We start from the raw sequence: 115,343 nt of genomic DNA on the forward strand, positions 1-115,343 counted from the left end.
TTTCCTTAAATTCAATTTGTTTTATCAATTTCCTCAATGTTAAAGGATCATGAAATAATTGTAGATCCTGTTTATGTATTTGTAGAAGATAATGTGAAAAGATTTGAGAATGTGTTGAACATCAAGATCCCGAACTACATGATAATGCAGATAACGTACGATTTGAAGAAACTCTACAAAAATAATGCTAAATATAAGTACAGCGTTTCTTCAATAATTGCTCTTCTTTATCATTACAAAATGATAAACTACAGAGAAGCATTACAATTATTGAAGCTATATAGCACATGGAAAAACGATTTAGAGAAACCCTAAGGCTGTTAAAGCCGAAGAAAGCAGAGAAGAAGAAAGTTGTTTGCCCGAAGTGTGGGGAAGAAGGTTACGTAGTGATAAGTAAAAATTATGTATATATCTCTCACTATAAGAATAAAATTCTAACAAAATGTTATGTTGGAAGGATAGAGGGGTTAAAAAACTTTTTGGTATAGGAAAGGAAAAAAGGATTACCTTCTTTAGACGAAGAAGTTCAATATTATTGAAATTAATGATATTATTACTCCGCCTATAACGCTGTACATTAAATCTCTTTTTCCGCCTTCCATATCATGAAGCATTGCGATCTTAATTCCAGCAAGTAAAGCGCCTACTCCTATTCCGCCTACAATCCCTATCCATGATAAATATCCCAGAATACTTGTTAATGCGTTGGATGTGGTCGGTGCGGTTGGCGTTATCGATACTTGTGCGCTAACTATTATCATTCGTATTAACATTATCGATAATATTGCTAATGATATTTTAGTTGATCTAGATATCCTTATTATTTTTCTTAACAACTTCTTCATTTTTCCCTCGCCCTATTTTCTGCAAAAATTTATATACCTTCAATCTTCTTCACATTCTTTCTCTCTATAAGAACTATATTTGATAATTTCACTCCGCCCTCTGAAATATCTTCTACAACAAATTCGCTATTATCAAGAACTATTCTGTCGCCGACTTTGATTGCATGATCAAAAATAGTGATCGGAGCTATTACAATCATTTTGATTTTAAGCAATTTTTTGTCCATTTTCAGGATTTCCCCTATAATTTTTTGTCCATTTTCAAGCTCAATCGTGTACATATTCTCACCAAGATTATCAATAAAACTTATATTCAGCAGTATCATTGTACGACAATTTCAGTGTTGTAGTAGTATTATAAAATATGATAGGTGTTATATTCAGATAATAAGTTCCATAGTGAAAGATAATTGTAGTCGGTAGCGGACTGTATAGCGTCACGTTGTTATACGTGCCGTTAGGGATCTGCCAATAGCTGAAGTACTTGTATAAGCTTGCTATGTCGCTTAGATATGTATAGTTATATTGCAGAAATACAGTGTTGTTAAGCCAATATTCTGGAAGATCTTGCACGTTAACATAGACATAAGACCAATTGTTTATCCAGTGCCCTGCAATGGGATAGAAGCTTGTCACGTTATAATAATTTCCTATTGTTACGTTAACAGGCATCAGATTTTCTAGAATTAAAGCTAGATTGATATTTGCTTCATACTGCGTTCCGTTTTCATCCCACAGTGCCTCGATCGGATATTGATGTTGATAAGATGAAGAGATATTTCTAATATTATGAGCAATTAATTCTGCAGTTATTCCATAAGCCTCTGCCTTCCAGAATTTAGTGTAATTGTAGTTTAGATGTGCTGTAACATTATCTGTGAATTGAATTGTGAAATTATAGATATTTTCTGCTAATAATCTGTATTCAGTCCACTCCAGATATTCAAATGCATAATTATTCTTGAAAACTTCTGAGGGCGGAGGATGAATGACAACGTAATCAGGTACTGGAAATGTTGTTATGTTTATCGAGAATTTGAGAGTGTAATTATATCCACCGTATTGGTTTTGAACTATAGCTGGTGTTGCGTTTATCCAACCTACAAGCCCTGTATAATTCCTTTTTATTATAATATTACCGTAATGCATGTCCATTATTAGTGTATCATTTGCGAAGACTTTTACATATTCCTTGTAAGATTGATTCGCGAACATTGTATATGTCAGTGAAAATTGATAAGGTCCGTCACCATATCTTAATAATTTATAATAAGTATTATTTTGAAGCCACGTTAATGGGTTCGTGCCATTGTACGTATATCCTTCACCTTGTAGATTTACATAAGAAATTTCCATGAAGTTTGGTATATAGTAACGCATTGACGCATAATTTATGTACCAATTACCGTCGCCAGTTCCTGTAGCTCCCCCTAAATATATTGTATATAAGCCGTTTTGTAACGTGGGGTACCAATCGAAGTTTGAAAGTGCAACACTAAGTTTCACATATTGCCCTGTGTTTACATTAGCAACATATGCTGTAATTATTCCGTTCTGAAGTGTTACGTTAAAATATAATAGCTGTCCTATGCGGTAACTTATTCCTAACCCTACGTATGATATTTGATATCTCACATTTCCGTTAGAAATGAAGAAGTTTACGTTAGGTCCTAGAGGATCAAACTGAACAACGATAGCATATGTATTAGCAGGAAACGCTACAGATCCGCTGTAGGGAAATCCAGAGCCATAAATAGTTTTTTGAATTGAATATATATTGAATGCCCATGATGTTACGTAACCATATGCTATTCCAATATAGAATCCGTCTGCAATACTTGGCGTATTACTTTCTGTTGCTCCTCCCTCTAATGCAATAGAAATTCCTCCCTGAATGTATAGATATTTTGTGAAATATATAAGACCAGAAGACGCTGTTTGAGCAGGAACAAAAACTAAATAGTTACCGCTTATGTAAGGATATGAATAAGTTATTCGATAAGACTCACCATAGACGTCATAGAAACCAATTTCGTTAAATGTTCCGCTAGGCCAGATATTGTATTCCGTGGGTTTTAGAACTACAATTGTGCTATTTATTATAGAAAGATGAGCGGTTACATTAGTAGAAGGTGTGTAAGTATTATTATATATCGTCACATTGAATTTAGATATGTTAAATGTAAGATAATTCTGTGTCCAGGTTTCATTCTCTTTATCAGATAGTGGTATGGTGTAAGAGTGCATGATTCTATAGCTAAAAAATGACGCATTAAGGAACTGAATTAAATCCTCGGCCTCCCAATAGCGGACGGGACTTACCAACGTTGCGTTCAGTTCTAATATCTTCTTCAGTGAATCAATTATGTTCATATTTCCAGTTTGATTGACGATTGGACCTAAAGAATCCTTAGTGAGATTTGATAGAACTTTGAAGTGCTGTATCTTAGCATATTTTATAATATTGTCTAGGCTTAAGCTGATGTTATAGCTAGTAATATTGTAGTGAATATTTCCAGAAGCTGATGGAGGTGAGGGGGATTGATAAAAATAATTAATGTTTGCAAACACGGCTAAAAGAATGATTAAACCTAGAAAAAATACAGAATAATATACGTATCTACTTGCGAAGCTCATTTCCTCACCACCGAGAATCTTTTCCTTCCTATTTTCTTTTCTAATTCTGCTTTCTTTTTGTAAATCTCTTTGAGCTCAGCGCTTATTCTGCTCTTAAGCGCTTTATCGTTAATGAGCTTTATTAATGCTTTATCCTGAGTGATTTTTTTGTTATAATATTCTAGTAAGACACTGTGATATTGTTCTTTCAGTTCTTTCAATTTCTTCTTGTCTGTTGTTGTCTTTATTTGATTCCTTAATTCATCTATCTTCTTCTTCAGCTCATTTAGTTCTTCGTTAGATATCAATTGCACTTTCTCAAATTTTCTGAGCTCAGCATTATTCTTATTCTTTAATTTGTTCAGTTCTGAACGTTTTTTGTAAAGTTTCTTTATTTTTTCTGATATTTTCTTTCTTTCAATTTTGTTTGCGCTTTTCATTTTTGTTCTCAGTTCTTGTATTTTACTATCAATATTGCTTATCTCAGCCGAATAGTATTCTATTTCATATTGTAATAGATCTGTCTTTAACATCAGCTTCTTAACTAGATCTTTTTCATCTTTTATCTGTTGTCTTAACGAAGATATTTTTATTTCTAATTCTTCAGTGTTCTGTATCTGTGTTGTTGTTGGTACTATTCTCATGCCCTTAGATTTTAAAGTATAATAGTAGAGCATTGCCTGCAACTGATTCTCAAATGATAATGCTCTATCAGGTCCAAATGCTATTATCAATGACGCTATTATTACTATGATTCCTATGGCAATATCATCTATAGTTCCTTTCCTGATCATTCCATATCCTAACATTCCTCCTAGTGCTAGTGGTAATAATTTTCTTATCTTGAAAGGACCAAGTTTTTCATTTAGAAGACTTGAGTCTTTTATTATAGTTACTTCCCTGAGCTTTACCATCCCATTTCGATAATGAAAAATATTTAAATATAGGACTCCGCCTTTAGCCCTATTTAAATATTTGTCTTAAATTGGCTGATGAAGCTGTTCAACTTTCAAAATCAGAAAAAGAAGGAAGAAGAATACAAATGGTACACAGTAGAACCGAGCCCGTTCCAATTATTGGCTCAGGAAGATCAGGATAGGCTAACTAATAATTTTTCAAATTTATTGAATTCTGTAAATGATGCAGTAATATATATAAAAAATGTATTTGATGAATATGAATACGAAGGAAATCGATACCAGGTGTTGATAACTAAATTTTTCTTTGGGACAAAAGAAAATTCACCAGGTTTCTTCAATATGAAAGATACTGGGGATCCACTAAAAGAAAGGCCAAAAGTTAGATACGAATATAGGGACAAAGTTCTGTTAGATGACAATACTTATGCTAAAGTTCTTGTTGTGTATAATTATCCCGACTATCTGCCAGATGGATTCGTTTATGAATATACTGGAATTGCTGATGAAATTTTCATGAAATTTAGACAAGTAGACCAGTATAAGGCAATCAAAATGATATCAGCTGCCAGATTGAGGGCTGAAAGTCTTTTGACTGGAAACAGGGTTACGCCAGAAATTGAAAGAAAAGTTCAGAAATTGAGAGACCTATCTTCTACGATTGGAGGGTCATCACGTCTGTTTGAAATTTATCTATATATTATAATAAAAGGTAAGAATGAATTGGAGCTTTCAGAAAAAGAAAAGCGTGCAAAAGAAATAGCTAACGCTAGGTTATTGTCTGTTGAAGCACCACCCTATATTCAAAGAGATTTGTATGAGTTGAAGACTTCTATAAGTGCATTCACTTCGTTCTCTGTAGAGAAAAATTACATAGATAGTATAAGTGCGGGAGCTTTCTATCCATTCATTTCTGAAGATTTAATAGATGAAAACGGAATATTTCTAGGTGTTTCTGGCTCAAACTCCCCAGTTATTTTCAATCCTTATGCCAGAAACAATTACAATATCGTGATTTTAGGCGAAACTGGTTCTGGAAAAAGTATCACAACTAAAGTGTTTTTGAGAAGGCTTAGAAAGAGGATGAGTATCGGAATCAATGGGATAGATCCTGAAAACGAATATGTTAAGGACGTTGTAGCCAAAGAATTAGGCATAACACCAATTATAATAAGGCCAGGGCAAAAACTAGGACTAGATTTGATGAAATTCGTGAGAGAAGGACTGATTGACGCTACTGATGCGGCAGAACTTCTAGCAGATCTGTACTATGTTCCGCAGGAACTGAGACCGAGACTAAGAAGGCTTTTTGTATCTTCCGATGCGGACACTATCTTTCAATTTGTCGATGATCTGAGAGAAAGTAAAACTGAGGACCTTTTGAAGTATTTAGATGGGATAGATGCGCCTCCAGATAGTCAAATTTATGACGGTACTCCAGTAAATATTACAGAAAATGTAGTATTCGGAATAAAAGAATTGAGGAACCAGAGGCTGAAGGTAGTAGTGAGCGCCCTGGTCACGTTGTTGTTACAGAAGAAAATGCTATCTGGAAAACAACTGCTTTTCGTTGATGAAGCATGGATTTTCAGTGAATATCCTGCAGTTCTGAACTTATTACAGGAAGTCGCAAGAAGAGGAAGAAAATACGGTGATATATTCATGTATGTAACGCAGAGACCATGGGACGTTTACGCAACGCCAGAAGGTAGAACGATACTAGAACAATCTGCTACCGCAATTCTACTAAGGCAAAGAGCAGTAGCTACTGAAATTCTTCAAAAATCTTACAATTTAAGCCAAGCTGAGATAGACTATTTGCTGAATGCAAATCCAGGGCAAGGAATAATCAGAGCGGGAAATTACAAACTATCAATTCAGATTCTGCCTACTAAAGAAGAACTAGAGAAATTCTCTACATCGCCAGTGGTGAGCTAGAAAATGCTCAGCCCAATAGAAATTATAAAAATATTTTTGCTTACATCAGCGATAGTTTTTCTATTTTTTAGTGCAATATATTATATTCTATATTTAGCACAGGTTCCGAATTTCAATACAAAATCAATAAAAGTAGTAAGTTTCATTCTTCTACGGTAGACCCAAAATCACCTCCATAAAAATAAATCTATAGTATTAATAAGTGTTTCCTCAAGATTAAATATAAAATCCTTTAGATCAGATAAATCGTCTAGAAAGCAGAGGATGAGCAGCAATCTAAACTCCTCTCTTGTCATGACAAAAGAAACAACAAGCCTCGCCACTCGTGGCGGGGTAAAAGTTTTTAAATACTGAGTACTTTAAAGTATTGTGGAACTGAAGTCCACGAGACATGTAAAGTATCTCTGTAACTATCATTTTGTATGGATACCGAAGTACAGAAGAGACGTTCTCAGAGGAGATATCTCTGAATACACTAAACAAGTCTTAAAATCAATAGCTGAAGAATTAGGTTGTGAGATAATTGCACTTGAGGTAATGCCAGACCATGTTCATCTGTTTGTTAATTGCCCACCTAGATATTCGCCATCATACCTAGCAAATTACTTCAAAGGGAAATCAGCAAGGCTCATTCTGAAGAGATACCCAGACTTGAAAACACGTGGGAAGCTATGGACAAGAAGTTATTTCGTTGCAACAGCTGGGAATGTTTCAAGTGAGATAATTAAGAAATATATAGAAAGTCAGTGGGAGAATGAAGAGGAGTAATATCGTTAAATTGTTTATTGATAAAGAGACTAAGAAGAGATTACTTGGCTTATTAGAGGTATATAGGGCTTGTTGGAATACTGTTAATTATCTTAGAATGCAACAGTTTAAGAACCACGAAAAAGTAGATTTCGTAAAGACTGAGAAAGAAACATATGAGAAGTTTAAGCAAATTCTCAAAGTTAATGCACAACAAGTTACAAGAAAAAACACTGAGGCATGGCGTTCTTTCTTTTCTTTGATAAAAGAGAAGAGGCAAAATAAGAGTCTAAAACCAAGACCACCAGGTTATTGGACACGCGGTATAATTCTTGTAAGGAATGATAGGTATACTATTGATGAGGAGGAACGTGTAATATATTTGAAGGATTTTAAGATGAGATTAAAGTATTCTGGGAAGCTGAAGTGGAGGGGAAAACAAGGTAGACTCGAAATCCATTATGATGAGGTAAGAAGACTGTTTTATGCAACCATACCAATAGAGGTTGAAGATGTTAAACTAAAAGAGAGTGGATTAAAAGCATCTATAGATTTAGGAATAGTGAACTTAGCAACAGTGTTCATAGAGAATGGCAAATGGTTTCTATTCAGAGGTGGGTCCGTTCTCTCACAGTATGAATATTACAGTAAAAAGATCGTCATAACACAGAAAAAATTAGCAATACATAAACAGAATAGAAGCAGAAGATTGAGCATGTTATACAAAAAGAGAAGTTTGTTCATGAGACATGTAATAAATTCGTTAGCGAGGAGGGTAATGGATATACTTAACAAGGAAGGAGTAAGTGAGGTTAGAGTTGGTTACCCTAAAGAGATCGCGAAACAACATGGGAATAAACTAACTGTGAACTTCTGGCGGTATAATATAATCATACAGAGGCTTAAGGAGGTTGGCGAAGAATTAGGGATAAAAGTCATTGAAGTTAGCGAGGCTTACACATCTAAAATTTGCTCCTTGTGTGGGGAAATTCACCCTCATGGAAGGGTTCATCGTGGTTTATTTAGGTGTCCCCACACAAGGAAAGTGATCAATGCAGATCTGAACGGTGCTATAAACATACTACATAGCCCCGAGTCCCAAGGAAGCTCCTATAGAGGGATAGGGGTAATAGGGCTGAAGACCCAGCCCGTGGTCTACCGCTGGACGAATGGAGCGGGGTGGAGGGATTTCCCCTCCACTAGCTATGAAGTAATGAGAGTGAAAGCGGTAAACCACAAACCTATGAACCGCTCTAAGGGAACCCCCGTCCTTTAGGGCGGGGAGGAGGTCAGGTTCTTAAACACGGTGTAAAGCGAGTAGAAGATCATGGCCAGCACGAAGATCAACTCGCGGAAGATGAACTTGGTGGAGCTCGTGAAGGGAAGGAAGGCCTTGATGTTCCTGTAAGACGTCTCAATGGGACTCCTAACCTTGTTGTACAACTTCAGCACTTCCCTCTTGGGTAGGTCGAGGTTGGTCGCCCTCGCGAAGTACACCACGGTCTTCTTCCTCTTCTTAACGATTTCCTTACCATACACCAGGAGTCTGAACTTGACCTGCTCTTCCTTCTTATGCCTCTTACTGTTTGTCGTGTACTCTCCGTCGAACTCCTCGTAGATCTTCACGTCCCCCACAGGACTCCTATCACGAACTTGAACTGCGATATGAACTTGAGGACTTCCACGGTGTAGAATCCCGCGTCCAAGGTTACGAGCCCCACCTTGAAGCCCATTCCCACAATTTGCTCCATGAGAAGCTTCACGATCTCATCCTTGCTCATCCCGTTAACTTGGGGAACGAAAGCTAGGAGGAGCACCATATTCTGATACTTCGTGGTCGCGGTAGCGTAGTTCCACGAGTTCCCCTTGGCTGAACTACCCAGTCCCTCCACCGGCTTACCATACCACGTCTTGGTTGTCCAGTCTATGGAGATGTCGACTTCCTTCACTCCCTTGAGTATCTCCATGGAAATCCTCCTCATGGACTCTAATAGCTTCTCGATCACCTCAGTTCCCTGCTCCTCCACGTAGTTCCTCACGGTCTGTGGTGACACGTTATACCCTTTGGACTTGCTTTCCACGGAGTCGTTCCACAAGCACGCGGAGACCAGAACTCTCGATACCTCCTCCGCCTTTCTTCCCTTGAAGCTCAACATGGAAAGTAATTTATACCCTACTTGTTGTAGATTATTTTGGTGAGGAAGACCAGGTGTTATCACCTTGTCTTCACCACGTGATAATACCGGCTTCCTCACCTTAAATCTTTCTTCAATTAATTGCGTTCTTGTCAAAGCTATAAATTCTATTATTTTTCAGAATCTGATATTACCCAACCAAAATTATTTTTTGTAAAATGATTTTGGGTCTACCGTTTACTGAGAAAAAGTGGAGTGCGCATATAGAAAAGGACCGCGCAAACTTTGAATTTTTCTATTAAAAAGTAAGATAATTTCAACTGTGCATATACGCGAGAAACTCCCCAGTTTACACAATATTTTCTAGATTCAGATTTTCTGCCTTAAGGTGTTCTACCTAATGATGTTCGTAAATAATATACATATCTATTTATACATGAATAGATTGTCAACACTTTCTACTCGTCATTAAGCATATAATGATAAAAATAAAGAGTATAAGACTAAACAACGACGTAAATTAATCCTGCCCGGATCCCAAAAATTTTAGTTGCAGCAGCTCGCTCTTGCGATAATGACGACAAACCTAACACTCTGTTAAGCCTGATATACCCGGGTCAGGAAGCCAATTTTTGAGTCCTTCAATGGAGGTAACACTCTGTTAAGCCTAGTTAAGGTTTAATAAGGAGAAATTTCCAATACAATTTTATGGAAAGTAAGATTGAGAAACACAAGAAACGCTTCACAATCACACAGATCGTTTTGATGGTAATGGCAAAGGCTCCGGGAAGTTGCTGCAGTTTGGAGTACCTCAGTGAGAAGACGTCAGTGGATAAAGATGAGTTGTTGGTCTATCTGTCCAGGTTAGTAAAGAGGGGTATAATAGAGAGGAAGTGGCACAGAGGAAGGGCAGGGAAAGAGAGGATGTACTGTCTGAAGTACAAGGAGGAGATACTATGAGTAAACCCGACGATAAATTCCTAGAGTATGCCAAAGCATTTTTAGAAGTAGCGGAATCCGATCTACAAGCAAGCAAACTTCTCTGGGAAAATAACTATCAAGCTCAAGCTGTATTTTATCTACAGCAATCAACTGAGAAGATGTTCAAATCGTTCAGAAGTATGTACCAGTATTTCCTTGTAGAATTTTTCGGGACTATTACAGAGGAACTATTAGCCTCCAGTAGTAGTAAACTTAATAACTTAAAGACGCTTCTTCAGTCGTTAAATAAGGGATTCAAAGATCGGAAGATAGATATACATGGACTAGAAGGTTCGCTAAGAAAAGACTATTCTCATGATCTACAAAAAGGACTGGCAAAGGATATGGAAGAGTTAAGGGGCAGGTTAAATTCCAATAAAGATATTTTTAAAGAAATTTTTTCCTTGCTGGGATACGCTAATTTAGCAGATTCTGTCGACGGGGTAGTAAATTGGCTACAAACTAATTTATTATCAAGTGATAGTGTGGCTAAAAGTAAAGGCCAAAAAATTAATGACATAGATTTAAAGCTGAAATCATTTAACGACGTTGCCTCAGCCCTAGAAATATGTTTTGATCAGTTCATCCAGCCACTAGCAAGACTCTCGCAGGATAAGCCGTCATCCAATCAGATAAGTTCCATTTTGCATATGGTGCCTCGTGCGTTATTTAGCATTTTAATATTACCGCTAGATTTATATGAAATTGCTTTCTACTTGGCAGATTTTGAACAGAAATCAAGATATCCTCAAGCGGATAGTAATAATAAGACCATAACAACTCCTGCTAATATTATTTCCAAAGAATTCAGTAATAAGGGGCTTTATGATCAAATATATATAATTGCGGAGAAAATTTTAGATAACTTCAAAAAAACTAACGACTTTCTATTCAAATTGCATGAGAAGATCACACAAGTGAATTATCCGATAGACAATGTTGTCGATGACCTCCTTAGGTTAATGAAGCTATTTAATTCCTTAGTGCCAGAATTAAAGAATTCCATACAGGGTTTTAAGAATGTTTCTGGTCCGAAGAGCTTCATTGCACAGCTTTGCGATCCTAAAATATTATCATCTTTATTACAGAATATGAAATAGCCAAAGTGAACCTTGGAGTTAACGCAATGAAACACTTATGGGCTATTCTGACTTTCATATCTTTTTTTTCTTCTTTTTTACGGATCAGATCTTCATTCTCTCGTGAAACGTCTAACGTTACTAAAACACGTTAACTGGAAACTTTTTAGAGATCGGGTTGTCCGGGGTTCAAGTCCCCGCGGCGGCACCCTCAGAATTTTTGCCATATTTCACTATAAAGGACTGTTCTTAACTTTTCTAGATTGTTCAATATCATAATTATTAGCAAAAGATTTTTTAGAGCTGTCAAGAAAGTCGATTATATGACCGATATCTTAATCGATGCAATAGATTTAAAGAAAGTATACAAAACTAAGAATATTGAATACATTGCATTAAGAGGAGTAACTTTGAAAGTAAAGAAAGGAGAGTTTCTCGTTATTGCAGGTCCTTCTGGATCTGGTAAGACAACCCTTTTAGACTTGCTAGGTCTTTTAGATTCACCTAGTGCTGGTAAAATAATAATAGATGGAAGCGATGTTACAAATTTTGACGAAGATAAAAGAGCAATTTTTAGAAGAAAATATATAGGTTTTGTATTTCAGTCATATAATTTAATTACGTATCTAACAGTTCTTGAGAACGTTGAATTAGCTTTAGCAGCTGTAGGAATTCCTGTATGGAAAAGGAAGGAAAAAGCAGAAGAGATTCTATCTATGATACCCGGTATGTTAGAACTTAAGAATAAAAAGCCTAATGAGTTATCCGGGGGCCAGCAACAGAGGGTTGCTATAGCCAGAGCGTTAGCTAACGATCCCAAAATATTACTTGCAGATGAACCCACTGCAAATCTAGATTCGAAAACTGGTGAGGCAATAGTGGAGTTAATGAAGAAGTTGAATGATGAAAAAAAGGTAACTATTATAATGGCTACTCATGATCCCGATATGATGAAATATGCTGATAGAATTGTGTATATTAGAGATGGGTTAATTGAGAAAGAGGTGATACAGAATGAGTAAAGCACTATCTCTTATTATTGTATCACTATTTCTACTATCACTACTATTTATTCCATTAGCGTCCTCCGGTACCCAATCATCTTTTTCAGCATCTTCACAATGGCTTACCTCTCCACCTTATGTAACTCCAGGTGAAAAATTAGTACAGTTACAAGTGAATTTAGTATATCACGGAAATGGGAATATAACTAATGTGGAAATTTTTCCAGTAGAAAGTGGTCCTTTTATAGTATATCCATCTACACAAACATACACTCTTTCCTCAATACTTCCCAATCAGCAGTATTCGTTCATATTCATTGGAAATATTACACCTAATATACCTTTAGGTGTATATAATTTCTATCTCCAAGTAATATATCTGGAAAATGGAGTTGAACAGACACAGACGATTCCAGTACAAATCCCTATTCTCGGATATGTACAACTTTCTGCAATAGCCCAAACTAGCGGTACAATATTTCCGGGAGAACAATACGTTCCAATAAATTTAGTAATATATAATACTGGTACTGTTACTGCTACTAACGTAACTCTATTCTTAAACTCAACATATCCATTGCAATTCATAACTAAAGAGATAAATATACCAATTATTAATGCAGAATCTTCAGTTTCTGTTCAAGCAATAGCAAATATTTATAATAATGCAACGATTGGTACATATAAAATACCACTTACGGCTTTAGTATATAGTGCATATCATTCGCTAAACGTTTCAGTAGTAATTAACAGTAATCAAACTATAGGAGGGAAGCTAATAACTCCGTATGTTATCCTCCCCGCTGGTTCAAATCAGTTAGGAGTCCCAATAACCCTTCAATTAATTTATACTGGTCCAGTTCAAGTAACTAGCTATTCAATTCAACTTACGTTACCGAATGGGTTTACTAATATAACTGGTGGAAATTCCGTTTATGTTAATGGTGGCCCATTGCAACCTTATGAGGAATTCACAGTACCATTTACTATTAACATTCATAATGCATCTTTAGGTGCATATACTATCCCCTTAAAGATAACTTGGAACACTATAGAAGGTAACGGTGTTATTGTAAATACAGTACAATATATGACATTTACTGTGTTCCTTACGGGTCAACCAAATATAGAAGTTTCTCCAGAAACCTCTTTACTATATGCAGGAGAAGTTAATAATATCACTTTAGTTATATCGAATGTAGGGACTGGAAGTATATATAATCTATCCCTTTCAGTTTCATCCCAACAAGTATCTATTCTTAATAACATACCTAAAATACAATTACTATCTCCAAACCAATCGGTCAAAATACCTTTAGAAGTTTATGTGCCGTCTAGTTATCAAGGAACTCCTATACAATTAGCCATTTCAATATCTTATTTAAATTCAGTTTATCAACAGTCGCAATATCAACAACAAATAGGTCTTTACGTTTCTCCCTTAATATCACCAAGTATCCCTATTATAACCACTTTAAATCCAGCCATAATATCACCAAATATATTCGCAACAACGTATCTTGTACTGTCAAACACGTTAAATACTACGTTGTATAATATATCAGCTACCCTTTCATCATCAATTTATATAAACTCTACTGCGTTCAACTTAGCATCATTGAGGGCTAATTCTCAATACAAGTTACCAATAACTGTCTATGCTCAAAACCCGGGAACCTATTCAATTTCAATTTCAATTGTTTATTACCAAGGTAATATAGAAAGGCAAGAACAGATTACAGTTCCAATTTATATTATGCAAATTAATTCACCAACTATACCAATTTTAATTCAATTTAATTCTTCTACATTACTAACTGGCCAAGTAGAGTATACAAATATTGCAATACAAAACACATTAAATCAACCACTGTATAACGTTACTATATCATTAGCTACTCAAGGAACACTTTATATTAATATAACTACAATAACTCTACCTATGCTTCAACCATTACAAAAATTATACATTCCAGTAGAAGTGTATACGCAAAGCGCTGGAATTATTAGCGTAAGTGCTAGTATCTCATATTATCAAACGGGACAACTGAAGCAAGCTCAAGAGGTTATTAATGAGTTGGCAGCAGGCTCAGTTAATATTATAATAACTGGTGTTTCCACTGTTCCTTCGATAGCAGTAAGAGGTAGTATAGTTTCAGTTACTGCAACAATCTATAATTTTGGTACTGGTCCTGCAAACGGGCTCACAGTAACAGTATTTCCACCTAAAGGTATTGTGGTAATAGGCCAAAACACTTACTATGTGGGTAATTTAGGTTCAGATACGTCATCTACATTTACCTTTGCATTTAGAATACTTAACTCCACTAAGCCAGGTTCTTATGTTATTCCTATAGAGTATACTTATACTAACGATATTGGGCAAGTTTTACATTCATATTCAAACATCACGTTACAAGTTTCAAATAGTTCTTCTAGTTTCTTTAGCTCGTCGTTTAGGAGTAGCAATAGTTCACACACATCCCTAATAGATATATTAGGCATAATAATCGCAATAATTATAGTTATAGTCTTAGTGATAGTATTTTTAAGAAGAAGGAGGTGATTTTTGATGAATTCATTAGACATTTTATGGCTAGCATACAAGGGATTAGTATCTAGGAAAGCAATAGCGATTTTAGCTATAATATCAGTTATGATAGGAGTAGCTAGTGTAACTATTCTAGTAGCTTTTACTCAAGGTGTGAGCCAATCTATCTTATCAGTTGTGGAGGCACTAGGACCTAATACAATTTTGGTTTTACCTAGGGGTGGTGCAAGTTTGACTCAAGCTAGTGTAGCAACCATAGCGAGTTTGCCAGGAATAAAAGCAGTTTATCCAGTAGTTAGTGGTTTCGGCGAAATAAATGCTGAAGGACAACCATTAGGAGTCAGTATAATTGGAGTAGATAACTTATCTGCACTTCTTGGTCAAGTACTACTAGAAAGTGGGTCAGTTTATCCTCCAGTTACTTCTCCAGAAGCTGTAATTGGATCGGAAGTGGCAAACCCTGTCCCTGGTGTTTTCTTCTCTCCAGGTAATACAATTACCGTTCAAATTTCTAGGGGTAATAGTGTAACGTTAGAAGTTGTAGGAGTACTGTCGCCATCAGGTGCTAATCCTTTATCTAATTCTGAAACTTCTATATTTCTACCTTTAGGCGAAGCGATGGCTATTCTAAACAGAACTTCGTATAGCGAATTGATAGTTGAGGCTCAATCAGTTAACGATGTTAATAATATAGTGAACCTTATTGGAGAAATATATGGTAATCAATATAGTGTGATCTCAGTCCAGCAATTAATTAATACAGTATCTACTATTACGTCTGGATTTAGTTTTCTATTAATATCAGTTGCATCAATATCTCTTTTCGTAGGTGCTGTAGGGATAATGGCAATAATGTTAAGCAGAGTGTATCAGAGGATAAGAGAAATAGGTATAATGAAAACAGTAGGGTTGACAACTAGAGATATTCTTTTAGTTTTCTTGGCAGAATCTGGGATTATAGGATTAATTGGGGGAATAGTAGGTGTATTGGTAGGATTAGTGGGTACTTCGTTTATCGATCTTTTATCAGCGATAACATCTCAATCTGTGTCTAGTAGTTCAGTCAATACAAACACAGGCGGATTTAGAGGGGGTGGTTTTGGGAGATTTGGTAGTGCATCTACTTCATCTTCATCTTTCTTTACATTTAAACCAGTTATTTCGATAGAAGCTATTTTAATAGCATTAATAGTAGCAGTTGCTGTGAGTTTAATAGCGGGGATTTATCCAGCTTGGAAGGCTGCAAAGCTTACAGCGATTGATGCGATTAGAAGAGATTAAATTTTTGTCTTTATAATGTATCATATAGCGTAGAGCTTAGTTTTTAGGGTTAGGAAGGAATTTGTATGTGATGATGAGAGGGTCCAATGATTTGATGATTATCGCTGGAAAAACTGATAATCAGAAAGCTTAAAATAAACCTTTTATAAACAATTTTTAGTAAAGATGCGGCCGTAGTCTAGGCTGGATTAGGACGCCGGCCTCCCAAGCCGGTGATCCCGGGTTCAAATCCCGGCGGCCGCATACATCTTTTTATCTGAAAGCTAACTGTGAAAGTTTTATCTCATAGAGTAAAATTGCTTATTACTATAAATTATTATTATAATACCAACTATTGAGCTCTCTTTTTTTATCGAAGAATACTTTTCATACTCTGATGAATATTCATATAATTCTTTCTAATGTTATAGGCTATGATTAAAAATTATTCATAAATCTTATGGAATACTCAATAATTAGTTTTAATTTTCGTTAATGTAAGGTTTCATTTACGAACTTATAAGGTAGTTCAACGATATTAAATTATAATAAATTGAAACCATACATTACAATACTATTTCACATAAACAGTTATATAATATATTTCATTATAGTTATCTCGCGGTTAGCTTGCTCGTATACAACAAATATCTGCCAATACCAAAACAATTTAATGATGAATTTTGGACTGTGGAAAAGATAGAACACATTAGGTACCTCTCTTTAACTGGCAGGCCTTATAAAATATTCAATGAGGATATGAATTCTTTAAGAATATTGGACAAAGTTAAATTTAAACTTGATAAATCACCTTCAATTTCTTTAACCCCAAAGGCTAATCTGGAGCTAGAATTTTCTGGAATTTACATGAAGTCTCCTTTATATCTAGGTGACATGTCGTATGGAGCCTTAAGTGGTAATCCCAATATAGCAATTGCTACTGCAGCTGATTTAACAGAAACTCTTGCTGGCACGGGTGAAGGTGGCCTACATCCTGAGGTTGCTAAGCATAAGAGAATTTTTGTGCAGTGGGCGTCAGCTAGATTTGGTGTTGATATTAGAGTTTTAACTGCTGGTATGGGCATCGTTATAAAAATTGGCCAAGGGGCTAAGCCCGGAATTGGTGGTCATTTACCGGGCAATAAAGTTACTGAGCCTATATCTGTCACTAGAAGAATTCCAATCGGTATAGACGCTATATCTCCAGCTCCTCACCATGATATTTATTCCATTGAGGATCTGGGACAAAGGATAGAAGCATTAAAAGAAGCAACTGGAAAGCCGGTTTTTGTTAAAGTAGCTGCAACTAATTATATTCCTTACATAGTTTCTGGTATTGCCAGAATGGGGGCAGATGGTGTTATAATAGATGGTCATGGAGCAGGGACTGGTGCTACTCCTGTTGTAATAAGAGATAACGTTGGAATACCAATAGAACTGGCCGTAGCTTCAGCTGATAAGATTTTAAGGAGAGAAGGCCTTAGGGATAAATTTACTATTATAGCCGCTGGTAGAGTTTCGTCAGCAACGGATGCTGCTAAACTATTTGCTTTAGGTGCTGACGTGGTGAGCGTTGGTACCGGGGCCTTAATAGCTATGGGTTGTGTAATGGTGCATAAGTGCCATGTAGGTTCATGCCCTACAGGTTTAACTGCAAAGATTGATGGAACTAGAGTAGTTGATGTAGAATTCGGCGTTAAAATGTTAGTTAATTTTATCAATGGATTTTCCATGGAGTTAGCTAATATTTTAGATAATTTAGGTTTAAGTGATATTAAGGAACTTAGAGGTAAAAGAGAGTTACTTTATGGCCATGGTTTGAGTAAAGATACGTTAGAAATTCTAGGAATTGAAGGTACGGAGGATGAAGTAAATCCTAAATTGGGAGAGTTATGGAATAGGAGACTTACTGCTTACATGCATGAACTGATGAATAAGGGAAATCCAGTAATAACTAGTATGGGTAGTACTGCACCACCTGACGTAGAGAAACCCGCTAGAATAATTGATTGGCTTAGATCGGATGGAGCCCAGGTTACTAGACCTTCAATAGATCCCTATAGAGAAGATGTAGATACTTCCTTTTATCTTAAAGGTGGAGATATATACCTATCACTCCCAATAATCTTCGATATTACTGATGCTCCTTTAGAGTATAAGGAAGCGTTTAGTTGGAGTGCTCTAGCTTTATCTTCAGCAGTTTTCGACTATGAAACTATTGACAAATATGCAGAAGTGTTCATAAGTAGTGATGGGAAAGGTATTGCTAGATGGAGTAAGAGTGACATCTACGAGAACTCATATCTTCTGATACCTGCAGATGAAAACGTAATAGACGAAGTAATTGGAATGGGCGTTCAAGGGTTTATAGTTGATGAGGATAGTGGCAATAGTGATTTGGAATTGGTAGTTAGTGCTTTAGATACTAAATTAAAGGAAGTCGGTGTTAGAAATCATTATGATATTTTGGCTAAATCGAGTAGACTCAGACATTCTGCGGATGCTTTTAAATTAGTTCTATTAGGTGCTGATTCTGTTATTATGCCTTATTTTATTTTAGAAAAAGCCATAGGTGAGGGAAATAAAGGAAATTTGAAAGAGAAAGCCTTCAGTCTTATAGCTGGAATGAAGAAGGAAATAGCTTTGCTGGCAGGTGCAGCTGGAGTTTATAGCGTCCAATCTACTTTGACCGGTAACCGGGAGTTATTACGTTCTATCAATTTGAACTATTCTATAAGGAGAGCACTTAGAATAAAACCAGCGGGGTCTTTATGATGGTTGAATACTATCCTTCTGATTGTGGTGTTTTTGCGATCTTAAGGAAAAGAAATTCTCCAAAAGTCAAAGGAAATTTAGTTGTAAGAGCAATAGATAGAGTTAGATACAGAGGTAGTGATAAAGGAGCCGGATTTGCTGTATTTAATTTGGAAAAAAGAAACTATTATGTTATTAAAGCGTTTTATGAGGGAAACCCAGCTGAACTAAAGGAGATGTTTAGCAAGTATGGTGTAGAAGTTAAGAACGTTGAGTTGTTAACCAAGTATTCGACTCTGTGTGATTGTAATCTTATTGCCTTAGGTGATATAAATGAGATTAGGAAGGCCATAAGGAATATAAATGAGATGATATGGAATGGTAAAGAAAGGAAAGGCAGAATATATAGCGTTGGTAGCTCCCTTCATGTGTATAAAGGTGTTGGATATCCTAGAGATGTAGCAGAAAAATATCGTGTTGAGGAGTTAGAAGGTGATTTATGGCTTGCACATACCAGACAACCCACCAATTCTCCTGGCTACTATCCATTTTGGTCTCATCCCTTTTCCTCGTTTAATGTTGCTATAGTCCACAATGGCGATGTTAGTTCATTCGGAGCTAACGTAGAATATTTGAATTCAAGAGGGCTAAGTAGTTTTGTAGGAACTGATAGTGAAGTATTAGCTTTCTTATTTGAGGAACTCATTGCTGAAGGTTTAACTATTGAAGAGGCAGTAAAGATTCTAATTAATCCATCAAGAAGATTCAATGCCTTACCCAAAGATATTGATTATTTGTATAGAAATGCTAGGCTCGATGGTCCCTTTACAGCAATTATTGGTTACGATTCAGGTGATGATTTATATTTGATAGCAATAGCCGATAGATCTAAGTTTAGGCCGGCAATAGTTGGTGAGGATGAGTCGTATTATTATGTAGCAAGCGAGGAGAATGAAATTAGGGAAATAAGCCCTAAAGCTAAAGTTTGGACGCTTAAACCTGGTTCTTACTTTATTGCATCCTATAAAAAGGGTATTATATCGTATGGAAGAAGCGACGAAGAGTTAAAGACATTTTCTCCTCCACCAATAATGGTCCCAGAAAAGTATGATATTAATGCCTATAATATAGGGTACAAGGAGTTAAATTATGAGATTCTCAAGTTAGCTGAAAAAGGAAAGAGAGAAATAACAGTCGCTAATGTTTTAGGTCATAGATATATTGGGATAAACCTACCGGCTAGAAACATAAACAATTTGAGAATCAACCTTTATGGTGTAGTAGGAAATGCTATGGCAAATCTAAACGAGGGTAATGAATTTTACGTCTATGGGAATGTCGCTGATGATTGTTGTGATACTATGCATGGAGGAAAAGTAGTGATTTACGGTGACGCGAGAGACGTTTTAGCTCAGACTTTTCAGAATGGTAAGATTTTCGTTAAGGGTAATGCTGGAAATAGGGTTGGTATTCAAATGAGGGAGTATAAGGATAAACGACCTTATCTTATAATAGGCGGTATTGTTGATGATTATTTAGGCGAATATATGGCTGGAGGTGTAATAATAGTATTTGGTAAGGGGTTTAACGGAGAACCAGTGGGAAACTTCGTGGGAACGGGAATGGTAAGGGGTAGAATATATATAAGAGGCAAGGTTTCCCCGTCAAAGCTAGGATTGCAACCACCCAAATATGAGGTGATGAGATTACTAAAAGCACTATTTGTAGAGGGTTTAATTTCTAGTGAGGAATACGATTCGCTGAAGAACGAAGAGTATATTGAGATTGTTAATAAGTTAGAAGGAGAAGCAAAGGAGTATGCAAGAAAATTGTTTGAAGAGAAAATCGGAGTCCCGACGTATGAATACAGAGAATTAACTGAGGAAGAGTTTAAGGAACTTTACCCGGTAGTTGATGAATATTCTAAAGATATGATGGACTACTCTTATACTGAACTTTTAAAGGAAAAGTTTACTGTAATAACTGCTAGAAAATTATAGAAGATATTTCGTTGAAGATATTTCGCTTGAAGTTTTCTTTACTGAAATTTAGGGCCCTATTTCTCATTTCCCTTCTTAACTCTATATTTTCCTTTTCCAATAAGCTCTTTAATAGAATAACAGCTTCTTCTATGTCTGAGTACGAGAATTCGGGAACGACTTCATAGGCCCCACTCTCTTTAGGGACTATTGGGATAACTCCACTTGCCATTGCTTCTATGACTGGTATACCAAAATGCTCTCCTATCGTTGCATGGAAATAGATTTTAGCCCGTGACAGCACCTTAAGCAATTCCTCTCTTGATAAATCAGTAAGAATTTCTACGTCAGCGTTAAGTTCTCTCTTAAGCTTAATTAACTTATTCAGATAGTCTTTTTCATTCAGGGAACCGATGATTATGCCTTTAACTCCACTTTTAGCTGCTAAAAAGATTGAATTTTCAAGCATTTTCCCTCTTTCTATTCTTCCTATTGTAACAAAGAAATTTTCCCTTTTTTCCTCACTATATGCTCTTTGGAAATATTCTATATCCACTGGAGGATATATTACTTTAGGCTCATTTATTTCATAAACTTCAGCTATCGCCTTTGCTGAATAGCGAGAATTTGCTATTATCTTTGCTTTTTTCGCCTCGTCTTTTATCTTATTTATAACAAGACGAAATGGTAATAAATAAAGTTTCCAAAAGAGAGATCTGGTATACTTGCTTGGCAAATTAGCTATTGAAGGTGCTCCAGCGTAAATTACATGTGGAGCTATTTCTGATAATGGTATAGGAACTCCGGATGCGTTTAGGTACAAATCTGGTTTTACCTTTTTTGCCGTATAATAGGTCAATAACCTTTGATACTTATCTAGCTTTGGTAAATGAAAAGGTAACGTATATATTGAGGGTATTGATGTATCATAAGGTTTTGCAAAGCTTATTGTAACATAATCTATTTTTCTTTCCTCTAGCATTTCAAAAAATGATTTATATATATTTCCCTCACCACTATAACCTCTACTCATTCCTAAGCCATGGGCTATTACTGCAACCTTTATTTTCCTCATATTTCATTATTACTTCTAGATGGTTCAGATTATAATACCAGTGGGTCCTAATGATAGGCTAGATTGGGTTAAAAGAAGTGTGAATTCAGCGTTATCACAACCAGTTGATAAGGTTATAATTTATGATAATAGCGAAAGAAATGATATCTATAATTTTTTTCAAGAATTGAAGGATAAATTAGTTTATATTAAGGATAAGAGAATGAAAAAGGTTAACATGGCTAGATTACGTAATAAGATGCTCTCACTGACTGACGATAAATACGTAATCATGCTAGATAGTGATGTAGTTATACCCGTCGGATACGCTAATAAAATTGTAAATAAATTGGAAAATGGAGTAGCATATAGCTGGATGCACTATGCTTATTCTGAAGAGGAAATTGAAAACCCATTATCTTTATCTGAAAATAATCCTAATTTAGGATGTGCGGGACTTAATTTAGAGATAATTAAGAAAGGAATTGGTTATTTTGATGAACGATATGAAAGAGATGAGGATGTATGGCTTTACGCAAAACTAAAAAAGGCCGGATACAAAGTAGAGCCAGCTGACGGCAGATGCTTACATCTTAATAAGGTTCACGCAAGGCTCAATTTATCTTCATCAATTGTTGAAGCTAAGAGAAATCTTTGGAGGAGTAAATACGACATCATGCTAATGTTTGATGGTCTTACAGATGTTATCTTTTTAACGGGTTACTCTTACTATGGCAGTTACTATATATTGGCAATTTTATCGGCTATTTTTCATCCCTTAGCTTTCCTCTATTTACCACTCATAGGTTATGGTATCTACTATTATAAGGGACCAAAGAAATATTTACTAAATTTAATCCCAGGTTTAGCTTTGGCAATCTCATTTCCTTACGGCCTATGGTATAACCTTATCCAAAAGGTCAAGTAATTCTCTTCTTCTCCTATTAAACTCTCTCTCTATTTCTTCGTCATAAACTATTCTTCCGTTTACTATAACCTTTGCTACATGTTCACCTACAGCATAATAAACAATATTTGAAAGAATCCTATCCTTTTTTAACGGATACAATTTATCTTTCTTCAATAGTACTATATCAGCGATATAACCTTCCTCTATCTTTCCACCTTTTAAATTAATAAGCTTATATCCATTTTCTGTCGCAGCCTTAAATACATGATATGCTTTTATTCCAACATCCCAGTATGAATGCCTTTGAAGTAATACTGCATTCTTCATTTCTCTAAACATATCTAGCGAATTATTACTTGCTGCTCCATCAGTACCTATAGTTACGTTTACTCCATTTTCTATTAACTCTTTAAATGGAAAGGAACCTGCGGTAGCAAGCTTCATATTTGAAGTAGGGCAGTGGGTTGCATGGGTCACATATCGTAATTCCCAATTAGCGACCCATCCTAGATGAACTAATTGCGTATTTCTCACGAGTTCCAGTTCGTTCAATAACTCTACTGGGAATTTACCATACTTTTTCTTTATCTCGTAAATCTCACTTCTAGTCTCAGATATGTGAAGGTGAATCCAGGTATTTGTTTCTTCTGCGAGTTGTTTAGCTAATTTTAAAGTGTCTATAGACGTTGAATATATGCTATGTACATTTACGATTGGTTTGAATAACCTGCTTGCTTTAAGTTGTCTTTGTTTTTTATCTATCTCATAAGGATCAAATAAACTATTGAGAAACGTAAAACCCGCGTAAGCTCTTATTCCGTACTTTTCGGCGATTTCTTTTACCCCTTCAGGGTTAAAATACATATCTATGAAGGCTGTAGTTCCTTTTGATAGCATTTCCATTACAGCCAGTTCTGAGGCTATGTTCATTTCATTTATTTTGAAAACTTTTTCAAATTCCCACATTTTTTCTAACCATTCTGTTAGTTCAGCATCGTCATAGTATCCACGTAATGCTACCATTGGAGTATGTGTATGCGCGTTAACTAATCCAGGTATTGCAACGTATTCTGAGCAATCTAACTCGTCTCCCTCAACTTCTCTTCCTATTTCCTTTATATATCCATCTTGTACAACTATGTTAGTGTTTTCCAATATTTTATCATGATTTACGATAAATCTACAATTTTTTAACGTATATCTGTTATTTCGTATCTCCATTCATATTCACTTATTCTTTTTAATTTACCTTTCACTCTTAATTGCGTTTTGAAAAGTGGAGCATAGGTTACAAAAGTTTCAGCTTCTCCACCCTCAAATGCGGGGTTAAATCCGTATATCCTTGCTCTCTCAATTATTTTCTCTACATCTTCTGCTGTAATTTCTTTACCTAATAAATCAAATGGGAAGCCATAAGCCGAAGCTGATGTTATTATGAATTTAAATCCTTCTCGTACTAAACATCGCACATACTCCTCTTGTGTTTTTCTCCAGAGTGGCGTATAGGTTTTTAGACCTATCTCTTCAGCTATAACGCTTATATTTAACCTTTGGTAATCTGAAAGTAACGCTCCACTGACTATACCAACAGCGCCTTCATTTTTAGCTTGTATTAACGCCTTTTTAAGATCTTCTAGTTCCTTATCTTTCTCACCTGAAGTCTCAAATGTAAGGAGCCTAAAACCCATGGCTTCAGCCTGATATTTAGTATAGATCACATTAGGGTATTGGAACATCCAAGAGTCTTCCCTTTTTGGTATTAACGTTATTAAGCATACGATCTCGAATCCCTTAAATACTGCCCAATGTAATGCATACGTGCTATCCTTTCCTCCAGAATATAACGCACAAATTTTCATGAGATATAAAAGATAAAAAAGGAGTTAACTTTAATACTTTACTGCAAGTTAACTAAGTTGTCTTTACTTCTTTTTCTGCTCTCCACCGCTTTGTTGTTGTCCGCCTTGCTCTTTCTTCTTCTTGGCCATTTTGTATCTGATTAAAATTCACATTAAAATACCTAATAAACATTCCTAATGAAATCTTGGTAGAACATTATCGGAAAAAAATTACGCTTACTATGACATATTCTCAGAATAACAATGTATATTATCCTTTACTTTTAAAGATACTACAGTTATATACTAAAAACTTTTTATTCTTCTTTAGTGATAGAATGTGTTTTGCCAATGAACTTTTTTATGGTGAAACCTTAATCTCTATAGCAAGAAAGTATTTTTCGTTACCTAATAATTAAATTTGATCTAGTTTTTACTCTGATTGGCCTATAAATCAGATCTATTATACTATTAATATTAACCAAACTATATAGAAGAGGATCTATTTTCAATAGTTCTTCAGTACCAATAAAATACACTGTACTAGAGAGTTCGATCAACTCCATAAGTCTATTAATTTTATCAATATTTCTATTGAGCAGCCCCGTAGAGTAACAAGCTAACAGTGGTTGTGGTCTATCATTATATGGAATTACAATATCGTATGGTTTACTGCATACATAATCCGCGAAGCTTCTAGTAAGAAACGGGAAGTCACATCCAGTAATAAAAACTCTGTCTCTTCGTACGTATTTTAATCCTTCTTTAACTCCCTTAATAGGTCCTTCATATTCACCGTTTTCCACAACTAAAATTCCTTTTTTAATCTTCCTAGATGATCTGGATACTACGATAGGATTATCGAATTGTTCCAGTAATCTACTTAACATTGTTTTCGAATTTATCTCGAAACAACACTTATCGATTCCAAATCTTTTCGATAATCCCCCAGCTAGTATTATAACGTCATATGAGTAGTTGTAGTTCAATTTCTTCCCCTTTCTTATAAGTTACACTTCTCTTCAGAATTGTAAATCCATTAGCTTTAGCTAACTCGCTATACAAACCTACACCCCATCTAAGTGGAAATGCTAGGTTTCCTTCTACGTCAAATAAGTATATCGAATCCATAGAGTGATTAACATAGATGTCCTCTGCAAGAGTACTTTTTATAAATCTCTTTAGATTGGTGCCTAGTACATTAGACATTATGGAAAGTCCAAATTCATGAAATGCAGTTACGGCAGATACAACTTGTCCTGGTAGTACCAAGATCGGTTTTCCTTGAATCTTGCCTACACTACCTCTTTTGATTATGTTTACAGTTACACCATCAAATAGCAACTCTCCCAGCTTATTTATGGCTTTTTTCACGTAATCTTTTTCGCCAACTGAAGATCCTCCTATAGATATTATTACATCAGAAATTTCCAAAGATCTTTCAATTTTTTCAATTACATCATTTAAATCGTCCTTTGCTACTCCCATATATTTCACGGTACCGAATTTCTCGAGAATTTTGATTAGTATTGGCGAAATGGAATCTATTACCTTATTATTCTCTGGATTTTCAAAGCTAGTTATTTCATCTCCATTTGCAAAAATTGCAAACCTTAAATCCGAAATGTTAATACGAAAGATTTGTTGTTGTATTAGAATTCCTAAATGATAAGGGCTTACTTCAGTACCTTTTCGTAATATAATTTGCCCTACGCTAATATCTTCTCCCTCTTTCCTTATGTTCTTACCTTTTTTTATCTCTCCTTTAAATATAACATACTCTCCCTCAAGTTTAGAGTTTTCTATAGGCACTACACTATCTGCATTTATTGGCAAGGGTGAACCAGTGGTTACGTAATAAGTCTCTCCCTCATTCAATTCTGGAATATTCGATGTATTTGGATAGAGCTTCCCTATTACTCTTAACTTTCCATACTTTAAATAATCCTCATATTTGATAGCGTATCCATCCATTGCAGATAACGGTCTTTCTGGTATACTTTTTATTGCGAATACGTCTTCTGTTACTATTTTACCTAATGCTTGAAATATCTCAACATCCTTATCTCTTTTCTTTATCTGAAAACTTGTATTGTTAATTATTTTTCTAGCCTCTTCAATAGGGATTAATGTCACAATTTAATATTTTACTTCACATTAATATATGATATGGTGTGCATATTTCATATTGTAGGTAAAAAAGATACTGGAAAGACCAGTGTTATTGAAAATATCTTAAGGGAGATTAAGAAGGACAATTTCAAAGTAGCAGTAGTTAAACATTCTCATCATAAGTTGGACCTAGCTGGAAAGGACACTTATAGGTATAGAAACTCTGGAGCTGATTTAATTCTATTTCAAGAAGGTGAAGAAGAGTCAGTTCTATTTATGCCTACCGTATCCTCCCTTACCTTAATTACTCTTCTCCCAGTAGATATTATCCTAGTCGAGGGTTTTTCGAATATGGAAATAGGTAAGAAATATTTTATTAACAGTGTAAATGAGATTGAAGCTGTAAGTAAACAAGTTATAAACGATATAAAAAAAGAGTGTCAAAAGACGATTAGAACTTTACGAGTAGATAATGTGAAAGTAGAAGTAACATCAGATAACGCTTTATTGCTAACTCTTTATAATTTGATGAATATGCTAGGAGTTAAAAATGTCAGTTCAGATTAGTGGATCAGAGATTATATCATTAGATCCTAATGCGTATGTAATAGATGCTTTATACTTCATGAGAAGAAATAATGTGAGAAGATTAGTAGTAAGCAATTCAGATAATATAATAGGTATTTTTACGATAGAGAATGCTATTAGGCAAATTTTAGAAAATAAATTAGAAGTAAGACTGAATGAACTAAGGTTAAAAAGGCCAATATTTGTCGAGGATAATAGCGTTAAAAGTATAGTGAGAATGATGATTAGCGAGAACTCAGATTTTGTAATATATAGGAGAAAATATATTATAACTGAAAAGGATGTTGTAAAGGCTTTTAATTGGAGTTCAGTAAAGGAAAAGATAGAAGGTATTAGTAAAGACGCAATAGTAGTCCAACCCTTTACGAAGATCTCAACTTGTATAGAAATTATGCTTAAAAATAACATTAGGCATTTGCCAATAGTTAATGGGATCGCACTAGGTATAGTTAGTGCAAGGGATATAGCCTATTCCTATGACTCAATAACTGGAAATACGATGGTTGAAAAAATTATGAATGCAAATTTAGTTACCGTAGAGGATAATAATGAGGTAACTGAAGCAGTTAATTTAATGATGGAGAGAAATGTTGGCAGTCTAATAATTAGAACGAGAGTTAAGGACAAGGTTAAAATTCTTACTAACAGAGATTTAATAAAGTTGATTTTTAGTTATATAGTGTGATATTCTCTTGTCCCATTGATGGAACTGATGTAAATGAGAAATTGGAATGTGAAAAGGGTCACAAATTTAATATAATCGAGGATAAGATTTACGATTTCTTGTTAAAGGATATTGAGGTTGATAAGTTATTAGAAAGAATAACCCCAATTTACGAAAATGTATGGGCTCCATTAGGGTTTCTGATCACTTCCGGAAAGACTTATGTGTCTTTTCTAAGAGAAATTGGTGAATTTATAGATGGTGATTTAATAGTCGATGTAGGAACTGGTACAGGTAAGATTTTTGATTTTCTGACTTGTAAGACTTGTATTGGAATTGACGTATCTTTACGGTTTTTAATGTATATGAAGAGAAAGAGACCTAAAGTTATAGCAGTAAGAGCTGATGCTAATAACCTTCCTCTTAAGTCAGGAGTTGCTGATGGAATTTCTTCTACATTAGTTTTACACATGTTACCTAATCCATCTTTTGCCATAAGGGAAATATCTAGAGTACTCAAATCTAACGGAAAATGTAGCATAGCAGTTTTAGCTAATGTAAACTCATTAATAGCTAAGATACTATCCCGCTGGTGGAAAGTAAATTTAAGACATTACGATTACTATATGAATTTGCTTCAAGAGAACTCCTTAAAAGTAATTGAAAGGAAAGAATTAGGACCTTGGGAGGTAATAAATTGTATTAAGATCTCATAAACAAAGTTGCTGAAAGAGCAAGGAAACTTAATCCATTAATAAGCTCTAATACTTTTTCAAGAATTCCAGCTATTATAGGTGTATATGCCAAAATTAATACTCCAGATATTATAAATATGAAGAATACTCCTAGGAGAGCCGTATAATAGAGCTCACCATCACCCGCTAATAATCTAAATAGCTTCTCACTTCCAGTAGCTCCAAACACTATCCTCTCTATTCCGAATACAATCCCCAACATGTAAAACAGAATTGGACTTATCCCAAAAAATAGAGCTGATTGTAATTGTTCACTATTTATTCCAGTCTTTCCTATTAGAAATGCTGAGGTCATTAATAATACTACCCCTAAGGATATGCTTATTAACCTCTTTCTTATCTGCTTATTGGCGTGGGCCATCCTAAAACACCAACTAACTTTTCTCCCATTTCAATATCTACTAACTCACCTAAAAATATTCCCCCGATCACACCTATAAATAATCCAGCTAATCCACCAAGATAATAACCCGCGAGCGCACCTAAAGCTCCTCCTGCCACCTTGCCAAAATTTTGATTCTTTATCTCATATATCGTTGCAAAGTTGCGATCTCCATATTTGCCATATTTAGATAAATAGTAAGATAGATCTAGAATTGCCTCCTTCACCTCACTTAAATCCTTACCTCTGAATAAAGTAATGTAATATTCTTCCCCTCTATCTCTTCTAAAGTAAATTGGCGTAAAACCAGCCTGTCTTAATTCTCTAAATGATGTGCCATATTCTCCCTTAATCCTAAAAATGACTTTGTACACAATAAGTTATATTGATAAATTTTTATATTAATGTTTTGTTTGTTCGTAGTTAGAACCTAAGCTTTATTTTTGACTTAATGATATAGTTATATTGAAATGGGGTCCGAGCTACAAAAGTTTTATGCGATAGCTAAGGTATATGGTTTTGAGATAGAAACAAAATTGCATGACCATATATCTGCTGCAGTTGACGAAGCTATTGATAAAATAAAGTTAACCTTACGAAAAGAAGGTATGAACGGAAAGACGGTAAATGCGGTAATAGAAGTTTTTGCTAAAGATGAAAGAGCTTCAAACCTTATTGAGAGTATAAAAGCGAGGATCACAACATAATTCATATGGTTGAACTTTCAGAACCTTTGGAAAATTACTTGAAAGAGATGTATGAGATAGAGGAGATCAAGGGTAGTACTAAAGTTTCGGAGTTAATTTCTATTTTCAATATTTCTCCTGGAACAATAAGCAAAGCGTTAAACAAACTAGAGAAATTAGGGTTAATAGAAAGAACTAGCGATCGAAAAATAAAATTAACTGAAGAGGGAAAGAAGATTGCAGAAAGATTAATTCGATCTCATAGACTTAGTGAACGTTTATTAACAGATATAATTGGACTTGATTGGATACGAGCTCATGAGTTAGCTCATAGGCTGGAACACATTTGGCCAGATGATATAATAGAGAAAATAGATAAATTGCTTGGTTATCCTGCAACTTGTCCTCATGGCCATCCTATAGGAAATAGGATAAAAGTAAGTGGAAAGAAATTATCTGAAATAAATAATACTGGTAGATATAAGGTTGTAATGATTGTAAGAGAGGAAGAATGGGTTTTAAGAGAAGTTACACGATTAGGATTAAAACCCGGCACGATGATCGAAGTTATTGAAAATAATGGTACAGATATAAAAGTCAAGGTAGGAGAAAGAATAGAAGAAGTTAGCAAAGTACTTGCTGATCAGGTGTTAGTAGTTGGATGAACTAATGAAAAAAATTCTAATTCATATTTACAAATATGGTCCTGATAATCCTTGGTATATGGCGAGAAGACTTTTAGGAGAAAGTGGATGGGTGGCAAAATATGACGAGAATAAAGTAGAAGAAGCTTGTAGAAAATTAGAAGAAATGGGATATTTGATTAGATTTCAAGGTTCCCTAAAAAAATCTGTAACCTCGTCTATAAAGCCATGGTTAAAGGTTAAAGCTAGAGAACTAAGTCACAAGCCTAAGGGAATTTACTATGATCTAAGCAAAGATGGAAAAAAGATCGCATCGTTATTATATAAGGAATATAAAAGGGAGAATGTATAATTATGGATATTATCGAAAAGATTTTAGAATATTCAGATCCCTATAAGGTTTTGCAAGAGAAAGTTAAGATAATGAATAATTCGCTGTTATTTAACAACGAAAATATCCCATTTAAAAAACCTATACTTATTTCAGTAGGAAAAGCCTCTCTACCCATGGCGAAGTTCTTTAGTGAGAGGATTGAATTAAGGGCTAAATTAATAGTAACACCGAAAGGTACTAAAAGTAAAGAAAACGATGTTATAGAAGCTGGTCATCCCTTACCAGACGAGAATAGTATAGAGGCTGGGAAAAGAGTAATAGAGCTATTAACTAGTGAGGATTACGATTTGGTAATATTTGCAATTTCTGGTGGTGCGTCAGCACTAGTTGAATATTCTGAAATATCCTTAGATGAACTAAGAATGATTAACAAAACGCTCATAAATTCAGGGATAGGAATTAATAAAATAAATATAGTAAGAAAACATTTATCTAAAATAAAAGGGGGTAAAATAATTGAATATGTAAAAGATAATATTCCCGTAGTGTCATTTATTGTTAGTGATGTTCCAGGTAATGATATAAGGAGTATTGGAAGTGGTCTTACTAGTGTTGATAACTCTACTAATGATGATGCACTAGAAATTTTAAAAGGTTTAGGATTAGAAAAATACTCTAGGTATTTAACTGAGACTCCTAAGAGTTTCTCTAGAATTGTGAAAAATTATATAATTTTGGATAATATGGAGGTACTTAAGAAGCTCGCAAGTATTCTGAGCAACTCTTTCATTCTAACTTCTGAAATCAGAGGAGAGGCAAGAGATGTTGGAGCCATTATTGCATCGATTTATAATTCATCCGAAAACTATAATATACCTTTAAGAAGACCTTACTATTTATTGCTTGGTGGAGAGCCAGAAGTTACAATACAAGGAAAAGCCGGTAAGGGAGGAAGAAATGGAGAAGTCTGTCTATCATTTCTTAAATATGTAAAAAAGGGAAACAGATTTGAATTATTAGGTTTTGCTACTGACGGCATTGACGGTAACTCAGAATATGCTGGTTGTAAGGTTACTTCTGATATGGAAATAACAGAGGATGAGATAGATACTGCATTAGAGACTCACAATAGTTATGGATTGCTAGAAGGTTATAGAGGGACTATAAAAACTGGCTATACACATACTAATGTGAATAATATTTATGTGTTAAGGGCTCCTTGAGTTCTTATCTTCTTTTGTAACATTAAAACAGCTCTAGCAACAGCCTCTGGCCTTATTGGGCATCCAGGAACGTATAAATCAACTGGAATTCCGATGTCTGAGGGAAGTACGGTATTGTAAGAATTCCAGAAGATTCCTCCTTCGAGTATACAAGCTCCAAGGGCTATAACGAACTTCGGTTCTGGCATCTGGTCGTACACAATCCTCGCTGCTCTACCCATTTTTCTGCTTAGCGTACCTTCGAGTATAAGTATGTTCGATTGTCTAGCTGAGGAGAATGGCAACATACCATACCTTTCTGCATCAAATCTTGCAGCTGCAAAAGCTCCAAATTCTGTGCCACAGCAAGATGTAGTAAAGTGAGGTGGCCAGAGAGAAAATGAAATACCCCAGTCAATTATTGATTTTATTGGTTTACGATTAATTAACCATTGAGCTGCCTTTTTGGCTACGTCATTTAGGTTACCAACTAAAATAGTCTGTTCCGTCATTGCTATACTCTATTTCACCAATCCCTTAAATAACTTTATTCAGAGATCACCTCATAAATCATCAAATCAATTTTCTCTATCTCATCATCGACAAATATATTTTCTTGTTAACCTTTAAAGTTAAAAATAATGACTGAAGTACTTAAGGTTGACCCATTATATCCAGAATTGGATAAAATAAAAAAGGCTGCCAGTGTAATAAAAGCAGGCGGCACTGTAGTCTTCCCTACAGAAACTGTTTACGGATTAGGCGCAAATGCATTAGATGCAGAAGCCGTGAAAAAGATATTTGTCGCAAAAAACAGACCTATGGATAATCCTCTCATAGTCCATATATCAAATATAGATCAGCTTTACGATGTAGCTAAAGACATACCCGAAAGAATAATTAATATAGTGAAGATGGTGTGGCCGGGACCATTAACGTTTGTCTTGAAAAAAACTGATAAAATTCCTAAAGAGACTACTGGTGGATTAGATACAGTAGCAGTAAGAATGCCAGCTCATCCAGTTGCGTTGGCTTTAATAAATGAAAGCGGTGTTCCAATAGCAGCACCAAGTGCTAATTTGGCCACAAAACCTAGTCCTACTAAGGCAGAACATGTTATTGATGATTTACATGGAAAAGTAGATATAATATTAGATTCTGGAGAAACATTTTTTGGCGTAGAATCGACTGTTATAAATGTTACTGTAGACCCTCCAGTACTTTTACGGCCTGGCCCATTTAGTGTAGAAGAGCTGGAAAGGATATTTGGAAAGATCGTTATTCCGGATCAAGCTAAAGGAACAGGGGAATTTAGTGTTGCCTTAGCTCCGGGGATGAAATATAAACATTATGCTCCTACAAAAAAGTTATTAGTAGTTGAGAATAGAAGTATATTACGCGATGTTATCAAAAAATTACGAGAGAAGAATTATAGGGTAGCTTTTTTATGCTCACGTGAAGTCTGTAGTCAATTTCAAGATGAAAAGATTGAAATGATAGAGCTTGGAAGTGAAAATAACCTCTATGAGATCTCTAGAAACTTATTCGACAGCTTTAGAAAGCTGGATAAGTCTAATGCAGATATTGGAATTATTCATAGTGTTAGTGAGAGAGGAATAGGACTAGCGATAATGAATAGGACAAGAAAGGCATCTGGTTTCTCTTCAATTTATAGTATAGAGGATGTGTGGAAGTATGTTGGTAATAAGACTCAATAAGGTTACATCTACACAAGATTTCGCAGAGGCCATTAGTAATATGCTGTATGAAGATTTTTTGATAATTGCAGAGGAACAAACTAAAGCAAGAGGAAGATTAAGGAGAAGTTGGTATTCTCCTAAAGGTGGACTGTGGTTTACTTATGTTAAAAAGAACTTTAAAACGGAACAGATTCAGATATCTGGTCTTAAAGTTGCCGTTGCAGTTCTAGACGTTTTAAGAAAGTTCTTAGATGCGAAGATAAGATGGCCAAATGACATAGTGGTTAATGACAAGAAAATCGCGGGCATTTTAATTGAAGCCAACACTTATGAAGAGAACATTAACTTATCTGATCTCTTCATAGGCGTTGGTATAGATGTTACAGTTAAGGAATTCCCAGATGATGTGAAGGCTACTTCTTTGTACTTAGAACTAGGAAGGGAAGTAGAACTAAGCATAGATGAGGTGATAAGAAAAATAGACGACTATTTATACATCGATGATAAAAAGGCAGTAGATATTGTGAATCAGTTTCTTTCAATCAAAGATAGAGATGTAGTACTGAGAGGTGAAAATTGGGAAAAGAAGTGTAAAGCGTTATTTGTAGATTATATGGGAAGGCTTGTAACTGAATGTGGAATATATGAGGTTGAAGAGGTACATAGAGTAGAAACTTTATAATAAGGAAAGACCCTTAACTCTTAACTTTCCACTAACTATTTTCCCATAATTTTCAACGTCTTTTGATGAACTTACAATATTCTTCAGAAGTTGTTTAATATTACTTGTAATCATAACTTCTTTCAGTCCTTTCTTATTACCCTTTTCGTTTAGCCAACTTACATTTGCTACAAGGCTAAAATTACCAGAACTATAGTCTATGGTGTTTATCCCTTCGAGTTGGTCTACGACTATGCTGTTCTCTTCTACATCTGATTCTACGCTATTATGCCTTATGATTATATTGCTAAAATCAATTGAGGGAGGGATTGTATAAGATGGTATTATTGAATCTAATTGTCTTGATGCCGAACTAGTATTTTCAATTGCTAACTTTGTCGACCAGTAAGAATTTGTTAACGGTAATCTAAATTGTCCTTTATCTATAATTTTAACTATTTTTGAAGGATTTCCTTCATCATCAAAAGATCTGCTAAAAGGTAATGAAGGATTTAAAGGATCATCAATGATCTCTAACCCCTCATTTATTGTCTCTCTTAACTTAAATGGGGTAATTTCATTGTAAAGACTTCTTGCTGAAAATAAGTGCGATAATACTGTAGAAAATAATTCATTTAATGCTTTTTGGGTAAATACAATATCATAGTTTCCCTCAAACCTTTCCCTCTTTTTCATTATTTTTATTTTTTCCAATAGAGTTTCTTTCAATTTGTCAATATCTATCTTAGAATCTTTAAAGAGAAGAAATTCATAAACTTCTGGCGAGTCTTTACTAGCTATTGCTTGAACCAAATATACTCCTCGCTTTTCCGTAACCTCTACTCCTTCTGTATTGAATATGGAAACTTCATAATTTTTTGCAGAAGCTGAAATAGCCGTTAAATTTACATTTTCCTCTAATTCTCTTAAGTTCATTAGTAGGTCTTTCACGATATCAGAATTTACCTCATGATCACTTATCTTACTTATAGGTTGTTTAGGTGGCAATACATTAGCCTTATCTGGATCTCCAAGTTTAGCTATTTTTAACGCTTCTTCTAACGCATTTTCATCAAGTTTTTTCGTATAAATATAACCCATCCTCGACTTATCATCAATTACTCTTATTCCATAACCAATTTCCTCAACGTTTTCCGGAACGTAAAATTTCTCTTTAGATATTGTATACTCCTTTATCTTAACAGAAAAAATTTCTAGGGAAATTCCCATCATTTTTGCTCGTGAAATTAACTTATCGTACATGCCCTCCTACCTTTAAGCTTTTTATTCTAACGTGAGGACCCCCGTCACTAACATTGACTTCTTGGCCATTCTTTTCACAATATCCAGACGACATTCCGAAATCCTTTGAAATCATATCTATCATACTTAATGTAGTTAATGTATTTCCGGAAAATCCTATATTTCTTATTGGTTCTTTAATTTCCCCATTTTCTATTTTATAACCTTCTTGTATTGCAAATTGAAATGTACCATCACTATTAGTCTCTCCACCAATTGCCGATACTAAATAATAACCTTCCCTAATCCCTTCTAATAACTCACTTAACACATTGTTACCAGGCTTCATGTAAATGTTTCTCATCCTAATTAATGGGAAATCACCATAATTTTGAGCCCTTCCATTTCCCGTTGGTGGTTCCCCTAAATAGGCTGAATAATATCTATTAGTCATGAATTCTTTCAAAACACCTTTATCTACGATTTTAACTTCCCTACCCTCAACTCCCTCATCATCATAATATACTATTGTAGATTGGGGATTATCTATAATAGGCATGTCTGAAATGTTTAGGAAATCCTCACCTATTTTCTTTCCTCTAAACCCATTCAGTTCTCCATTTAGCGCAATGTCTGCTTCACTTAAATGTCCTATAGCCTCGTGCAAAAACACTCCAAGGACCTCTGGGGCTAAAATAACTGGATATTCTCCTGCTTTAGGAGTTTTTCCTCTTAATTGATTTTCAATTCTACGGGAAAGTTTCTCAAGAACTTGGTTTATGTCAAATATGTCAATGACATATCCCATGTGAGTTGATAAATTTTCACTGGTCTCTACTATTGTATCGCCTTCTCTAGCAATAATGTGTATGGATAAGCTAGAGATGTTTCCATCAATTATTATTTCCCTATCCTCAGAGCTGTAATAGTCCTTATGGAAGATCTCGTCGTAATAGTTTAAAGTAAATGATCTTATTGTAGGGTGAAGGTTAGCTATTTGTTTTGCGATCTTGTTTAAGTCTTGACTTATTTCCTCTTTTGATTTATTTATCTCCTTTCCAATCTTAACGGTATCATGTTTTGAAGGAAGATAGACTATGTTTACTCTTTCGTCACCGTAAGCTGAATTTATTACTTCTTCTACTGTACTATTATCAATTCTATCACTTACTTTAAATCCCCAATTTCTATTGTATACTACTCTAATTGAATAACCCTCGTCATTTCCAGAAGTTACGTATTTTCTATCATCTGTAATTGTAAATTCACTACTTGTTGTTTTTTCATGTCTAATATCAACAAATGAAGCTCCTAGCTCCTCTGCTCTCTTAATGTACTTAAACATTATTACTTTAATACTTTATTTAAATATATAACATCAATGAGTGTTGAAAAGATAAGTATTTCCTTACCAAAGGAACTTTATAGGGAACTAGAGGATTTCATTAACCGAAAAGGTATACCAGATCGATCTAAAATATTTCAGATAGCTTTGAGGAATTATCTAGATGAGAATAGAGAAGGCACTGAGATTATTTATGGTATTATAAATCTAGTGTATGATCATGAGGAAGCCTCTGAGGCCCTAACTGAAATTCAACATGAGTATAAGGATAATATCGTTTCCACATTGCATTTACATGTTGATGAAAGGTTATGCATTGAAGCGATAGCTGTAAAAGGAGAGAAGAGTAAGCTTGTCGAGTTAAGCAATAGGTTAGGTCAAATTAGGGGAATTCTTAAAGCCAGGCTGTTAATATCTTTTCCATATGAAAAGACTTAGTATTTCAGATGATGTAAGGAAGTTAGGGGTTTTTGTTGCAATGACAGAAGTGAGTAATGTAGATGCTAAAGTCCCTCAACAAGCCTTAGATGATATGATTAGAAAAGTTGAGGAAAAGTATAGTTCTCAAGATCCAGAGTATTTAAAAAATGATCCAGTTGTTAGGGCTTACAGAGATTTTTATTGGAGGATAGGAGTAGATCCAACCAAAACTAGGCCAAGTGGTGAGGCTCTTAGAAGGAGATTAGCTAGGGGGAATAAACTTCCTAGAATTAATACAGTTGTTGATATAGGTAATATAGTGAGTGTGGAAACTTTAGTTCCTATAGGTTTATATGATAGGGATAAAGTTGTAGGTAATTTGTATTTAGTAATGTCTAAAGGTAATGAAGAGTTTTTAGGTTTAGGTAAAAAAACGGAAAAGTTAGATAAGGGAATTCCAATATTAGTTGACGATGAAGGTAAAGTTCTCCACATATATCCTCATAGGGATTCGGTCTTAACTAGTATAACTCCAGATGTTAAAAACGTTATTATAGTTGGTGCTGGAGTTCCCAATATTGATGAAAATCTAGTTAAATATGCAGTAGATCGTGTAGCAAATTTATTAGAAATGATATGTAAAGGAAAGAGAGAGTATGATACAGTGGTGATTAAATGAAGTTACTTTTAATCGGATATGGAAATGTTGGAAAGGCGTTTAGAAGATTGTTACACGAAAAGAAAGAGAGCTATCCAATATTGCAAAATGTTGAGATTGCAGGAATAATAACTAGACAAGGATTGATGATTGGGGATAAGGAGAATTTCTCTCCAGATAAGCAAATGAATATATTGGAAGCAATCGATTTGATAAACCCCGATGTTATTGTTGATATGTCAGCACCTAATTATAAAGATGGTGAACCATCTGTTAGTGCTTACATAAAGGCATTGTCAAGAAAAATTCACGTGATAACAGTAAATAAAGCACCATTAGCACTAAAGTTTAGGGAAATATTTGAGGTTGCTGAGAAAACTGGTGCTAAAATTGGATTTCAAGGAACTGTAATGAGTGGTACTCCTTCTATAAATCTCTTTAGAATTCAACCAGTATCAGAGGTATCTAGGATAAGGGGTATCCTTAATGGTACCACAAACTATATTTTAACTAGGATTTATGAAGGATTAAGTTTTAATGAAGCCTTAAAAGAGGCAAAAGAAAAAGGTTATGCAGAGGAAGACCCAACTTTAGATCTTAATGGATTTGATGCTGCAGCTAAACTGACAATTTTATCAAATTTTATTATGAACAGAAGCATAAGATTAGGTGATTTCAAGTTCAAGGGAATAACTGAGATTAGCAATGAAGATATTAGAAGAGCTAAAAGTGAAGGAAAGAAAATAAAGCTAATAGCATATGCGGATAACTACATAATACAGGTCTCTCCTCAAGTTATAGGTCCACAAGATCCCTTATATTATATAGATGGAGTTGAAAATGCTCTAGAAATTCAAAATGAAATACAGAGGATAATTATTAGAGGTCCAGGAGCAGGTCCGATAAATGCAGCATATGGTGCCCTTACAGATTTAGTTTTATTATTGGAAGGATGTTTATGACAATTTTTTTATTCTTATAATACAATTGTAACTTGATGAGTTTACAGCGGAAAATAAAGGCTTATTTAAAGTTGGGTAAACTTGGTGTAGTAAGTTTACTTGATTTGGCGGCAGTTGCGGGGGCTTTTTTAGCTTACAGACACAATATTTCACTTTTACCAGTAATTCCTATGTTAATTGGAGGTACTTTAGCATCAATGGGGGCTATGATAATAAATAGTGGAATAGAAATAGATAGAGATAAAGTGATGTCTAGAACATCAAAGAGACCTACAGTAGTTGGATACGTTAATAGGAGGGAAGCTATAATCGTTGGTTCACTTCTAGCTATTTTAGGTACAGCATTAGGTTTTATAGACAATGCTTTGACTGCTTTCTTTATAGCCTTAGGTGTGATAATATATGTATTTGTATATACAATCTTATTGAAGCCTAGGACGTGGCTAAATATAGTTATAGGTGGATTTGCTGGCAGTGCTGCAGCTTGGGCAGGTTATACATCACTGACAAATTCTCTAAGTCTAGAGGGATTCCTTTTAGGTTTTCTAGTATTTATGTGGACTCCGGGCCATTTCTGGTCGTTGTCATTGAAGTATAGAGAAGATTACATTAATGCGCATTATCCCATGCTTCCTGCTGTGACTGGAATAACTACTTCTGCAAGGGCAATAGCAATTTCTAACGCCTTAATGATTCCGATTGTACTTTTGATAGGATATTATATTAATCTAATAGCGCTTGTAGCATTTTCTATTTTAAGTGCATTCCTAATGTTTCTTTCTTATAGGTTAATACTTAATCCAACTAAAGAAGAGGCAATGAAATCGTTCATATTTTCAAACATTTACCTAATGTTAATATTTCTAATTATGATAGTAGTTAAATTAATATGAAATATCTATTACCATATCAGCTATTTTCTTAGACGAGATTATAATTTTAATATCAATATCCCCACATTTTCTCCTTATTACTAACTTGTCCTCATTTTGATAAGATACTTTTAGCCCTGAGCAATTTGCCACTGCAGATAACTTATAATGGTAATAAGGGTTTCTAATTTTACCTAATGCTTTATTAAATACATAATTGAATAGTTCGTGTGGATCATGTGAGGTCATGTTAATTGGTATTTTAAATTTTATCTCAATGTAATCTTCACTATAATTGACTGAAATGTTATTCCTAGTTAAGAGAAACGAAATTGGTAATGGCAAAATTGCTGGGATTGCTATAAGATAATCTGCGTATTTTGGAATTATGTTTATAAACAAATAATAGGTAGTAGCTAAGGTAACAGGTAGGCCTATCATCACATACTTAATTACTTCTTTTAGATCCCCATATTTTCTACTCATAATAAATGATGTAATACTAGTTCCTATTATCGGTGGTATTGCTGATATTATTGATATTAGTGTATCTCTTCTAGTCACATGTACTATTACTACTTATAGCTTAAAAAGATAAATATTGCACAACATCATATTCTTTGAGGGTTTCTACTTATGGAGACCATAGTTCTAAGAGAAGAAACTCCAATAGGGTGGGTAATATTAAATAGACCAGATAAGTTAAATTCAATTAATTTAAAGATGATAGAGGAAATTGAAAGTGCATTAAGGGAAATTATTAATAATGATAAAATTAAGGTTATTATATTTACGGGTTCTGGAAAAGCTTTTTCAGCCGGCGCTGATATCTCTCAGTTTAAAGAATTGGATCCAGTTAAAGCGTGGGAATTTGCTACAAAAGGAAGAGAATTAATGGACTATATAGAGAAGTATCCTAAGCCCACTATAGCGATGATAAATGGATATGCGTTAGGTGGAGGTTTAGAACTGGCATTGAGCTGTGATCTTAGAATTGCTTCCCAAAGTGCGGAACTAGGATTCCCGGAAATCAACCTGGGAATCTATCCTGGCTTTGGCGGTACTCAGAGATTAGTTAGACTAATTGGAAAAGGGAGGGCTTTGGAAATTATCATGTTAGGTGATAGAATAAAAGCGGATTATGCGGAGAAAATTGGTCTAGTAAATAGAGTAGTAGAGCCTTCCTCGCTTGAAAAAGAGGTAAGAGAACTAGCTTTAAAACTTGCTGAAAAACCACAAACGGCTATAAAACTAATTAAGACTGTGGTGAATTACGGTAATGATGCTCCAATAATGAGTGGTTTAACATTGGAGAGCCTTGGATGGGGTATTGCATTTGCTACAGAGGACGAGAAGAAGAGAGTTGACGAGTTCCTTTCAAAGAGGTCTAAATAAATACTGGTTCAAATCTTTCCTTGAATGCATGTCTAGACAACTTTCCTTTTATAGGTAACTTATATCCACAGAACTTACATCTCATATCCTCAGTTAGATGCCATTCCAGAATATCAAAACTATATCTTCTTATTACTAAATTACCACAGTTTGGACAATATGTATTTTCATATGGATGTCCAGGAACATTTCCTATATAAACAAATTTGAAACCTAGTTCCTTTGCTAATCTATAGTGTCTCTCCAAGGTTTCAATTGGAGTCCACGGTAAGTAATTTAGCTTATAATCAGGGTGGAATCTTAAGAAATGGATTGGTATGTTTGGACCTAATTGATCGTATAATTTAGATAAAAGATTCTTTGCAGCTTCAATATCATCACCTATTTGTGGTATTATTAAATCTGTAATCTCCACGTGAATCCCCATTTTCAATAATTCGCTAGCAGTTTCAATAATAGGTTCTGCAGATGTAGCACCAGTATATCTTCTTAAAAATTTCTGTTCTCCATTTCCCTTAAAGTCTATAGTAGTAGCATCTAAAAAGTCCTTTACATAGTCCACAAGATCTGGCGTCCAATATCCGTTCGATACCATAGTATTAAATAGACCGTGTTTTTTAGCTATTATACCCACATCGTGAGCGAATTCGGAGAATATTGCTGGTTCATTATAAGTATATGTCATTCCATCTACATCGTATCCTATTGCTAGTTCAACGATCTCTTCTGGTGATAGTTCTACTCCCTCAGCCTTACGTCTTTGGCTTATATCGAAATTCTGGCAATACATACACATCCAGTTGCATCCATATGTGGAAAACGAGAAAACCTTTGAACCTGGGTTAAAGTGTACTAAAGGTTTCTTCTCAATAGGGTCTATATGAGCAGCAGCTATTTTTCCATAGACATCAAGGTATAGTTTTCCATTTCTTACTGATCTTACACCACAGAACCCTGTTTGTCCTTCCCCTATTAGGCATTTTCTAGCGCAAGCTAAACAACGGATTCTACTATCCTCTTTTTTATATAATACTGCTTCTTTGGGCATACGTTATACCATTTCTCTTCAGAGGTAAAAAATATTTTGTATTAGATAAAGGATAGTGTAAATGATGAATAGGGTTTTATTGTTCTACAAGAAAGGTATATTTACCGATGATCTAAAGAAATTTCTGAGGATTAATAATATTAATGTTATAGATGTTAGGATAGGGAAATATATCGAGGTAGATATAGTTGATGATCCTAGAAAAGTCATATCCTTGATTGGTGAACCACTATTTATGGTTACCGATATTAGTGGTACATTTAAACAACTATTTTATGACATGAGATTTTGGGAATGTCATGAAATTTTAGAGGAAAAGTGGAGAAAAGCGGAAAATAAAGATGAGAAAAATTATTTGCAAGCAATAATTTTGCTTTGCGCGTCTTTGATTAAGTATCTAAAAGGCGAAATTGAGGTTTCTGACATGTTGATGGAAAAAGCTTTATCTCTTATATCCAATCTTCCTCAAGAACTCCTTCCTTTCTTTTATATCAGTCTCGGACTCAACACCTAAAGGAGTGTATCCATCTACTACACCAATTACGCCTCTACCCTGATCAGTTTCAGCTACTATAACTTGTAATGGATTAGCTGTAGCTGCGAATATTTTAACAACCTCATCTACGTTTTTTATTCTATTTAGAACGTTAATGGGATAACCGTTCTTTAGATAGATCACAAAAACGTGGCCTGCACCTATTTTCTTTACATTCTCAATTGCAAGCTTGATCAGTTCTTGGTCATTTCCATCATATCTTACAAGTCTTTTACCGCTTGCCTCGTTGAATGCTATACCAAACTTTAAATTAGGACTGCTTGACGATAGTGTTTCATATAAGTCTTCAACTGTTTTAATAAAATGAGATTGACCTATAATTACATTAGTCCCTTCTGGTATATCTATTCTTATAACGTCTATTTTTACACTCATCAATAATATAAAAGAAGGGAATTAAAATAAATTTTATCAGTGAAGGACCACTACATCATTCTTCTCAGTTGTACTCCCGTAATCTTCATCCACTATTTAAATATGCATAGTTTATTATAACCTCTTCGTTTTGATTTAAGTTAACTATATAGGTTAAATGTAGCTGTGTTACTAAGATCTTATATTGTCCTGCTGGTAAACTAAAAGATGCTATCCCTTGTGAGTCAGTGAAATTATAAGTATAGAATAAGTAAGTAGTTCCATTATATTTATAAATCCAAATTACTGCATTTGCCAGAGGTGACTCTCCGCCAAATAGTCCATAATTCATTAATACTTTAACTTTCAAAACGTACATTCCATCTATTTGCTGGTTGCCCAACGCTATTGTATTAATTTCTGTTTTATATTTATGTCCCTCGTAAACTCCTATAGCCATCACTATTATTACCAATACTGCTAACGCTAAGAGAATCTGTCTATTCATCAAAAGCACTGCATTAATCTAATATAAAAGTTCAATCCTAATTTGGAATGTGGCAAATAAGTTATATGAAGCATTAAAATACGTGGTAAAATATGAATTAAAATCTTCAGTTAGGCGCTATATAGTGTTAGGTGCATTTGACGGTATTCTATTAAGCTTGTCGATTTTGTTGGCTGGTGTGATCTCACATATTAGCCTAACCAGTATTTCTCTATCAATATATAGTGGGATAATAGCTACTGCAATTTCATCAACATGGAATGCGCTAGTGGTAGAATTAGGGGAGAAAAAAACTGAATTGGAGAAAATAGAGAAGCAAGTTCTGAAGAGTCTAAAAGGTACTATATATGATTATAGTGCTAAGATAGCTGCAGTCTTAGCTGCTATTGCCCATGGTATTTCTCCATTCTTGGGCTTGTTAATATTTTACTCGTATGATTATTCTCATGATATTATGCTATCTTTAAGTATAGGAATATTAAGTTTAGCAGTATTGGGGTTGCTTTATGGTGATGGAATTAAAGCAAAGATATATACAATGGTTCAACTAATAGTAGCGGGAATTATTACTGCCTTAATTACACTATTAGTTATAAAATAGAAACGTATTTATATCCACATATCCCTTTAAATCTTATAATTATTTTATAATGTCTATTTTATAATAGTCATCTTTTTAAGCAGTTTAAACATAATCTTCATATGGAAGTTTTAAAAAGAACTGAAAAGCAGGACTCATTTAGAAGAGAAGTAGAAGAATTAGTAAAGCAAATTGAACAAGATGATTTAAAAGTAGCAATTTTTATGGAATATACAACTCCTCCAGAAAAGGTTAAACCAAAGTTAATAAAATTTGAGAAAGTTTTGCCTCTATTAGAGAGGATCTCAGAGTCAGGAAAGACACAAAAGGGTGTAGCCAAAATAATGTTCTTCTCTCCCTCAACTTGTAGAAACAAGGGATTAACACCAACAATGATGGCAGGTTTTCAATTACTTAAACCTGGGGTTTCAACTAAACCTCACTCTCATAATATGGCATCGATATATTTGGTATTTAAGGGTCAAGGATACTCAGTTATTGGAAATGATAAGATAGAGTGGAAGGCTGGCGACATTTTCGTAGTACCTGCAAATGAAGTTCATTATCACGTTAATACTGGAAATGAGGATTGTGTACTATTTGACGTAACAGACGCTGGGTTACTTGAGAGTTTGGGAATCTTAGAATTTAGAGAGTAGAGTGAAAAGGATCAATTATAAATTACCTTTTTCCCCAAATACTGCTTTATAGACTCTTATTAAGGTCTCATCTCTCCATCTTGATAAATCTTGAAAGCTCTTTCCTTTTATAAATTTGTATTCTTTCATTTGCTCCACAATTTTCTTGACAGCTGTATAAGGGAACTTGTCCCACTTCGCTAGAGTATGCATCCACTCATTTGCGCCATATCCGAATCCTTTACTAAAGAAGTATTCAATTCCTCCTTCTCCTCCACCTAAATGATAAGTTAAGAATGGTCCCATAAATGCCCATCTTAGACCTATGGCAGCTGTCACTACTTTATCTATATCCTCAACTGTAGCTACTCCTTCATCAATTAAATTCACTGCTTCTCTAAATAAGGCAAAGGTTAGCCTATTTCCTATGAAACCAGGAACTTCCTTCTTTAATACTACTACTCTATCTAATTTTTCCATGAATTCTTTAGTAACATCTAATGTCTCCTTTGATGTTTTCTCGCCAGGTACTATTTCTACTAAGGGCAATAGATGGGGCGGATTCCATGGATGAGCGATTACCCCTCTTTCTGGGTATTTGATCATAACTTTCTGTATTTCAGTAATTAATAGACCAGAGGTACTACTCGCAATTACTATATCTCGAGGTAATTGAGCATCCAGATTTTTGAATAGAGTCTTCTTAACACTATAATCCTCAATTATAGCTTCTATTACAAAGTCAACATTCTGAATTGCCTCATCAATTTTCATAGTTCCAGTTAGATTTCTTTGATAGTCTTCTGGTTCTCCATATATCATTCCCATATTTTTCAAGTTAACTAAATAAGTTGATACTTTTGCTAAACCCTTTTCTAAAGTCTCCTTCTTTTCTGTATACAAATTTACCTTATAACCTTTCGTTAGTAAGAGGGTTGCCCAACCTATGCCTATTACACCAGCTCCTATTACAGCCACCCTATTAATGGGTTTCATATGTATAAACATGTTTAAGAAGTATAAGTAAGTTTCTCCAAATGGATAGAGTTAAAAATGTGAATATGATTGGAGTTATTATGCTGGTTCAGAAAATCAAAGATTATCTTGATTCAATTAGTGACATGCTTCAAGAAAGATTTGAAAATAGAGAAAGAGTATTGTTATTGGCTAGAGAATTAATAAGATATTGTGGTGAGGCGATTTCGCTTTCTCATAAGGGTAAAAAGGAAGATGCACTAAGAAAGTATCAGCTTGCAATCTCCAAAGCATCTGAAATTCAAAAGATTATAGATAACTTTCCTGAACTATTATATGGGGACGTAGGAATAGCGTATCAAGAACTAGCGGAGGCTTCTATAGTGATCTCATTGTACTTTGACGTTGACTTAAAACTTTCTAAAGAACTTGGTATTCCAGATATATACTACATAAGTGGAATAGCAGATGCAATAGGTGAGATGAGAAGAAGAGTACTAGAGTTACTTAAGAAAAATGAAATAGATGAAGCTGAAAAAACATATGAGATGATGGAAGAGGTATATGAATTACTATGGAGCTTCGAGTATCCTAAATCCTTAGTACCCGGGTTAAGGCAAAAGATCGATATTATAAGAAGATTATTGGAGGAGACTAATCATGATATTTTTCTGGCTAAGCTCGGTAGGTCTTGATGATATAATCTACTAGCTTTTCGGCAACATTGATACCAGTTGCTAGCATAAAGCCTTTAAATTCTGGAACGTCATTTAGCTCATTTATAACATATCCTTTTGATTTGTGCTCTAATATATCTATAGACACGAATTCGCCTTTTACTAGCTTTACAGACTTTACAGCTAATTCTCTTATTTTATCGTCTAATTGAATAGGTGTAGGATTTCCTCCTAATGCAACATTTGCTCTCCACTCGTTAGGTGGAATATTTCTTGCATAACATCCCAATAACTCATCTCCTATTACTATACATCTTATATCTCTTTCTTTATATTTGATATATTCTTGAATTATGTGTACTTTCAGTGCTGAGTTGTTAAGCATTTCTCTATGTTCTATAATTGTCTTTCCTTCATAAACATCTCTTATTAAAGATACCATTCTTCCCCAACTTCCAATAGGTGGTTTATCTATTATTGGAAATCCCATCTGTTCATACGCTTTCATAGTAGCATCTGGAGATGCGGCTATTATCGAGTCTGGTATTGGAATCCCATTCTTAAACAGTTTAGAATATGTTAATATCTTATCTCCACAAGTGCTGATGGCGTCTGTTGAATTTATCGTATGTACACCTGCAGCCTCTAAAACCGCAGATGAGTAAAGAGCCCTATACATACTCACTGGTCTGATTATTCCAACATCATACTTGCTAAGTGCTTTATTAAACGGAATAGGTTCTTGACCTACATTGATTACATCGTAGTCTATTTGTCTTTCATTTAACGCTTTTATTATTAACTTCTCCTCTTGTCTAATTATATCTACTACTAAGGCTACCTTCAATTATATTCCTCCCCCATACTCAGATATTTCGAAAAAAGTAAGTGAATCATAATCTAGGAAAGTTTTACTTATCTCATACCCTAATCTACCGTTGAGAATTATTGGAATATTATAATCAACAGCTGTCCTCCTAATGTTATAATCAAATTTCTTTAGATACCCATCTGTCACAATTATTTCTATCTTCTTAGCTCTTACTAGTTCTTCTGCCTTCATTTTGTCTATTGTTTCTATACCTTGTAATGGAAGCTCAGAGATGCTATAGACTGTTAGTCCAAGTCTAGTTAGATTATCTGCAGTATCCTTTAAGTAATTTAAATTTTTATCACCATAGACCAATGCTATTCCATTTTTATTTGGTATTCTATTGGGCATTGATGAAAGCCAACTCTTTAGTAATGCATCATAAAATGTTACTCCGAACGATGCAGCCTCTCCAGTACTTTTCATTTCTGGTCCCAGAAATGGATAAGCTCCTCTTAATTGAGACCACGAGAATTGAGGACTCTTTACAGCCCAGTACTTAGATGGAGGTTCATAATAGTCCTCAGAGAAATCTAAACCATTAAATATAGCTTTCATAGCCTCATTGATTAGATTAATACCCTTTGCTTTGCTACTAAACGGCATTGATCTACTTGCTCTAAGGTTTAATTCAATTATATATGGAGTATTTTCCTTTACTACAAATTGTACGTTGAATGGTCCTTTTATATTTAGTTCTCTAGCTAGACCCAATACATTCTCTCTCATTTTATTTACACTATTTTCAGATAATTTTCTATAAGGAATTGACATTGTTGCATCTCCGCTGTGGATTCCTGCCTCTTCTATATGCTCCAATGTTATTCCTAATACCTTATTTCCATCAGAAACCCCATCAATTTCTGCTTCTATTGCGTTCTCTATGTACTTCGAAATTACTACCGGATACTTAGGAGAGATCTCGGTAGCTCTTCTTATATACTCATAAAGTTCCTCTTCTGAATAAGCTATTTTCATTGAAGATCCACTTAAAACGTAACTCGGTCTTACAAGAACCGGAAATCCTACCTCATTGACAAACTTCTTAATCTCGCCTAATGATGTCGCAGATATCCAATTAGGTTGTGGTATACCTAACTTATCTAATAGTTTTGAGAACTTTTCCCTATTTTCTGCAATATCTACACTGCTACCCGATGTTCCTAATAACCTCACTCCATTTTCCTCTAACTCTTTAGCTATTGAATTGCCTATTTGCCCTCCAGAAAACGTAGCAACATATCTAAACTTCTCCTTCTTTATTAAATCCAATACTCTTTCCACACTAATTTCATCAAAGTAAAGCTTTCTCGCAATATCCCAATCAGTTGAAACGGTTTCTGGATTATAATTAAGTATTGCTACTTCGTCAAAGTACTTTGATGCTGCCTCCATTAGAGATACAACACTCCAATCAAATTCAACTGAAACTCCTATTCTAAAACCTCCTGCACCAATTATTAGTAATTTATTCCCTTGTGAGAATTCTATATCATCCTCTGAGCCATTATATGTTAAATACATATAATTAGTAACCGCAGGCCATTCTCCAGCTAATGTGTCTATAAGCTTTACTACTGGTATTGTGTTGGTTTCGTATCTAATTTTTCTAATATACTCAGTAGGTTTATTTAACGCTTTAGATATCTGCTCATCACTAAATCCCAATTTCTTAGCTAACTTTAATGTTTCCTCATCAATTTCTTTCGATATTTTAAGTGTTTCATAGAAATCTACTAATCGTTTGATCTTATTCAAAAAGAATTTATTAATTCCGGTAACCTCATATACTTCATCAATTGTTGCCCCTTCTTTGAAGGCTTTAGCTACGTATAAGAACCAGTATGGTCTTCTTTCTTTGAGGTACTTTAGCGCTTCTTCTTTACTCATATTGGACTCATATACCTTTCCCCCTACGACCCCAGGTTCACCAATATCTAGCATCCTTATAGCTTTCTGTAAACTCTCCTCAAACGATCTTCCTATACTCATGACCTCTCCCACGCTCATCATCTCAGTTGCTAACGATTGATCGACGTTCTCAAACTTGCTTAAATCCCATCTAGGGATTTTAGTTACTATATAGTCTAAACTTGGTTCAAAACATGCGCAAGTTCTTCCGGATACTTTATTTATAACTTCATGGAGTTCGTATCCTAATGCTAATTTAGCAGAAACATATGCCAAGGGATAACCAGTAGCCTTACTAGCTAAAGCGCTTGATCTAGACATTCTCGGATTAGTTTCTATAATGTAATATTCATAGCCTTTAGGGTTAAGTGCAAATTGTACATTGCACTCCCCGACTAGATTGATTGATTTTGCAACTTCTATTGCATAGGTTCTCATATTTTGATATTCAAGATTATCTAAAGTCTGGCAAGGAGCAACTACTGTTGACTCTCCAGTGTGGACTCCCATTGGATCTAGATTTTCAATACATGCTATTACAGCAGAATTGCCCTTTTTGTCTCTCATTACTTCATATTCTAATTCTATCCAATGGTAAAGATATTTCTCAAGCAGAACTTCTCCTATGTAACTTTGGGATAACGCTCTCCTAATATTCTTCTTCAGGTCTTCTTCAGTCCACGCTACCATAGAGCCTCTTCCACCTAGATTGAAGCTTACTCTCACCATTACTGGATATCCTACGATTTTTGCGTTCTTTATCGCCTCTTCTTCACTCCTTGCAGATAAACTTGGGGGTACTGGTAAATTATTCTCTATCATTGTTTCTCTAAACTTTTCTCTGCTCAGTGCCTTCTCTATTCCATCAATTTGCGTTCCCAACACTTTGACATTATATTTCTGTAATACTCCCTTTTTATGCAAGTCTACTCCAACATTCAACGCAGTTTGTCCTCCAAACCCTATCATTATACCATCTGGTCTCTCCTTCTCTATAACCTTCTCTACAGCCCACCAGACTACTGGTAACATGTATAATTTATCAGCAAATTTCTTGCTAGTCTGTACTGTTGCCACGTTAGAATTTACTAATACTGTCTCTATTCCTTCCTCCTTTAATGCCTTTAACGCTTGACTTCCACTATAATCAAACTCTGCAGCTTCAGCTATTTTTATAGGTCCAGATCCAATAACCAGAACCTTTTTTGGAGTTTCTCTCATTTTCCAGTCACCATAGTTCTAAATTTATCAAATACCCAAGTTGTATCCCAAGGACCTGGTCTAGCTTCAGGATGAAATTGTGTAGTGATAATTGGTAATTTTTCATGGATTAAGCCTTCTATTGTATAATCGTCTGGATTATAGAACCAAATTTTAGTACTAGGCGGGATATCGTTTTTAGATATGATACCATACCCATGATTATGAGTGGATATATAGCATTTATTGGAATTGCTTTCAATTACTGGTTTGTTTATTGCCCTATGTCCGAATTTCATTTTCTTAATTTTACCTCCCAGTGCTAGAGTTGCTATTTGATGCCCTAAGCAAATACCTAAGATTGGAATCTTATACTCCACTAATTCAGAGAACGTCTTAATTTGATTTTCTAGCAAATTGGGATTACCTGGACCATTACTAAATACAATTCCCTTAGGATTGTACTCAATTATCTTACTAGCATCAAAATTGCAAGGGACTCTAACAATCGAGAATCCTCTCTTATACAGTCCGTACAAAATTCCATGTTTTATTCCACAATCCACCACTACGATCATATCTCCAGTATTTGGATGAAAGATTGGCGACTTGGGTGATGTAAATTGCGTGAAATCTATTTCATCGTATTTTTTTTCTAGATATTTTCTGGTATCACCTATTTCTAAACCTGAAGCTATAATTCCCATCATCGTACCATAGGTTCTAATCTTTTTTACAATCATTCTCGTATCAACATCAAAAACTCCTGGTACGTTCTCTGATTTCAGCCACTCATCTAATGTCAGCGTGGAGTTCCATTTACTAGGATATGTATGCTCAGCTACTATTAAGCCTTCAATCTGTATTCTTTCTGACTCGAAATTGGTTAGAATACCTTGCTCATACTTCTTTTCTGGCACGCCATAATTTCCGACTAATGGGTGAGTAATAATTAGTATTTGTCCCTTGTATGAAGGGTCTGTTAAACTCTCCACATATCCATTCATAGAAGTTGTAAATACTACTTCTCCTACCTTAATTCCTTTAGCTCCAAAACCATATCCTTCAATAAACGTTCCATCTTCTAGATACAGATAACCCTTTTCATTCTTCGATTTCATTTTCTATCACCTTTAATTCTCCCACTTTAGAAATAATTTTTAATTTGTACATCTCAATTTCCTTTTCATTTTCTTCTAACTTAGTTTCTCTACTTTTTATCAAGCTAGTTATTAAATCAAAATTAGGAGACCCTATTACTGCCTTCATATTAATTGAATCCTCTATTTTTAAAGTTGACTTATAAGAACCATCCCTAACTTTCTTAGCTATCTCAAAGTAGGCCGATCTATAAGGTATTCTTTTATTTATGGAAAGTAATTCAGCGTCATCAGTAGCTAAGCTAGATTCATCAATGTTTATTTTATTTATTTGTATTTGGCTAAAGAGTGAGCCTAAAATTCTAACTGAAGAAATAGTGTAATTTATTGGAATCCAATAATATTTATTCATCTCTTGTAAATCAAGGTTATAGCCAGTAGGTAAACCCTTGTAAATAGAAAGTAAACTGGTTAATATGCCTATAGTCTCTGCTGCTTTTGCTCGCAGTATCTCCATTGTGACTGGATTTCTTTTCTGTGGCATTAAACTGCTTGTACTAACATGAGAGTCTGGTAATTTAATTAATTTATTTGAAGAAAAGAAAATTAAATCCTCTGCTATTCTACTTAATACTACCATCAACACGGTTAATTCTGCGATCGTAGCGATAATGTCCGCTCTCGATGACGTAGCTGACAATGTGTTATATACTATATCATCAAACCCTAATAGTTCAGCTTCTTTTTCTCTATTAATCTTAACGTTTGTCCCTACTATTGCTCCAGAGCCCAATGGCGATCTATTGACTTGTTTTAGCATGGAAAATATTATTTCCCATCTTGAAGCTAACTCCTCCTCAATGTAGGTTAAGTAATGGGCAAAGGTGGTGGGTTGTGCCAATTGTAAATGTGTATACGAGGGAAATATTGTTGTTATGTGTTCTCTTGCTTTATCTAATAATGTTTTTCTTAGACTATTGATTTCAGTTAGAAGTTCTATTAGCTTGTCTCTTAGTTTCAGTCTTAAAGCTGTAGCAACGTGATCATTTCTACTTCTACCTAATCCGATCCATCCGGCTTCTTCTCCTACATTCTTTAGCACGAAATCCTCTAACGCTTCATGAACGTCCTCGTACCCTTGACCGATTTCTTTAAACTCGTTTAAAACAGCAAGAATCTTTTTAGCGGTCTCCTTCTTTATGTATCCACTTAAATAAAGGCTTATTACATGTGCCTTCATAGTCAGTTTTACTTCTTCTATGATCTCTTTGTCACTATCTATGGATGAGGTATAGCTAACTACTTCATCTTTTTCAGATCCCCATTTTCTATATAGCATCAGAGCCCCCTTACTCTTCTCGTTATTAGTGAGTGCATTCCCCAAATTTCTATAAATCCCCTAGCCATTTCGTCACTTGGATACCATCCTTTATTATAACTAGCAAGTTTTTCAGAATATGGAGAGTAATACGATTTCCTGCCTAGTATTCTGAACGAGCCATTGTAAACTTCAACCTTCACTTCTCCAGTAATCCATTTATTCATTTCGTCAGCAATTTTATGTAGTGTCTCCCTTAGTGGTTCAAACCATAATCCTTGATATACTAAATCAGACCATAACTGATCAACGTATTTTTTGAATCTTAATTCCATAGGGGTATAGATAGTTTTTTCTAAATCGATATGCGAATAAATTAAACCTAAAGCCGCCGGTACTTCATATACCTCCCTAGACTTAAATCCAACTACCCTATTTTCTATATGCTCTATTCTGCCAAACCCGTGGCTTCCTAATTTTGAGTTCAGTAAATTTATTAACTTATGTAATTCCATTTTCTCTCCGTTCACGGCTGTAGGAATACCATTACTGAATTCTATAGAGATTATTTCCTTACTGTTAAAGATCTGTTTAGTCCATTCAAAGGCGTCTTCTGGAACCTCAACGGAAGGATCAGAGATTGTATCTCCCTCTATGCTCCTTCCCCAAAGATTCTCGTCTATGCTGTATTTGCTGCTTTCAACCTTGATAGGTATTCCTTTCTCCTTAGCATACTTTATTTCATCTTCTCTAGTCATATTCCATATTCTAGCTGGTGCTATTATCTTAACGTCTGGATATAATGCTTTTACTGTAAGGTCAAATCTTACTTGATCATTTCCTTTAGATGTAGAGCCATGAGCTACTGCATCGGCTTTCTCTTTTTTTGCTACTTCAACTACTTTTTCCGCTATTAATGGTCTTGCCAGTGCCGTAGATAAAGGGTAAACTCCCTCATATAATCCATTTAATTTTATCGCATATGATATATAATTGTTGGCAAATTCCTTAACAGCATCTATTGTATAATGCTTTGAGGCTCCAGCTATGTATGCTCTCTCTTCTATCTTTTTGAAATCATCTCTTTGTCCAACATCTACAGTAACTGTTATAACTTCAGCCTTAAAGGTTTCCTTTAGCCATTTAATCGATACTGTAGTATCAAGTCCACCAGAGTATGCAAGGACTATTTTCATCTCACAAAAAAGGGTAAAGAAGTAGCTTAAAAACCATTCATATCATAAAAATAAGGGTTTCTTCATAAATAGCATGTTAAAGGTTTCCTTTAGCTCTTACTCTTTATATAGAATTCAATTGCTTGCTTTATGAACTCAGTTCTACTATTTAGGCCAAGTTTTCTAGTATATATATCAACATCTCTCAGTATATCTTCTTTCAATCTTACACTTACTACTTTTCGCATATATAATAGAATGTTTCTAGTTTTTAAAAACCTAAGTGGTAGCTCTTAATAGGAAACCGTTAAAAAGAAGTTAAAAGTTACGTAAAAAATCATTAACTTGCAGAAGTAAATATTACGGCTTTATTTTGTTGTAGGTCTTTCTTTATTTTCTCCAATCTTTGCATCATGATATTAATATTTTCATTGAGACTCTCCTTATGGTATTTCCTTATGTGTTCTTCACTATCTTCTTTAGCTATGATAATATTACATAATGAGCACTCGTATGATCCGTCGCTCTCCTTTTTGACTATTGGTGTAATTCCCTCAGAAATGGCTTTAAGTATTGGCACGAGTTTCTTAGCTTTTCCTTCACTTCCGCTCTTTTCAATAATTCTTTGGGCATATCCGCGGAGTTGATGTTTTGAAATATTATATTTATAGGCTACTGTAGCTGGTCCTTCTCCTTTCACTAAGTATTCTTCTAATGCTTCTAATAGATAGTCGCTTCCACCTAATATCTTTAAAGCTACATAATTTACTAAAGACTTTATATCAGTTTGTTTCATATAGAGGTCACTGGAACCCTCTATATTCTTTAGAGTTTAAAAGGTATACACATAATTCTATAACGTGAGAATCTCCTTCTTATAAGTCTTTATAGTGATCCCATTACCATTATATACTCTGCCAAGTTCATATACAGTTCCATATTTTTCTAGTTTTGTTTTTACTTCATTCATAAGTTCTTCTGAAACAAATAAGACAATACCTATACCCATATTGAACACTTTATACATCTCCTTGTGAGGTACTCCTGCTTTTTCGATAATTTTAAAAATCTCTGGGGGGTCCGGCATGTTTAAGACAATCTTATAACTAGTAAGTCTTTTAAGCTTAGTAAACGCACCTCCAGTTATATGTGCTGCTCCCTTTATCATATCTATAACTTCCAAAACTGGTTTGACATAAATTCTAGTCGGTTTTAGTAATTCACTTTTATAATCATCAAGTGAAATTTTACCCTCTTCTATTAATTTCCTAACTAAGGAGTACCCATTAGAATGTATGCCATTGCTTTCTAATCCTAATATATAATCTCCAGGCTTTATGTCAATTCCCGTTTTTAGATTATCTACGACTCCTATCGCAGTACAAGAAAGATCAAATCCTCTAATCACATCTGGCATAATAGCGGTTTCTCCCCCAATAACTTCAACATCAGCATCTTTGGCACCTTGAACAATACCATTAATAATCTCATTTACCACATTATCCATAGGCTTTTCTAAGGCAATGTAATCTACTAATGCAACTGGCTTTGCTCCAACACATATTAGATCATTAACATTCATAGCAACGCAGTCTATTCCTACAGGCTTTATTATTCCAGTTTGTAAGGCTAGTAAAGTCTTTGTTCCTACACCATCAGTATGCATCGCTATGTTAAGATTACCTATCTTAACTACTCCAGAATAATGTCCTGCTCCTACAATAGTATTTTTATAAGTAGACGAGATCATTTGAGAAATTACATTATGATAGTCACGTAACTTTTCTAAGTCAACTCCTGCTTTCTTATATTCTTCGCTCACCATAATCCACCATTGGGAGACCAATCTGCAGAAATTCCAAGAATTCCTCTTCTTTCTCTATTTTTATAAGAATATCTTATAATTTCAGCTTTTTCACTCTGATATTCAACTGTCTTTCCAATGTCAGTTCTGTATATTAATTTAGTATCACTGCTAACGTATTGGATACACTTGTCCAAGTTCTCGGAAGCTTCTTTGAAATCTCCCATCGCAACTATTTCTAAAGCTCTAGAGCCTTTAGTTACAAGTTGTGTTCCCTCTAATGCCACAGATCCAAAAAACACCATACATCCATGCTCTTTCATTTTATCTAAATCTAGTGCAATCATATGTCCAGATGCCATTTGTTTTGAGATAGGATATCCTAACGTAGCAATAGCTTTTACTACAGAAGGTTGTTCATTTAATTTTATATGAGCTTTACTTAAATGTCCAGTAGCAGTTAACTCAATAATTTCTCCAAAATCAGACTCAATTCTTGGAATTATGGCCGAAGCTTCTGGATCACCAAATCTTGAATAATATTCAATTACTGTGGGTCCCCAAAGTTCAGTCAACATCATTTGCCCTGCTATGACTCCTACATATCTCTCTTTAGTCTCTTTATATATTGCATCTATAGTCCTTTTAACTATGTCATAAGTTGTTTGGTACTCCTCGCTATTGATAAATGGAAGCAATTCAGTAGGCCCAGAAATTGCTCCCATCCCTCCGGTCTCGGGTCCTATCCCATCTTGATATGCGTTCTTATAGTCTTGTGCTAAAGGTAGGGGAATAGTTGTTTTTCCATCAGTTAAAACATGAAGTGTGTATTCTGGCCCGTCAACTTTTTCCTCTATTATAATTCTTGGCTCACCTTCCTTATTGTATAGACTCCCTATCTCGTTTACGCTTTTTGTCAATGCCTCTCTCTTATCATGTGTTAAGTAAGCCTCTAAGTCAGCTATTACCTTAACTCCCTTTCCTCCAGCTTGGCCAGCAGGTTTAACTGCAACAGAGCCTCCATATTCTAATATGAACCTTGCAGCATCCTCTATTGTATAAAATACCTTATACCTCAATCTCCCTGGAATAGAATATTTCCACATTAACTCTCTTGCCCAAGCCTTAGATTCCTCTATCCTAGCGCACTTTTTGCTAGCTCCAAATACCGGGATTCCCTCTTGTCTGAAAACGTCAGATATTCCATGGAATAATGGCTCCTCTGGTCCAATAACCCCCAAATCTGGGTTTACTTTCTTAATTACCTTCTCAACGATATCTGAGGAGTTTATGTTACCTACAAAATACTCTCCACCGGTGGCTTTCACTACTGAATTAATTCCAGGATTAATGTATGATGACAGCGCATAAACCTTGTAACCTTTAGTTGATTTTTCTAGTGAATAAGCTAGGACATTTTCTCTTGCTCCATCCCCAACTAATAATACTTTCATCTTTCTCACCAAGGGTATTTTTTAGTCATACATCCTAAGCAGAGATTTCTATGCCCAATAACTCTGAACAATCCTTCTAAACTTAACCAATGTATAGAATCTGCACCTAAAACCCTAGCTATTTTTTCATCATCAAGATTAGCCGAAATTAATTCCTTTTCTTCTGGAACCTCAACCCCATATGGACATTGCGAGATTAATTTAGGACTTCCTATTAACACGTGGATCTCCTTTGCGCCTAATTTTCTCAAGTTAAATATAGTGTTTTTAAGGGTAGTTCCAGTAACCATTGAATCATCTATTAAAATTATTTTCTTTCCTTTTACTGCACTTTTTATTGGGTTTAGCTTAAGTTGAACTCCAACTACCTTTAGGAAAGCATCAGACGATAACATTGTCCTTATCGGACTTCCAGTTCTAGTAAAGCCTAAGTCTAGTGGTATGTTTAATCTCCTAGAGTAACCTATTGCGAAAGGCAAAGCAGTATCTGGAACTCCAATAACTGAGTCAGCATTTATTGGGTATTCCAAAGCTAATTCTTCTCCTATCTTCACTCTCAGATCATAGATATCTTTTTCGTTAACGATACTATCTATCCTTGCCTGATACACGTACTCTATAGTACAGTATGATTTTCTAGGTATTCTTACTTGCTTAGATTCTATATGATATTTATCAACAATTACTAACTCCCCAGGGTTAATTTCCCTCTTGAACTCAGCCCCTATTACAAACATTGATGTTGGTTCGGAGGAGATAATTGCTAAATCAAATCCAAATCCGCCTATGCTTAGTGGCTTAAGTCCTAATTCATCTCTATAGGCTATTAACTGGCCGTCTTTACTTATAGCTATGAACGAGATCGGTTTTTTAATTTCAGTTATTGCATTTTCTGGATCTTTTATAACTTGGTTTAGAATATTGGCATTATCTATTATCCCATCAACAACTATAGCGCCATTATCTATTGTCATGGGATAACTATTTCTAATTCCAGCATAACCTATTCCAGCCCATCCATTTAGGTCTTTAATTTCTAAATCCTCAGGTGCTACGTTCTCAAGTTTAGTAAATATATTTCTCTGCTTGTCTAATATTGCTATTCCACTTTTAGAGTATCCTCTGTGTTGTAAGCCTATTAGGCCATAGTATAAAAACCTAGATACATTCCACACGTTATCAAATGCTAATATACCTAATATTCCAGCCATAATATCACTTCCCAAATACTCTTTCTAACTCAGTTGAGTTATACTTGAATTTGAGAGGATAAATCCCAGAAAAACATGCTTTGCATAAGTCTCTTCTACCTATTGCTTGTACCATCTCTTCAATACTTAAAAACTCAATAGAATCCGCATTCAACTCTTTTCCTATCTCCTTTTCAGATTTATTATGTGCAATCAACTCCTCTCTTTTAGGAAAGTCTATTCCCATATAACAGGGATATTTTATCATAGGTGATCCTATACGTACATGAATTTCCTTGGCACCAGCATTACGTAACATACTTATTATTCTCTTCATGGTATTTCCTCTAACTATTGAGTCATCTATCAAAACTATTCTTTTGTCCTTTACTACATCAATAACTAATCCAAATTTTTCTTCTAGTACCTCATTTCTCTTATCTTGAGTTGGCATTATGAATGATCTTACGGATGAAATTGTTCTAACCAGAGGTTCCTCTAGGGGTATATGGCTTTTTCTAGAAAAGCCTAACGCTATTGGTCTTGATGAGTCCGGTACTGGAACTACAATGTCTCCGTTAGCTGGATGTTTTTCTGCTAATAATTCACCTAACCTTATCCTAGCCGAGTAGACTGAATACCCATCTATATTGGAATCTTGTCTTGCAAAGTATATATATTCGAAAGAACAAGTAGCGTAACTCTTCTCCTCTTCATAAATTACTTCGTCATATAATATTTTGCCATTTTTCATGATTATTACTTCAGCTGGTAGAATATGTTTCAAAACGTTTCCACCTAGTTGTCTAATAACGGAATCCTCCGAGGAAACTATTAATGATCCTTCTAAAGATCCTAATACAACTGGATGGAATCCTCTAGGATCTCTAAATACCACAATCTTTTCATCGTTCAAAAGAATAGCTATTGAATATCCGCCATCAACAACTTTCATAAATTCCTTTACGGCATCTGGAATAGAGTGAAAGCTTAATTTTTGCTTAAAGAACTTATATATAAATTCAGTATCTACGCTAAATGAACCAAATTGGTAATAGTTGCTTATAGTTCCATTGAATGCCACAACTATGCTTGAGTCACCTAAAGGCTGTGCTTCTTCAATTGAGCTTTTTCCACTAGTTGAGTACCTTACATGACCTATTCCGTTTTTTATAAATTTATTAAGATTTTCCTTAAATACTTCGTCCACAAGTCCAGATCCCTTAATTGTTAATATTTTCCCATTCTCAGCATATGCAATTCCTGCAGATTCTTGACCCCTATGCTGAAGTAGCCTAATTCCCTCTACTACCAGTTGAATATTTACTTCTTTAGGGCTAGATACCGCAAAGACTCCACATTTATCACGTATGCTATCCATTACTCATCACCTCTTCTAGAAAATTGAAGTAATTATCAACTATACTTTTAAGATTATAATCTATATTATCAATAGTTAATATATTGGTTTTCTTATTAACCCTTCCTATTATAGACGCTACAATACCCTTACTCTTACTCTCTTCAACTATCCATTCTGGTTCATTAGTTAAGACTATGAAACGTCCACTGCTTTCAGAGAATAGATTCTCTATTATATTGTCAGTATCACTCAAAATATTCTTAGTACTGATTTCTATTCCATATCCACGAACTAGTATGTTGAAAAGAGAAGCCGCTAGGCCACCTCTACTTATATCCTTTGCAAATGTAATTTTTTCCTCATTTATAGCATCAATTACTACTTCAGAAGATAACAGATCCTCTTGTAATCTTACTTTAGGAGCTTGGCTAGGAATTTTAAATATCTTTGATAATAATGATCCTCCTAATTCTTTTCGTGTGTACCCTAATAATACAACGTAGGAATTGTCTTCCACTCTATTTTTAAGTAATTTACCTTGAATCAAACCTGCCATTACAATTAAAGGTGTTGGCTTTATCGGTCTTCCTTGGCTATTTTCATTATAAAATGATACTTTCCCACCAACAATAGGTATGTTAAAGAATCTAGCCGCCTCTCCTATACCTCTTATTGCTTCTACGAAAGTATAGTAAACCTCTGCCTTTTTTGGGTCTCCAAACTGTAAATGGTCTACAGCTACTATCCCTTTTGCCCCTACTGTAGCTAAATTCCTATAAGCCTCTGCCACTATTCCTTTTCCACACTCATATGCATCCTCAGAGCATAGGTCAGGATTTGCATCTGCCTTTATCGCTAATAACTTTCCATTAGGAAGCGAAACTACTGCACTATCAGCATTACCGGGTTTAATTACTGTTGAAGTATTTACTTCGTAATCGAACTGCGAATATACCCATTCTTTACTTACTAAATCAGGATGTGATAATACTGAGTATATTGTACTTTCTAACGGTAAATTAACAATTTTCTCTTCAACGTTCTTCTTAACGTTTTTTATTGGCCATAAAAACTTCGGTGGATCTAACAATACGTTTGTGGGTAGGGAAACTAGATCTTTACCAAAATATCTAAACTTAATTACTGGTTCACTAGTTACCTCACCTATTACACTGCAAGGATATTCATACTCTTCAAAAGCTTTGCATACTTCCTCAACGTTTTTCTCCTCTACTGCGTATAACATTCTCTCTTGTGTTTCAGATATGATTACATCTGCTGGATCCATATTTTTCACGCGCAACGGAATTTTCTCTATATCTACTATAGCACCAAGTCCATTTGTCATCTCAGTTACAGCAACTGCTAATCCTCCACCACCTAGGTCTTTAATAGCCTCTACCTTATCGGCAATCTCTAAGGTTACATCCAGTATAATTTTTCCAGCAAAAGGATCAGCTATCTGGACTGCTCCAATTTCGTCTTCTCCACTTAGCTTTCTTGACGCAAATGAAGCTCCCCCTAAACCATCAATTCCTGTAAGCCCTGCTAAGACTAACTTAAGTCCTGCTTTATCTACAACACTTGGTTTTATCTTATCTTTTCTAACTATTCCGATAGCAGCCACATCTACTAGCGGATTATCATTATATGTATCATCGAATGATAATTCCCCACCAACTACTGGAACTCCAATGCTATTCCCATATGCTGCAATTCCTGCAATTATGTTCTTAAGTAACCATACGTTTTTTCTTATGTTTAGATTCCCAACTCTTATCATGTCCATGAGTACGATTGGCTTGGCCCCTTTGCTGATAATATCCCTTATTATCCCTCCTACACCTGTAGCGGCACCATTGAATGGATCAATGGCGGACGGATGGTTATGACTTTCAACCTTTATTACTATTGCCCATCCCTCTCCTATGTCCACCGCTCCAGCATCCTGCCAGTCTTTTATACCCATTATTACATTAGGGCTATCTGTAGAAAAGCTCTTCAAGAAGATTTTAGATGACTTATAAGAACAATGTTCGGACCATACAGCATCAATTACTCTCCATTCAATCTCATTAGGCTCTCTGCTTAATCTTTTTCGAATGTCATCCATTTCTATCGGGAGAAGATTTATGCCCATTCTCTCAACCTCCTCAAAAGAATTAGTCCATCTACTGATCCGTCAACTGATGTTAGTTTGAAGGAAGCTCTCTCCGGATGTGGCATCATTCCTATTACATTTCCTTGTTCATTTGCTATTGAGGCTATATTAAGTAATGATCCGTTAGGATTCACATCCTCTCTCACATTTCCGTTCTCATCACAATATTGAAGGACCATATTTGTTTTTGCATACTCTATATCATCTACATAATACCGACCTTCTGCATGAGCTATAGGCATTTTTATTATTTTCTTATCTAGTCCCTTAGTTAGGACTGTATCAGTTCTAATTACCTTAAGGTACACCCACTTCGAGATAAATCTTAACTTTAAATTTGGTAACAAGGCCCCTTTTAATAGCCCACTTTCAACAAGAATTTGGAACCCGTTACATATTCCAATTACTATCTTTCCCTCTTCTGTCATCTGCTTGATTTTCTTTATAGTTTCTGTATTAGCGGCAATACTTCCAGCTCTAAGACAATCCCCAAAGCTAAATCCTCCAGGTAAAATTACGCCACTATATTTATCCGGATCTAAGTCCTTATACTTTACTATCCTTGTGGGAACTCCAGCCTCTATTAATGCCTTATAAACATCAGTTTCACAAGTAGTACCAGGGAACTTAACTATTGCAATCATTCTTTTCTCACTCTAACGAGAATTTTATGAACTATTGGATTGTATAATCTTCCCTCAATTGCAATTTTCTCTATCAAATTCTTTGCATCTTCTTCATTATTAGCCTCAATTTTGAACTGGATGTACTTTCCTACTCTCGTCTCGATTATGTTGTTTGTATATTTTTCAATAACATACCTTTGTATCGTTTCTCCTTCAGGGTCTCTAACGGAATCTTTATTTATTATTATCAATTCTACATAATAGTACTTCATACACGAGACCTCATGAAGTAATTATTTTTAGAAATTCTTCATACGAGGCTTTTACTGTTTTCAAATCGTATCCTTTTCTATACAAATCCTTGTCAAAGATTCTTGAATTAGCGTTTCTAATCCTCATACTATCTAATGATATTTCATCTCCGATCACTAATTTATCGTCTAAACGGCCAAATTCTAACTTAAAGTCATATAATATTAATCCTTTGTTTTTAATAAAGCTGGATAATATATCATTTACCTTTATCATTATATCTTCTATATATTGCGCCTCCTTTCTACTCATTAGTTTAAGATGTTCCATATGGTAATAGTTGAGTAAAGGATCATGACGTAAGTCGTCCTTTAAGAAAAATTCTACTATTGGTGGTTCAAAAACCTCACCTTCTTTTATTGGTAATCGCTTAACAATGCTACCTGTTGCAATATTTCTTACTACAACTTCTACTGGTATCATCTTTAGTCTCTTTACTATCATTGTTCTTTCATCCTTCATTCCTACGTAGTGCGTTTCTATACCATATCTTTCCAATAATCTGAAGAAGAATGCTGATGTTTGAGCGTTTAAAACTCCTTTACCCTCTAGTATATCCTTTTTTTGACCATCACCTGCTGTTATATCATCCTTAAACCTGAGTAATACATGATCCTTGTCAAAATCATAAACTATCTTAGTTTTTCCCTCGGAAATCTTGTTAACTTCCATTACGACTATTTTACATAGCTGATATAAAAAGTTAGCTTATAATGACTATTAATTTTTACTTAATTATGTAAATCAAAATCCTTATAATTCTTCAATTATGCTTAAGCTCATGAGCAGTCAAATTACAATAGACGATTTTGCAAAATTAGACCTTAGGGTAGGAATTGTAAGACAAGCTGAAAGAATTGAAGGAACAAGACTCCTAAAACTCATAGTTGACCTGGGTTCAGAACAAAGGCAAATAATTGCTGGTTTAGGAGAATATTACACTCCAGACGAGTTATTAAATAAGAAGATAATAATTATAGCTAATTTAAAGCCTAGAGTGATTAGAGGTTTTGAAAGTCAAGGTATGTTATTAGCTGCTGGGTGTAAAGAGGACGAGGCGAAAGGAATAAAACCTAGGATACTAACTGTAGATGGAGAGGTCCCTCCAGGAACTAAGATATGTTGAATCCATTTGAAAAGTTACAGATCCCGCCCAAGGTTAATTCCACCATTGATACTATGCTAAAGAGACTCCCAAAGATAGGTGGTACTACGATTAGAGATAGAGAGATAAGAAGGCTAAAGGAATACTATGAAAGAGTTAAGAAATATTATGACTTTGTAGAGCAATTCCCTAGAATTGATGAATTACATCCTTTTTATTTAGAGGCAACTAAAATCGTAACTGATATTGATAAACTGAAAATCTGTTTGTCAGATACCAAGAAAGCTAGCGTAATATCCATGAAGATACTGAAAAAATACATCGATCAGATAAGGAAACGGCCTGAAAATGAAGCGAATTTAATAATGCGTCAAGCGTTTGGAAGAGTAAGTTCCATTCTAAGAAAATCTAGTGAATGTATAGATAGAGTGATAGATGTAGCTAAAGAGTTAAAGAAAATTCAGGGTATAGACCCTTTATTGCCAACTATTATAGTTGCAGGTCCTCCAAACGTAGGTAAGTCTACTCTAGTTTCAAAAATCTCCACAGCGAAACCGGAAATTGCAAATTATCCGTTTACTACAAAAGAGGTTCACGTTGGTCACGTAATTTTAGATGATTTTCGAATCCAGATTATAGATACGCCAGGTATTTTAGATAGGCCAGAAATTGAGAGAAATAATATAGAGAGAAAGGCTATTAATGCAATTAGAAATTTAAACGGTATTATTGTATTCATGTTCGACTCCTCAATTTCCTCAGTTCTTTCTGTTGAAAGTCAAATAGAATTATTTAGAGAAGTAAAGTTACTAAAAAGGGTTATATTACCTGTAATTAATAAGATTGACGAGAGATACAATGAATATTATAAGAAGATTGTAGACTTTCTTTTAAAAGAAGGAAGTAAATGGTATGAGATAAGTGCTGAAAAGGGAATAGGTTTAGATAAATTGAAGGAAGAGCTTTTTAGTTTGATAAAAAGTAGTGGTACAAATGAAGTATCGCGTAATTGAGATCTTTACCTCTATTCAAGGTGAAGGGGAGATTATCGGAACTCCTTCAAATTTCATTAGACTTGCCACGTGCAATTTAAGGTGCGTATGGTGCGATACAAAGTATTCTTGGGAAATTGGCACTGAGATGAGCATAGATGAGATTATTTCAAAAATAGATAAGAGAGTTAGAACTACCACGATAACTGGGGGTGAGCCTTTACTTCAAAACATATTGCCACTCGCTAAGGAAATTAAGAGTATAGGGCATAAGATTGTGGTTGAGACAAATGGTACAATAAAGCCTTCAGAGGAATTAAGGAAGATTGTTGATGTCTTTTCCGTTTCTCCTAAGCTTAGTAATTCAGGTCATAAACTAAAATACGATTTCTCAGATGATTGGGCTACGTACTATAAGTTTGTCATAGTTTACCCAAACAAGGATCTAGATGAGGTCGTTAGATTCGTCGAGTCTCAGAATATTAATCCACGTAAAGTTATCTTACAACCTGATGGGAATAGAAGCGATTATGTAAATGCAATAAATGAAATAGTGCAAATTGTGTTAGATAGGGGTCTTCAATTTAGAGTCCTTCCTCAGCTCCACAGAATTATTGGAGTTAGATGATAACAGATCTTTCAATAGGTTCATCTTTTGTTTTCCTCTTGACAACACTTCATTACTTATATTTACTAATGTTTTTATTTTCTCCTTATCAATTTTCTCCGTGTTAGTCTCTCTTAAGAGATGAACCATTCTTATTCCGGTTCTTAGTTCTACCAAGACTCCCTTTTGATTTGTAGCTAAAATTCCACTATGTTTAAATCCAGCTTCTCTAGCAATTTTCAAGATTTCCCAGGCCGTGTCTATGTTTTTAGAGTAAATATGTACGATTGGTCCTTGTACTATTAACCATAATCTTCTAACTTGGTCTTTTCCTAGAACTCCCTCCAGATCTTGTTCTGTAATTCTTAAATGATTTTTAAACACAATAGTTGAATTTTTCCTATCCCAAGGCATTTCAGCATCAACAATAGTTATTCTCCCGCTACAACTACTTTGAGTATATACATCATTCCTATTCCTATAGAAAGCTAATAGAAAGTCTAGAATATCTGGATCTAAGTAACCTATTTCTTTGTCATGGTATATTTTACTAAGCGCTTTTTCTCTAAGTTCCTCCCAAATTACCATATACTTAATTAATCATTGTGTTCAATAAAAGTTTGTGACACTTAGTGATGTAATATTAAGGTATTTGTTAAGTGAAGAAGCTATTATAGAAATAAGTGAGAATGAAATAAGTGCGGAAGAATTCAAAAATATTGATGCGATAAATATAGGACTGAGAGTTATATTTATTGGTAAAAATAGAAGAAGGAGATTAGTGGATTTGGGATTATTATACATTATTGCCAAATGTGGGCACTTAGATTTTATTAGGGATTATCTAGACATGAAGTCTTCATTAAGGGACATATATGCTAAATATGGTGTATATACAGAATTGGAGTATCTTGCAATTAATGATGAGTGTGCTAAATTGGTTAACGATTTGGATCTGAAATATGTATTGCCTAGGGTTAAATCTGTAGTTGAGAAAAGAAACTCATCAAGATGACAAACTATAGGATTCTGTTTGTATATATAGTGATGAAACATTTTAACAAGTTATAATTATATCTCTAAATGTATAATGAGTGAAAAGGAACGAAAGCAAGTTAAAAAGTTTTTCAAGTTCCTTTTTTTCACTTCAAGAGGAGGGATAACTAGGCTGAAAATAGTAAGAACATTAGAAGAGAAGCCTCTAAATCCTAACCAAATAGCCTCAACGTTGGAACTTGATTATAAAACTGTAATGCATCATTTAAGAGTTCTAATGGAAAGCAACATAGTATATAAGGAGGCGGATGGATATGGTTTGCCATATAAGCTCACAACCTTTTATAAGACTTACAAGGACGTTTTAGATGAATTAGAAAAGGAAGTTAGGCAAAAAGCTAATAAACTAACTTAACTTTAGCCTTTTAAACCTTTCTAGTTAATATCTATTTCCGTGAAGAAGAAAGGAAAGAGTTTAGCTGAACTGCTAATTGACGTAAGAATTGCAAGAAACAAGCTACGAAACATAATTAGTAGGATGCAAAATAAGCTAGATACTTATAATTATGTCTTTATGAGAAATGTTTCTTCATTCCCTCATTTATCGAAAATGGTTGCTAAAGAGTCTGAGCTTCTCGAGAACGTGATGAACAATTTGCTGACGCTAGAGGTTATTTTAGAAATACTTGAGATAAAAATTGAGACTATTATCTATATAGGCAATATAGTTACTAGTGCAGCATCAGTAGTAGAGGCAATAAGGTTACTTAAAGATACTTTCCATTTAACGCCAGATATCTCAGTACTACTTGATGATATATATAGTAGTTTCTATGTTAATGTTAATCTACCTAAAGAGATAAAGATTAATGTGCAAGAAGAAGCGAGAAAAGTGTTAGCTGACGCAGAGAAAATCGTAGAAAAAAGGAAAAGTGAAGCTTATTACCAAGTTAATACATAGATCTATATAGATTTAGATTGGGTAAATCAATAACTAGGAAAATTCAGTTAACTGGAGGATCTACCTATATAGTCTCTTTACCGAAAGAATGGATTAAGGCACTATCATTATCTGCCGGCGATGAAGTTGAGATATATCAAGATACTGACATGAAGTTATTTATAGTTCCCAAATCTGCCAATACAATAGATCAGAAAGAAATCAAGAAGATTATACATTGCGATAACGTATCGCCAGAAGCTATCATTAGGGAATTCATAGCGTATTATATAGCTGGATTTTCTTCTGTATCAATAACATGTCCTAGGATGTCTAGCTCTACAAGGGCTTATATTAAGGACATAGTAAGGAGAAGATTACTAGGAGCAGAGGTAATAGAAGAGGATGTTAGCACAATTTCTATACAATTTCTCGTTGATGAAAAAGAGTTGTCAATTAAAAAGGCAATATCAAGAGCATTTACAATATCATATAACATGCTTAGAGATTCCTTAGAGGCCATAAGTAAGTCTGATATTGAGCTAGCTAAAGAAATCTCCGGAAGAGACGATGAGGTGGATAGGTTTTTCTTCTATATTGCCAGGCAACTAACTATTTCGGTAAAAGCGATAAACGTCTTGGACTCCGAAGGATATAATCTTACACAAACTGTCGATATATATTCAGTAGCTAAAACAATTGAGAGAGTAGGTGATCATGCAAACAGAATAGCTAGTCTAGCAGAGGATGTAAGTAAGTTCAGTAATAAAGAAGATCTAGTGAATTTAGGTCTTACGGTTTTGGAAAGCTATAAGTCTGCTATAAATGCTTTTTTAAATGAAAAGAAAGACGTTGCACATAATTTAATTTCAAATCTTGAGATATTTGAGAAATTGCGGGAATTACAAGAAATAGCAATTAAAAGCAATGATAATCCAAAAATTATAACTTCAACTTCAATGGTGGTTGAATCTCTAAGGAGGGTTGCAAGATATTCTGCTGATATAGCAGAGGCTACAATAGATATGTTAGCTAAATCGAATAAGTGACGAATTTTAAGTAAGTAGGAAAAGTTAGATTTCTATATGTATTCATTAATTCCTCTAAATTCTTAGCCTTTTTGACCTTGTCTACTAAATTTTTAAGAACTAGCTTATCATCTAACGTATAAACACCACGTCTATATAAAGAGGAAACACACTTGATGTTCATTACTGAGACTACTGCGTAGCCAATGCTAAATAAATGATCAGCAGTTTCCAAATCTTTGTGCGAAAACAAACAAATTCCCGGGTGAGTATGCGTGGTAGCTATACCTTTTGGAAACGGTATAGAAACTTTTCTCTCGTCTCCCTCAAGTATTATGTATGATCCATCATTAAGCACTATATTCATAAACTCCACATCTGAATTGATAGTTCTACTGGCGTAGTCTAACATAAGATTTCGTAAGAAATTCATATAAATCCTAAATATTTCATCGTAAATTACAAAATATTCATAGATACCTTTGCCCTTTTTGATAAAATCATCGTCAATATCAATTTGGTAGTCTCTATCTATATAAATGTAAGCTAAATCTGTTGTTGGAACTATACCATACTCCTCATGAAGATTTTCCGCTATAATGGTTAATTTATAAAGATAGGCTATTTTTTCACTAATTTCATTTTTCCCTAAAAATTGCTCCTTTACAATTCATCACCTTCTCCTCGATAATCTTATTTATAGTTTTTATTGTTGTAAATGGATCATCTGCATTATAAATACTTCTTCCAATGATTTCATAATCTGCTCCAGCACATATTGCATCGCCATAAATTCCACCTTGGCTACCCATGCCCGGAGAGATTATGGTTATTTTTGTAAATTCTTTCCTATACTGCGTTATAGAATCCAATTTGGTTCCCCCAACAACTATTCCTTTGGGACTTATTTCCCTTATAACGTTTTTAATATAATCTGTGAATAACGTACTCCATCCTTCATGCGACATTACGGCAACTAGGTACAAATTTTTGGAGTTTGTATCAAGATATTTTTTTAATTCATCTAGAGCTCCTTTAACGCCTACAAAAGAATGTGCTATAAATGAGTTAGCGAAAGACAACTTTTCAACTATACTTTTCATTATGTATCCGATATCTGCAAGCTTAAAATCAACAATAATTTCCTCCACGTTCAAATCATTTAGGAGCTCTCTAGTTTTATGTACTCCTAGATCTAAAACCAATGGTAACCCAACTTTTATCCCATATATTTCATTTTCCATTTCTTTAAGGGTCTGATATGAGAGAGGCTTATCCATTGCTAATATTATTTTACTTTTCAACATTCTTCACCAAATAATCTAAAACCGATTTCTTTTCATTATCCTTAAGCTTGTCACTCTTCAATAATTCATCTAGAATTTCTGAAATTTTAAATAAAGAATGCAATTTGACTCCCAACTTTTCTAACCTTTGTGAGGCACCTTCTTGTCTATCTATAATCACCAATGCGTCTGAAACTTTACCTCCTCCATTAAGAATTTCCAATGTTGCTTTTTCTAGGGATAATCCAGTTGTTGCAACGTCATCCACTAATAATACTCTCTTTCCTTTCACATCTAGTTCTAATGTCCGATTGGTTCCATGACCTTTCTTCTCTACTCTAATATATCCCATAGGCTCTCTTAGGTTACAGGCTATGAAAGAAGATAAGGGAACTCCTCCAGTAGCTATTCCTACTATTATATCATGAGGTATATCTTTTACTTTCTTTATAGCTAGATTTACTATATCGTAAAATTCTGGATAATTTGGTAAAGGTCTCAAATCTAAGTAATATGGACTAACCTTACCTGACGTTAAAACGAAACTTCCTATTAATAATAATTTCCTTTCGAGTAAGACTTCTGCGAAATTCATACGTAGAGAGTCTATGAAAAAGAATTTAAATATACTTCTATTATAATCAGTTATAAGGGCTTTGTGAGATCAAGACACGTAATTTCGTCCCTAGACTTAACTAGAGATGACTATTTCCGAATATTCGAACTTGCAGATAAGTTCTCTAACGTAAAAAAACTAAATTATCTATCAGGGAAAGTTATTTCATTAGCTTTCTTTGAGCCAAGTACTAGAACTGCTCAAAGCTTTCATACTGCAGCAATAAAATTAGGTGCAGATGTAATAGGATTTGAATCTGAGGAATCTACTTCAATAGCGAAGGGTGAAAATTTAGCTGATACTATTAGAATGTTAAACAACTACTCAGACTGTATTGTAATGAGACATAAGTTTGATGGTTCAGCATTATTCGCGAGTGAGATAAGTGATATACCTATAATCAATGCCGGAGATGGAAAACACGAGCATCCCACACAAGCACTTATAGACTTATATACGATTTATAAGGTATTTGGCGAGATAGATGGAAGGACTTTTGCATTACTTGGAGATCTGAAATATGCAAGGACTGTTAATAGTTTGCTAAGAGCATTAACTAGATTTAAACCAAAGAAGGTATTTCTAATTTCTCCCTCTCAGTTAAAGGTACGAAGAGAAATATTAGATGGGTTAAACTATCCGGTTATAGAAACTGAAAATCCCTATGATGTAATACAAGATATTGATGTGTTATATGTGACTAGGATTCAAAAAGAAAGATTTGTCGATGAAGTAGAATACGAGAAAGTTAAGGAGAGTTATGTGGTTGATCTCAGGTTAGTTAGTATGATGAAGAAAGATGGAATTATATTACATCCATTACCTAGGGTTACCGAAATAGATAGGAGAGTTGATAAAACTGCAAATGCTAAGTATTTCTATCAAGCGTCATTAGCTGTACCGGTTAGAATGGCACTATTTTATGAAGTTTTGGGTGAGAGGAAAGATGATTAGCTCTTCAAAAAGGGATGAATTAATCGTAAGTAAAATAAGGAATGGTACAGTAATCGATCATATTCCAGCTGGTAGAGCATTGGCAGTATTGAGAATTCTAGGGATAAGAGGAAGTGAGGGCTATAGAGTGGCATTAGTTATGAATGTTGAAAGTAAAAAGATAGGAAGAAAAGATATAGTGAAGATTGAGGACAGAGTAATTGACGAGAAAGAAGCTAGTCTAATAACACTAATAGCTCCATCTGCTACTATAAATATTATAAGAGATTACGTGGTGACAGAGAAAAGACACTTAGAGGTTCCAAAGCAGATTAGAGGATTAATAAAATGCCCTAATCCACAGTGCATAACAAATAATGATGTCGAAGCGGAAAGCAAATTTACAACAGTGTCAATTAAACCTCTTAAGCTAAAGTGTGATTACTGCGAGATATATATTACTGAAGACGATGTCATAAGGCAGATATTATGATATATTATGAAGTTATTGAAAAGAAAGTTATAGATAATTTATATGAAATAAAAATAGCCAATTTTAATGTTAAACCAAAAGCGGGCCAATACGTGAGTATAGTATTGCCTAGCAAGGCTGAAATACCATTAGGTATTGGAGACTATGATGAAGATAATAATGAACTTAAACTTTATGTCGAGTCAGAAAAGTTAGCTAACGAGATAGGCAAGAGAGTAATCTTAAAGGGTCCTTTAGGTAAGCCCTTAGACTTCGCTAATGTAAGAACTATTGTTGGTATTGCCTATGGCAAACTTTATCATGACTTGTTATATCCTTTAAAGTTCGCTTATCAGAATAAGATAAAAATCTTTGCAAAGTGCATAGATTGTAAATTAAATTATGATGAACCTAGAAACATTGAGGATGTTGATCTTATTTTAGTTTCAGTGCCATTACAACTCTTACATGAATTAAAGGTACCTAGAGAGAAAACCTTAGTCTATAATAGATGGGTTAAAATGAATTGTAATCTAGGAGTTTGTGGTGTATGTGAAGTCAAAGGTAAATTAACTTGTATAGATGGTCCTTTCATGAGGTTGGATGATCTTGTGGATTAAAGGAAAAGCGTATTTAAATAAGGAAATTAAGGAAGTTTGTATAAATTTTGATAGGAGAATAAAGGAAATCAAATCGTCTTGTAAACCAGATATTGCTTTACCACAAGGTACACTAATATTACCTGGGGCAATTGATCTTCACACTCACATAAGAGGACTAAAATTGTCTTATAAAGAAGATGTGGTATCGGGTACTAGTGAAGCTTCTTACGGTGGGGTTACATTAATAGGAGATATGCCAAATACTATACCATTTGTAAACACTGTAGAGACGATAACTACTAAGTTAAAAGAGTTCGAATATTACTCTAGAGTTGATTACTTCGTCTATTCTGGCGTGACTAAGGAATTTGAGAAAGTTAATAAATTGCCTATTGCTGGTTATAAAGTATTTCCCGAAGATCTAGAAAAAGAAGAAACATTTGAGGTTTTAAAATCTATAAAACTGAAAATCCTTCACCCAGAGGTTCCGTTAGCATTAAAGGGTAATAGAAAACTGAGGTTCAATACATGGTACGAGATAGGAGCATTATATTATGTAAAGGGCTATCAAAATGTTCACATAACTCATGCGACTAATATACGCACTGTAAGATTGGCTAAGGAGTTTGGTTTTACTGTAGATATGACACCACATCATCTATTAGTTAATGGAGAGAAGGATTGTTTGACCAAGGTTAACCCACCTATAAGAGATTTAAATGAGAGGCTTTGGTTATTACAAGCTATAACTGAAGTAGATACAATTGTAAGCGATCACGCTCCTCATGCAAGTTTCGAAAAAACGCAACCTTACGAGATATGTCCACCTGGTATAGCTGCTGTTTCATTTACAGTTCCTTTTATCTTAACGTTGGTCAGTAAAGGTATAATTAGCATTGATAGGGCTGTCGAACTCATTTCTACAAATCCAGCAAGAATATTGAAGATTCCCTATGGCGAGATTAAAGAAAATAATTATGCCAATTTTACCGTAATTCAATTTAACGATTGGAGGTATTCAAGTAAATACTCTAAGGTTATTGAGACTCCTCTAGATGGATTTCCGCTAAAAGCTTCAGTTTACATGACTATCGTTCAAGGAAAGGTAAGTAATTTAGAGGGAGATGTATTTCCAGTGAAGGGAATAAATCCATTTAGTGATAATAAATGATTATGGTAAAAAATATTCAATTTAACGATCCTTTAATAATAGCTTCTGGAATTATACCAGATGTGCCAAATTATGTAAATGCAGTTTGTGAGAAATATAAGCCATCTGCAATTACCACGAAGACAGTAACACTTAATCCTTTAGAACCTCATAAGCCTCCTACGGTCATAAAACTTCACGATGGTATCTATATGAACGCTATAGGTTTAGGAAATCCCGGTGCCAAGGCAATAAATCAAATTAATGTTTTATGTCCCCTTATAGTTAGTGTTGGTGGTTCTTCTATAAATGAAATAAAGGAAGTAGTGAAAGTTGTTGAGAATAAGGCGAAGATAATAGAAATAAACGTGAGTAGTCCTAACAGAAAAGGTTATGGAGAATCGTTATCTACACTAATTGGTGATATAATTGAAAATGTTAAAAGTGTGACCAAATTACCGGTATTTGTTAAATTGGGTCCTTGGGATAACGTTGTTGAGCTTGCGGGAAAGGCTTTAGAAAAAGGTGCGGACGGATTAACTCTTATAAATACTATAAAGGGATTAATTGTTGATGTAGAGACTTTTAAACCAATCCTCTATTACGGTACTGGTGGTGTTTCTGGTAGGTGTCTTTACCCTATTGCTCTTAGGATAATAAGAGATGTTTATGAAGAATACGGAGTTGACATTATAGGAGTTGGAGGTGTATATGAGTGGACTGACGTCATTGGAATGTTAGCGGTTGGCGCTAAATTAGTAGGTTTAGGCACTGTATTAATTGAGAAAGGATTTAGCGTTATTGAGGAAATTCGGAAAGGTTTGCAATCCTATTTATTTGAAAAGGGTTTAAAATTTGAAGATATTATAGGTATTTCAGTGAGAAAATAAAATGGTTAGGCCGGTAATGAAAGGACGAGATTTAGAAACGTTAGTATTCCTAGGGAGATTAAAAGAGGTTAAAGTAGAGTATTGTGATGAGGAAAAGAAAATGGCTAAAGTAGTAGGAATTACTGATACCAAAGAGGAAGTGGAAACGGAGTGTATACCACTAAGAGCTGCAGGTAAGATCTCTACAGTGCTTAAGCATTATATTAGGTTAGGTGTAGGAAATTATATTATAACGGAGACTGATATGAGCAATATAGCGAATGTTGATACACAAGTAGAGGAGGAAGGAAAGGATGAGTAAATTTAGGATTGATAAAATACCTAAAAATGAACAAGATATTGAGGAAATACAAAGGGAAATAGAAGGATCTCATCATCACGAGCATGAACATAGTATTGAGGAATTACTTGGCGAGATATATTTAAATGTTCAAAGTCTCCAGAGCAAGGTAGAGGAATTAAATAGGTCCAATGATAACTGTAAAAAAGAAATTTCAAAAATATATCTTGTTCTCGGTAAGCTACTAATAGCGTTAACCACAAAGGATAACGATGAGAAGATTAAAAATCTTAAAGAAGTTCTTAATTTACTAGAATGAGTGAAGTAGTTTCAATCCCAGAAATAGCCTTTAAACTATATGCAATTATGGATCCACTATCAATTCTTCCTTATCTTATCGCGTTATATGAAGAATTCAATCGTAATTCACAAAATAAGATAAGCTGGAGATTTTTGGTAAACAAATTATCCATAGCAGTTACTGTATTGCTTTTATTTTTCTCCATACTTGGTGGACCTCTTTTAGCTTTCTTAGGAATAAGTGTTTCTGCGTTAGAGATAGGAGGAGGTATAATATTGGTTTATTTAGGCGTGGATACTCTTGGAGGGTTCCAGCAATTGAAGTTTTTATCAAGCAGGATAGAGGAAGCCATAATCACGCCTATTGCTACGCCCCTTATCGTAGGTCCGGGGACAATGACTGGATTAATCACCTTATCGGTAAGTAATAATTTAATAATTTTAATCCTAGGTAGTTTACTGGCTTCATTTCTAGTTTATCTATCTTTACTATTGGGTCCTATCATAATTAGAATATTAGGTAATACAGGAACAGTAGCAGTAGGTAGATTTATGGCAATTATAATAGCAGCATTTGGTGTTCAGCTTATAATAGATGGCATATCACAAATAAAGTTGATATGAAGAATTCTGTTTAAGATGAAAATTTTTTAACACAATCCCTATATGTTTATTAGCATGTCAGATAGTAAAAAACGTACAGTAGATTTAGACGCAATAGATAGGAGATTATTAATAGAACTCACTAGGGATGCAAGAACAAGTTTAAGAAGACTTGCGGAAGAGATGAATGTATCTCCAGCTACGCTTCATAACAGAATGACTAGAATGGTTCAAGAAGGAATGATAAAGAGCTTTATAGCTTTGCTAGACTATTCTAAATTGGGTTTTGCTCTTACTAGTATAATTATGGCGAAAGTTGACGGAAAACATCTTGTCGAATTCGAAAAAGAGATAGCAAACGCTGATAACGTTATAGCCGTTTACGATGTAGTAGGGGAATATGATGTTGTAATAATAGCTAAATTTAGAAGTGTTGAGGAGTTAGATAGTTTCTTAAAACAGTTGCTTAAAAATCCTAAGATTGAAAGAACGTACACAAGTATAGTTTTAAATGTTGTTAAAGAAGATCCAAGAATCCGAATATTTTAATGCAAAAGTTTTTATACTATTCCATCACTTTATTTTCACTTATGAAGTTCTGTCCTAAGTGCGGAGGATTAATGATCCCATCAAAGAAAGATGGGAAAGAGATCCTAAAGTGCAGTAAGTGTGGTTATGAGATGACGTTAAGTGAAAAAGAGAAGAAAGAATATAGTGTAAAGGAGAGTAAAGACAGAAGTAGTAAGGTATTAACAACGTCAATAGTCAGTGATAAAGAGGGAAGAAACCTAAGTGAAGAACTAGAGCATGAGAGGGAAGAGTATTATAAGGAAATAGGATTAGAGTTGCTAAGAGAGGAATTCGAGGGAAATGAAGAAGAAGAAAGTAGAGAGGATTAGAGTAATAGTAGGAAATCTTTTATAATTATATGTAGTAGTTTTTAGGGTATGAAGGTAACTGGAGTAACGGCTAAGTATAAGGCTAAGATTGGTGCTAATGAAATTCTTGTAGAAGAAGCAAAAAATGAGAAAGGAGAATTAATATACATTTTTACGTCAGTAAAAGGGGTTAGCTTACCTAATGGAGAAAAATGGACACCAAAAACTGATGATGCAAAATACTTAGATAGAAACAATATAACAGAAGATTTAAAGAAGAATTTTAGAAAAGTAGTACAACTTTTATAAAAAGGGTTTTTATATACGATTAGAAGAGAGAAAGTAAGTAGGTGAATTTTTTGGAGCAGAAATTTGATTTCATATTAACAACAGATAGATGTCTAATGACTAACCATCATGGAAAGGAATTTTTAGGATTTTTAGGTACTGGTCCTGCTGTAGGAGTACCTGAATCTGTATGGAAATGGTTAGCTTGCCCTAAAATGAAAGTTGATGATTTAGGAAGACCAGAACAAGCTCCATATGGGATGAGAAAAGTTGAGGCTAAATTAATAGATGAAGGATTTAAGGCAGCAATAATAGATCCAGATTATCTAGATAGACATTTAAAATACGCTAAAGCCTTAATGTTTTCACATCATGATTACTTTGCTTTCGGTCCACCATCTTCAACATGGTGGGGTATAACTAAAAAGGAACCAATAAATTACAAGAGCTTTCAAGCTCTAATAAGCAAACCGGAAATCCAAGAGGCTAAGAAGAAAGGAATGAAGATATTAGTAGGCGGTCCTTCAACATGGCAATGGTTATGGAGAGAAGATATGATAGAGAAAGTTGGTGTAGACACGTTAGTAGATGGTGAAGGAGAAAAGGTTGTTGTTAAATTAGCACAAATGATATTAGATAATGAACCCTTACCAAAATACGTTTACGTTAGTGGTGATGATGTACCAGACATAGATGATATTTCAGAGATCAAAGGGGCGAGCGTTAATGGTATGATAGAGATAATGAGAGGATGTGCTAGATCTTGCAGATTCTGCTCAGTTACTATAAGACCTACTAGATATTATCCATTAGAAAAGATCGAAAAGGAATTACAAACAAATGTTAGAGCAGGAGTTAGACATGGCGTTGTACATAGCGATGACGTTTTATTTTATGGCGCAGTAGGAATATATCCTAGACCAGAACCATTAATAAAGCTCCATACACTAGTTAAGAAATATTATAAGACAATAGCATGGAGTCATGCAAGTTTAGCTGCAATAAGATATTCTGAAGAGAAGTATGGTTTGATTAGCAAACTAAGTGAGATAATATTTGATGATGAGCAAAGGTATCTAGGCGTTGAGGTAGGAATAGAAACTGGTTCAGTTAGATTAGCCAAAGAGATAATGCCAGCAAAATCTGCACCATATAAGCCGGAAGAATATCCAGAAATCGTAGAAGAGGCATTTAAGATAATGCACGAGAACAAGATAATTCCAGCGGGAACAATGATAGTAGGTTTACCGGAAGAAACTGAAGATGATGTGTACAAAACAATTGAATTAGTAGATAATTTAAGACCATATAGAAGTATATTAGTTCCTATGTTCTTCGTACCAATGGGCTTTTTCAAGAATAGAGATTGGTTCACTAGAGTAAAGTTAAGTGAGGCGCATATAGAGCTATATAGGAAAGTATTCTGGCATGATGTATATTGGGCTGAGGACATCATAAATTCCTTCTACATGAAAGGACCAGTATATATGCCGATAAGATTCGCATTAAAGCTATTCCTAAGATTCGCAAAGAAGAAAATGAGAGAAGTAGAAAAATGGCTAGAGAGCCAACTTAAGGCATAATTAAATTATCTTATTTTTTAGAGGATATATGTAATCTTTAGGAGCTTTCGGAAATACTTCAAGATATTTTCTTAATACCTTAGGTATCTCTACTACTCCATCTTCTCTTTGATAATTCTCTAAAATTGCTGTTATGGTTCTTGTACTAGCTATTGCAGTACTATTTAATGTATGTACGTAACCCTTCTTATTATTCTTCCTATCTACATATCTTATCTTCATTCTGAAAGCTTGCCAATCAGTACAATTACTACAACTTACCATTTCCCTAAATTTGGCTTGAGCTGGCATCCATACTTCTAAATCAAATTTCTTTGCAGCGCACGCACCTAAATCGCCTGATGCTATGTTTACAATTCTATATGGCAATTCAAGTTGTTGAAATATATTTTCGGCATTTGATATTAGTTCAGCATGATACTTCCAACTATCTTCCGGAGTCGAAAATATGAATTGTTCAACCTTGTGAAACTGATGAACTCTAAAAATTCCCTTTAAATCCTTGTTTGCAGCACCAGCTTCTTTTCTAAAAGCGGGGCTAATTCCAACAAATTTTAAGGGCAATTTATCTTTCTCAATTTCCTCTTTAAAGAACATTGCAGCTATTGAATGTTCTGCAGTTGCAATTAGATATAAATCCTCGTTTTCTATCTTATATATAGCATCCTTAAATGTATCTAGGTCGATCACTGATTGTATAACTTCTCCCCTTAACATATAAGGAGGGAGAACTAAAGTATACCCTTGTTGAGTAATATAATCTATTGCGAAAAGTAGGAGAGCAAAGTCCAGCCAAACTATGTCATTAAATAAATAGTAAAATCTAGAACCTGCAATCTCAGCGGCTTTGAGCGTATTTCCTAAATGTAATACATCCTCTAGCATCTCTGCATGTCCTTTAGGTTTCCACTTAATTACTTCATAGTTTACATTAGCCTCTTTGGTCTGCTTTAGAAATTCTTCGACATCTCCCTCATACACTTTGAACTTTCCCCAAAACTTAATAGGAACATTGTAACTATCATCTGGACCATTTGGGACATCATCAGCTACAAGGTTTGGTAGAGACGATAATAATCTATCCCTTTCATTCTCTATTTCCTCCAATTCCTTTTCCTTAGCCTCCAAAATTTTCAATAAATTTTTACTTTCCTCAATTTTCTTCTTTCTTTCTTCTCCAGAGAGCTTAGAAATCTGCGAACTTAAAACATTGTGCTGATGCCTTAGTTTTTCAACCTCTTGTAATACTTGTCTCCACTTTTTATCCAATTCTACCGCTTTGTCTACTAAAGAAACATCTATAGCTCGTCTTTTCAAATTGTTTTTTAGCTCCTCCGGATTTTTTCGCAAAAACTCTAGGATACTCCAAGACATTGAATAACATAATTATTAAGCAATTTTATGACTTCTGTTCATCAGCGGGTAGACCATAAGTCTGTACCCACATCTCAACTATATCGTAACCATATAATTGTTTAAATTTCTCTCTTCCCTCTGCTGTCATTTTCAATGGAGTCCATTGTGTGTCTAAATCTATATCAACTTCCACACTCTTAGCTGGTACACTTTCTTTTATCACTTGCTCTACAGTGTATACTAAGTCATCAATAACTGGACATCCAGGCGCTGTTAATCCTAATCTAAGATAAACATCTCCTTCGTCATTTATTTTCAAGTCATAAATAAGTCCTAAATTTACTATATCAACTGGAATTTCCGGATCATAAACATCTTTTAATGCTTCCATTATTTTTTTCTTCCATTCTTCCTTGTCTACTTTTTGTTGTTGTGAACTCATATTCTTTAACTCTGTTAAAGTAAATTTTAACTCTTACTATTAACGAGTTCATCATAGCTTCTGTAAAAGCAAGTATAGTTACCAGTATGACAAATAGGTCCTAATGATGTTACTTTAAAAAGTACAGCATCTGCATCGCAATCTACTTTAAATTCTTCAATAATTTGGAAATTTCCACTAGTTTCCCCCTTTAGCCATAATTTCTTCCTGCTTAAAGACCAAAAATGGAGATAGCCAGTAGTTAATGTTTTGAATAACGCTTCCCTATTCATATTTCCTACCATTAGTATTTCCTTACTCTTATAATCCTGGATTACTGCAATTACTGTATTTTCCTCGTGTCTAAAATTCAATAAGGAGGTGATCTTCTGTGCTTCCTCTTCATTCAATTTTAACGTTTAATCCACCCCTTAAGATTCTCTAGAAATATCTTACCAGTACTTGAACTCTTCTCTGGGTGAAATTGAGTACCTACAACATTTTTATCGCACACTAGTGCAGGATATTCTATCCCATATTGACTTTTCATATAAACGTAATCTTTACTAGTAGGATATGCTACATAACTATGCACGTAGTAGACATATTTCTTATCTAATCCATGGGTTAATTCACAAGAGTCTTTTACTTCAAATACTAAATCCCAACCTATATGAGGAAGCTTCACATTAGCATTTATCTTATCCACTATACCTTTAAACCATCCTAGTCCATTACTCTCTTTTCCCTCAGTTCCCTTTTCAAACATTATCTGCATGCCTAGACAAACTCCTAAAAAACTAGTTCCACTCTTTCTTAGGTCATTAAAAAGGTCCTTATATTGTAGGATAAACTCGGCTACAGCGGAAAATGCACCAACACCAGGGAATACGATTAGATCGTAATCCTTTCTCGGTTTATTATCTATGGTTACTTCAAATCCTACTCTCTTTAGAGCAGATGAGATACTGTATAGATTTCCTACTCCATAATTGATTACTAATGCTTTCATTTTCTCCTCCTCTCTAACTCTCTATAAATATCCTCTGGTGTTACGCCTTCTAATGCCATTAACACTAATAAATGATAAATCAAATCTGCAACCTCACTTATAAATCTCTCTTTATTCTCTGCCAGAGATGCTACTATTGTTTCTACAGATTCCTCACCAACTTTCCTCGCTACATATGCCTTTCCCTTATTTACAATTTCAACAGTATAACTACCATTTGGCCTCTTTTCTATTCTATCGAGTATAATTTTATATAATTCGTCTATTATTTCATTACTCATACCGTGCACCTATACTTTTACCATGAATTACGAATCCTTCATAGTTTGCTAAAGAAATAGATGCCTCAAGTAGCTGTTTATTTATATCACGAATGCTAGCGTACATTGTTGGTTTTATAAAATCGTAAACAGTAATTCCTCCCCTAACTCTAGCCCAACCATTGGTAGGTAAAATGTGATTTGGACCTGCTACATAATCTATTATTGCTGGAGGTGTGTTTCCTAAGCTTATTGCACCCGCATTTACTACTTTATCCATTAAGGCATATGCGTCTTTAACATATAAGGATAGATGTTCTGGGGCTATTTTGTTTACAATTTCTATAGCCTCATCTAGATTTTTAGTTTTTATTATATAATAAACTTTTTTATCATCCTTTATTTTCTCTTCAACCTTCCTTAAAAGTTCTTCATCACTAGATAAAAGTACTATATATGTATCGGGACCATGCTCAGCCTGTGCCTTCATATCTAATGCTATGTAATCGGGTTTCGCGGTCTCATCTGCTATTATAACTAATTCAGTTGGACCCTCAATACCATCAATCCCAACAACGTTACTCACAAGGAATTTTGCAGCTTGAACATAAACATTACCAGGCCCCACGATTTTATAAACTTTCTTTACGCTCTCAGTACCATAAGCTAAAGCAGCTATTGCTTGTGCACCACCTACTTTATAAACCTCATTTACTCCTAGCTTAATTGCAACATAAGCTAAAGCTGGATTTACTGTTCCTTCTTGAGTAGGAGGAGAGGCTACGTAAATTTCCTTCACCTTAGCTACTTTTGCCGGTATTCCGGCCATTAGTAAGGTTGATGGATAAGAGTATTTACCTGAAGGAACATATATTCCAATCCTTTCTATACTTTTCCAAACTACTCCAAATGATATTCCTCGATAACCCCCTCCAATATTAGGAGGAACAAGCATTTCATGAAATGCTTTTAATTGATCATAAGCCATATCTATAGCTTGCTTAACTTTAGAGTCTAACTTAGAAGCTTGTGTTTTTAATTCCTCTTCACTTGCCTTGATGTTATCTATCTTTACCTTATCCAATTTCTCAGTTAGTTCATACAATGCTTTGTCTCCCCTTGCTCTAACAGATTCAATAATATCTTTAACTACTGGAATTACTCTGCTAAAATCGTTAGGTCTCTCATTTGGTAAACTATAGGAGATCATATTCTCACCTCAATGCCTTTCTGGCTTAAATACAACTTCAAGTCTTTTATTTTAATTATTCTATCATGAAATATACCAGCAGCTAACGCCGCATCGGCGTTTGCGAGGGAAAAAACCTCATAAAAATGTTCCATTTTGCCAGCTCCTCCACTGGCTATCACAGGTATATTAACAGAGTCGACTATTTTCTTAGTTAACTCTAAGTCATAGCCAAGTCTGGTACCGTCTCTGTCAATGCTAGTTAGAAGTATTTCACCCGCACCAAGTTCTTCCACTTTTTTAGCCCACTTTATAGCATTAAGCCCGGTATTGTAAGTTCCAGATTTTGTGAAAACTACCCAATCTCCATTTACCTTTTTGGCATCTATGGCTACTACTACGGCTTGTGAACCAAACTCGTCTGCAGATTTTTTCACTATTTGACTATTTTCAACTGCTGCAGTATTTATACTAACCTTATCTGCTCCAGAACTTAACGCCATTGACACGTCATCAAGTGTTCTAATACCGCCACCGACTGTTAGAGGAATGGACAATACACTTGCAGTATCCTTAATGACATTATATAATGCTCTTCTAGCTTCTATCGTTGCAGTTATATCTAAGAAGACTATTTCGTCAGCGCCTTCTTCCTCATATAGACTAGCTAGGGTAACTGGATCTCCCTTCAATTGAAGATTAATGAAATTCACTCCTTTAACTACATTACCATCCTTTACATCTAAGCAAGCTATTATTCTCTTCGTCGTCATATGATCCCCTTAGTGCTTCTTATTTCATTATCTACTATTCTCGTTGCCTCATATAGTGCTAATCCTAATGCCTTAAAACTAGCCTCTATAATATGATGCGTATTATACCCACTCAATTGAGAAACATGTAAAGTAACTCCACTATTGTAAGCAAAGGATTGAAAGAAATGTGGAACATTTTCCGTAGCTAACCCACCAATTTCACTTCTCTTCAAATCAAGGTTTACAAAAGCCATTCCTCTATTCGAAATATCTAGTGAAACTAAAACCAATGCATCATCCATTGGTATAATTTGATGAGAGAATCTTTTAATACCTCTCTTATCACCTAATGCTTCCTTAATCGCTAATCCAAGTGTTATTGCGACATCTTCCACAATATGATGATCATCATAAGGTAGCTTATCAGTAGCAGATACTATTGCAGTGGAGTTCATGTAAGTTAGTAATGTTATAAGCATGTGGTTAAAGAATGGAACTGGGGTAGATACCTTAATTTCGCCTCTTCTATCTATATCTAAGAATACCTCTATTTTGGTCTCCTTTGTTTCTCTAGTAATATTTGCACTTCTAGCCAATGTTAATCCCCCTTATTTTGTTTAGGTAAAAAGCCATTCCAACTATTATATAGTCAAACCCCACGTTTTTTAAGTACACAATATCTTCATAGCTTGAAACACCCCCAGCATATTCCTTTACTCCTCGTATCAGTTTTACATAATCCTTTACGTTGTGATCAATTCCTTTCGTTGTACCCTCATTAGTGATATAGGTTAGTATGATTCCTAGTAATTCAAATTCATTTACTTTCTTAATTCCATCTGTAATTTCTATTGATTTCTCTCTCCATCCTCTTATAAGAACTCTCTTCGTATCATCATAATCTATGGATACCATTACTCTATTACTTCCAATTTCTCTTACAATATCCATGAATAGGCTAAAATTAGTAAATACTATTGTAGAGAAAATTAACGCATTAACATCTAGTGAAGCTAGTCTTTTAGCCTTTTCAGTATCTCTTATACCCCCACCTACCTGGATCCAATCAAATCCTATTTTACAAATCTCCTTAATGTACATTTCATTATTGCCAACTCCTTCTGCAGCATCTAAATCAACTACGTGTATTCTTGTATATCCTTCATTGTAGATTCTGCTTGCCAATTCTACTGGGTTACCTAAAACTAGACCAGTTCCCTTAACCCCTCTAATTCTTTTTACTGCTTTTCCAAGACTTATATCAATACTTGGAATTATACTATCCACTTACTTCACCACTTTCTCTATGTCAATAACAACGATATCCCTAGCTCCAGCGGCTTTTACTTTGGCTATAACTTCTGGTAATATGTCCTCATCTGCTACTGTAATTACTTCCCACATGTCTGATCTGCTTAGCCTAGTTATTGCTGGGGCTAACATTGCAGGTAAGGAATCTATTACCTTATCTAGCCTATTATCAGGGACATTCATGAATATCATTTTCTTACCTTTAGCTGCGATTGCTCCCTTCATCATTGTTAGAAGCAAATTAATCTTGTCAGCCTCATCGTTTTTTATCCAGTTTTTATTTCCTATAACTACTGCATAGGAGTCCATTATAACGTCCACTGCTTTTAACCCATGCAGTTTTAGAGTAGTACCAGTACTCATGACATCAATTATTGCATCGGCAGCACCCAATGATGGCATTACCTCAGCAGCTCCACTTATTTTTACTATTTTAGCGTTTAGTTCTTTTTTTCTTACGTATTCTTTTGCTATATTATAGTATTTAGTAGCTACTCTAAATTCCTTTCCTTTCAATTCTTCTACAGAATTTTCGCTCCAGGTTTGAGGGACTGCTAGAACTATTTTTGATCTTCCAAAGTCTAGTTTGATTAACTCCTCAACATCTGCATTACTTTCTATAACATAATCATGACCAGTAATTCCTAATTCTGTCGCACCAGTTTCCACAATATTAGGTATGTCCTCAGTTCTGATCATGACTAATTGGACTCCCTCCCAACTTGTGGGTACTATCAACGCTCTATCATCACTAGCCAATGGCTTTATGCCTACTAATTGTAAAAATTGTAATGTAGGTTGTTGAAGTCTTCCCTTATTTGGAATTGCTATTTTCAAGTTCCTCACCAAGTTTATCTATAACCATTCTACACTGTTCTTCAGTACCTACTGTTATTCTATAAAAGTTATCATATAACTTCCTTATTGCAATACCGTGTCTCATAAGCATTTCTTGCAAGTTCCTATTATCTTTTATCAAAAGGAAATTTGTTATCGATTTATAAACTTTCAGATTTAGATTCTTGAGTCCTTGATATAGTATTTCCCTATTCCTGCTGATTGTGTTTATCACATCCTTTATATATGACGAATTTTCTAATGCCGTAATTCCCGCAATAAGTGAAGGTAAAGGTATATCAAAAGGTGTTGATGACTTCATGAGGCTCTTTACTATTTCCTCATTGGCGATCATATAGCCTAATCTATAGGAAGCTAATGAAAATGCTTTACTCAAAGTCCTAACTACTAAAACGTTAGGATAATCGTAAATATAAGGAGAAGCTGTATACCCTCCAAATTCGTAGTAGGCCTCGTCAATCACAACAAAACCCTTTGTATTCTCCGCTAATTGACCTATTAGTTCCCTTTTTCCATTAAGCATTGGAGAACCGGTGGGATTATTAGGATCATCAATTATTACTAACTCGGCTTTTTCTGCTTGAACTAGCAGATCATCAATGTTTTCTTTCCACCATTCGCTATCTTCTTTAAGATTTACTTTAATTACCTTTGTTCCTCTTACCGATGAGTAGACAGAATACATGCTGTAAGACGGATAATTTGTTACTATTGTATCGCCGGGCTCTACAAGATTGTAAAATATTGCCCTAATTGACCCATCTGCGCCAACAGAAGGATAAATATTCTCTGGTTCCACCTTTGAATATTCGGCTGCTAATTCTCTGTATCTGTTTAAGAGCTCTGGGTGTTGATATCTATTTCCCTTACTTAGGTACATCTTTACTGCGTCCACAATAAATTGTGGAGGTTCAAATGGCGATTCATTAAGATGTAATCTTATACCCTCTTTAATGTCTGTAAAATCGTATTCACTTGCATCTAATAGCCAAGATTTTATCTTATTTCTAACTAACTTGGTTGGTGCAATACAAAACCCTAGATAAGCAAAGTAAAATAAATAAATAAGCTTTAATGAAACTCTTATCGTGAATTTGCTAGACTATCTAGTGTCACTGAGAACGAGAAAGGTACTTTTGCACTCATATCATATAAATGTAAAAATCGCTCTAATTTACAATATTGCACAAAGATTAATCAAAGATAGAATTAGTATATGTATTATTAATTACGATAAATTCTTAAAATTATCTGGGATAGAATTAGAACAGCAATGCAACGAAAGCTCATATGTAATCGTCTTTGAGGCTGAGGATCCCTCTAACTTACCAATGAGATATAATCTGGTAACAAGTTTTGTAAAAATAAATAAGTATTTTGATGAAATTTTAAGGATAGATAAGATTTCAACAAATCTATATAAGACTCAAGATAATACTGGAAATATATTTATCTTTAGTATAATTAATGGAGAAGTCATCGATAGGAAATTAAGACCTATACACGAGGCTATTATTAACTTTTTAAAAGAATATGGAGGAGAAGTTGAGATTAGAGACTTAGTTAATATACTTTCGAAAAAATATGAAACAAACAGAGATAACGTTAGAGTTGAATTATCATTTCTAAAAGAACTGGGTATAATAGAAGTTAAAGATCGAAAAGTTATCCTTACTCAATTATTATAGCAGGTCTTAGGGGCATGGCTTCTTTATTATACGTCTTTTTGACTTCCTCATTATAAGGCTCTACTCGAATTTCAACATTTAGCTTTCTTCCAATATATTTTGATAACTCACTAAGTACCTCTACCTCATTAATACTATAGTTTGTAATTAATTTCTTCATTTTATCGTCAATTTCTAAGGATTCATTGAATATCTTTTGTAAAATTCTAGCATCTTCTTTACTTTTAGGTTTATGAGTATCCATAAACTTTTTCATTTGCCCATTTGCCTCTATTGCATCTCTAAGTAATTCTATATACCTAGAGTCATTTAGAGCGTAAATTTTAATGAGCTTTGGAGTTCCCTTAAAGACATTTAAGATAGACCTTATATCTTCAATAATTCTTTTCATATACTCATGTTTCAATAGCGTTAGTTCGTCTATCTTCGAACCTTCAACTTCTGGCCATTTTTCATTTACTATAAATGTGGTCTGGTTTAAGATTTCGTGCCATATTTCCTCAGCTAAGTGGGGAGCAAAAGGTGTAATGAGCTTAAGCCATATTGTTAAGACATCCCGTAAGACTTTATTGTTTGCCTTCCTTCCTTCAGCGTTTACCATACTGAAATATTCGTCCAAATCTGAAGAAAAGACAAATAGTAATTCATTAACTGCATCTCTCAGCTCTAACGTTTCCATATGCTTTGTTGTATTAGCCGCAATCTCATAGATTCTTGATAATAACCATTTCTCTGGGAATCCTAAGATATTTTCACTATAATTATCTAAGCTCTTGAAGAGTTCGTACATTTTTCTTAAGGTTTCTCCTACGGTTTTAACTAAAGATTCGGAGAAATTCACATCTGATCCCATATCAGCTGTAGATGACACAGCAATACGCATCACGTCAACTCCATACATTTTTAGACCTTTTCTTAACGGTATAATATTTCTAAGAGATTTACTCATTTTCTTTCCTTCATATAACACTAAACCATTTACAGCAATCGCTTTTGGCCATAAGTTCTCTTGAAATATTGCGGCGTGATTAAAGATAAAGAAAGTTAAATGGTTAGGAATTAAGTCCTTTCCACTATGCCTAATATCTAAAGGATACCAATACAAGAATTCTTCTCTCAATTCCTTTATGATATTGGAGGGTATTCCAGTGTTTTTACTTACCTCTTCTAAATTACCTATGCCTAACATTACGTAGTCCCAAAACTCTTGAGTTAACTTCGAGGGTGATATTTTATATTGTTTTATTTTGTGAGATATAGTGTAATATGCCATATAGATTGTTGAATCACTTAAACTTTCTATTATCCATTTTTTATCCCATGGTAGTGGGGTACCTAACCCTCTAGTTCTTGCACAAGCTCTTTTCTCTAACCATTCAATAGTGAATTCAAAATCCTTTCTGGTTTCCTCAGGGACTATCTGCATTTTAGTTAGGCATTTTCTCGCAAGTTCCTTCCATTCTTTGTTTGAATAATCTAGGAACCATTGGTCTTTAAGTATCTTAACTACAATTTCTGTGCCACACCTACAATACACTGGTTTATTCATAATTTCGAATATTTTTCTACCTAAACCTTTAGAAATTAAGAAGTTAGTTATTAGCTCCCTTCCCTCGGGAACTGGAACCCCACTCAAATTCTTTAATTCATTTCTATATTCTTCCTTAATCAAGTTTTCAAGATCAGCTCTCAACGCACCCTTATTATACTCTGTCCTATACACATATTCTGTCAATTTCTTTAGATCTTCGTCATTCTTTGGATTGTTCTTCTCAACAACATCTTTAGCTAGTGTATTTCCTAAACCTTCTACTGTAATTACTGGTATTATCTCAATATTATTGTTTTTAAGTATCTTCTTAGAATAGTAGTAATCAAAAGGAGCATGAGCTGGAACACTCATGACAACGCCCGTACCTAAACTAGCATCAACGAAATCTGCTCCCAATACGCCTATATACTTACCGGTTATTGGGTTTTCTACTTTAATGCCAACTAGTTTTGACCCTTTAATCTTATCCTCTATTTCTATATTATCTATTTGAAAAGATAATTTAGTGGCAGATTTCTCGCTCAATATCATTTTTTTGCCAAGTATGTTAGCAATTACATACATCTCATTAGGATTTATCCATAATCCTGTAGCACCAAATACCGTTTCTGGTCTTAGCGTAGCAGCGGGAAATATACCCTTTTCTGAATTGAAATATATTAATACAAATTCTCCTATTTCTGGTTCCACATCTCCTTTAGTGTCGTGCATACCAACTGGTATATGATGAACTGGACACCATCCTACGGGATGAGTATCTTTTACTATATATCCCTTGCTCTGTAATTTATGAAATTGCCATGTCACAAATGATGAAAATTCAGGATCAATTGTTGTAAATTCCCTTCTCCAGTCTATTCCTAACCCTATTTCTCTCATTGAAGTCTTTATATCCTCTTTAAAATAGTTCGCCATGAATAGTGGATCAGACATCCTAGGGATTACGTCTGGTGATATTTCGTAAATTTCCTTAAAAGTTTCTATGAGCTCCTTATCACCTTTTGCAATTGCGTCAGCCATAGCCATTATGGGCGTTCCGGTATAGTGAAACGCCATGGGAAATAATACATTATATCCTCTCATTCGTTTATATCTAGCTAAAATATCTCCAGTGACGTAAGTTCTTCCATGTCCTATATGCCAAGGGCTATTAGGATAAGGAAATGCAACTGTAGTGAAAAATTTAGGTTTATTAGGATCTGGGTTAGATTCGTAAACTTTTGCTTCCTCCCATTTAATCTGCCACTTATGAGCAATGTTATTCAAAAAGTCAATAAAGTCCCTATACTGTGAGCTTATTTTACTTCACCAAAAATGATATAGCTAGGTCTTTTTTAAATATTAACTAGATGTTCACCAGAACTGGAGACGATGGAAATACCAATGTAATATCTAAGAGAGTAGGAAAAGATTCTCCGCTAGTAAACTTATTGGGAGATATAGATGAGCTTAATTCCTTCATAGGATTAGCCTTAACAAAGATTGAATGGGAAGATATGCAAAACGATCTTATGCGTGTTCAAACTGAGTTATTTATATTAGGAGAGGAAATTATTCAGGATAAGGGTAGAATAAATGAGGAGGCAGTAAAGTGGTTAGAGAGTAGAACAGTTGAGTATAGAAAAGAAAGTGGTCCTGTAAGGTTATTTGTAATACCAGGCGGTTCCGAGGAGGCTTCATATTTACACGTAGCAAGAAGTGTTGCTAGAAGAGTTGAAAGAGATGCAGTAGCTTATTCTAAGGAACTGAATTTCAATAAATGGATAATTGTTTATCTGAATAGATTATCTTCTTTATTATTCTCAATGGCTATAGTAGCAAATAAGAGGAAAAACGTAAAGGAGAGAATTTACGATATAGGTAAGTATTTCTGATATTCTTGAGGCATTAACCCAGATCTAATTAGTAATTCACAATTCTTACATATCATTCTCCCTGGTGTAGTGGGCTCTCCACAAATTACACAATTAGGTAATTCGTTAGTGAGTCTATACTCTCTTTTGAGTTTGTCTGAAATCTCATCAAACTGTTCTAGAATTCTCAGCAATGTCCCAGGTTTTCTTTCCTCTAGTTTGTACAATAGTTCTCTGACCTTAGCCCTTAGAGTTGGTTTTTCAGAAATATATGGGCATTCGGTTTCTTGAAACTCAAAGCCTTTAAGATGAGCATAGATCGTTGTCTCCCATTCGTAAATTTTCCTTAATGGTTTAACTCTCATTACAAACTTACTACTTACCATTAATGGCTTATCTCCTAACCTTATTAGTCTCAACAAGTCACCTCTTATCAAATTTATGACTATAGTTTGCACTTCATCGTCTAAATTATGACCAGTTGCCACGTAATCTGCGTTTACTTTAATTCCGGCTTCATTAATTAACTTCCTTCTAAATCCTCCACAAAAGGTACAAGCGGATACATTAAGGTTCTTCTTTAATGAAGCTTGTAGCATCTCGTCTAGAGAAAAACCAACTTCTTCTTTAAACCCGCTTTTTATTAATTCAATTCCTAGATCCTTTAGATATTCCTCAAGCCTCTTCACGTATTCACTTCTATTATATCCTTTTATGCCCTCATTTATATTGAATGCTATTAGTTTAGATGGGTTTATAAATTGAGACAAGGTATCTGCTAATACTAAGCTATCCTTTCCTCCTGAGACCGCTAAAAGTATTTTATTGGAATTCACTATCCCTTGCTTTCGAGCCTCTATTTCGACTCTTTTCCTAACGTCTTCTATAAAGCATTCTTTACATAATTTTCTTCCAGTATGTGGTTGTAGAATTACCGCTTCTCGTGTTTTACAATTATCACAAATCATTCTTTATCTTTCCCTCAATTATTCTATTTCCACTTACTACTTCGTCAATACTATGGATTGCACATCCTTCTTCTTCTAGCATTTTTCTTATATCATCAAAATTGAGACTAGTACCTTCAATTATTATCATTAATCCCATTGTTTCAACGTCCATATCAGTGACACTTATATTTACACCTTCTACGCCATCTAATTTTGAGATTCTCTCTGCTAACTCAACTATCGATGTTCCCCTAATGGGCTTCAGAACGTCTAAGACAAGTCTTCTAATTGCCACTGCTCATCATATACATTAGTATTTATCAATTAGCATTAAAAACTTACTTTTAACCGTGATCATGAGGAAATAAATTTATAAATGATAGAGTAGAGGGGTTTAAGTGGGGGGTTGATGATGGGGGTAGAGCTAGCTTTTCCTAAAGTAGTAGGAAAGCAAGTATATGGAAGCTTATATGAGTGTGACGAAGATGTTTTAAAAGATACTAAAAGACTAGAGCAAATAGTAAAAGAGGCTGCTGATGTGGGCAATATGAACATTCTTGATATAAAGTCATGGAAAATTGGAGAAGGAGTAAGTGTAGTAGCGATTATTCTTGAAAGTCATATAACTATACACACGTGGCCGGAGTATAGATTCGCAACGGTTGATGTGTATTCTTGTGGTCAACATACTAGTCCCTTGAAAGCATTTAATTACATAGTGGAAAAATTGGGGGCTAAGAAATATACTATAAATGAGGCTGATAGATCATCAGAGTTCTAATAGTAGGCGGGGGATTAGCTGGACTATTATTAGCATACAATATTCGTGATTCTGATCCAATAGTTTTTGATAGAAGGCGTTTTCCGGGTAAGAAGTGCACTGGTGTAATAAGCCGTAAAACGTTTTTAGACCTTGGCGTTAGTAGGCAATTCATAGATAGAGAATTTAAAGTTATTGAAATAAAGTATGATAATAAATATAAACTTTATGTAAATACAGATGTTATCAGGCTGAATAGGGAAAAGTTAGAAATATGGCTTGATGAGGAAGTAAAGACAAGAAGACCAAGGGACGTAATAATTAATGGTAATACTGTAATATCTGGGAATGAAAAATATGAGGGAATAGTAGTAGATGCAGGTGGTTGGAAAGGTAATGCTAAGTGGATTAAGGCAATAGAGTATTTAGTGGAACCGATAAACGAGGAGAACATTGTTGTTTATATCCATTCTAAAAACGTTGGAGGATTTAGCTGGATAGTTCCACTACCCTATGGTACTCTAGTAGGAGCGATCTCATATAGTGATCCGAGGTTGTTCCTGCCTAAAATTAATAAAAGGATTTTAGATATCCATGGAGGAGCAATTCCACGTGTCTCACCTATTTCTAACATAAAAACGTTAAAGTTTGGTGATTCTACTGGGCTTATAAAAACGTTTACTGGTGGAGGCATATTTGGTATCGCAAGCTTGTTGCATCCCCTAGTAAATGGAATCCGTAGTGGGAAATTCAATGAGTATTATTCAAAGTATAAGATTTTAGCTAAAGAGATAAGAAGGCAGTATTACATTACTAGATTTCTGGAATTCACTTGGAAGACTCTTCCAGTTTTATTTAAGTTATATAACGATAAAACGCTAAATGTTTCCGAAGAATTTGATTTGCATTCACTTCTTATTCGTAGGTTTCCTCACTAGATTATAACATCCTTCTCCTTTTTCTATTATTCCCATTTCTATTAGCTTAGATATTACAGCTTGAGGATTGGAAATCCCTCTAGCTTTAAGATCCATCGTAGCTGCTATCTCACCCACAGAAATATAATTTTTAAAATATTCTATTGCAATCTCAATTTCCTTCTGATTTACAGACATAAGATATATTAGTTTAGTATTCATTTAACGTTATCGTGAGTTTAAAATCTTATATGCAACTTGTTAGGATCCATAATGTTATAGGGGCAGCGTTAGGAGCGATTATGGGCTTTTTAGTTTCCTCTCAATGGTATCTTGAACTTAAAGAGATTTTGATATCTGCACTTGTTGTTGGCCTTATTGCAGCTGGAGGATATGTTATAAATGATGTATATGATGTAGAAATAGACAAAATAAATAAACCATATAGACCTATCCCATCTGGTCAAATATCAGTCAATAAAGCTAAAACATTATCAATAGCCCTATTTGTAATAGGTATAGCTCTTTCTATTCTACTAAATATTTACGCGACAGTAATAGCAATATTAACCACTATTGGCCTGGTGTATTATGCTAAAGATCTGAAGAAAACCGGTTTTTATGGTAATTTATTAGTAGCGACAACTACTGCTCTTTCAATATTCTATGGTGGAGTAGCTTTTTTCTCTGATAATTGGCTTTTAAGAATAATAATTCCCACATTTTATTCATTCTTTCTCACATTAATAAGAGAGATAGTCAAAGGTATTGAAGACTATAATGGGGATTTACTTAATAATGTGAAGACATTAGCCACAACCTTGGGGATAAATAAATCATGGAGAATAGCTAAAATTCTACTTATACTCCTATTGGTAATTTCACCTTTACCATTCTTTATAGGTTTCAATTTAATTTATATTGTAATTTTAATAGCTTGCTTTATTCCTTTTACTATTCTTTCCGTAATTCAAAAAGAGACAATAGAAGGAGCTTCTAAAGCTAGAACATATTTAAAAATCTCAGCAATTGCAGGAATAATCGCGTTTTTATTAGGGAGTTTGCCGTTGTTATCAATTTTTAGACCGTAAAGTTTGCATTAACTTATTATGTTATATAGGTCTACCCGTGACTTTGGCGAAGACCAAGGGTTAAGGATTGATATGAAATATCGTAAAATCCTATGAAACCTAAACCCTATTCTTTAAAGAGTAATCTGCTTATCTATTATCTTTCTATAACCTCCTTTTATCCCAACTACTCTTATGTTGATTATTTGAGCTTTCTTATTTTGTGGTATGGATACTGGTAATTTTAGATCTATAGCAGACTCAACTCCTATATTGGTAAATGTTTTAAAATGAGCCGGAACACCATTTATCATAACATTTACTATTAGTTTATCTAAGCTTATTTCGCTCTCGTTTTTTAGATATAAGTAAATTATATTATTATTTACCTTACTATCGACGCTAAAATTTATGTTAGGAGCTTTTTCAAGTAAGTTGTATGAAGCTAAAATAACTCCATAATCTTTTTCATTATTTGATTGGAGCGTTGTTGTTACTACGTCGTTGTTTTCAATTTCTATCTCATCACTATCAGAGCTAGGTAACACTGTATATATCGTTTTACCGTCTGTGTCACTTATTTTTACAATTCCTTCCCTGCTCTCATTTCTTATCACAAAATATGACTTTTTCATTAATTGAAAAGAAATCGAATCGTTTCGATTTAATATTAGCGAACCTGCACTTAATTTATACTTAGTACTAAAACCTTCAATTTTGTAGAACGAAATTAGACTTAAATTTAGTAATTCAAGTGTTTGAATAGAGGGATGGTAAACTGCTATTTGATGTTTCCCCTCTTTAGTGATAGGAGTTATATCATAGACTATAGTTGAGATAACTTGAATATCGTTTACCTCAGTTTCAAGATTTGGCTTAAACTCTTTAGTTAAAGAAAAGTTATCAAACCAAAGTCTCCATCTAGGCAGATATGTTTTTTCTCGTTTAGCTTGAATTATAAGATAAAATTTAATAGGTTTATACGTTAGGTCTATAGAGAAACTCGCTTCTTTATTTATATGACTTAGCTTAGTTGATTTTGTAAAGGACTGATAGTCTATTGATCCTTCAAAGTCCCCTTCGTCAAATATCGCTAACTCTCCTTTAGGCATGCATAAAAATAGCAAGTACAAGAAAATAAAATGAATGCTGGGAAAAGTCATTCAGTTGATCAAGAGATCTGATCTTATAGTTGAAGTGTTAGATGCCAGAGAGCCTTCTTTAACGAGGTCGAAGAAAATAGAGTCTATTTCAATAAAAAACGGAAAAAGAATATTATTGGTATTGAATAAAGGAGATCTAGTACCCTTATGGGTTCTTAAAGCTTGGAAGAATTACTTTAAGAAAGAAGAGAATATTGAAACTGTATACGTGTCCGCAACTTCTCATCTAGGTACTAAACTTTTACGTGATACAATGAAGTTATTGTTAAGAGGAGATAAAGGAGTTGTAACGTTTGTGGGGTATCCAAAGTCTGGCAAGTCTTCAATAATTAATGCACTTAAAGGTAAACATTCAGCTCAAACATCAGCACATCCATTAGAATATGGTTATACTAAATCTATACAATTGTTTAAAATTGATAAAAAAATTTATGCATGGGATACACCAGGCGTCATACCCCCGGATGGTGACGAATTAGAGAAAATAATAAGGGGAACCAACGTAGATTTATTAGAGGACCCTGTAAAACCCGCTTTAATGCTGATAAATAGAATTATCGAATTTTCGAAAGAAAGCTTAATTCGCGTGTATAAGGTGGATTTTTCTAATCCTTTTGAGCTATTAGAAAAAATAGCCATAAAGAGAGGATGGTTCTATAAGAGTACTAAAGAGCCAAATATCGATATGGTTGCTAAGGCGATAATAAGGGACTATCACGAAGGTAAAATTGCTTATTATACTCTTCCCCCTAGTCTATATAGAGATGATAAGAGCAATAGTGTTTGATGCAGATAAAACCTTATGGGATCATCATAATATATCAGAATTTGAAGAGCCTTTAAAATTAGTAAACGCAGATACTTTAGAGGATTCTAAAGGTAGAGTTCTCCATTTATTTCCAGACGTCAGAGAGACTCTTAAGGAATTAAAAAATAGAGGTTACATATTAGGTCTAGCTACGTGGAACTTTGAAGATAAGGCAAATAAAGTATTAGCTGCACTAGATTTGCTTCAATATTTCGATATAATTGTAGCAAAACCTTATCCCTATAAATTTCTAATGTTAAGTCAGATAATTATTGAGATTAATGCTAAAACTAATCTAAAAATAAAACCTAACGAAATCCTTTTCTTAGATGATAGAAGAGGGCATTTTGGAAATATCTGGTTGTATCTAGGGGATGTAAAGTGTTTAGAAATGTGGAAAGATATTGTTAGGTATAGTGAAATATTTAGCATATTAAGATACGTTAAAAATGGATAGTTTTTATTATTCACTTTATCATTCCTAAATAAAAATAATGAAAAAGTTTAAAAACATACATACATACAAACATAGACGTGAAAAAGATGATAGGTGAGTTCTCCCTCCAAATTTAATATATGCTTCAAAATTTTCAAGGGATTTCTTGATAAAAGAAGTAACAATCAAGTTAGATATAAAGAATTACATCCAAAGGTGATATAGATTGCCAACTGGTGCACGAATTCTAGTAGATTCTCTAAAGAGAGAAGGAGTAAAGGTAATATTCGGAATACCTGGACTATCAAATATGCAGATATATGATGCTTTTGTAGAAGATTTGGCAAATGGCGAACTTAGACACGTCTTAATGAGACATGAACAAGCTGCAGCACATGCTGCAGATGGATACGCAAGAGCTTCTGGAGTCCCCGGAGTGTGTACTGCTACATCTGGTCCAGGTACGACTAACTTAACTACTGGACTTATTACTGCATACTGGGATAGTTCTCCTGTAATTGCAATAACTGGTAATGTGCCTAGAAGCGTTATGGGTAAGATGGCATTCCAAGAAGCTGATGCTATGGGAGTGTTTGAAAATGTGACTAAATACGTTATTGGAATTAAGAGAATAGACGAAATCCCTCAATGGGTTAAGAATGCATTTTACATTGCAACCACTGGAAGACCCGGTCCGGTAGTAATTGATATTCCTAGGGATATTTTCTATGAAAAAATGGAAGAGATAAAATGGCCAGAGAAACCGCTTGTTAAGGGTTATAGAGATTTCCCAACTAAGATAGATCGATTAGCACTGAAAAAAGCAGCTGAGATTCTAATCAATGCGGAGAGACCAATAATTTTGGTAGGCACCGGGGTAGTATGGGCTAATGCAACTCCTGAAGTCTTAGAGTTAGCGGAACTATTACATATACCAATAGTTTCTACTTTCCCTGGAAAAACTGCAATACCACATGATCATCCCCTATATTTCGGGCCAATGGGGTATTATGGAAGAGCAGAAGCATCAATGGCTGCCCTAGAATCTGATGCAATGCTGGTTGTAGGTGCAAGATTTAGTGATAGGACATTTACATCATATGATGAAATGGTAGAGACAAGAAAGAAATTCATAATGATCAATATTGATCCTACAGATGGAGAAAAGGCCATAAAGGTAGATGTTGGAATTTATGGTAATGCTAAGATAATATTAAGGGAGTTAATAAATGCAATAGTATCACTCGGTGAAAAAAGAGATAGGAGTGCGTGGTTGAAAAGGGTTAAAGAGTATAAAGAATACTATTCGCAATTTTACTATACTGAAGAGAATGGAAAATTAAAGCCTTGGAAGATAATGAAGACCATTAGACAAGCATTACCAAGGGATGCTATTGTAACTACGGGTGTAGGTCAACATCAAATGTGGGCTGAAGTGTTTTGGGAGGTACTGGAACCCAGAACTTTTCTAACTTCATCTGGGATGGGTACAATGGGTTTTGGTCTTCCAGCAGCAATGGGAGCTAAATTAGCTAGACCAGATAAAATTGTAGTAGATCTTGATGGCGATGGTTCATTCTTAATGACTGGAACTAATTTGGCCACAGCTGTTGATGAACATATTCCAGTGATATCAGTGATATTTGATAATAGAACGTTAGGGTTAGTAAGACAAGTTCAAGATCTATTCTTCGGAAGGAGAATAGTAGGTGTAGATTATGGTCCTTCACCAGACTTTGTTAAATTAGCTGAGGCATTTGGTGCTTTAGGCTTTAATGCAACCACATACGAGGAGATAGAAAAGTCAATTAAGAAGGCGATAAAGGAAGATATTCCCGCTGTGATTAGAGTACCAGTAGATAAGGAGGAGTTGGCCTTACCTACGTTACCACCAGGCGGAAGATTAAAACAGGTGATCTTACGTGACCCAAGAAAGAGTAGTTAGAGTGTTAGCTTATTATAGAGATCCGGGCTTAATAGAGAGGATAGCATCTAACTTCAGAAAGCTATTTATGGACATCGATTGGATATATGGCTGGAAAGTGAATGATGAAAATCTCTATGAGTTTTACATCGGAGTAAAGGATCACAATAATTTTAACACTGCAGTGCTTCTCCTAAGTAAGACAGTGGATATTAGTAAGGCAGAGATATTAGATAACGCACAATTAAAAAGAATTATAATAAGAGAGGGAAGGGTAATAGAAAGTCAATCGGAAGGTGTAAAAGAGGGGGACATGATAATTTATGTACCAGTTTTCAATAGAATAAAAGGATATAGTTGGGGTGAAGTCTATGTCAAAGATCTACACTGATAAAGATAGTAATTTAGACGTAATTAAGGGAAAGAGAATAGCGGTCTTAGGCTATGGGAGCCAAGGAAGGGCTTGGGCTCAGAACTTAAGGGATTCTGGATTAAATGTCGTAGTAGGGTTAGAAAGAGAAGGAAAATCGTGGGAATTGGCTAAGAGTGATGGAATAACTCCACTTCATACTAAGGATGCAGTTAAGGATGCTGACATAATAATCTTCTTGGTACCAGATATGGTTCAGAGAACACTGTGGTTAGAAAGTGTGCAACCTTATATGAAAAAAGGTGCAGATCTAGTATTTGCACATGGATTTAACATTCACTACAAATTAATCGAGCCACCTAAAGATTCAGACGTATATATGATAGCTCCTAAGGGTCCAGGTCCTACGGTTAGAGAGTACTATAAGGCTGGAGGTGGTGTTCCAGCTTTAGTTGCAGTACATCAAGATGTAAGTGGTACAGCTCTTCAAAAAGCATTAGCAATAGCTAAGGGTATAGGTGCTACCAGGGCTGGTGTAATTCAGACTACCTTTAAGGAAGAGACTGAGACTGACTTATTTGGAGAGCAAGTAATACTTGTCGGAGGAATAATGGAACTGATGAAGGCTGCATTCGAAACCTTAGTAGAGGAAGGATACCAACCAGAAGTAGCATACTTTGAAACTATAAATGAGCTTAAGATGTTAGTAGATTTAGTATATGAAAAGGGAATTACTGGTATGTTAAAAGCAGTATCGGATACTGCAAAGTATGGTGGTATGACAGTAGGAAAATTTGTAATAAACGAGGATGTAAGAAAAAGAATGAAAGAAGCTCTACAGAGAATAAAGAGTGGTAAATTTGCTGAAGAATGGGTAGAGGAGTATGGCAGAGGTATGCCAACAGTAATCAACGGTCTCTCACAAGTTCAGAACAGTTTAGAAGAAAAGACCGGTAATCAACTAAAAGATCTGATCCAAAAAGGAAAACCTAAAAGCTAAAATATTACAAACTTTTATTTATATAATACCTTATGAACACTAAAAAGAGGAAAGGTTCTGCAATAGAACGGAATATCGTAAGCAAGTTAAGGGATAAGGGTTTTGCTGTAGTAAGAGCACCAGCAAGTGGAAGTAAGAGAAAAGACTCTATACCAGATATTATCGCCTTAAAGAATGGTGTTATTATTCTAATAGAAATGAAAAGTAGTAAAGATAAAGAAGGAAAAATTTATGTTAGAAGAGAGCAAGCTGAAGGTATTATGGATTTTGCAAGAAAAAGTGGAGGGACTTTATTTTTAGGAGTTAAGAAGCCTGGCGTTTTGAAGTTCATACCATTTAATAAGTTAAGAAGAACTGAGACGGGAAATTATGTTGCTGACTCTGAGGTAGAAGGGTTAGACTTAGAAGATTTGGTAAGATTAGTAGAAGCAAAGGTGAGCAGAACGCTAGATAATTTTCTCTAATCTGATAGTTTTATCTTTATCTTTATATTGTTCTTTTTCTCGAGTCTCTTTAACCGTTGTACTAATTTCCTGTTGTATTTTCCTATCTCCTCTTTTGGAATTACGATAACATACTCTCCATCCTCATACTTTACTGTGGCATTTGGGATTATATTATTAACAATCTTCGATATTCTAAATTCCATATTATTCATTGTTATTCCTCTATTCACCGGTACTATCATTGTCTGTTCACCAAACACATAGATCTCATACTCAGTATTCCCGGTAGACAAGTCTTTTATTTCAACGACTGGTCTTGCAAGATCAGCTTCCTTTAACCCTGCTGGTACCTTTACTGTAATTTCTAAAGTGTAAACTTTGCTTACATTTCCAGAATTTATGAATATTAAAGTATCCAAGATATTTGGTATTGTACCTATATCAACTCTATTTACAAATCTATGTATAGCATCAATAGGTGAGGTGGCATGAACAACTCCTACCATTCCTACGCCAGCAAGACGAAGATCAACATAAAGTTTAAAATCCTCATCATTCCTCATCTCATCATATACTGTATAGTCCGGTCTACTCAATAGTAAAATATCATGAAGCTCTCCAATTTCGGCATAATTTTTAGAATATTGTGTTATCTCAGGAGGTAAGTGCATATCTCTTGGAGATTCTATGGTTTTCACTATCTTTCCTAACCTCATATAGTATTCTGCTAATGCTTGTGCAAATGTTGTTTTTCCCATACCAGGTGCTCCTGCTATGATTATGCCCTCTGCTCTTTCTTCTAATCTCTTTATTAATCGTTCATCTAAATTATACTCCTCTAATCTTTTCCTAACTACTGGTCTAGTTATAGTTATTTCCCATCCATCACTTAAGGGTGGTCTAGTTATTACTACTCTGTAGTTGCCTAATTGGATAATAAGAGAGCCTTTTCTCTCTATTTCTATAAAGGAGCCTTTTATGAGTCTAACAGCGTTAATTATCTCGTTAGCTATCCTTCTTACATCAGTTGATAACATGGGCCTATCCGAAAGATTTACAAATTTCCAATTTCCTGGCTTGCCCTTTTTAGCTCTCGGAACAGTATCCTCTTTTATGTGCACACTCATCGTTTCGTCATCAAAGAAATTTTCAAATGATAAACCTTGCTCCAATGGCTGTAAAAAGCTATACTGTAATCCCATTGCGTCGCAAATCTTTTTCTGAATCTCATCTGCAGTGACAATTATGCAACCTTTCTCTAGACAATATTCACGAGACAATTCATTAGCTTCTCCTTTTTTCGAATTTTCACCGACTATCTCAAAGCTAACTAGAATTCTTTCTGTTATATCTTTTACCTTCTTCACTTCATCAAGCGCTATTTCAGCACTAACCAAACCATCATTACTTTCTCTTTCAAGCTCAGCCAAGAGCGATTTATGAATTAGCACATTACCAGTTATTATTCCCTTCTCAAGATATTTCGAAACTCCAAATAATAAAGCACTTTTATCTAGCATCAGATCATTCAAAATCCTTATCCCCACTTTTCAATCGAAGTATATATTGGAAAAAATAAAAGATTACCCTTTAACCAGATGTAGGAAATATTCGTGAATCGAAGTTGTATCAGATAATTCAGGGTGAAATGTAGTAACTAGGATATTATTCTCTTCAGCTAAAACTGTTACACCATTTAACTCAGCCAAGCTTTGAGCCTTCCCCCATACCTTGGTTATTGCTGGGGCTCTAATGAATACAAAATTGGCTTTGCCCTTACCTATTTTAGATAAGTCGATGATTGCTTCAAAACTTTCTCTCTGCCTTCCATAATAATTTCTAATTATACTAATATCCATTATACCAATCAACGGTTGTGATGTCTTACCTACCTTAGCATCGCTTACTTCCTTTGCTAGCATTATGGCACCAGCACAAGTTCCCATAACCGGTAAACCAGACGTGATCTTCTCTTTCAATTCATCTAATATCCCTAGCTTCTTAGCTACTATGCCTATTGTTGTACTTTCTCCTCCAGGTATTATTATTCCATCTATATCTTTCAGATCCTTAGGAATCTTAACTGGAGTTATTTCACCATTTATTGATAATTTGTCAAAGGCCCTCTTTAACTGTAGATAATGTTCTTCAAAGCTCCCTTGATAAGCTATTATACCTATCTTCATAATCCTCTCACTTGTAACAATTCTTCGGGTTTTAGAGATTTTATATCAATTCCCATCATACTCTTTTGTTCACTTATCATTTTTTGAGCTTCTAATACAATTTCTGGATATTCCCAGCAAGCTGCTGCTAGTACTATTGCTTTGGCTCTTTCATCTGGGTCTTGACTCTTAAATATACCAGAACCAACAAATAATCCATCAGCACCCAACCACATCATTAGCGCAGCATCAGCTGGTGTCGCTATACCTCCGGCAGCGAAGTTAACAATTGGTAATCTCTTAATTTTTGCAGTAAGCTCAACTATCTGGTAAGGAACTTGATATTCCCTTGCTTTTTTGACTCTATCTTCCTCCGACATGCTTATCAAGCTTCTTATCTCACTATTTATTATCTTAATGTGTTTTACTGCCTCACTGACATTTCCAGTACCTGCTTCACCCTTAGTTCTTATCATTGATGCACCTTCCGCTGTTCTTCTTAGTGCTTCTCCTAGGTTTCTAGCACCATTGACAAATGGTACGCTAAATTCCCATTTATTTATATGATGTTCCTCATCAGCTGGTGTTAAGACCTCACTTTCATCTATCATATCAACACCTAACGCTTCTAGTAGCTTAGCCTCATAATAATGACCTATTCTTACCTTTGCCATTACTGGTATTGTTATTGAATTCATTACCTCCTCAATTATCTTAGGATCCGCCATTCTTGCAACTCCACCTGACTTTCTAACGTCATAAGGTAACTTGTCTAAAACCATTACGGCGACAGCACCCGCTTCTTCCGCTATCTGAGCTTGCTGAACGTTTGTAACATCCATTATAACTCCTCCTTTTTGAAAGATTGGAAATGCATGCTTTACTCTAGTAGTCCCAGTTTGAATTACTGAATCCAATTTTTTTAATTCTGGTAGAAATTCCATTAACCCATTATCCTTTATAATATCTTTAACTTCTGCTAGTTTGTAGAAAAAATCTTCAATTTGTGCAAAAGATAACTCATAAAGCCTCATATCATCACATAATTTGAGCTTAAGGTTTAAAAACCTATCTTAAACGAGCTTTTTGTTTTCTTTCACTTTCTGCCCTTATTTTAATGATTCCCAGAAATACTGCACAATTTACACAATAACATTTAGTCACTGGATATCTGGCAATTATTGCGCCTTTCTTCTCTAACTCAGATGCTAATGAAGCGTCAACTGGACTGTACATTTTTGTAACGCATACAGCCTTATCCTCTGGTACCCTAGCACCACACTGATCACAACTTATATAACCAACATGTCCCTTATCCCCTTTTCTTCTTCCTCTGTTCTCTCTCTTCTTTGGCAATTTTACCCCTATTAATTCACACTATTTAATCTCTAATAAGTTTTTGCAATCCTTAGAACTGTTTTTGCATCCATTTTACAAATTACACACTTATCATTAACTTGTCTCTTCTCTATTGGATAACCTAGTACTCTCGCACTGGTAAGTTCCTCAATTTTTAAACCACACTCGTTACTTCCACACCAAGGAACCTCTACAATACCAGCGTTATTTTCCAAGATATTTTTAGCCTTTTCGATATTATTTGAGTATTCTATTCTAGATTTAAGATCCTCCCAAGCTCTTTTTCTTAAGTCCTCTTGCATTTCATTTAGAACTTCCCTAACTTTATTGACAACTTCTTCTTTCTTCACTGTATAGGACTTAAGATTATCTCTTCTCTTTATAAATACTGTGCCAGAGTTAAGTTCTCTAGGACCTATTTCTAATCTAATCGGAACTCCTTTAATTTCCCAAATATAGAATTTCTCCCCTGGCGTTTTTTCGGTATCTTGATCAGTAATACAAGTTATATTGTTATTGTTCAACATCTCACAGACCTCTATTGAGTACTTCATTACCTGTTGGGTTTCTTCTTCTTTTTTTGCAGGAATTGGTATTATTACTACCTTAATTGGAGCTACTGAAGGAGGTAAAACTGGTCCATGGTCATCTCCATGTATTGCAATTACTGAAGCTATTGCTCTATCTGAAATACCATAACTTGTTTGATGTGGGTAATCGAGACTACCATCTTTCTTCTGGATCTTAAAGTCTAATGCCTTACTAAAGTTTTGACCTAAGTGATGTACTGTTCCTATTTGCATTACTTTACCATCCGGCATAATTGTATCAAAAGCGTAAGTGTGTAAGGCTCCTGCAAATCTATCCCACTCTGGTCTTTCAGAAATGATATATGGGATTGCTAGACTATCAAATATTTTCTTATAAATTTCTATTGCCTCATCTACTTGTCTCTGAGCATCATCGTATGTTTCATGAACCGTGTGAGCTTCTTTAAAAGTTGTAATCTCTCTTAACCTTATCATAGGTCTTGTAGCCTTAGTCTCATATCTAAAGACACTTACAATTTGGTAATATTTCTTAGGCAATTGTTTATAACTTTTTAACCATAAGCTTTCCATTGTAGTTATCGCAACTTCGCTTGTAGGCCTTAGTGCAAGTTTAATGTCTAAATCCTCGCTTCCTCCTTTGGTTACCCAGAATACTTCTTCTTCAAATCCTTTAATATGTGTACTTTCTCTCCTTAGTAGATCTTCTGGGATTAAAAGTGGAAATAATACCTCCTCATGGCCAGTAGAGTCTAGAAAATTCCTAATGATACCAATTATATTTTGTCTTAACTTAAATCCATATGGCATCCATACTCCCATACCCTTTACTGGATATCTTCCATAATCGTAAAACTCTCCTTCTCTTAAGACCCAGTCAAACCACTCACTAAAGTTTTTCGACCACTTCTCTCTAGTTATCTGCACAAAAAGGAAAAAACATAAGAAGATAAAAAACTTTAACCTTAATTTTAGAACTTACCGAAGAGCATTAGTACAGCGAATAGGATTCCATATACCGCTATTCCTTCACCTATTGCTACGAAAATTAGAACTGTACCGAACATATCTCTTCTTTCTGTCAACACACCTACTCCAGCTGCAGCAGCCATACCTACCGCTATTCCAGCACCTATTGCAGCTAATCCAACTGCTAATCCCGCACCTATGTTAATGCCTGCAAAACCTTGAGCAGTTTCTGACGGTGCTTGTGCTGTCGCTATTACACCGCTTATTATTATTGGTAATAGGACGGATAGGATCAAACTCGCTCTCTTCATAGTTAAGTCCCAGAAAACTATTATGACAATTCCTTTAAAACCTTTCTTTTTACTTCATCTAACTGACTAAGCCTATTTTTTAACAGCTTTTCATACTCTGTATTTATGTTCTTCAAAATTTCATTCTTTTTCTCTTCAAGGGAACTTCTTAAAATTTGTAAATACTTATCCTGATCCACTTTCCCTCCTCCTCTGTAATATTCTTCTTATAATTTTAAGTCTTGAGAATTCTTCTCTTTGCCTATCTTCTAAAATCTGCTTAATGAACTTTATAGATCCTCTATAAAATGGTAATATATAATTGTCTATCGAATTAATAAGCCTCTGAGTTTTTCTTAACTCAGAAACTAACGATCTTATAGTTGACTCTAGTTCAACTAATTCGATAATCTTGTTCAAGGCTTCAGTCATCTCCTCATAAGATTCAGATAAATAAGGTGATGTTTCAACATCACTGAAAGGTTTTGGCGGAATGGTGGATTTGTCTAATTTTATCGTCGGAACTCTCACTCCAAAAATTACTTTTATTGCGCTACTAACCTCTAGGCTAGGTTTTTGTGAAAGAGCTATTTCCTTTATGTTAGAAATTCCTTCTGATGCTACTGCTTGTAGATAGTTTTCGTACACTTTTTTCATCTCTTCATTTACTTCATTGTAAATTTTTTCGTATTGAGATACATAAGTTCTTAAATAGAGAAGCAAAACTTCTCTCTTATTTTCCAATAATCTTTTTATAACTGTAATAAGTCTTAATTGTCTTCTGAATTGTATCAAATTTATCTTAGTTGGCAAAACTTTTTGACTCATTTCTTACCCCTATAGTTTGGATGGTACTTCTTTATGTATTGGGTCTTTATGTTTGTTAGCTCAGATTCTGGCAAAACTGATAGAATCTCCCAACCAATATCTAGCGTGGTTTCTATATCTCTATTTTCGTTAAATCCTTGACTAACAAACTTCCTCTCGAAAAGTTCACCAAATAGTAAATATTTCCTATCTACCTCTGACAATGAATCCTCGCCTATTATCGCAGCTAATCCTCTAGTATCTACTGCTCTTGCATATGAAGCAAATAACTGATTTGAAACATCTTTATGATCATCCCTAGTTTTTCCTTCTCCAATACCATCTTTCGCTAATCTTGATAAACTCATTAAAACATTAATAGGTGGATAAATACCCTTGTTATATAAAGCCCTATCAAGAACTATTTGTCCTTCAGTTATATAACCTGTTAAGTCTGGAATTGGATGTGTTATATCATCGTTAGGCATTGTCAATATGGGCATTTGAGTGATTGAGCCCTTCTTTCCTAGAACCTTCCCTGCTCTCTCATAGATCGTAGCTAAATCAGTATACATATAACCTGGGTATCCACCTCTTCCAGGTACTTCTTCTCTTGCTGCACTAATTTCTCTTAAAGCTTCACAGTAGTTTGTCATATCAATTAATATTGCTAAGACGTGCATATCTTGCTCAAAAGCTAAGTATTCCGCTAACGTTAATGCACTCTTTGGCGTTAATGTTTTCATTACGGGCGGTTCGTTTGCTAAACTAACTATCATCGCAACCCTATTAATAGCGCCCGTTTCTTCAAAGAACTTACGGAAAAATAATGCATCATCGTATCTAGCACCAATTGCTGCAAAGACTACTGCGAAATTACTTTCTTCTCCCCTTACGGTTGCTTGTTTAGCTATTTGAGCAGCTAACATATTTGCTGGCAATCCGCTACCACTAAATATTGGTAGTTTTTGTCCTCTTAATAACGCGTTTAATCCATCTATTGCAGATATTCCTGTTTGTATAAACTCTTCTGGATACTCCCTTGCCGCAGGATTTAGCGGGGATCCGTTTATATCTCTCTTTTCCCCTTTAATGACTGGCGGCCCATTATCTAATGGATCACCCAATGGATTGAATATACGCCCTAGCATCTCCTCTGAGATCTTTACCTCTAAACCCCTTCCTAACATCCTTATCTTAGTTCCGGTAGGCGAAATACCGGTAGTTCCTTCAAAAACTTGTACTATTGCTATTCCCATTTGAGAGTCTATAACTAGACCTCTTCTTCTTTCACCATTTGGCATCTCAATTTCCACTAGCTCATTATATGATGCGTCAGTCACTCCTTGAACATAAACTAGTGGGCCTTTAATCATAGATATGTTTGAGAATTCCCTTACGCTTAACATTAAGCACCAGCCTCCTTTTCCAAATTCTCAAAGACGCTAATTAATTTTCTCTCTAATTCATCATACTTATTTAACTCATCATTTTTGATTGCTGCTTTCGATCTGATAATTTCTGGTAAGAGTTGTCCCATACTATCTACTATTTTCTTTGTAGGAATTCCTCTTTCAACTAATCTAGAAGCATGCGTGTTGAATAAGTAAATTAATCTCATTATTCTAGCTTGCTTCTGTGGAGAAGAGAATGCGTCTATATCATCATAGGCGTTTTGCTTTAAGAAAGCCTCTTTAATTAACCTTGCAGTCTCAAGTACTAATTTATCCTTTTCTGCTAGAGATTCTGGTCCAACTAGTCTTACTATTTGTCTTAACTCGTCTTCCCTAATTAATGTCCTCACCATCATGTCCCTCATTTCTCTCCATTTCGGATCCACATTACTATTCCACCAATTGGCAACTAAGTCAACATATGCTGAGAATCCTTGAAGCCAGTTAATGGCAGGATAGTGTCTGGCCTGTGCTAATGATACATCTAAAGGCCAGAATACTTTTACGAATCTCAGCGTTTGACTCGTAACTGGTTCTGTGAAATCTCCGCCAGGTGGAGAAACTGCAGAGGCAACGGTAACTGAACCAAACCTTTCTGGTTTTCCTATTGTTTTGATTCTCCCAGCTCTCTCATAATATTCCGCGAGCCTTGAGGGTAAATAACTTGGGAATCCCTCTTCCGCCGGCATTTCCTCCATTCTTCCTCCTAAATCTCTTAGAGCTTCTGCCCACCTTGAAGTTGAATCTGCAACCAACAATGTATCGTACCCTTGATCTCTGAAATACTCCGCCATGGTAATACCTACATATATGCTCGCTTCCCTAGCAGCTACTGGCATATTACTTGTATTAGCAACTAATATTGTTCTTTCTAACAATGGTCTACCAGTCCAAGGATCTTTAAGACTTGGGAATTGTCTTAACTCATCTGTCATCTCGTTTCCTCTCTCTCCACATCCCACATAAATTACTATTTTTGCGGCACTCCACTTAGCTAAACTCTGTAACGTAACTGTTTTTCCACTTCCGAAAGGTCCAGGTATTGCGGCTGTACCTCCTTTGGCTATTGGGAATATCGTATCCAGTACCCTGGTTCCAGTTAACAGTGGCTCAGTTGGCTCTAGCTTCTCTTTAAATGGTCTAGGAATTCTAACTGGCCACTTTTGCATCAACTTTATTGGTACCTCATCTCCATTCATATCAACAATTGCTACTGATTCTTCAACTGTATAATCTCCCTCAGCGACAATTTCCTTTAAGGTGCCGTGAATATAAGGAGGAACTAAAATTCTATGCTCTACTAATGGAGTTTCGTTTACAATTCCTATTATATCTCCACCTTCGATCTTATCTCCTTTTTTAACTTTGGGTATAAAGTGCCACTTAGTTTTTCTATCAATTGATGGAACCTTTATGCCTCTTGCTATAAAGGGAGATTTTGTAAGTTCTTTAATTGAATCTAATGGTCTTTGTAACCCATCAAATATTTTTCCTATTAAGCCCGGACCCAGCTCTATAGATAGTGGCGCACCTGTTCTGTATACTGGTTCATTTGGTTTTATTCCGCTAGTATCTTCATAAACTTGTATGAATGCTCTATCTCCTTCTATTCTAGTAATCTCTCCGATTAATCTAGGTTCTCCTACTTCCACTACTTCATACATCTGTGCATTTCTCATATTATCTGCTACAACTAATGGACCATTTATCCTAACAATCCTTCCATTATCCATTTCTACTTACCTCCAAACAACATGTCTGAGACTTTTCCCCTCATACTATCAAAAACTTGGTCTAAGATAAGTTTTAATGAAAAATCTCTTGTTAATCCACTTTCTTCGTAATATATTTTTATTCCACCAAGCATTTTGTCATCAGTCTTGATGGTTACGTTTTTATTATTGCCTACAACTTTTTCTACTGTTGATTTATCATTTTGGGAGCAATATATTGTAATCTTCTCTCCTTTAATCTCTTTAATTTCCTTATTTAGTATATTCTGTATCGCATCCTTGTATTCCTTAGTTTTAACTACCTCTCCAATTTTTTCCAAAACTCTCTCATAAACTTTATTTATCCAGTATTCTTTTTCGACTAATAGTGTTCTCTTATTTTCAACTTCCAATCTTGCTTTTTCCCCTTCAATTTCCTCTCTGGTCTTGGCTATTAAATCGTTTATTCTTTGCGTGTATTCCTGTACTATTTTAGTATGACCTTCATTAATTAGCTTTATAGCTTCATCTAAGCTTTTACTTAACTCTGTTTTTATCTCTTCTCTAACTTTATTCAAAGATTTATCTAATAGTTGTTCAAAATCCATTTATTTCACCCAAAACCTAACGCCTTCATTATCATCTTCCTTACATCTAATGGCTTGGATTCACTGAATGGAGAAGGAATAATTGTTATTAAAGGTTTTCTTTGATCTGCGATTATTGGGTCAATTTTTTCCTTTATAGGCTCATACATGTCTTTAGTTATTAGTATTAGATCTATATCTTCCCTCTTCTTTAATTTAGAAATGATATCGGGCAAAGTATAAGGGTCATCTATGAAATCCCCTTCAGTTCCAACCATTCTAAAGAGAGAAACTGTGTACTTGTCTCCAACAACAAACACTTTACCCATTGCGAATTAATTCTAAATAACAGAGATTAAATACTTATAAGTCACCTACTAATACATATCCCGAGGTAATTAAAGTGCTATTACCAGAGAATATGGTCAGATTACAGATAATTTCTGATAAATCTGCTATAGATCCTATCGTAACTAATCTTCTCAAGCTTGGCATGTTTCAACCAGAGGATCCCCTTTATCCATTAAGTAATGAGAGAATAGAAGATGCTAGAAGACTAATTAATGCAGTCCAAGATCACATAAGCAAATTAAAAATAATCATGGAGCTGGGAGGATTAATAATAGAACCATTAGGAAGTATAAAAGTAAGTAGTTGGATCAAAGCAGCGCAAGATGTCAGTGAAGAAGCATCGAAATTGGAAGAAAGATATAAGGAACTATTAGAGGAAATAGGTAGGCTAAGAGCAGAAAAGGATCTGTACGTGCAACAGCTAAAAGAACTGGAACCGATCAAGTCAATAACTGTGGAATTATCTAGCTTATACTCCTTGGAACTATTTGAAGTAATATTAGCTCAAGTTAGTGAGGAGAAGTTAGGGCTCATCAGTCAAATTATAGGCGATTCCGGTTTCGTATATTACACAAGATTTGAAGAGGGAAAATATACTGTTCTAATTATTACTGAAAAGAATGCGGATATAGATAAGAAATTAAGAGAAGCTGGAGTTAGGAGATACGAACTACAAGAAGGAAAATCGCCCTTTCAACTCTATAACGAGATTTTGGAGAGAATAAACCAGATAAACACTATTTTAGAAAGAACGAGAGAAGAATTGGCAAAGAAAGTGAAGACTGAGGAGAACTATATTAAAAATATGTACGGTAAATTGCTCACAGTTCGAGATGCGTTAAATATCATGAATAAAGCTAGAGTTTCCGAATATTATTTACAAATAGAAGGCTATCTTCCTGAAAAATATGTTAAAAAAGTACAAAATGAAATGAAGGATCTCGCATATGTGGATTATATAAGACCTAGAAGATATGGTGAAAAGGAGGAACCACCCACATTGGTTGAATTGCCAAAGTCAATAAAGGTTTTAGAATCGTTAGTTGAAATATATGGATCTCCCTCGTATTGGGAAATATCGCCGATAGCCTTTCTTGTTTTCACTTTCCCAATATTGTTTGGATTAATGTTTCCAGATTTTGGAAACGCTATAGTTCTATTATTATTCTCGATATGGTTCTATAGATATGGAAAGAGGAGAGGTAGTGAGAACATTCCTAAATTATCTATAATTCTAATATATTCAAGTATAGTCGCGATGATAACGGGTTTACTAGCGAGAGATTTCTTTGGTCCCTTACCTGTAGGTGGGTTAAGGGAGATATTAAATAACGACAATTATAGCGCGGGTCCTCTTTTCAACTTATGGCCAATTCCAGCAAGTGTATCTGAGGCAATAAAGTTCCTCTTACCCTTTGGTGAATATAGTACTAGTGTTAGTATAGAAAATACCATGATATTCTCAGTGTTGTTAGGAGCTATAGCGCTGTTTGTGAGTTCTCTATTAGGTATCATAGATGCGATCAGAAAGAAGGATCCTGAATTCTTGTTCTTTGAAAAACTTCCGCTATTCCTACTTTATGTTGTTCCAATTTTCATCTTCATGTATGGTATAACAGATCCAGCCAATTTCTTTACCGTGGATCAACAGATATTAGGTCAAATACTTAACGCTGTTCTTATGAAATCCTTTAGTGAAAATATCATAGGTTACGGAATAGTATGGTGGACTTCATTTGCGCTATTATATAATTGGGCGGCTCACGCAATTCTAGTTAAGAGACATGATAATGCGACATGGGGTTCCGCTATTGCTATGGGTTTCATAGAAGGTGGATTTGAGGGAGCGCTACTGTTATTGTCAAATACTATTTCATTTATAAGAGTCTTAGTGTTTGCTTTATCACACTATTATATACTGTACGCATTCTCATATATGGCATATTTAGTTGCACCGTCCGTAAATACCATAGGAGTGCTACTGAATCCAATAGCAATAGTTATACTGATAATAGGAAACTTGCTAGCAATAGGTTTAGAAGGGTTAGTAGTATTCATACAAGATTTAAGGCTTCATTTCTACGAGATGTTTAGCAAGTTCTATGAAGGTAGAGGAAGAAAATTTGAGCCAGTTATGGCTTATGTCTCACTTGAGTAAGGTAGGTCTAATTTTTTCTATATCTTTCCTTATTTTTTCTAGTTTGTCTTTAACCTTAGATTCAAATTCTGGTTCAAGCTTCTTGAAAAGTACTTTAACTTTCCCTATCTTATGACCACTGTTAATTGATAACTTTGAAGCAATATCCCATCTCTCGTTCTCTACATTCCCCATGTTTAACATATCATATATCTCTTGAGCATGTGAGGGCATTAGCGGATATAATAAGATAGCTATCGTTTTCACTGAATTGACACCTATATAAAGCGTATTCTTTAATTCAGTCTCTTTTCCCATCTTATATAGGTCCCAAGGAGCCTTCAAATTTAAGTATGCGTTACATTCCCTAACGAATTTCAACATTTCCTCAGTTCCAGCCTTCAATTTACCTTTCTCAAATAGATCTCCAACAATTCTCGGAATCTCATTAATTAGACTAATGATTTTCTTATCGTTATCGTCAAGAGCATCAGTCCTAAACTCTGGTACGATCCCGTTATAATATCTATTTAACATACTAAGTATCCTATTTATGTAATTTCCAATATCGTCATTAAGTTCTGTATTTACTATTCTAACAGTTTCTCTCCAAGTGAAGTTGGTATCTTTCTCTTCAGGCCTTAATCTAATTAGGACGAATCTCCAGTATTCTACATCCATTAGCTCAGGTGCTTCGTCAATCCATACTCCTATCTTTCTACTTTTGCTAAATTTTTGTCCCTCATATAGCAAATATTCCGTAGCTGCTATTACATCTGGTAAGTGATATTCTTCCTCTGAAGCCATGAGCATAGCTGGAAGTATTACTGCGTGGAATGGAATATTATCTTTTCCTATAAAATAATAGCTTTTTATATTGTTACCAAACCAGTACTCTTTCCACTTTTCTACTTCACCCTTCTTTTCAAAATATTCGATTACAGCTGATATATAGCCCAGAAGAGCCTCAAACCATACATAAATTGATTTATCTTGAGCTCCTTCAAATGGTGCTGGTATACCCCATTTATTGTCCCTTGTAATACTTCTAGGCTTTAATCCTTCACTAACCCATCCTAACGCAATAGACTTAACATTATCTGGCATTTCGTTAGAGCTGCTGATCCAACTTCTTATCTTTTCATTAAACTCTGATAAATCAAAGAACCAATGTTTAGTCTTCTTAAATAGAGGCGTTCTTCCACAAATACTACATCTTGGATTTATAAGTAAATCTGGAGTTAGTAACTTACCACAATTATCACACTGATCACCTCTGGCATCCTCAAAGCCACAGTAAGGACATGTCCCTTTGACAAATCTATCTGGTAGATATAATCTATCGTATTCACAATATGGTATCTCATCTTCATATACTTTAACATATTTAATAAGTTTTAGTAAAAATTCCCTCACGAATTTCTTATGTGTCTCGCTTTCAGTTCTAGTATAGTTATCAAAACTTATTTTCCAAACGTTAAGAAAGAGATGCTTATCATATTCATGAGCCTGATCAGTAAGCTCCTTCGGATTTACCTTTCTCTTTATAGCTTCAATCTCTATCGGAGTTCCATGTTCGTCGCTTCCACTTACAAATAGTACGTTTTCTTTACCATATTTTAGCCTCGCATATCTGGCGAAGACGTCTGCTGATAGTATTGAACCTATTAAGTTTCCTAAATGTGGTACTGAATTTACGTATGGCCACGCGGATGTAACAAGTACTTTCATTATATTCTGTGTTTAAAGCAAGTGTTTATTAAACATATCTAAAAATACTTTAAGTAAGGACATGGTATTAGACGTTAAAAAATATCCTTTTACCAAAAGTCTTAATGACGAACTTAAAAAATATGGAGGGGGTATTACACTAACTGATTTGCTATTAAATAGTACTAAACTTATAGACCAAGCTAAAGATAGGATACAAAAAGTTAAGTCTGGTGAGGAACTACTACATTATGTCTCTTATGATGAACCCGTACTCGTTTTTTACACAACACTACTTTCTCTAGCAGTATTAAATGATCCTAAGCTTATTAGAAAATATGCATACGCTGAAGCCAAACAATTCAAATCTTTGCTTCAAAATGAGAATGAGGAAAACTTACTCGAAATTTCTAGATCGTTAGATCTAAGGATAAATAGATGTGAGCAAATAAAATTTTATTTAGAGAAAAAGAGAAGGATAATACAAAAGGATTTTTGTACCAGTTTTATAGAATATCTGAAATATACAAAAGGTCTTAGTGATGATTGGAAGCT

At 34.7% G+C, this 115,343-nt stretch carries 129 protein-coding genes, 1 tRNA gene and 2 pseudogenes (1 of these 132 only partly in view); 63 read left to right on the forward strand and 69 right to left on the reverse strand.

Going from position 1 to position 115,343, the window contains the following annotated elements; translation table 11 throughout:
• Positions 1-36: 36 nt before the first annotated feature.
• A complete protein-coding gene (locus GFS03_RS13590) occupies positions 37-315 on the forward strand; it encodes a hypothetical protein (RefSeq protein WP_238699088.1) in 279 nt (92 codons plus the stop codon).
• Positions 316-512: 197 nt separating this feature from the next.
• Here the strand turns inward: GFS03_RS13590 and GFS03_RS08270 are convergent, their stop codons facing one another.
• The 4 genes from GFS03_RS08270 to GFS03_RS08285 are packed head-to-tail and all read right to left on the reverse strand — an operon-like array spanning position 513 to position 4,375.
• On the reverse strand, positions 513-845 hold the full coding sequence (locus GFS03_RS08270) for a hypothetical protein (protein ID WP_238699089.1): 333 nt from the start codon (positions 843-845) through the stop codon (positions 513-515).
• A gap of 29 nt (positions 846-874) precedes the next feature.
• Entirely contained in the window at positions 875-1,126 is a 252-nt protein-coding gene (locus GFS03_RS08275) for a hypothetical protein (protein ID WP_153423372.1), read from the reverse strand.
• 16 nt (positions 1,127-1,142) lie between these two features.
• On the reverse strand, positions 1,143-3,482 hold the full coding sequence (locus tag GFS03_RS08280) for a methyltransferase type 11 (protein ID WP_153423374.1): 2,340 nt from the start codon (positions 3,480-3,482) through the stop codon (positions 1,143-1,145).
• The gene (locus GFS03_RS08285) at positions 3,479-4,375 is read right to left on the reverse strand and encodes a coiled-coil domain-containing protein (protein ID WP_153423376.1); all 897 of its coding nucleotides are present in this window, start codon (positions 4,373-4,375) and stop codon (positions 3,479-3,481) included. Before GFS03_RS08285 ends, GFS03_RS08280 begins: the two co-directional genes overlap by 4 nt.
• A gap of 78 nt (positions 4,376-4,453) precedes the next feature.
• Between GFS03_RS08285 and GFS03_RS08290 the strand changes: the two genes are divergently transcribed.
• On the forward strand, positions 4,454-6,316 hold the full coding sequence (locus GFS03_RS08290) for a VirB4 family type IV secretion system protein (protein WP_153423378.1): 1,863 nt from the start codon (positions 4,454-4,456) through the stop codon (positions 6,314-6,316).
• Positions 6,317-6,483: 167 nt separating this feature from the next.
• Here GFS03_RS08290 and GFS03_RS08295 read toward each other — a convergent pair.
• Positions 6,484-6,615: pseudogene (locus GFS03_RS08295) on the reverse strand (ISH3 family transposase); the annotation flags it as partial.
• Between the two features lie 70 nt (positions 6,616-6,685).
• Between GFS03_RS08295 and tnpA the strand changes: the two are divergent.
• Both tnpA and GFS03_RS08305 read left to right on the forward strand, forming a co-directional pair.
• On the forward strand, positions 6,686-7,084 hold the full coding sequence (gene tnpA, locus GFS03_RS08300; protein ID WP_153423380.1) for an IS200/IS605 family transposase: 399 nt from the start codon (positions 6,686-6,688) through the stop codon (positions 7,082-7,084).
• Entirely contained in the window at positions 7,071-8,339 is a 1,269-nt protein-coding gene (locus GFS03_RS08305; RefSeq protein WP_153423382.1) for an RNA-guided endonuclease InsQ/TnpB family protein, read from the forward strand. Before tnpA ends, GFS03_RS08305 begins: the two co-directional genes overlap by 14 nt.
• A 14-nt stretch (positions 8,340-8,353) precedes the next feature.
• Here the strand turns inward: GFS03_RS08305 and GFS03_RS08310 are convergent.
• Positions 8,354-9,282, reverse strand: a pseudogene (locus tag GFS03_RS08310) (ISH3-like element ISC1225 family transposase); the annotation flags it as partial.
• A gap of 624 nt (positions 9,283-9,906) precedes the next feature.
• Here GFS03_RS08310 and GFS03_RS08315 point away from each other — a divergent pair.
• The 8 genes from GFS03_RS08315 to GFS03_RS08350 all read left to right on the forward strand — a co-directional run bounded on the left by GFS03_RS08315 (position 9,907) and on the right by GFS03_RS08350 (position 20,827).
• A complete protein-coding gene (locus GFS03_RS08315) occupies positions 9,907-10,158 on the forward strand; it encodes a plasmid regulator (protein WP_153423384.1) in 252 nt (83 codons plus the stop codon).
• Positions 10,155-11,279: a hypothetical protein gene (locus GFS03_RS08320; RefSeq protein WP_153423386.1), complete on the forward strand. Its 1,125-nt coding sequence runs from the start codon at positions 10,155-10,157 to the stop codon at positions 11,277-11,279. The genes GFS03_RS08315 and GFS03_RS08320 overlap by 4 nt, the downstream gene beginning before the upstream one ends.
• 302 nt (positions 11,280-11,581) lie before the next feature.
• Complete coding sequence (locus GFS03_RS08325; protein ID WP_153423388.1) at positions 11,582-12,280, forward strand: ABC transporter ATP-binding protein; 699 nt, start codon at positions 11,582-11,584, stop codon at positions 12,278-12,280.
• On the forward strand, positions 12,273-14,828 hold the full coding sequence (locus GFS03_RS08330) for a hypothetical protein (RefSeq protein WP_153423390.1): 2,556 nt from the start codon (positions 12,273-12,275) through the stop codon (positions 14,826-14,828). Before GFS03_RS08325 ends, GFS03_RS08330 begins: the two co-directional genes overlap by 8 nt.
• Before the next feature lie 3 nt (positions 14,829-14,831).
• The gene (locus GFS03_RS08335; protein WP_181443743.1) at positions 14,832-16,094 is read left to right on the forward strand and encodes an ABC transporter permease; all 1,263 of its coding nucleotides are present in this window, start codon (positions 14,832-14,834) and stop codon (positions 16,092-16,094) included.
• A gap of 167 nt (positions 16,095-16,261) precedes the next feature.
• A tRNA-Gly gene (locus GFS03_RS08340) sits at positions 16,262-16,337 on the forward strand.
• A gap of 366 nt (positions 16,338-16,703) precedes the next feature.
• Positions 16,704-18,848 carry an FMN-binding glutamate synthase family protein gene (locus GFS03_RS08345; RefSeq protein WP_153423394.1) on the forward strand — a complete coding sequence of 715 codons (2,145 nt, stop codon included), beginning with the start codon at positions 16,704-16,706 and terminating at the stop codon, positions 18,846-18,848.
• A complete protein-coding gene (locus GFS03_RS08350; RefSeq protein WP_153424575.1) occupies positions 18,848-20,827 on the forward strand; it encodes a class II glutamine amidotransferase in 1,980 nt (659 codons plus the stop codon). The genes GFS03_RS08345 and GFS03_RS08350 overlap by 1 nt, the downstream gene beginning before the upstream one ends.
• On the opposite strand, the gene GFS03_RS08355 is transcribed toward GFS03_RS08350, so the two are convergent.
• Positions 20,814-21,881, reverse strand: a complete 1,068-nt coding sequence (locus GFS03_RS08355) for a glycosyltransferase (RefSeq protein WP_153423396.1) — start codon at positions 21,879-21,881, stop codon at positions 20,814-20,816. The two genes, GFS03_RS08350 and GFS03_RS08355, sit on opposite strands and share 14 nt — an antisense overlap.
• Positions 21,882-21,900: 19 nt before the next feature.
• Here GFS03_RS08355 and GFS03_RS08360 point away from each other — a divergent pair, with 19 nt between their 5' ends.
• A complete protein-coding gene (locus GFS03_RS08360; protein WP_153423398.1) occupies positions 21,901-22,788 on the forward strand; it encodes a glycosyltransferase family 2 protein in 888 nt (295 codons plus the stop codon).
• Here GFS03_RS08360 and GFS03_RS08365 read toward each other — a convergent pair.
• From GFS03_RS08365 to GFS03_RS08380, 4 genes are all read right to left on the reverse strand, one after another.
• On the reverse strand, positions 22,756-23,991 hold the full coding sequence (locus tag GFS03_RS08365; RefSeq protein ID WP_153423399.1) for an amidohydrolase: 1,236 nt from the start codon (positions 23,989-23,991) through the stop codon (positions 22,756-22,758). The two genes, GFS03_RS08360 and GFS03_RS08365, sit on opposite strands and share 33 nt — an antisense overlap.
• Entirely contained in the window at positions 23,961-24,629 is a 669-nt protein-coding gene (locus GFS03_RS08370) for a diphthine--ammonia ligase (RefSeq protein ID WP_153423401.1), read from the reverse strand. The genes GFS03_RS08365 and GFS03_RS08370 overlap by 31 nt, the downstream gene beginning before the upstream one ends.
• 383 nt (positions 24,630-25,012) lie before the next feature.
• Complete coding sequence (locus GFS03_RS08375; RefSeq protein ID WP_153423403.1) at positions 25,013-25,597, reverse strand: molybdenum cofactor guanylyltransferase; 585 nt, start codon at positions 25,595-25,597, stop codon at positions 25,013-25,015.
• Positions 25,575-26,744, reverse strand: a complete 1,170-nt coding sequence (locus GFS03_RS08380; protein WP_153423405.1) for a molybdopterin molybdotransferase MoeA — start codon at positions 26,742-26,744, stop codon at positions 25,575-25,577. Before GFS03_RS08380 ends, GFS03_RS08375 begins: the two co-directional genes overlap by 23 nt.
• A 33-nt stretch (positions 26,745-26,777) precedes the next feature.
• On the opposite strand from GFS03_RS08380, the gene mobB reads away from it, so the two are divergent.
• The 3 genes from mobB to GFS03_RS08395 are packed head-to-tail and all read left to right on the forward strand — an operon-like array spanning position 26,778 to position 28,688.
• Complete coding sequence (gene mobB, locus GFS03_RS08385) at positions 26,778-27,287, forward strand: molybdopterin-guanine dinucleotide biosynthesis protein B (RefSeq protein WP_153423407.1); 510 nt, start codon at positions 26,778-26,780, stop codon at positions 27,285-27,287.
• On the forward strand, positions 27,271-27,993 hold the full coding sequence (locus tag GFS03_RS08390; protein WP_153423409.1) for a CBS domain-containing protein: 723 nt from the start codon (positions 27,271-27,273) through the stop codon (positions 27,991-27,993). Before mobB ends, GFS03_RS08390 begins: the two co-directional genes overlap by 17 nt.
• Positions 27,990-28,688 carry a class I SAM-dependent methyltransferase gene (locus GFS03_RS08395; RefSeq protein ID WP_153423410.1) on the forward strand — a complete coding sequence of 233 codons (699 nt, stop codon included), beginning with the start codon at positions 27,990-27,992 and terminating at the stop codon, positions 28,686-28,688. Before GFS03_RS08390 ends, GFS03_RS08395 begins: the two co-directional genes overlap by 4 nt.
• On the opposite strand, the gene GFS03_RS08400 is transcribed toward GFS03_RS08395, so the two are convergent.
• A complete protein-coding gene (locus GFS03_RS08400) occupies positions 28,675-29,088 on the reverse strand; it encodes a hypothetical protein (RefSeq protein ID WP_153423413.1) in 414 nt (137 codons plus the stop codon). The genes GFS03_RS08395 and GFS03_RS08400 overlap by 14 nt on opposite strands.
• Complete coding sequence (locus GFS03_RS08405; protein ID WP_153423414.1) at positions 29,064-29,483, reverse strand: hypothetical protein; 420 nt, start codon at positions 29,481-29,483, stop codon at positions 29,064-29,066. The genes GFS03_RS08400 and GFS03_RS08405 overlap by 25 nt, the downstream gene beginning before the upstream one ends.
• A 96-nt stretch (positions 29,484-29,579) precedes the next feature.
• Here GFS03_RS08405 and GFS03_RS08410 point away from each other — a divergent pair, with 96 nt between their 5' ends.
• From GFS03_RS08410 to GFS03_RS08425, 4 genes are read left to right on the forward strand one after another with little or no spacing between them, the layout of a single operon-like run.
• Positions 29,580-29,816: a hypothetical protein gene (locus tag GFS03_RS08410; protein WP_153423417.1), complete on the forward strand. Its 237-nt coding sequence runs from the start codon at positions 29,580-29,582 to the stop codon at positions 29,814-29,816.
• A 5-nt stretch (positions 29,817-29,821) separates the two neighbouring features.
• Positions 29,822-30,460, forward strand: a complete 639-nt coding sequence (locus tag GFS03_RS08415) for a metal-dependent transcriptional regulator (RefSeq protein WP_153423418.1) — start codon at positions 29,822-29,824, stop codon at positions 30,458-30,460.
• The gene (locus GFS03_RS08420) at positions 30,453-30,791 is read left to right on the forward strand and encodes a hypothetical protein (protein ID WP_153423420.1); all 339 of its coding nucleotides are present in this window, start codon (positions 30,453-30,455) and stop codon (positions 30,789-30,791) included. The genes GFS03_RS08415 and GFS03_RS08420 overlap by 8 nt, the downstream gene beginning before the upstream one ends.
• Before the next feature lie 2 nt (positions 30,792-30,793).
• Entirely contained in the window at positions 30,794-31,996 is a 1,203-nt protein-coding gene (locus GFS03_RS08425; RefSeq protein WP_153423422.1) for a glycerate 2-kinase, read from the forward strand.
• On the opposite strand, the gene GFS03_RS08430 is transcribed toward GFS03_RS08425, so the two are convergent.
• A complete protein-coding gene (locus GFS03_RS08430) occupies positions 31,975-32,487 on the reverse strand; it encodes an NADH-quinone oxidoreductase subunit B (RefSeq protein WP_153423424.1) in 513 nt (170 codons plus the stop codon). The two genes, GFS03_RS08425 and GFS03_RS08430, sit on opposite strands and share 22 nt — an antisense overlap.
• A gap of 129 nt (positions 32,488-32,616) precedes the next feature.
• Here GFS03_RS08430 and GFS03_RS08435 point away from each other — a divergent pair, with 129 nt between their 5' ends.
• Entirely contained in the window at positions 32,617-33,693 is a 1,077-nt protein-coding gene (locus GFS03_RS08435) for an L-threonylcarbamoyladenylate synthase (protein WP_153423425.1), read from the forward strand.
• Positions 33,671-34,357 carry a biotin--[acetyl-CoA-carboxylase] ligase gene (locus GFS03_RS08440; RefSeq protein ID WP_153423427.1) on the forward strand — a complete coding sequence of 229 codons (687 nt, stop codon included), beginning with the start codon at positions 33,671-33,673 and terminating at the stop codon, positions 34,355-34,357. The genes GFS03_RS08435 and GFS03_RS08440 overlap by 23 nt, the downstream gene beginning before the upstream one ends.
• On the opposite strand, the gene GFS03_RS08445 is transcribed toward GFS03_RS08440, so the two are convergent.
• Positions 34,352-35,599 carry a TldD/PmbA family protein gene (locus tag GFS03_RS08445; RefSeq protein ID WP_153423429.1) on the reverse strand — a complete coding sequence of 416 codons (1,248 nt, stop codon included), beginning with the start codon at positions 35,597-35,599 and terminating at the stop codon, positions 34,352-34,354. The genes GFS03_RS08440 and GFS03_RS08445 overlap by 6 nt on opposite strands.
• On the reverse strand, positions 35,589-36,926 hold the full coding sequence (gene tldD / locus GFS03_RS08450) for a zinc metalloprotease TldD (protein ID WP_153423430.1): 1,338 nt from the start codon (positions 36,924-36,926) through the stop codon (positions 35,589-35,591). The genes GFS03_RS08445 and tldD overlap by 11 nt, the downstream gene beginning before the upstream one ends.
• A 33-nt stretch (positions 36,927-36,959) precedes the next feature.
• On the opposite strand from tldD, the gene GFS03_RS08455 reads away from it, so the two are divergent.
• The 4 genes from GFS03_RS08455 to cyoE are packed head-to-tail and all read left to right on the forward strand — an operon-like array spanning position 36,960 to position 39,856.
• On the forward strand, positions 36,960-37,361 hold the full coding sequence (locus tag GFS03_RS08455) for a CopG family ribbon-helix-helix protein (RefSeq protein ID WP_153423433.1): 402 nt from the start codon (positions 36,960-36,962) through the stop codon (positions 37,359-37,361).
• The gene (locus GFS03_RS08460) at positions 37,348-38,022 is read left to right on the forward strand and encodes a B3/B4 domain-containing protein (protein WP_153423434.1); all 675 of its coding nucleotides are present in this window, start codon (positions 37,348-37,350) and stop codon (positions 38,020-38,022) included. Before GFS03_RS08455 ends, GFS03_RS08460 begins: the two co-directional genes overlap by 14 nt.
• Complete coding sequence (locus GFS03_RS08465) at positions 38,019-38,963, forward strand: homoserine dehydrogenase (protein ID WP_153423436.1); 945 nt, start codon at positions 38,019-38,021, stop codon at positions 38,961-38,963. The genes GFS03_RS08460 and GFS03_RS08465 overlap by 4 nt, the downstream gene beginning before the upstream one ends.
• 35 nt (positions 38,964-38,998) lie before the next feature.
• Positions 38,999-39,856, forward strand: a complete 858-nt coding sequence (gene cyoE / locus GFS03_RS08470) for a heme o synthase (RefSeq protein WP_153423437.1) — start codon at positions 38,999-39,001, stop codon at positions 39,854-39,856.
• Here the strand turns inward: cyoE and GFS03_RS08475 are convergent.
• Positions 39,848-40,399, reverse strand: a complete 552-nt coding sequence (locus tag GFS03_RS08475; protein WP_153423439.1) for a hypothetical protein — start codon at positions 40,397-40,399, stop codon at positions 39,848-39,850. The genes cyoE and GFS03_RS08475 overlap by 9 nt on opposite strands.
• A 72-nt stretch (positions 40,400-40,471) precedes the next feature.
• On the opposite strand from GFS03_RS08475, the gene GFS03_RS08480 reads away from it, so the two are divergent.
• The gene (locus GFS03_RS08480) at positions 40,472-41,230 is read left to right on the forward strand and encodes an enoyl-CoA hydratase/isomerase family protein (protein WP_153423441.1); all 759 of its coding nucleotides are present in this window, start codon (positions 40,472-40,474) and stop codon (positions 41,228-41,230) included.
• Here GFS03_RS08480 and amrS read toward each other — a convergent pair.
• Complete coding sequence (gene amrS / locus GFS03_RS08485; protein WP_153423443.1) at positions 41,223-42,278, reverse strand: AmmeMemoRadiSam system radical SAM enzyme; 1,056 nt, start codon at positions 42,276-42,278, stop codon at positions 41,223-41,225. The genes GFS03_RS08480 and amrS overlap by 8 nt on opposite strands.
• A 61-nt stretch (positions 42,279-42,339) precedes the next feature.
• On the opposite strand from amrS, the gene GFS03_RS08490 reads away from it, so the two are divergent.
• Positions 42,340-42,792 (forward strand): DUF309 domain-containing protein, encoded by a 453-nt coding sequence (locus GFS03_RS08490; protein WP_153423445.1) that lies wholly within the window; start codon positions 42,340-42,342, stop codon positions 42,790-42,792.
• Here GFS03_RS08490 and GFS03_RS08495 read toward each other — a convergent pair.
• Together GFS03_RS08495 and GFS03_RS08500 are read right to left on the reverse strand one after the other, a co-directional pair.
• Entirely contained in the window at positions 42,721-43,209 is a 489-nt protein-coding gene (locus tag GFS03_RS08495) for an adenosine-specific kinase (protein WP_153423447.1), read from the reverse strand. The genes GFS03_RS08490 and GFS03_RS08495 overlap by 72 nt on opposite strands.
• A gap of 85 nt (positions 43,210-43,294) precedes the next feature.
• Positions 43,295-43,696 (reverse strand): hypothetical protein, encoded by a 402-nt coding sequence (locus GFS03_RS08500; protein ID WP_153423449.1) that lies wholly within the window; start codon positions 43,694-43,696, stop codon positions 43,295-43,297.
• 49 nt (positions 43,697-43,745) lie between these two features.
• Here GFS03_RS08500 and GFS03_RS08505 point away from each other — a divergent pair, with 49 nt between their 5' ends.
• Together GFS03_RS08505 and GFS03_RS08510 are read left to right on the forward strand one after the other, a co-directional pair.
• On the forward strand, positions 43,746-44,297 hold the full coding sequence (locus GFS03_RS08505; protein WP_153423451.1) for a hypothetical protein: 552 nt from the start codon (positions 43,746-43,748) through the stop codon (positions 44,295-44,297).
• A 101-nt stretch (positions 44,298-44,398) separates the two neighbouring features.
• Positions 44,399-44,935 (forward strand): cupin domain-containing protein, encoded by a 537-nt coding sequence (locus GFS03_RS08510; RefSeq protein ID WP_153423453.1) that lies wholly within the window; start codon positions 44,399-44,401, stop codon positions 44,933-44,935.
• 15 nt (positions 44,936-44,950) lie between these two features.
• Here GFS03_RS08510 and GFS03_RS08515 read toward each other — a convergent pair whose 3' ends face one another.
• A complete protein-coding gene (locus tag GFS03_RS08515) occupies positions 44,951-45,922 on the reverse strand; it encodes a 3-hydroxyacyl-CoA dehydrogenase family protein (protein ID WP_153423454.1) in 972 nt (323 codons plus the stop codon).
• A 29-nt stretch (positions 45,923-45,951) separates the two neighbouring features.
• On the opposite strand from GFS03_RS08515, the gene GFS03_RS08520 reads away from it, so the two are divergent.
• Positions 45,952-46,584: a haloacid dehalogenase gene (locus GFS03_RS08520; protein WP_153423456.1), complete on the forward strand. Its 633-nt coding sequence runs from the start codon at positions 45,952-45,954 to the stop codon at positions 46,582-46,584.
• Here GFS03_RS08520 and lysX read toward each other — a convergent pair.
• The 15 genes from lysX to purC form a co-directional block, all read right to left on the reverse strand.
• Complete coding sequence (gene lysX / locus GFS03_RS08525; RefSeq protein ID WP_153423458.1) at positions 46,565-47,413, reverse strand: lysine biosynthesis protein LysX; 849 nt, start codon at positions 47,411-47,413, stop codon at positions 46,565-46,567. The genes GFS03_RS08520 and lysX overlap by 20 nt on opposite strands.
• The gene (gene carB, locus GFS03_RS08530) at positions 47,414-50,569 is read right to left on the reverse strand and encodes a carbamoyl-phosphate synthase (glutamine-hydrolyzing) large subunit (RefSeq protein WP_153423459.1); all 3,156 of its coding nucleotides are present in this window, start codon (positions 50,567-50,569) and stop codon (positions 47,414-47,416) included.
• A complete protein-coding gene (carA, locus tag GFS03_RS08535; RefSeq protein WP_153423461.1) occupies positions 50,566-51,669 on the reverse strand; it encodes a glutamine-hydrolyzing carbamoyl-phosphate synthase small subunit in 1,104 nt (367 codons plus the stop codon). Before carA ends, carB begins: the two co-directional genes overlap by 4 nt.
• Positions 51,653-52,987: an argininosuccinate lyase gene (argH, locus tag GFS03_RS08540; protein WP_153423463.1), complete on the reverse strand. Its 1,335-nt coding sequence runs from the start codon at positions 52,985-52,987 to the stop codon at positions 51,653-51,655. Before argH ends, carA begins: the two co-directional genes overlap by 17 nt.
• Positions 52,987-54,162 (reverse strand): argininosuccinate synthase, encoded by a 1,176-nt coding sequence (locus GFS03_RS08545; protein WP_153423464.1) that lies wholly within the window; start codon positions 54,160-54,162, stop codon positions 52,987-52,989. The genes argH and GFS03_RS08545 overlap by 1 nt, the downstream gene beginning before the upstream one ends.
• Before the next feature lie 89 nt (positions 54,163-54,251).
• Positions 54,252-54,389: a ribbon-helix-helix domain-containing protein gene (locus GFS03_RS08550; protein ID WP_153423466.1), complete on the reverse strand. Its 138-nt coding sequence runs from the start codon at positions 54,387-54,389 to the stop codon at positions 54,252-54,254.
• Between the two features lie 92 nt (positions 54,390-54,481).
• On the reverse strand, positions 54,482-54,937 hold the full coding sequence (locus GFS03_RS08555; protein WP_153423468.1) for a hypothetical protein: 456 nt from the start codon (positions 54,935-54,937) through the stop codon (positions 54,482-54,484).
• A 57-nt stretch (positions 54,938-54,994) separates the two neighbouring features.
• Entirely contained in the window at positions 54,995-55,966 is a 972-nt protein-coding gene (gene purM, locus GFS03_RS08560) for a phosphoribosylformylglycinamidine cyclo-ligase (protein WP_153423470.1), read from the reverse strand.
• On the reverse strand, positions 55,960-57,399 hold the full coding sequence (gene purD, locus GFS03_RS08565) for a phosphoribosylamine--glycine ligase (protein ID WP_153423472.1): 1,440 nt from the start codon (positions 57,397-57,399) through the stop codon (positions 55,960-55,962). The genes purM and purD overlap by 7 nt, the downstream gene beginning before the upstream one ends.
• A gap of 5 nt (positions 57,400-57,404) precedes the next feature.
• A complete protein-coding gene (locus GFS03_RS08570; RefSeq protein ID WP_153423474.1) occupies positions 57,405-58,610 on the reverse strand; it encodes an amidophosphoribosyltransferase in 1,206 nt (401 codons plus the stop codon).
• A gap of 4 nt (positions 58,611-58,614) precedes the next feature.
• Positions 58,615-59,970: an amidophosphoribosyltransferase gene (gene purF, locus GFS03_RS08575; protein ID WP_153423476.1), complete on the reverse strand. Its 1,356-nt coding sequence runs from the start codon at positions 59,968-59,970 to the stop codon at positions 58,615-58,617.
• Positions 59,963-62,092 (reverse strand): phosphoribosylformylglycinamidine synthase subunit PurL, encoded by a 2,130-nt coding sequence (gene purL, locus GFS03_RS08580; protein ID WP_153423477.1) that lies wholly within the window; start codon positions 62,090-62,092, stop codon positions 59,963-59,965. The genes purF and purL overlap by 8 nt, the downstream gene beginning before the upstream one ends.
• Complete coding sequence (purQ, locus tag GFS03_RS08585) at positions 62,083-62,757, reverse strand: phosphoribosylformylglycinamidine synthase I (RefSeq protein ID WP_153423478.1); 675 nt, start codon at positions 62,755-62,757, stop codon at positions 62,083-62,085. The genes purL and purQ overlap by 10 nt, the downstream gene beginning before the upstream one ends.
• The gene (purS, locus tag GFS03_RS08590; RefSeq protein WP_153423479.1) at positions 62,754-63,011 is read right to left on the reverse strand and encodes a phosphoribosylformylglycinamidine synthase subunit PurS; all 258 of its coding nucleotides are present in this window, start codon (positions 63,009-63,011) and stop codon (positions 62,754-62,756) included. Before purS ends, purQ begins: the two co-directional genes overlap by 4 nt.
• 10 nt (positions 63,012-63,021) lie before the next feature.
• Positions 63,022-63,723, reverse strand: coding sequence for a phosphoribosylaminoimidazolesuccinocarboxamide synthase (gene purC / locus GFS03_RS08595; RefSeq protein ID WP_153423481.1), 702 nt, complete (start codon positions 63,721-63,723; stop codon positions 63,022-63,024).
• Positions 63,724-63,820: 97 nt separating this feature from the next.
• On the opposite strand from purC, the gene metG (GFS03_RS08600) reads away from it, so the two are divergent.
• Genes metG (GFS03_RS08600) through GFS03_RS08610 form a run of 3 tightly spaced genes read left to right on the forward strand, consistent with a single transcriptional unit; the run spans position 63,821 to position 65,776 of the window.
• Positions 63,821-64,177, forward strand: a complete 357-nt coding sequence (gene metG, locus GFS03_RS08600) for a methionine--tRNA ligase subunit beta (RefSeq protein ID WP_153423482.1) — start codon at positions 63,821-63,823, stop codon at positions 64,175-64,177.
• A complete protein-coding gene (locus GFS03_RS08605) occupies positions 64,171-65,169 on the forward strand; it encodes an NOG1 family protein (protein ID WP_153423483.1) in 999 nt (332 codons plus the stop codon). Before metG (GFS03_RS08600) ends, GFS03_RS08605 begins: the two co-directional genes overlap by 7 nt.
• A complete protein-coding gene (locus GFS03_RS08610; protein WP_153423485.1) occupies positions 65,150-65,776 on the forward strand; it encodes a 7-carboxy-7-deazaguanine synthase QueE in 627 nt (208 codons plus the stop codon). The genes GFS03_RS08605 and GFS03_RS08610 overlap by 20 nt, the downstream gene beginning before the upstream one ends.
• On the opposite strand, the gene GFS03_RS08615 is transcribed toward GFS03_RS08610, so the two are convergent.
• Positions 65,714-66,343, reverse strand: a complete 630-nt coding sequence (locus tag GFS03_RS08615) for a tRNA(Phe) 7-((3-amino-3-carboxypropyl)-4-demethylwyosine(37)-N(4))-methyltransferase (protein ID WP_153423487.1) — start codon at positions 66,341-66,343, stop codon at positions 65,714-65,716. The genes GFS03_RS08610 and GFS03_RS08615 overlap by 63 nt on opposite strands.
• A 34-nt stretch (positions 66,344-66,377) precedes the next feature.
• On the opposite strand from GFS03_RS08615, the gene GFS03_RS08620 reads away from it, so the two are divergent.
• The 4 genes from GFS03_RS08620 to GFS03_RS08635 all read left to right on the forward strand — a co-directional run bounded on the left by GFS03_RS08620 (position 66,378) and on the right by GFS03_RS08635 (position 68,740).
• A complete protein-coding gene (locus GFS03_RS08620) occupies positions 66,378-66,770 on the forward strand; it encodes a hypothetical protein (RefSeq protein ID WP_153423488.1) in 393 nt (130 codons plus the stop codon).
• Between the two features lie 75 nt (positions 66,771-66,845).
• Positions 66,846-67,166, forward strand: a complete 321-nt coding sequence (locus tag GFS03_RS08625) for an ArsR/SmtB family transcription factor (RefSeq protein ID WP_153423490.1) — start codon at positions 66,846-66,848, stop codon at positions 67,164-67,166.
• 39 nt (positions 67,167-67,205) lie between these two features.
• Entirely contained in the window at positions 67,206-67,712 is a 507-nt protein-coding gene (gene cdvB3, locus GFS03_RS08630; protein WP_153423492.1) for a cell division protein CdvB3, read from the forward strand.
• A gap of 17 nt (positions 67,713-67,729) precedes the next feature.
• Positions 67,730-68,740, forward strand: coding sequence for a PhoU domain-containing protein (locus GFS03_RS08635; RefSeq protein WP_153423494.1), 1,011 nt, complete (start codon positions 67,730-67,732; stop codon positions 68,738-68,740).
• Here the strand turns inward: GFS03_RS08635 and GFS03_RS08640 are convergent.
• The 3 genes from GFS03_RS08640 to pyrE all read right to left on the reverse strand — a co-directional run bounded on the left by GFS03_RS08640 (position 68,724) and on the right by pyrE (position 70,600).
• Entirely contained in the window at positions 68,724-69,131 is a 408-nt protein-coding gene (locus GFS03_RS08640) for a hypothetical protein (RefSeq protein WP_181443744.1), read from the reverse strand. The two genes, GFS03_RS08635 and GFS03_RS08640, sit on opposite strands and share 17 nt — an antisense overlap.
• A 226-nt stretch (positions 69,132-69,357) precedes the next feature.
• Positions 69,358-70,026 carry an orotidine 5'-phosphate decarboxylase / HUMPS family protein gene (locus GFS03_RS08645; RefSeq protein WP_153423498.1) on the reverse strand — a complete coding sequence of 223 codons (669 nt, stop codon included), beginning with the start codon at positions 70,024-70,026 and terminating at the stop codon, positions 69,358-69,360.
• Positions 70,013-70,600, reverse strand: coding sequence for an orotate phosphoribosyltransferase (gene pyrE, locus GFS03_RS08650; RefSeq protein WP_153423500.1), 588 nt, complete (start codon positions 70,598-70,600; stop codon positions 70,013-70,015). Before pyrE ends, GFS03_RS08645 begins: the two co-directional genes overlap by 14 nt.
• A 63-nt stretch (positions 70,601-70,663) precedes the next feature.
• Here pyrE and pyrB point away from each other — a divergent pair, with 63 nt between their 5' ends.
• From pyrB to GFS03_RS08710, 12 genes are read left to right on the forward strand one after another with little or no spacing between them, the layout of a single operon-like run.
• A complete protein-coding gene (pyrB, locus tag GFS03_RS08655; protein WP_153423502.1) occupies positions 70,664-71,575 on the forward strand; it encodes an aspartate carbamoyltransferase in 912 nt (303 codons plus the stop codon).
• A complete protein-coding gene (pyrI, locus tag GFS03_RS08660) occupies positions 71,568-72,047 on the forward strand; it encodes an aspartate carbamoyltransferase regulatory subunit (protein ID WP_153423504.1) in 480 nt (159 codons plus the stop codon). The genes pyrB and pyrI overlap by 8 nt, the downstream gene beginning before the upstream one ends.
• Positions 72,044-72,646 (forward strand): 2-polyprenylphenol hydroxylase, encoded by a 603-nt coding sequence (locus GFS03_RS08665; protein WP_153423506.1) that lies wholly within the window; start codon positions 72,044-72,046, stop codon positions 72,644-72,646. The genes pyrI and GFS03_RS08665 overlap by 4 nt, the downstream gene beginning before the upstream one ends.
• Positions 72,630-73,799 (forward strand): dihydroorotase, encoded by a 1,170-nt coding sequence (gene pyrC, locus GFS03_RS08670; protein ID WP_153423507.1) that lies wholly within the window; start codon positions 72,630-72,632, stop codon positions 73,797-73,799. The genes GFS03_RS08665 and pyrC overlap by 17 nt, the downstream gene beginning before the upstream one ends.
• Positions 73,796-74,668, forward strand: a complete 873-nt coding sequence (pyrD, locus tag GFS03_RS08675) for a dihydroorotate dehydrogenase PyrD (RefSeq protein ID WP_153423509.1) — start codon at positions 73,796-73,798, stop codon at positions 74,666-74,668. The genes pyrC and pyrD overlap by 4 nt, the downstream gene beginning before the upstream one ends.
• 1 nt (position 74,669) lies before the next feature.
• Positions 74,670-74,969: a hypothetical protein gene (locus tag GFS03_RS08680; RefSeq protein ID WP_153423511.1), complete on the forward strand. Its 300-nt coding sequence runs from the start codon at positions 74,670-74,672 to the stop codon at positions 74,967-74,969.
• Positions 74,962-75,267: a hypothetical protein gene (locus GFS03_RS08685; RefSeq protein WP_153423513.1), complete on the forward strand. Its 306-nt coding sequence runs from the start codon at positions 74,962-74,964 to the stop codon at positions 75,265-75,267. Before GFS03_RS08680 ends, GFS03_RS08685 begins: the two co-directional genes overlap by 8 nt.
• Positions 75,264-75,872, forward strand: a complete 609-nt coding sequence (locus GFS03_RS08690) for a MarC family protein (protein WP_153423514.1) — start codon at positions 75,264-75,266, stop codon at positions 75,870-75,872. Before GFS03_RS08685 ends, GFS03_RS08690 begins: the two co-directional genes overlap by 4 nt.
• Positions 75,873-75,914: 42 nt before the next feature.
• Entirely contained in the window at positions 75,915-76,400 is a 486-nt protein-coding gene (locus GFS03_RS08695; RefSeq protein ID WP_181443745.1) for an Lrp/AsnC family transcriptional regulator, read from the forward strand.
• Positions 76,400-76,750 (forward strand): RPA12/RPB9/RPC11 RNA polymerase family protein, encoded by a 351-nt coding sequence (locus GFS03_RS08700; RefSeq protein WP_153423518.1) that lies wholly within the window; start codon positions 76,400-76,402, stop codon positions 76,748-76,750. The genes GFS03_RS08695 and GFS03_RS08700 overlap by 1 nt, the downstream gene beginning before the upstream one ends.
• A gap of 48 nt (positions 76,751-76,798) precedes the next feature.
• Entirely contained in the window at positions 76,799-77,038 is a 240-nt protein-coding gene (locus tag GFS03_RS08705) for a hypothetical protein (RefSeq protein WP_153423520.1), read from the forward strand.
• 41 nt (positions 77,039-77,079) lie between these two features.
• Positions 77,080-78,600, forward strand: a complete 1,521-nt coding sequence (locus tag GFS03_RS08710) for a B12-binding domain-containing radical SAM protein (RefSeq protein ID WP_181443746.1) — start codon at positions 77,080-77,082, stop codon at positions 78,598-78,600.
• On the opposite strand, the gene serS is transcribed toward GFS03_RS08710, so the two are convergent.
• From serS to hisC, 11 genes are read right to left on the reverse strand one after another with little or no spacing between them, the layout of a single operon-like run.
• Positions 78,601-79,974, reverse strand: coding sequence for a serine--tRNA ligase (gene serS, locus GFS03_RS08715; RefSeq protein ID WP_153423522.1), 1,374 nt, complete (start codon positions 79,972-79,974; stop codon positions 78,601-78,603). It lies immediately after the preceding gene.
• A 25-nt stretch (positions 79,975-79,999) separates the two neighbouring features.
• Entirely contained in the window at positions 80,000-80,398 is a 399-nt protein-coding gene (locus GFS03_RS08720) for a metal-sulfur cluster assembly factor (protein ID WP_153423524.1), read from the reverse strand.
• A 26-nt stretch (positions 80,399-80,424) separates the two neighbouring features.
• Positions 80,425-80,787: a phosphoribosyl-AMP cyclohydrolase gene (gene hisI / locus GFS03_RS08725; RefSeq protein WP_153423526.1), complete on the reverse strand. Its 363-nt coding sequence runs from the start codon at positions 80,785-80,787 to the stop codon at positions 80,425-80,427.
• Positions 80,788-80,789: 2 nt separating this feature from the next.
• A complete protein-coding gene (gene hisH / locus GFS03_RS08730; protein ID WP_153423527.1) occupies positions 80,790-81,389 on the reverse strand; it encodes an imidazole glycerol phosphate synthase subunit HisH in 600 nt (199 codons plus the stop codon).
• The gene (gene hisE / locus GFS03_RS08735; RefSeq protein WP_153423529.1) at positions 81,386-81,670 is read right to left on the reverse strand and encodes a phosphoribosyl-ATP diphosphatase; all 285 of its coding nucleotides are present in this window, start codon (positions 81,668-81,670) and stop codon (positions 81,386-81,388) included. The genes hisH and hisE overlap by 4 nt, the downstream gene beginning before the upstream one ends.
• Positions 81,663-82,859 (reverse strand): histidinol dehydrogenase, encoded by a 1,197-nt coding sequence (gene hisD, locus GFS03_RS08740; RefSeq protein WP_153423531.1) that lies wholly within the window; start codon positions 82,857-82,859, stop codon positions 81,663-81,665. The genes hisE and hisD overlap by 8 nt, the downstream gene beginning before the upstream one ends.
• Positions 82,856-83,611: an imidazole glycerol phosphate synthase subunit HisF gene (hisF, locus tag GFS03_RS08745; protein WP_153423533.1), complete on the reverse strand. Its 756-nt coding sequence runs from the start codon at positions 83,609-83,611 to the stop codon at positions 82,856-82,858. The genes hisD and hisF overlap by 4 nt, the downstream gene beginning before the upstream one ends.
• Positions 83,608-84,189 (reverse strand): imidazoleglycerol-phosphate dehydratase, encoded by a 582-nt coding sequence (gene hisBd / locus GFS03_RS08750; protein ID WP_153423535.1) that lies wholly within the window; start codon positions 84,187-84,189, stop codon positions 83,608-83,610. The genes hisF and hisBd overlap by 4 nt, the downstream gene beginning before the upstream one ends.
• Positions 84,182-84,880 carry a 1-(5-phosphoribosyl)-5-((5-phosphoribosylamino)methylideneamino)imidazole-4-carboxamide isomerase gene (hisA, locus tag GFS03_RS08755; protein ID WP_153423536.1) on the reverse strand — a complete coding sequence of 233 codons (699 nt, stop codon included), beginning with the start codon at positions 84,878-84,880 and terminating at the stop codon, positions 84,182-84,184. The genes hisBd and hisA overlap by 8 nt, the downstream gene beginning before the upstream one ends.
• The gene (gene hisG / locus GFS03_RS08760; protein WP_153423538.1) at positions 84,881-85,741 is read right to left on the reverse strand and encodes an ATP phosphoribosyltransferase; all 861 of its coding nucleotides are present in this window, start codon (positions 85,739-85,741) and stop codon (positions 84,881-84,883) included.
• Positions 85,719-86,849 (reverse strand): histidinol-phosphate transaminase, encoded by a 1,131-nt coding sequence (hisC, locus tag GFS03_RS08765; RefSeq protein WP_153423540.1) that lies wholly within the window; start codon positions 86,847-86,849, stop codon positions 85,719-85,721. Before hisC ends, hisG begins: the two co-directional genes overlap by 23 nt.
• A 1-nt stretch (position 86,850) precedes the next feature.
• On the opposite strand from hisC, the gene GFS03_RS08770 reads away from it, so the two are divergent.
• Positions 86,851-87,450, forward strand: coding sequence for a hypothetical protein (locus GFS03_RS08770; protein ID WP_153423542.1), 600 nt, complete (start codon positions 86,851-86,853; stop codon positions 87,448-87,450).
• On the opposite strand, the gene leuS is transcribed toward GFS03_RS08770, so the two are convergent.
• Entirely contained in the window at positions 87,434-90,268 is a 2,835-nt protein-coding gene (gene leuS / locus GFS03_RS08775) for a leucine--tRNA ligase (RefSeq protein WP_153423544.1), read from the reverse strand. The two genes, GFS03_RS08770 and leuS, sit on opposite strands and share 17 nt — an antisense overlap.
• Positions 90,269-90,351: 83 nt before the next feature.
• Between leuS and GFS03_RS08780 the strand changes: the two genes are divergently transcribed.
• Positions 90,352-90,876 (forward strand): cob(I)yrinic acid a,c-diamide adenosyltransferase, encoded by a 525-nt coding sequence (locus tag GFS03_RS08780; RefSeq protein WP_153423546.1) that lies wholly within the window; start codon positions 90,352-90,354, stop codon positions 90,874-90,876.
• On the opposite strand, the gene GFS03_RS08785 is transcribed toward GFS03_RS08780, so the two are convergent.
• Entirely contained in the window at positions 90,852-91,823 is a 972-nt protein-coding gene (locus GFS03_RS08785; protein WP_153423548.1) for a TIGR00269 family protein, read from the reverse strand. The two genes, GFS03_RS08780 and GFS03_RS08785, sit on opposite strands and share 25 nt — an antisense overlap.
• Positions 91,813-92,100, reverse strand: a complete 288-nt coding sequence (locus tag GFS03_RS08790; RefSeq protein ID WP_153423550.1) for a DUF211 domain-containing protein — start codon at positions 92,098-92,100, stop codon at positions 91,813-91,815. The genes GFS03_RS08785 and GFS03_RS08790 overlap by 11 nt, the downstream gene beginning before the upstream one ends.
• Before the next feature lie 114 nt (positions 92,101-92,214).
• Here GFS03_RS08790 and speD point away from each other — a divergent pair, with 114 nt between their 5' ends.
• Both speD and GFS03_RS08800 read left to right on the forward strand, forming a co-directional pair.
• Complete coding sequence (gene speD / locus GFS03_RS08795) at positions 92,215-92,586, forward strand: adenosylmethionine decarboxylase (RefSeq protein ID WP_181443747.1); 372 nt, start codon at positions 92,215-92,217, stop codon at positions 92,584-92,586.
• Complete coding sequence (locus GFS03_RS08800) at positions 92,586-93,503, forward strand: NAD(P)/FAD-dependent oxidoreductase (RefSeq protein ID WP_153423552.1); 918 nt, start codon at positions 92,586-92,588, stop codon at positions 93,501-93,503. Before speD ends, GFS03_RS08800 begins: the two co-directional genes overlap by 1 nt.
• On the opposite strand, the gene GFS03_RS08805 is transcribed toward GFS03_RS08800, so the two are convergent.
• Positions 93,474-93,704: a PolB1-binding protein PBP2 family protein gene (locus tag GFS03_RS08805; protein ID WP_153423554.1), complete on the reverse strand. Its 231-nt coding sequence runs from the start codon at positions 93,702-93,704 to the stop codon at positions 93,474-93,476. The two genes, GFS03_RS08800 and GFS03_RS08805, sit on opposite strands and share 30 nt — an antisense overlap.
• 11 nt (positions 93,705-93,715) lie before the next feature.
• Here GFS03_RS08805 and GFS03_RS08810 point away from each other — a divergent pair, with 11 nt between their 5' ends.
• A complete protein-coding gene (locus tag GFS03_RS08810) occupies positions 93,716-94,573 on the forward strand; it encodes a UbiA family prenyltransferase (protein ID WP_181443748.1) in 858 nt (285 codons plus the stop codon).
• A 113-nt stretch (positions 94,574-94,686) separates the two neighbouring features.
• Here the strand turns inward: GFS03_RS08810 and GFS03_RS08815 are convergent, their stop codons facing one another.
• The gene (locus GFS03_RS08815) at positions 94,687-95,664 is read right to left on the reverse strand and encodes a hypothetical protein (protein ID WP_153423558.1); all 978 of its coding nucleotides are present in this window, start codon (positions 95,662-95,664) and stop codon (positions 94,687-94,689) included.
• A gap of 34 nt (positions 95,665-95,698) precedes the next feature.
• Here GFS03_RS08815 and GFS03_RS08820 point away from each other — a divergent pair, with 34 nt between their 5' ends.
• The 6 genes from GFS03_RS08820 (at position 95,699) to hjc (ending at position 100,717) form a co-directional block, all read left to right on the forward strand.
• A complete protein-coding gene (locus GFS03_RS08820) occupies positions 95,699-96,502 on the forward strand; it encodes a GTPase (RefSeq protein WP_153423560.1) in 804 nt (267 codons plus the stop codon).
• Complete coding sequence (locus tag GFS03_RS08825; protein WP_153423562.1) at positions 96,480-96,980, forward strand: magnesium-dependent phosphatase-1; 501 nt, start codon at positions 96,480-96,482, stop codon at positions 96,978-96,980. Before GFS03_RS08820 ends, GFS03_RS08825 begins: the two co-directional genes overlap by 23 nt.
• 205 nt (positions 96,981-97,185) lie before the next feature.
• Positions 97,186-98,904, forward strand: coding sequence for an acetolactate synthase large subunit (locus GFS03_RS08830; protein WP_153423564.1), 1,719 nt, complete (start codon positions 97,186-97,188; stop codon positions 98,902-98,904).
• Positions 98,882-99,274 carry a hypothetical protein gene (locus GFS03_RS08835; protein ID WP_153423566.1) on the forward strand — a complete coding sequence of 131 codons (393 nt, stop codon included), beginning with the start codon at positions 98,882-98,884 and terminating at the stop codon, positions 99,272-99,274. The genes GFS03_RS08830 and GFS03_RS08835 overlap by 23 nt, the downstream gene beginning before the upstream one ends.
• Positions 99,246-100,253: a ketol-acid reductoisomerase gene (gene ilvC / locus GFS03_RS08840; RefSeq protein WP_153423568.1), complete on the forward strand. Its 1,008-nt coding sequence runs from the start codon at positions 99,246-99,248 to the stop codon at positions 100,251-100,253. Before GFS03_RS08835 ends, ilvC begins: the two co-directional genes overlap by 29 nt.
• 32 nt (positions 100,254-100,285) lie before the next feature.
• Positions 100,286-100,717, forward strand: coding sequence for a Holliday junction resolvase Hjc (gene hjc / locus GFS03_RS08845; RefSeq protein ID WP_153423570.1), 432 nt, complete (start codon positions 100,286-100,288; stop codon positions 100,715-100,717).
• Here the strand turns inward: hjc and GFS03_RS08850 are convergent.
• From GFS03_RS08850 to GFS03_RS08905, 12 genes are all read right to left on the reverse strand, one after another.
• The gene (locus tag GFS03_RS08850) at positions 100,714-102,219 is read right to left on the reverse strand and encodes a PINc/VapC family ATPase (RefSeq protein ID WP_181443804.1); all 1,506 of its coding nucleotides are present in this window, start codon (positions 102,217-102,219) and stop codon (positions 100,714-100,716) included. The genes hjc and GFS03_RS08850 overlap by 4 nt on opposite strands.
• Positions 102,220-102,282: 63 nt before the next feature.
• Positions 102,283-102,885, reverse strand: a complete 603-nt coding sequence (gene pdxT, locus GFS03_RS08855; RefSeq protein WP_153423573.1) for a pyridoxal 5'-phosphate synthase glutaminase subunit PdxT — start codon at positions 102,883-102,885, stop codon at positions 102,283-102,285.
• The gene (gene pdxS / locus GFS03_RS08860) at positions 102,882-103,898 is read right to left on the reverse strand and encodes a pyridoxal 5'-phosphate synthase lyase subunit PdxS (RefSeq protein ID WP_153423575.1); all 1,017 of its coding nucleotides are present in this window, start codon (positions 103,896-103,898) and stop codon (positions 102,882-102,884) included. Before pdxS ends, pdxT begins: the two co-directional genes overlap by 4 nt.
• 34 nt (positions 103,899-103,932) lie before the next feature.
• A complete protein-coding gene (locus GFS03_RS08865; protein WP_153423577.1) occupies positions 103,933-104,220 on the reverse strand; it encodes a 30S ribosomal protein S26e in 288 nt (95 codons plus the stop codon).
• Between the two features lie 32 nt (positions 104,221-104,252).
• Positions 104,253-105,698, reverse strand: a complete 1,446-nt coding sequence (gene proS / locus GFS03_RS08870) for a proline--tRNA ligase (protein ID WP_153423579.1) — start codon at positions 105,696-105,698, stop codon at positions 104,253-104,255.
• A 44-nt stretch (positions 105,699-105,742) separates the two neighbouring features.
• Positions 105,743-106,051, reverse strand: a complete 309-nt coding sequence (locus GFS03_RS08875; protein WP_153423581.1) for a V-type ATP synthase subunit K — start codon at positions 106,049-106,051, stop codon at positions 105,743-105,745.
• A 20-nt stretch (positions 106,052-106,071) separates the two neighbouring features.
• Positions 106,072-106,230, reverse strand: coding sequence for an ATPase (locus GFS03_RS08880; RefSeq protein WP_153423583.1), 159 nt, complete (start codon positions 106,228-106,230; stop codon positions 106,072-106,074).
• Entirely contained in the window at positions 106,217-106,858 is a 642-nt protein-coding gene (locus GFS03_RS08885; protein ID WP_153423585.1) for a V-type ATP synthase subunit D, read from the reverse strand. The genes GFS03_RS08880 and GFS03_RS08885 overlap by 14 nt, the downstream gene beginning before the upstream one ends.
• Positions 106,855-108,246: an ATP synthase subunit B gene (locus GFS03_RS08890; protein WP_153423587.1), complete on the reverse strand. Its 1,392-nt coding sequence runs from the start codon at positions 108,244-108,246 to the stop codon at positions 106,855-106,857. The genes GFS03_RS08885 and GFS03_RS08890 overlap by 4 nt, the downstream gene beginning before the upstream one ends.
• A complete protein-coding gene (locus tag GFS03_RS08895; RefSeq protein ID WP_153423589.1) occupies positions 108,246-110,024 on the reverse strand; it encodes an ATP synthase subunit A in 1,779 nt (592 codons plus the stop codon). Before GFS03_RS08895 ends, GFS03_RS08890 begins: the two co-directional genes overlap by 1 nt.
• Before the next feature lie 2 nt (positions 110,025-110,026).
• The gene (locus tag GFS03_RS08900) at positions 110,027-110,611 is read right to left on the reverse strand and encodes a V-type ATP synthase subunit E (RefSeq protein ID WP_153423591.1); all 585 of its coding nucleotides are present in this window, start codon (positions 110,609-110,611) and stop codon (positions 110,027-110,029) included.
• Positions 110,612-110,616: 5 nt separating this feature from the next.
• Positions 110,617-110,919 carry a V-type ATP synthase subunit F gene (locus GFS03_RS08905; protein ID WP_153423593.1) on the reverse strand — a complete coding sequence of 101 codons (303 nt, stop codon included), beginning with the start codon at positions 110,917-110,919 and terminating at the stop codon, positions 110,617-110,619.
• Positions 110,920-110,993: 74 nt separating this feature from the next.
• On the opposite strand from GFS03_RS08905, the gene GFS03_RS08910 reads away from it, so the two are divergent.
• Positions 110,994-113,099, forward strand: a complete 2,106-nt coding sequence (locus GFS03_RS08910) for a V-type ATP synthase subunit I (RefSeq protein WP_153423595.1) — start codon at positions 110,994-110,996, stop codon at positions 113,097-113,099.
• Here GFS03_RS08910 and metG (GFS03_RS08915) read toward each other — a convergent pair.
• Entirely contained in the window at positions 113,088-114,809 is a 1,722-nt protein-coding gene (gene metG, locus GFS03_RS08915; RefSeq protein ID WP_153423597.1) for a methionine--tRNA ligase, read from the reverse strand. The genes GFS03_RS08910 and metG (GFS03_RS08915) overlap by 12 nt on opposite strands.
• Positions 114,810-114,870: 61 nt before the next feature.
• Here metG (GFS03_RS08915) and priL point away from each other — a divergent pair, with 61 nt between their 5' ends.
• Positions 114,871-115,343, forward strand: the 5' portion of a protein-coding gene (priL, locus tag GFS03_RS08920; RefSeq protein ID WP_153423599.1) for a DNA primase regulatory subunit PriL. 451 nt of this gene lie beyond the right edge of the window; only the first 473 of its 924 coding nucleotides appear in the window; the start codon lies at positions 114,871-114,873; its stop codon lies off the right edge, out of view.

It is taken from the genome of Sulfolobus sp. E5-1-F (assembly GCF_009601705.1).
In the GTDB taxonomy this organism is placed as follows: Archaea; Thermoproteota; Thermoprotei_A; order Sulfolobales; family Sulfolobaceae; genus Saccharolobus.

What these genes read in the sequence shown, in the direction of transcription:
- GFS03_RS13590 (WP_238699088.1), top strand. Translation starts at nt 37, where the DNA reads ATGTTAAAGGATCATGAAATAATTGTAGATCCTGTTTATGTATTTGTA.
- GFS03_RS08270 (WP_238699089.1), bottom strand. Translation starts at nt 845, where the DNA reads ATGAAGAAGTTGTTAAGAAAAATAATAAGGATATCTAGATCAACTAAA.
- GFS03_RS08275 (WP_153423372.1), bottom strand. Translation starts at nt 1,126, where the DNA reads ATGTACACGATTGAGCTTGAAAATGGACAAAAAATTATAGGGGAAATC.
- GFS03_RS08280 (WP_153423374.1), bottom strand. Translation starts at nt 3,482, where the DNA reads ATGAGCTTCGCAAGTAGATACGTATATTATTCTGTATTTTTTCTAGGT.
- GFS03_RS08285 (WP_153423376.1), bottom strand. Translation starts at nt 4,375, where the DNA reads ATGGTAAAGCTCAGGGAAGTAACTATAATAAAAGACTCAAGTCTTCTA.
- GFS03_RS08290 (WP_153423378.1), top strand. Translation starts at nt 4,454, where the DNA reads ATGAAGCTGTTCAACTTTCAAAATCAGAAAAAGAAGGAAGAAGAATAC.
- GFS03_RS08305 (WP_153423382.1), top strand. Translation starts at nt 7,071, where the DNA reads ATGAAGAGGAGTAATATCGTTAAATTGTTTATTGATAAAGAGACTAAG.
- GFS03_RS08315 (WP_153423384.1), top strand. Translation starts at nt 9,907, where the DNA reads ATGGAAAGTAAGATTGAGAAACACAAGAAACGCTTCACAATCACACAG.
- GFS03_RS08320 (WP_153423386.1), top strand. Translation starts at nt 10,155, where the DNA reads ATGAGTAAACCCGACGATAAATTCCTAGAGTATGCCAAAGCATTTTTA.
- GFS03_RS08325 (WP_153423388.1), top strand. Translation starts at nt 11,582, where the DNA reads ATGACCGATATCTTAATCGATGCAATAGATTTAAAGAAAGTATACAAA.
- GFS03_RS08330 (WP_153423390.1), top strand. Translation starts at nt 12,273, where the DNA reads ATGAGTAAAGCACTATCTCTTATTATTGTATCACTATTTCTACTATCA.
- GFS03_RS08350 (WP_153424575.1), top strand. Translation starts at nt 18,848, where the DNA reads ATGGTTGAATACTATCCTTCTGATTGTGGTGTTTTTGCGATCTTAAGG.
- GFS03_RS08355 (WP_153423396.1), bottom strand. Translation starts at nt 21,881, where the DNA reads ATGAGGAAAATAAAGGTTGCAGTAATAGCCCATGGCTTAGGAATGAGT.
- GFS03_RS08360 (WP_153423398.1), top strand. Translation starts at nt 21,901, where the DNA reads ATGGTTCAGATTATAATACCAGTGGGTCCTAATGATAGGCTAGATTGG.
- GFS03_RS08365 (WP_153423399.1), bottom strand. Translation starts at nt 23,991, where the DNA reads ATGGAGATACGAAATAACAGATATACGTTAAAAAATTGTAGATTTATC.
- GFS03_RS08370 (WP_153423401.1), bottom strand. Translation starts at nt 24,629, where the DNA reads ATGAAAATTTGTGCGTTATATTCTGGAGGAAAGGATAGCACGTATGCA.
- mobB (WP_153423407.1), top strand. Translation starts at nt 26,778, where the DNA reads ATGGTGTGCATATTTCATATTGTAGGTAAAAAAGATACTGGAAAGACC.
- GFS03_RS08390 (WP_153423409.1), top strand. Translation starts at nt 27,271, where the DNA reads ATGTCAGTTCAGATTAGTGGATCAGAGATTATATCATTAGATCCTAAT.
- GFS03_RS08400 (WP_153423413.1), bottom strand. Translation starts at nt 29,088, where the DNA reads ATGGCCCACGCCAATAAGCAGATAAGAAAGAGGTTAATAAGCATATCC.
- GFS03_RS08410 (WP_153423417.1), top strand. Translation starts at nt 29,580, where the DNA reads ATGGGGTCCGAGCTACAAAAGTTTTATGCGATAGCTAAGGTATATGGT.
- GFS03_RS08415 (WP_153423418.1), top strand. Translation starts at nt 29,822, where the DNA reads ATGGTTGAACTTTCAGAACCTTTGGAAAATTACTTGAAAGAGATGTAT.
- GFS03_RS08425 (WP_153423422.1), top strand. Translation starts at nt 30,794, where the DNA reads ATGGATATTATCGAAAAGATTTTAGAATATTCAGATCCCTATAAGGTT.
- GFS03_RS08430 (WP_153423424.1), bottom strand. Translation starts at nt 32,487, where the DNA reads ATGACGGAACAGACTATTTTAGTTGGTAACCTAAATGACGTAGCCAAA.
- GFS03_RS08435 (WP_153423425.1), top strand. Translation starts at nt 32,617, where the DNA reads ATGACTGAAGTACTTAAGGTTGACCCATTATATCCAGAATTGGATAAA.
- GFS03_RS08440 (WP_153423427.1), top strand. Translation starts at nt 33,671, where the DNA reads ATGTTGGTAATAAGACTCAATAAGGTTACATCTACACAAGATTTCGCA.
- GFS03_RS08445 (WP_153423429.1), bottom strand. Translation starts at nt 35,599, where the DNA reads ATGTACGATAAGTTAATTTCACGAGCAAAAATGATGGGAATTTCCCTA.
- GFS03_RS08455 (WP_153423433.1), top strand. Translation starts at nt 36,960, where the DNA reads ATGAGTGTTGAAAAGATAAGTATTTCCTTACCAAAGGAACTTTATAGG.
- GFS03_RS08460 (WP_153423434.1), top strand. Translation starts at nt 37,348, where the DNA reads ATGAAAAGACTTAGTATTTCAGATGATGTAAGGAAGTTAGGGGTTTTT.
- GFS03_RS08465 (WP_153423436.1), top strand. Translation starts at nt 38,019, where the DNA reads ATGAAGTTACTTTTAATCGGATATGGAAATGTTGGAAAGGCGTTTAGA.
- cyoE (WP_153423437.1), top strand. Translation starts at nt 38,999, where the DNA reads ATGAGTTTACAGCGGAAAATAAAGGCTTATTTAAAGTTGGGTAAACTT.
- GFS03_RS08480 (WP_153423441.1), top strand. Translation starts at nt 40,472, where the DNA reads ATGGAGACCATAGTTCTAAGAGAAGAAACTCCAATAGGGTGGGTAATA.
- amrS (WP_153423443.1), bottom strand. Translation starts at nt 42,278, where the DNA reads ATGCCCAAAGAAGCAGTATTATATAAAAAAGAGGATAGTAGAATCCGT.
- GFS03_RS08490 (WP_153423445.1), top strand. Translation starts at nt 42,340, where the DNA reads ATGATGAATAGGGTTTTATTGTTCTACAAGAAAGGTATATTTACCGAT.
- GFS03_RS08495 (WP_153423447.1), bottom strand. Translation starts at nt 43,209, where the DNA reads ATGAGTGTAAAAATAGACGTTATAAGAATAGATATACCAGAAGGGACT.
- GFS03_RS08500 (WP_153423449.1), bottom strand. Translation starts at nt 43,696, where the DNA reads ATGAATAGACAGATTCTCTTAGCGTTAGCAGTATTGGTAATAATAGTG.
- GFS03_RS08510 (WP_153423453.1), top strand. Translation starts at nt 44,399, where the DNA reads ATGGAAGTTTTAAAAAGAACTGAAAAGCAGGACTCATTTAGAAGAGAA.
- GFS03_RS08515 (WP_153423454.1), bottom strand. Translation starts at nt 45,922, where the DNA reads ATGTTTATACATATGAAACCCATTAATAGGGTGGCTGTAATAGGAGCT.
- GFS03_RS08520 (WP_153423456.1), top strand. Translation starts at nt 45,952, where the DNA reads ATGGATAGAGTTAAAAATGTGAATATGATTGGAGTTATTATGCTGGTT.
- carB (WP_153423459.1), bottom strand. Translation starts at nt 50,569, where the DNA reads ATGAGAGAAACTCCAAAAAAGGTTCTGGTTATTGGATCTGGACCTATA.
- carA (WP_153423461.1), bottom strand. Translation starts at nt 51,669, where the DNA reads ATGAAATCGAAGAATGAAAAGGGTTATCTGTATCTAGAAGATGGAACG.
- argH (WP_153423463.1), bottom strand. Translation starts at nt 52,987, where the DNA reads ATGCTATATAGAAAATGGGGATCTGAAAAAGATGAAGTAGTTAGCTAT.
- GFS03_RS08545 (WP_153423464.1), bottom strand. Translation starts at nt 54,162, where the DNA reads ATGAAAATAGTCCTTGCATACTCTGGTGGACTTGATACTACAGTATCG.
- GFS03_RS08550 (WP_153423466.1), bottom strand. Translation starts at nt 54,389, where the DNA reads ATGCGAAAAGTAGTAAGTGTAAGATTGAAAGAAGATATACTGAGAGAT.
- GFS03_RS08555 (WP_153423468.1), bottom strand. Translation starts at nt 54,937, where the DNA reads ATGAAACAAACTGATATAAAGTCTTTAGTAAATTATGTAGCTTTAAAG.
- purM (WP_153423470.1), bottom strand. Translation starts at nt 55,966, where the DNA reads ATGGTGAGCGAAGAATATAAGAAAGCAGGAGTTGACTTAGAAAAGTTA.
- purD (WP_153423472.1), bottom strand. Translation starts at nt 57,399, where the DNA reads ATGAAAGTATTATTAGTTGGGGATGGAGCAAGAGAAAATGTCCTAGCT.
- GFS03_RS08570 (WP_153423474.1), bottom strand. Translation starts at nt 58,610, where the DNA reads ATGGCTGGAATATTAGGTATATTAGCATTTGATAACGTGTGGAATGTA.
- purF (WP_153423476.1), bottom strand. Translation starts at nt 59,970, where the DNA reads ATGGATAGCATACGTGATAAATGTGGAGTCTTTGCGGTATCTAGCCCT.
- purL (WP_153423477.1), bottom strand. Translation starts at nt 62,092, where the DNA reads ATGGGCATAAATCTTCTCCCGATAGAAATGGATGACATTCGAAAAAGA.
- purQ (WP_153423478.1), bottom strand. Translation starts at nt 62,757, where the DNA reads ATGATTGCAATAGTTAAGTTCCCTGGTACTACTTGTGAAACTGATGTT.
- purS (WP_153423479.1), bottom strand. Translation starts at nt 63,011, where the DNA reads ATGAAGTACTATTATGTAGAATTGATAATAATAAATAAAGATTCCGTT.
- purC (WP_153423481.1), bottom strand. Translation starts at nt 63,723, where the DNA reads ATGGAAGTTAACAAGATTTCCGAGGGAAAAACTAAGATAGTTTATGAT.
- metG (WP_153423482.1), top strand. Translation starts at nt 63,821, where the DNA reads ATGCTTAAGCTCATGAGCAGTCAAATTACAATAGACGATTTTGCAAAA.
- GFS03_RS08605 (WP_153423483.1), top strand. Translation starts at nt 64,171, where the DNA reads ATGTTGAATCCATTTGAAAAGTTACAGATCCCGCCCAAGGTTAATTCC.
- GFS03_RS08610 (WP_153423485.1), top strand. Translation starts at nt 65,150, where the DNA reads ATGAAGTATCGCGTAATTGAGATCTTTACCTCTATTCAAGGTGAAGGG.
- GFS03_RS08615 (WP_153423487.1), bottom strand. Translation starts at nt 66,343, where the DNA reads ATGGTAATTTGGGAGGAACTTAGAGAAAAAGCGCTTAGTAAAATATAC.
- GFS03_RS08625 (WP_153423490.1), top strand. Translation starts at nt 66,846, where the DNA reads ATGAGTGAAAAGGAACGAAAGCAAGTTAAAAAGTTTTTCAAGTTCCTT.
- GFS03_RS08640 (WP_181443744.1), bottom strand. Translation starts at nt 69,131, where the DNA reads ATGTTAGACTACGCCAGTAGAACTATCAATTCAGATGTGGAGTTTATG.
- GFS03_RS08645 (WP_153423498.1), bottom strand. Translation starts at nt 70,026, where the DNA reads ATGTTGAAAAGTAAAATAATATTAGCAATGGATAAGCCTCTCTCATAT.
- pyrE (WP_153423500.1), bottom strand. Translation starts at nt 70,600, where the DNA reads ATGAATTTCGCAGAAGTCTTACTCGAAAGGAAATTATTATTAATAGGA.
- pyrI (WP_153423504.1), top strand. Translation starts at nt 71,568, where the DNA reads ATGATTAGCTCTTCAAAAAGGGATGAATTAATCGTAAGTAAAATAAGG.
- GFS03_RS08665 (WP_153423506.1), top strand. Translation starts at nt 72,044, where the DNA reads ATGATATATTATGAAGTTATTGAAAAGAAAGTTATAGATAATTTATAT.
- pyrC (WP_153423507.1), top strand. Translation starts at nt 72,630, where the DNA reads ATGATCTTGTGGATTAAAGGAAAAGCGTATTTAAATAAGGAAATTAAG.
- pyrD (WP_153423509.1), top strand. Translation starts at nt 73,796, where the DNA reads ATGATTATGGTAAAAAATATTCAATTTAACGATCCTTTAATAATAGCT.
- GFS03_RS08680 (WP_153423511.1), top strand. Translation starts at nt 74,670, where the DNA reads ATGGTTAGGCCGGTAATGAAAGGACGAGATTTAGAAACGTTAGTATTC.
- GFS03_RS08685 (WP_153423513.1), top strand. Translation starts at nt 74,962, where the DNA reads ATGAGTAAATTTAGGATTGATAAAATACCTAAAAATGAACAAGATATT.
- GFS03_RS08690 (WP_153423514.1), top strand. Translation starts at nt 75,264, where the DNA reads ATGAGTGAAGTAGTTTCAATCCCAGAAATAGCCTTTAAACTATATGCA.
- GFS03_RS08695 (WP_181443745.1), top strand. Translation starts at nt 75,915, where the DNA reads ATGTTTATTAGCATGTCAGATAGTAAAAAACGTACAGTAGATTTAGAC.
- GFS03_RS08700 (WP_153423518.1), top strand. Translation starts at nt 76,400, where the DNA reads ATGCAAAAGTTTTTATACTATTCCATCACTTTATTTTCACTTATGAAG.
- GFS03_RS08705 (WP_153423520.1), top strand. Translation starts at nt 76,799, where the DNA reads ATGAAGGTAACTGGAGTAACGGCTAAGTATAAGGCTAAGATTGGTGCT.
- serS (WP_153423522.1), bottom strand. Translation starts at nt 79,974, where the DNA reads ATGTCTTGGAGTATCCTAGAGTTTTTGCGAAAAAATCCGGAGGAGCTA.
- GFS03_RS08720 (WP_153423524.1), bottom strand. Translation starts at nt 80,398, where the DNA reads ATGAGTTCACAACAACAAAAAGTAGACAAGGAAGAATGGAAGAAAAAA.
- hisH (WP_153423527.1), bottom strand. Translation starts at nt 81,389, where the DNA reads ATGAAAGCATTAGTAATCAATTATGGAGTAGGAAATCTATACAGTATC.
- hisE (WP_153423529.1), bottom strand. Translation starts at nt 81,670, where the DNA reads ATGAGTAATGAAATAATAGACGAATTATATAAAATTATACTCGATAGA.
- hisD (WP_153423531.1), bottom strand. Translation starts at nt 82,859, where the DNA reads ATGATCTCCTATAGTTTACCAAATGAGAGACCTAACGATTTTAGCAGA.
- hisF (WP_153423533.1), bottom strand. Translation starts at nt 83,611, where the DNA reads ATGACGACGAAGAGAATAATAGCTTGCTTAGATGTAAAGGATGGTAAT.
- GFS03_RS08780 (WP_153423546.1), top strand. Translation starts at nt 90,352, where the DNA reads ATGTTCACCAGAACTGGAGACGATGGAAATACCAATGTAATATCTAAG.
- GFS03_RS08785 (WP_153423548.1), bottom strand. Translation starts at nt 91,823, where the DNA reads ATGATTTGTGATAATTGTAAAACACGAGAAGCGGTAATTCTACAACCA.
- speD (WP_181443747.1), top strand. Translation starts at nt 92,215, where the DNA reads ATGATGGGGGTAGAGCTAGCTTTTCCTAAAGTAGTAGGAAAGCAAGTA.
- GFS03_RS08805 (WP_153423554.1), bottom strand. Translation starts at nt 93,704, where the DNA reads ATGAATACTAAACTAATATATCTTATGTCTGTAAATCAGAAGGAAATT.
- GFS03_RS08815 (WP_153423558.1), bottom strand. Translation starts at nt 95,664, where the DNA reads ATGCCTAAAGGAGAGTTAGCGATATTTGACGAAGGGGACTTTGAAGGA.
- GFS03_RS08820 (WP_153423560.1), top strand. Translation starts at nt 95,699, where the DNA reads ATGCTGGGAAAAGTCATTCAGTTGATCAAGAGATCTGATCTTATAGTT.
- GFS03_RS08825 (WP_153423562.1), top strand. Translation starts at nt 96,480, where the DNA reads ATGATAAGAGCAATAGTGTTTGATGCAGATAAAACCTTATGGGATCAT.
- hjc (WP_153423570.1), top strand. Translation starts at nt 100,286, where the DNA reads ATGAACACTAAAAAGAGGAAAGGTTCTGCAATAGAACGGAATATCGTA.
- GFS03_RS08850 (WP_181443804.1), bottom strand. Translation starts at nt 102,219, where the DNA reads ATGCTAGATAAAAGTGCTTTATTATTTGGAGTTTCGAAATATCTTGAG.
- pdxT (WP_153423573.1), bottom strand. Translation starts at nt 102,885, where the DNA reads ATGAAGATAGGTATAATAGCTTATCAAGGGAGCTTTGAAGAACATTAT.
- pdxS (WP_153423575.1), bottom strand. Translation starts at nt 103,898, where the DNA reads ATGAGGCTTTATGAGTTATCTTTTGCACAAATTGAAGATTTTTTCTAC.
- GFS03_RS08875 (WP_153423581.1), bottom strand. Translation starts at nt 106,051, where the DNA reads ATGAAGAGAGCGAGTTTGATCCTATCCGTCCTATTACCAATAATAATA.
- GFS03_RS08885 (WP_153423585.1), bottom strand. Translation starts at nt 106,858, where the DNA reads ATGAGTCAAAAAGTTTTGCCAACTAAGATAAATTTGATACAATTCAGA.
- GFS03_RS08890 (WP_153423587.1), bottom strand. Translation starts at nt 108,246, where the DNA reads ATGTTAAGCGTAAGGGAATTCTCAAACATATCTATGATTAAAGGCCCA.
- GFS03_RS08895 (WP_153423589.1), bottom strand. Translation starts at nt 110,024, where the DNA reads ATGGATAATGGAAGGATTGTTAGGATAAATGGTCCATTAGTTGTAGCA.
- GFS03_RS08900 (WP_153423591.1), bottom strand. Translation starts at nt 110,611, where the DNA reads ATGGATTTTGAACAACTATTAGATAAATCTTTGAATAAAGTTAGAGAA.
- GFS03_RS08905 (WP_153423593.1), bottom strand. Translation starts at nt 110,919, where the DNA reads ATGGGTAAAGTGTTTGTTGTTGGAGACAAGTACACAGTTTCTCTCTTT.
- metG (WP_153423597.1), bottom strand. Translation starts at nt 114,809, where the DNA reads ATGAAAGTACTTGTTACATCCGCGTGGCCATACGTAAATTCAGTACCA.